This window comes from Mangrovimonas sp. CR14 (assembly GCF_011764015.1).
Classification (GTDB): Bacteria; Bacteroidota; Bacteroidia; order Flavobacteriales; family Flavobacteriaceae; genus Mangrovimonas; species Mangrovimonas futianensis.
Map to the genome: position 1 here is coordinate 57672 of NZ_JAAFZY010000002.1, position 115343 is coordinate 173014.

Annotated in this window: 109 protein-coding genes and 1 tRNA gene (2 of these 110 cut by a window edge); 64 read left to right on the forward strand and 46 right to left on the reverse strand. The window is 36.9% G+C overall.

What is annotated here, in order from left to right; genetic code table 11:
* Positions 1-372 carry the 3' portion of a 23S rRNA (guanosine(2251)-2'-O)-methyltransferase RlmB gene (rlmB, locus tag GZ212_RS03560; RefSeq protein WP_166957354.1) on the forward strand. Its footprint begins 363 nt before the window's first position, so only the last 372 of its 735 coding nucleotides appear in the window; its start codon lies beyond the left edge, outside the window; it ends in the stop codon at positions 370-372.
* Here rlmB and GZ212_RS03565 read toward each other — a convergent pair.
* The gene (locus GZ212_RS03565; protein ID WP_166957356.1) at positions 369-1112 is read right to left on the reverse strand and encodes a rhomboid family intramembrane serine protease; all 744 of its coding nucleotides are present in this window, start codon (positions 1110-1112) and stop codon (positions 369-371) included. The genes rlmB and GZ212_RS03565 overlap by 4 nt on opposite strands.
* A 106-nt stretch (positions 1113-1218) precedes the next feature.
* Here GZ212_RS03565 and GZ212_RS03570 point away from each other — a divergent pair, with 106 nt between their 5' ends.
* Positions 1219-2496 carry a replication-associated recombination protein A gene (locus GZ212_RS03570; RefSeq protein WP_166957358.1) on the forward strand — a complete coding sequence of 426 codons (1278 nt, stop codon included), beginning with the start codon at positions 1219-1221 and terminating at the stop codon, positions 2494-2496.
* Here GZ212_RS03570 and GZ212_RS03575 read toward each other — a convergent pair.
* The 4 genes from GZ212_RS03575 to radC are packed head-to-tail and all read right to left on the reverse strand — an operon-like array spanning position 2493 to position 6007.
* Complete coding sequence (locus GZ212_RS03575; protein ID WP_166957360.1) at positions 2493-3290, reverse strand: hypothetical protein; 798 nt, start codon at positions 3288-3290, stop codon at positions 2493-2495. The genes GZ212_RS03570 and GZ212_RS03575 overlap by 4 nt on opposite strands.
* A 34-nt stretch (positions 3291-3324) precedes the next feature.
* Positions 3325-4014 (reverse strand): YjjG family noncanonical pyrimidine nucleotidase, encoded by a 690-nt coding sequence (locus GZ212_RS03580; RefSeq protein WP_166957362.1) that lies wholly within the window; start codon positions 4012-4014, stop codon positions 3325-3327.
* A complete protein-coding gene (locus GZ212_RS03585; protein ID WP_166957364.1) occupies positions 4004-5305 on the reverse strand; it encodes a hypothetical protein in 1302 nt (433 codons plus the stop codon). The genes GZ212_RS03580 and GZ212_RS03585 overlap by 11 nt, the downstream gene beginning before the upstream one ends.
* A 3-nt stretch (positions 5306-5308) precedes the next feature.
* Positions 5309-6007 (reverse strand): DNA repair protein RadC, encoded by a 699-nt coding sequence (gene radC / locus GZ212_RS03590; protein ID WP_053971488.1) that lies wholly within the window; start codon positions 6005-6007, stop codon positions 5309-5311.
* Between the two features lie 51 nt (positions 6008-6058).
* On the opposite strand from radC, the gene GZ212_RS03595 reads away from it, so the two are divergent.
* Positions 6059-6508, forward strand: coding sequence for a DUF1569 domain-containing protein (locus GZ212_RS03595; protein ID WP_166957366.1), 450 nt, complete (start codon positions 6059-6061; stop codon positions 6506-6508).
* A 131-nt stretch (positions 6509-6639) separates the two neighbouring features.
* Here the strand turns inward: GZ212_RS03595 and GZ212_RS03600 are convergent, their stop codons facing one another.
* Positions 6640-7998: an MATE family efflux transporter gene (locus GZ212_RS03600; protein ID WP_370520434.1), complete on the reverse strand. Its 1359-nt coding sequence runs from the start codon at positions 7996-7998 to the stop codon at positions 6640-6642.
* Between the two features lie 339 nt (positions 7999-8337).
* Here GZ212_RS03600 and GZ212_RS03605 point away from each other — a divergent pair, with 339 nt between their 5' ends.
* A complete protein-coding gene (locus GZ212_RS03605) occupies positions 8338-8904 on the forward strand; it encodes a hypothetical protein (RefSeq protein ID WP_166957370.1) in 567 nt (188 codons plus the stop codon).
* Between the two features lie 46 nt (positions 8905-8950).
* Here GZ212_RS03605 and murC read toward each other — a convergent pair whose 3' ends face one another.
* Both murC and GZ212_RS03615 read right to left on the reverse strand, forming a co-directional pair.
* Positions 8951-10306 carry a UDP-N-acetylmuramate--L-alanine ligase gene (murC, locus tag GZ212_RS03610; RefSeq protein WP_166957372.1) on the reverse strand — a complete coding sequence of 452 codons (1356 nt, stop codon included), beginning with the start codon at positions 10304-10306 and terminating at the stop codon, positions 8951-8953.
* A gap of 77 nt (positions 10307-10383) precedes the next feature.
* A complete protein-coding gene (locus tag GZ212_RS03615; protein WP_166957374.1) occupies positions 10384-11112 on the reverse strand; it encodes a lipopolysaccharide assembly protein LapB in 729 nt (242 codons plus the stop codon).
* A gap of 125 nt (positions 11113-11237) precedes the next feature.
* Between GZ212_RS03615 and GZ212_RS03620 the strand changes: the two genes are divergently transcribed.
* Positions 11238-17813, forward strand: a complete 6576-nt coding sequence (locus GZ212_RS03620) for a carboxypeptidase-like regulatory domain-containing protein (RefSeq protein ID WP_240923738.1) — start codon at positions 11238-11240, stop codon at positions 17811-17813.
* Between the two features lie 33 nt (positions 17814-17846).
* Here GZ212_RS03620 and GZ212_RS03625 read toward each other — a convergent pair whose 3' ends face one another.
* The 6 genes from GZ212_RS03625 to GZ212_RS03650 form a co-directional block, all read right to left on the reverse strand.
* Positions 17847-18563, reverse strand: coding sequence for an SDR family oxidoreductase (locus GZ212_RS03625; RefSeq protein ID WP_166957376.1), 717 nt, complete (start codon positions 18561-18563; stop codon positions 17847-17849).
* Positions 18564-18579: 16 nt separating this feature from the next.
* Positions 18580-19131, reverse strand: coding sequence for a DUF664 domain-containing protein (locus GZ212_RS03630; RefSeq protein ID WP_166957378.1), 552 nt, complete (start codon positions 19129-19131; stop codon positions 18580-18582).
* Between the two features lie 69 nt (positions 19132-19200).
* On the reverse strand, positions 19201-19722 hold the full coding sequence (locus GZ212_RS03635) for a DUF4136 domain-containing protein (protein WP_166957380.1): 522 nt from the start codon (positions 19720-19722) through the stop codon (positions 19201-19203).
* Positions 19723-19768: 46 nt separating this feature from the next.
* Complete coding sequence (obgE, locus tag GZ212_RS03640; protein WP_166957382.1) at positions 19769-20767, reverse strand: GTPase ObgE; 999 nt, start codon at positions 20765-20767, stop codon at positions 19769-19771.
* A 43-nt stretch (positions 20768-20810) separates the two neighbouring features.
* A complete protein-coding gene (locus GZ212_RS03645; RefSeq protein WP_166957384.1) occupies positions 20811-21038 on the reverse strand; it encodes a PLD nuclease N-terminal domain-containing protein in 228 nt (75 codons plus the stop codon).
* Between the two features lie 16 nt (positions 21039-21054).
* Complete coding sequence (locus tag GZ212_RS03650; RefSeq protein ID WP_166957386.1) at positions 21055-22164, reverse strand: adenylate kinase; 1110 nt, start codon at positions 22162-22164, stop codon at positions 21055-21057.
* A 129-nt stretch (positions 22165-22293) separates the two neighbouring features.
* Here GZ212_RS03650 and GZ212_RS03655 point away from each other — a divergent pair, with 129 nt between their 5' ends.
* The 10 genes from GZ212_RS03655 to GZ212_RS03700 all read left to right on the forward strand — a co-directional run bounded on the left by GZ212_RS03655 (position 22294) and on the right by GZ212_RS03700 (position 30134).
* Positions 22294-23448 carry a 5-(carboxyamino)imidazole ribonucleotide synthase gene (locus GZ212_RS03655; protein ID WP_166957388.1) on the forward strand — a complete coding sequence of 385 codons (1155 nt, stop codon included), beginning with the start codon at positions 22294-22296 and terminating at the stop codon, positions 23446-23448.
* Between the two features lie 3 nt (positions 23449-23451).
* A complete protein-coding gene (gene purE, locus GZ212_RS03660) occupies positions 23452-23934 on the forward strand; it encodes a 5-(carboxyamino)imidazole ribonucleotide mutase (protein ID WP_053971476.1) in 483 nt (160 codons plus the stop codon).
* A 201-nt stretch (positions 23935-24135) separates the two neighbouring features.
* Positions 24136-26169: a M3 family metallopeptidase gene (locus GZ212_RS03665; RefSeq protein ID WP_166957390.1), complete on the forward strand. Its 2034-nt coding sequence runs from the start codon at positions 24136-24138 to the stop codon at positions 26167-26169.
* Positions 26170-26344: 175 nt separating this feature from the next.
* Positions 26345-26566, forward strand: coding sequence for a CDGSH iron-sulfur domain-containing protein (locus GZ212_RS03670; RefSeq protein ID WP_053971474.1), 222 nt, complete (start codon positions 26345-26347; stop codon positions 26564-26566).
* 143 nt (positions 26567-26709) lie between these two features.
* Entirely contained in the window at positions 26710-27213 is a 504-nt protein-coding gene (locus tag GZ212_RS03675) for a GbsR/MarR family transcriptional regulator (RefSeq protein WP_053971473.1), read from the forward strand.
* Positions 27214-27263: 50 nt separating this feature from the next.
* Positions 27264-27668, forward strand: coding sequence for a DoxX-like family protein (locus tag GZ212_RS03680; protein ID WP_166957392.1), 405 nt, complete (start codon positions 27264-27266; stop codon positions 27666-27668).
* Positions 27637-28404 carry a DUF2071 domain-containing protein gene (locus tag GZ212_RS03685; protein ID WP_166957394.1) on the forward strand — a complete coding sequence of 256 codons (768 nt, stop codon included), beginning with the start codon at positions 27637-27639 and terminating at the stop codon, positions 28402-28404. The genes GZ212_RS03680 and GZ212_RS03685 overlap by 32 nt, the downstream gene beginning before the upstream one ends.
* Entirely contained in the window at positions 28371-29123 is a 753-nt protein-coding gene (locus tag GZ212_RS03690) for a class I SAM-dependent methyltransferase (RefSeq protein ID WP_166957396.1), read from the forward strand. The genes GZ212_RS03685 and GZ212_RS03690 overlap by 34 nt, the downstream gene beginning before the upstream one ends.
* A 10-nt stretch (positions 29124-29133) precedes the next feature.
* Positions 29134-29529, forward strand: a complete 396-nt coding sequence (locus GZ212_RS03695; protein ID WP_166957398.1) for a hypothetical protein — start codon at positions 29134-29136, stop codon at positions 29527-29529.
* Between the two features lie 53 nt (positions 29530-29582).
* Positions 29583-30134, forward strand: a complete 552-nt coding sequence (locus GZ212_RS03700) for a sigma-70 family RNA polymerase sigma factor (protein WP_053971470.1) — start codon at positions 29583-29585, stop codon at positions 30132-30134.
* 240 nt (positions 30135-30374) lie between these two features.
* Here the strand turns inward: GZ212_RS03700 and GZ212_RS03705 are convergent, their stop codons facing one another.
* Positions 30375-31214, reverse strand: a complete 840-nt coding sequence (locus GZ212_RS03705) for a hypothetical protein (protein WP_166957400.1) — start codon at positions 31212-31214, stop codon at positions 30375-30377.
* Between the two features lie 119 nt (positions 31215-31333).
* Between GZ212_RS03705 and gcvP the strand changes: the two genes are divergently transcribed.
* Entirely contained in the window at positions 31334-34183 is a 2850-nt protein-coding gene (gene gcvP / locus GZ212_RS03710) for an aminomethyl-transferring glycine dehydrogenase (RefSeq protein ID WP_166957402.1), read from the forward strand.
* Positions 34184-34277: 94 nt separating this feature from the next.
* A complete protein-coding gene (locus GZ212_RS03715; protein WP_166957404.1) occupies positions 34278-35336 on the forward strand; it encodes a 3-oxoacyl-ACP synthase III family protein in 1059 nt (352 codons plus the stop codon).
* A 14-nt stretch (positions 35337-35350) separates the two neighbouring features.
* On the opposite strand, the gene GZ212_RS03720 is transcribed toward GZ212_RS03715, so the two are convergent.
* Entirely contained in the window at positions 35351-37471 is a 2121-nt protein-coding gene (locus tag GZ212_RS03720; RefSeq protein ID WP_166957406.1) for a T9SS type B sorting domain-containing protein, read from the reverse strand.
* 308 nt (positions 37472-37779) lie between these two features.
* Between GZ212_RS03720 and GZ212_RS03725 the strand changes: the two genes are divergently transcribed.
* Together GZ212_RS03725 and GZ212_RS03730 are read left to right on the forward strand one after the other, a co-directional pair.
* A complete protein-coding gene (locus GZ212_RS03725; RefSeq protein ID WP_166957408.1) occupies positions 37780-38304 on the forward strand; it encodes a class I SAM-dependent methyltransferase in 525 nt (174 codons plus the stop codon).
* Entirely contained in the window at positions 38305-39153 is an 849-nt protein-coding gene (locus GZ212_RS03730) for a glycosyltransferase (RefSeq protein WP_166957410.1), read from the forward strand.
* Here GZ212_RS03730 and GZ212_RS03735 read toward each other — a convergent pair.
* A complete protein-coding gene (locus GZ212_RS03735) occupies positions 39150-39956 on the reverse strand; it encodes a DNA/RNA non-specific endonuclease (protein ID WP_166957412.1) in 807 nt (268 codons plus the stop codon). The two genes, GZ212_RS03730 and GZ212_RS03735, sit on opposite strands and share 4 nt — an antisense overlap.
* On the reverse strand, positions 39956-42589 hold the full coding sequence (locus GZ212_RS03740; protein ID WP_166957414.1) for a valine--tRNA ligase: 2634 nt from the start codon (positions 42587-42589) through the stop codon (positions 39956-39958). Before GZ212_RS03740 ends, GZ212_RS03735 begins: the two co-directional genes overlap by 1 nt.
* A 177-nt stretch (positions 42590-42766) precedes the next feature.
* Between GZ212_RS03740 and GZ212_RS03745 the strand changes: the two genes are divergently transcribed.
* Positions 42767-43192: a DUF1573 domain-containing protein gene (locus GZ212_RS03745; RefSeq protein ID WP_053971461.1), complete on the forward strand. Its 426-nt coding sequence runs from the start codon at positions 42767-42769 to the stop codon at positions 43190-43192.
* Between the two features lie 46 nt (positions 43193-43238).
* On the opposite strand, the gene GZ212_RS03750 is transcribed toward GZ212_RS03745, so the two are convergent.
* Positions 43239-44570: a PDZ domain-containing protein gene (locus tag GZ212_RS03750; protein ID WP_240923741.1), complete on the reverse strand. Its 1332-nt coding sequence runs from the start codon at positions 44568-44570 to the stop codon at positions 43239-43241.
* A gap of 129 nt (positions 44571-44699) precedes the next feature.
* Between GZ212_RS03750 and GZ212_RS03755 the strand changes: the two genes are divergently transcribed.
* From GZ212_RS03755 to GZ212_RS03805, 11 genes are all read left to right on the forward strand, one after another.
* Entirely contained in the window at positions 44700-45890 is a 1191-nt protein-coding gene (locus GZ212_RS03755) for a pyridoxal phosphate-dependent aminotransferase (RefSeq protein WP_166957416.1), read from the forward strand.
* Positions 45890-46903, forward strand: coding sequence for a UDP-N-acetylmuramate dehydrogenase (gene murB, locus GZ212_RS03760; RefSeq protein WP_166957418.1), 1014 nt, complete (start codon positions 45890-45892; stop codon positions 46901-46903). The genes GZ212_RS03755 and murB overlap by 1 nt, the downstream gene beginning before the upstream one ends.
* A gap of 71 nt (positions 46904-46974) precedes the next feature.
* Entirely contained in the window at positions 46975-47508 is a 534-nt protein-coding gene (locus GZ212_RS03765; RefSeq protein ID WP_053971457.1) for an RNA polymerase sigma factor, read from the forward strand.
* 7 nt (positions 47509-47515) lie between these two features.
* Positions 47516-48343: an anti-sigma factor gene (locus GZ212_RS03770; RefSeq protein WP_166957420.1), complete on the forward strand. Its 828-nt coding sequence runs from the start codon at positions 47516-47518 to the stop codon at positions 48341-48343.
* Positions 48344-48445: 102 nt separating this feature from the next.
* Positions 48446-48649 carry a hypothetical protein gene (locus GZ212_RS03775; protein ID WP_053971455.1) on the forward strand — a complete coding sequence of 68 codons (204 nt, stop codon included), beginning with the start codon at positions 48446-48448 and terminating at the stop codon, positions 48647-48649.
* A 6-nt stretch (positions 48650-48655) separates the two neighbouring features.
* A complete protein-coding gene (locus GZ212_RS03780; protein ID WP_166958134.1) occupies positions 48656-49777 on the forward strand; it encodes a glycosyltransferase in 1122 nt (373 codons plus the stop codon).
* Positions 49768-50316, forward strand: a complete 549-nt coding sequence (locus GZ212_RS03785) for an RNA polymerase sigma factor (protein WP_053971453.1) — start codon at positions 49768-49770, stop codon at positions 50314-50316. The genes GZ212_RS03780 and GZ212_RS03785 overlap by 10 nt, the downstream gene beginning before the upstream one ends.
* On the forward strand, positions 50313-51527 hold the full coding sequence (locus GZ212_RS03790; RefSeq protein ID WP_166957422.1) for an Nramp family divalent metal transporter: 1215 nt from the start codon (positions 50313-50315) through the stop codon (positions 51525-51527). The genes GZ212_RS03785 and GZ212_RS03790 overlap by 4 nt, the downstream gene beginning before the upstream one ends.
* A 51-nt stretch (positions 51528-51578) precedes the next feature.
* Positions 51579-52460, forward strand: coding sequence for a lipoyl synthase (gene lipA / locus GZ212_RS03795; protein WP_166957424.1), 882 nt, complete (start codon positions 51579-51581; stop codon positions 52458-52460).
* A complete protein-coding gene (gene gap, locus GZ212_RS03800) occupies positions 52460-53458 on the forward strand; it encodes a type I glyceraldehyde-3-phosphate dehydrogenase (protein ID WP_166957426.1) in 999 nt (332 codons plus the stop codon). The genes lipA and gap overlap by 1 nt, the downstream gene beginning before the upstream one ends.
* 24 nt (positions 53459-53482) lie before the next feature.
* Positions 53483-55729 carry an ATP-binding protein gene (locus GZ212_RS03805; RefSeq protein WP_232393909.1) on the forward strand — a complete coding sequence of 749 codons (2247 nt, stop codon included), beginning with the start codon at positions 53483-53485 and terminating at the stop codon, positions 55727-55729.
* On the opposite strand, the gene lpxK is transcribed toward GZ212_RS03805, so the two are convergent.
* Positions 55726-56733, reverse strand: coding sequence for a tetraacyldisaccharide 4'-kinase (gene lpxK, locus GZ212_RS03810; protein WP_166957428.1), 1008 nt, complete (start codon positions 56731-56733; stop codon positions 55726-55728). The genes GZ212_RS03805 and lpxK overlap by 4 nt on opposite strands.
* A 111-nt stretch (positions 56734-56844) precedes the next feature.
* Here lpxK and GZ212_RS03815 point away from each other — a divergent pair, with 111 nt between their 5' ends.
* The 3 genes from GZ212_RS03815 (at position 56845) to msrA (ending at position 59510) form a co-directional block, all read left to right on the forward strand.
* Complete coding sequence (locus tag GZ212_RS03815) at positions 56845-57939, forward strand: Nif3-like dinuclear metal center hexameric protein (protein ID WP_166958138.1); 1095 nt, start codon at positions 56845-56847, stop codon at positions 57937-57939.
* A 3-nt stretch (positions 57940-57942) separates the two neighbouring features.
* Positions 57943-58725 (forward strand): zinc ribbon domain-containing protein, encoded by a 783-nt coding sequence (locus tag GZ212_RS03820; protein ID WP_053971446.1) that lies wholly within the window; start codon positions 57943-57945, stop codon positions 58723-58725.
* A gap of 128 nt (positions 58726-58853) precedes the next feature.
* The gene (gene msrA, locus GZ212_RS03825; protein WP_166957430.1) at positions 58854-59510 is read left to right on the forward strand and encodes a peptide-methionine (S)-S-oxide reductase MsrA; all 657 of its coding nucleotides are present in this window, start codon (positions 58854-58856) and stop codon (positions 59508-59510) included.
* A 66-nt stretch (positions 59511-59576) separates the two neighbouring features.
* Here the strand turns inward: msrA and GZ212_RS03830 are convergent, their stop codons facing one another.
* Entirely contained in the window at positions 59577-62936 is a 3360-nt protein-coding gene (locus GZ212_RS03830; protein ID WP_166957432.1) for a T9SS type A sorting domain-containing protein, read from the reverse strand.
* A gap of 469 nt (positions 62937-63405) precedes the next feature.
* Positions 63406-64212, reverse strand: coding sequence for a bifunctional 2-polyprenyl-6-hydroxyphenol methylase/3-demethylubiquinol 3-O-methyltransferase UbiG (locus tag GZ212_RS03835; protein WP_166957434.1), 807 nt, complete (start codon positions 64210-64212; stop codon positions 63406-63408).
* Between the two features lie 297 nt (positions 64213-64509).
* Between GZ212_RS03835 and kynU the strand changes: the two genes are divergently transcribed.
* From kynU to GZ212_RS03855, 4 genes are read left to right on the forward strand one after another with little or no spacing between them, the layout of a single operon-like run.
* Positions 64510-65781, forward strand: coding sequence for a kynureninase (kynU, locus tag GZ212_RS03840; RefSeq protein WP_166957436.1), 1272 nt, complete (start codon positions 64510-64512; stop codon positions 65779-65781).
* The gene (locus tag GZ212_RS03845; RefSeq protein WP_166957438.1) at positions 65774-67168 is read left to right on the forward strand and encodes an NAD(P)/FAD-dependent oxidoreductase; all 1395 of its coding nucleotides are present in this window, start codon (positions 65774-65776) and stop codon (positions 67166-67168) included. The genes kynU and GZ212_RS03845 overlap by 8 nt, the downstream gene beginning before the upstream one ends.
* Before the next feature lie 4 nt (positions 67169-67172).
* Complete coding sequence (locus GZ212_RS03850; protein WP_166957440.1) at positions 67173-67580, forward strand: RidA family protein; 408 nt, start codon at positions 67173-67175, stop codon at positions 67578-67580.
* Positions 67581-67583: 3 nt separating this feature from the next.
* Positions 67584-68249 carry a hypothetical protein gene (locus GZ212_RS03855; RefSeq protein ID WP_166957442.1) on the forward strand — a complete coding sequence of 222 codons (666 nt, stop codon included), beginning with the start codon at positions 67584-67586 and terminating at the stop codon, positions 68247-68249.
* A 19-nt stretch (positions 68250-68268) separates the two neighbouring features.
* On the opposite strand, the gene GZ212_RS03860 is transcribed toward GZ212_RS03855, so the two are convergent.
* Positions 68269-68619 carry a hypothetical protein gene (locus GZ212_RS03860; RefSeq protein WP_166957444.1) on the reverse strand — a complete coding sequence of 117 codons (351 nt, stop codon included), beginning with the start codon at positions 68617-68619 and terminating at the stop codon, positions 68269-68271.
* Between the two features lie 104 nt (positions 68620-68723).
* Between GZ212_RS03860 and GZ212_RS03865 the strand changes: the two genes are divergently transcribed.
* From GZ212_RS03865 to GZ212_RS03895, 7 genes are all read left to right on the forward strand, one after another.
* Positions 68724-70166, forward strand: coding sequence for an aldehyde dehydrogenase (locus tag GZ212_RS03865; RefSeq protein ID WP_166957446.1), 1443 nt, complete (start codon positions 68724-68726; stop codon positions 70164-70166).
* A gap of 38 nt (positions 70167-70204) precedes the next feature.
* A complete protein-coding gene (locus tag GZ212_RS03870; RefSeq protein WP_166957448.1) occupies positions 70205-70516 on the forward strand; it encodes a GIY-YIG nuclease family protein in 312 nt (103 codons plus the stop codon).
* A gap of 48 nt (positions 70517-70564) precedes the next feature.
* Entirely contained in the window at positions 70565-71347 is a 783-nt protein-coding gene (locus GZ212_RS03875) for an SDR family oxidoreductase (RefSeq protein ID WP_166957450.1), read from the forward strand.
* A gap of 91 nt (positions 71348-71438) precedes the next feature.
* Positions 71439-71975 carry a 3-hydroxyanthranilate 3,4-dioxygenase gene (locus GZ212_RS03880; protein WP_166957452.1) on the forward strand — a complete coding sequence of 179 codons (537 nt, stop codon included), beginning with the start codon at positions 71439-71441 and terminating at the stop codon, positions 71973-71975.
* A 21-nt stretch (positions 71976-71996) separates the two neighbouring features.
* Positions 71997-73079, forward strand: a complete 1083-nt coding sequence (locus GZ212_RS03885; RefSeq protein WP_053971434.1) for an amidohydrolase family protein — start codon at positions 71997-71999, stop codon at positions 73077-73079.
* 1 nt (position 73080) lies between these two features.
* Positions 73081-73722, forward strand: a complete 642-nt coding sequence (locus GZ212_RS03890) for an O-methyltransferase (RefSeq protein ID WP_166957454.1) — start codon at positions 73081-73083, stop codon at positions 73720-73722.
* Positions 73723-73725: 3 nt separating this feature from the next.
* On the forward strand, positions 73726-74157 hold the full coding sequence (locus tag GZ212_RS03895; protein WP_166957456.1) for a redoxin domain-containing protein: 432 nt from the start codon (positions 73726-73728) through the stop codon (positions 74155-74157).
* 12 nt (positions 74158-74169) lie between these two features.
* Here GZ212_RS03895 and GZ212_RS03900 read toward each other — a convergent pair whose 3' ends face one another.
* The 5 genes from GZ212_RS03900 to GZ212_RS03920 all read right to left on the reverse strand — a co-directional run bounded on the left by GZ212_RS03900 (position 74170) and on the right by GZ212_RS03920 (position 79005).
* Complete coding sequence (locus GZ212_RS03900; RefSeq protein ID WP_157492138.1) at positions 74170-74454, reverse strand: twin-arginine translocase TatA/TatE family subunit; 285 nt, start codon at positions 74452-74454, stop codon at positions 74170-74172.
* A gap of 76 nt (positions 74455-74530) precedes the next feature.
* The gene (locus GZ212_RS03905; protein ID WP_166957458.1) at positions 74531-76843 is read right to left on the reverse strand and encodes a M1 family metallopeptidase; all 2313 of its coding nucleotides are present in this window, start codon (positions 76841-76843) and stop codon (positions 74531-74533) included.
* A gap of 73 nt (positions 76844-76916) precedes the next feature.
* Positions 76917-77417 (reverse strand): DUF6702 family protein, encoded by a 501-nt coding sequence (locus tag GZ212_RS03910; protein ID WP_166957460.1) that lies wholly within the window; start codon positions 77415-77417, stop codon positions 76917-76919.
* Between the two features lie 36 nt (positions 77418-77453).
* The gene (locus GZ212_RS03915; protein WP_232633131.1) at positions 77454-78248 is read right to left on the reverse strand and encodes a carboxypeptidase-like regulatory domain-containing protein; all 795 of its coding nucleotides are present in this window, start codon (positions 78246-78248) and stop codon (positions 77454-77456) included.
* Positions 78211-79005, reverse strand: coding sequence for a carboxypeptidase-like regulatory domain-containing protein (locus GZ212_RS03920; protein ID WP_166957462.1), 795 nt, complete (start codon positions 79003-79005; stop codon positions 78211-78213). Before GZ212_RS03920 ends, GZ212_RS03915 begins: the two co-directional genes overlap by 38 nt.
* A 116-nt stretch (positions 79006-79121) precedes the next feature.
* Between GZ212_RS03920 and pepE the strand changes: the two genes are divergently transcribed.
* On the forward strand, positions 79122-79829 hold the full coding sequence (gene pepE, locus GZ212_RS03925) for a dipeptidase PepE (RefSeq protein WP_166957464.1): 708 nt from the start codon (positions 79122-79124) through the stop codon (positions 79827-79829).
* Between the two features lie 35 nt (positions 79830-79864).
* Here the strand turns inward: pepE and GZ212_RS03930 are convergent.
* Positions 79865-79937, reverse strand: a tRNA-Gly gene (locus GZ212_RS03930).
* Positions 79938-80071: 134 nt separating this feature from the next.
* On the opposite strand from GZ212_RS03930, the gene GZ212_RS16115 reads away from it, so the two are divergent.
* Positions 80072-81034: a GNAT family N-acetyltransferase gene (locus tag GZ212_RS16115; protein WP_240923742.1), complete on the forward strand. Its 963-nt coding sequence runs from the start codon at positions 80072-80074 to the stop codon at positions 81032-81034.
* Positions 81035-81078: 44 nt separating this feature from the next.
* Here the strand turns inward: GZ212_RS16115 and GZ212_RS03945 are convergent, their stop codons facing one another.
* The gene (locus GZ212_RS03945; RefSeq protein WP_166957466.1) at positions 81079-81465 is read right to left on the reverse strand and encodes an ankyrin repeat domain-containing protein; all 387 of its coding nucleotides are present in this window, start codon (positions 81463-81465) and stop codon (positions 81079-81081) included.
* A 258-nt stretch (positions 81466-81723) separates the two neighbouring features.
* On the opposite strand from GZ212_RS03945, the gene gpmI reads away from it, so the two are divergent.
* A complete protein-coding gene (gene gpmI / locus GZ212_RS03950) occupies positions 81724-83241 on the forward strand; it encodes a 2,3-bisphosphoglycerate-independent phosphoglycerate mutase (protein WP_166957468.1) in 1518 nt (505 codons plus the stop codon).
* A 77-nt stretch (positions 83242-83318) separates the two neighbouring features.
* Positions 83319-83732, forward strand: a complete 414-nt coding sequence (locus tag GZ212_RS03955; RefSeq protein WP_053971424.1) for a BT0820 family HAD-type phosphatase — start codon at positions 83319-83321, stop codon at positions 83730-83732.
* Between the two features lie 3 nt (positions 83733-83735).
* Here GZ212_RS03955 and GZ212_RS03960 read toward each other — a convergent pair whose 3' ends face one another.
* A complete protein-coding gene (locus tag GZ212_RS03960) occupies positions 83736-85007 on the reverse strand; it encodes an acetyl-CoA hydrolase/transferase family protein (protein WP_166957470.1) in 1272 nt (423 codons plus the stop codon).
* Positions 85008-85128: 121 nt separating this feature from the next.
* On the opposite strand from GZ212_RS03960, the gene map reads away from it, so the two are divergent.
* The 6 genes from map to GZ212_RS03990 all read left to right on the forward strand — a co-directional run bounded on the left by map (position 85129) and on the right by GZ212_RS03990 (position 91666).
* The gene (map, locus tag GZ212_RS03965; protein WP_166957472.1) at positions 85129-85947 is read left to right on the forward strand and encodes a type I methionyl aminopeptidase; all 819 of its coding nucleotides are present in this window, start codon (positions 85129-85131) and stop codon (positions 85945-85947) included.
* A gap of 7 nt (positions 85948-85954) precedes the next feature.
* Entirely contained in the window at positions 85955-86737 is a 783-nt protein-coding gene (locus GZ212_RS03970; protein ID WP_166957474.1) for a DUF3050 domain-containing protein, read from the forward strand.
* 3 nt (positions 86738-86740) lie between these two features.
* The gene (locus GZ212_RS03975) at positions 86741-87505 is read left to right on the forward strand and encodes a class I SAM-dependent methyltransferase (RefSeq protein ID WP_166957476.1); all 765 of its coding nucleotides are present in this window, start codon (positions 86741-86743) and stop codon (positions 87503-87505) included.
* 85 nt (positions 87506-87590) lie between these two features.
* Positions 87591-88223, forward strand: coding sequence for a peptide chain release factor-like protein (locus tag GZ212_RS03980; protein ID WP_166957478.1), 633 nt, complete (start codon positions 87591-87593; stop codon positions 88221-88223).
* Between the two features lie 289 nt (positions 88224-88512).
* Positions 88513-89565: a DUF6340 family protein gene (locus GZ212_RS03985; protein ID WP_166957480.1), complete on the forward strand. Its 1053-nt coding sequence runs from the start codon at positions 88513-88515 to the stop codon at positions 89563-89565.
* A 394-nt stretch (positions 89566-89959) separates the two neighbouring features.
* Positions 89960-91666, forward strand: a complete 1707-nt coding sequence (locus GZ212_RS03990) for a T9SS type A sorting domain-containing protein (protein WP_166957482.1) — start codon at positions 89960-89962, stop codon at positions 91664-91666.
* A 41-nt stretch (positions 91667-91707) separates the two neighbouring features.
* On the opposite strand, the gene GZ212_RS03995 is transcribed toward GZ212_RS03990, so the two are convergent.
* Both GZ212_RS03995 and GZ212_RS04000 read right to left on the reverse strand, forming a co-directional pair.
* Positions 91708-92682 (reverse strand): FAD:protein FMN transferase, encoded by a 975-nt coding sequence (locus tag GZ212_RS03995; RefSeq protein ID WP_166957484.1) that lies wholly within the window; start codon positions 92680-92682, stop codon positions 91708-91710.
* Positions 92683-93060, reverse strand: coding sequence for a Na(+)-translocating NADH-quinone reductase subunit F (locus GZ212_RS04000; protein ID WP_166957486.1), 378 nt, complete (start codon positions 93058-93060; stop codon positions 92683-92685).
* 183 nt (positions 93061-93243) lie between these two features.
* On the opposite strand from GZ212_RS04000, the gene GZ212_RS04005 reads away from it, so the two are divergent.
* Complete coding sequence (locus GZ212_RS04005) at positions 93244-93699, forward strand: Na(+)-translocating NADH-quinone reductase subunit F (protein ID WP_166957488.1); 456 nt, start codon at positions 93244-93246, stop codon at positions 93697-93699.
* Between the two features lie 61 nt (positions 93700-93760).
* On the opposite strand, the gene nqrF is transcribed toward GZ212_RS04005, so the two are convergent.
* The 7 genes from nqrF to GZ212_RS04040 all read right to left on the reverse strand — a co-directional run bounded on the left by nqrF (position 93761) and on the right by GZ212_RS04040 (position 101822).
* Complete coding sequence (nqrF, locus tag GZ212_RS04010) at positions 93761-95068, reverse strand: NADH:ubiquinone reductase (Na(+)-transporting) subunit F (protein ID WP_166957490.1); 1308 nt, start codon at positions 95066-95068, stop codon at positions 93761-93763.
* A 1-nt stretch (position 95069) separates the two neighbouring features.
* Positions 95070-95819, reverse strand: a complete 750-nt coding sequence (gene nqrE, locus GZ212_RS04015) for an NADH:ubiquinone reductase (Na(+)-transporting) subunit E (RefSeq protein WP_166957492.1) — start codon at positions 95817-95819, stop codon at positions 95070-95072.
* A 76-nt stretch (positions 95820-95895) separates the two neighbouring features.
* Positions 95896-96540, reverse strand: coding sequence for an NADH:ubiquinone reductase (Na(+)-transporting) subunit D (locus tag GZ212_RS04020; RefSeq protein WP_053971407.1), 645 nt, complete (start codon positions 96538-96540; stop codon positions 95896-95898).
* Between the two features lie 3 nt (positions 96541-96543).
* A complete protein-coding gene (locus tag GZ212_RS04025; RefSeq protein ID WP_166957494.1) occupies positions 96544-97341 on the reverse strand; it encodes a Na(+)-translocating NADH-quinone reductase subunit C in 798 nt (265 codons plus the stop codon).
* 4 nt (positions 97342-97345) lie between these two features.
* Complete coding sequence (locus GZ212_RS04030; RefSeq protein ID WP_053971405.1) at positions 97346-98545, reverse strand: NADH:ubiquinone reductase (Na(+)-transporting) subunit B; 1200 nt, start codon at positions 98543-98545, stop codon at positions 97346-97348.
* A 38-nt stretch (positions 98546-98583) separates the two neighbouring features.
* The gene (locus GZ212_RS04035) at positions 98584-99939 is read right to left on the reverse strand and encodes a Na(+)-translocating NADH-quinone reductase subunit A (RefSeq protein WP_166957496.1); all 1356 of its coding nucleotides are present in this window, start codon (positions 99937-99939) and stop codon (positions 98584-98586) included.
* 485 nt (positions 99940-100424) lie between these two features.
* On the reverse strand, positions 100425-101822 hold the full coding sequence (locus GZ212_RS04040) for a glycosyltransferase family 2 protein (RefSeq protein ID WP_166957498.1): 1398 nt from the start codon (positions 101820-101822) through the stop codon (positions 100425-100427).
* A gap of 223 nt (positions 101823-102045) precedes the next feature.
* On the opposite strand from GZ212_RS04040, the gene GZ212_RS04045 reads away from it, so the two are divergent.
* Positions 102046-102384 (forward strand): PadR family transcriptional regulator, encoded by a 339-nt coding sequence (locus GZ212_RS04045; RefSeq protein ID WP_053971402.1) that lies wholly within the window; start codon positions 102046-102048, stop codon positions 102382-102384.
* Complete coding sequence (locus GZ212_RS16120) at positions 102381-102800, forward strand: hypothetical protein (RefSeq protein ID WP_240923744.1); 420 nt, start codon at positions 102381-102383, stop codon at positions 102798-102800. The genes GZ212_RS04045 and GZ212_RS16120 overlap by 4 nt, the downstream gene beginning before the upstream one ends.
* Here the strand turns inward: GZ212_RS16120 and GZ212_RS04055 are convergent.
* Positions 102797-104281: a pyruvate kinase gene (locus GZ212_RS04055; protein WP_166957500.1), complete on the reverse strand. Its 1485-nt coding sequence runs from the start codon at positions 104279-104281 to the stop codon at positions 102797-102799. The two genes, GZ212_RS16120 and GZ212_RS04055, sit on opposite strands and share 4 nt — an antisense overlap.
* A 214-nt stretch (positions 104282-104495) precedes the next feature.
* On the opposite strand from GZ212_RS04055, the gene GZ212_RS04060 reads away from it, so the two are divergent.
* Positions 104496-105749 (forward strand): DUF5103 domain-containing protein, encoded by a 1254-nt coding sequence (locus tag GZ212_RS04060; protein ID WP_166957502.1) that lies wholly within the window; start codon positions 104496-104498, stop codon positions 105747-105749.
* A 99-nt stretch (positions 105750-105848) separates the two neighbouring features.
* The gene (gene apaG / locus GZ212_RS04065; RefSeq protein ID WP_053971399.1) at positions 105849-106235 is read left to right on the forward strand and encodes a Co2+/Mg2+ efflux protein ApaG; all 387 of its coding nucleotides are present in this window, start codon (positions 105849-105851) and stop codon (positions 106233-106235) included.
* Here apaG and GZ212_RS04070 read toward each other — a convergent pair.
* Both GZ212_RS04070 and GZ212_RS04075 read right to left on the reverse strand, forming a co-directional pair.
* Entirely contained in the window at positions 106228-107220 is a 993-nt protein-coding gene (locus GZ212_RS04070; RefSeq protein ID WP_166957504.1) for a DUF6695 family protein, read from the reverse strand. The genes apaG and GZ212_RS04070 overlap by 8 nt on opposite strands.
* The gene (locus tag GZ212_RS04075; protein ID WP_166957506.1) at positions 107213-107938 is read right to left on the reverse strand and encodes an NRDE family protein; all 726 of its coding nucleotides are present in this window, start codon (positions 107936-107938) and stop codon (positions 107213-107215) included. Before GZ212_RS04075 ends, GZ212_RS04070 begins: the two co-directional genes overlap by 8 nt.
* A gap of 146 nt (positions 107939-108084) precedes the next feature.
* Here GZ212_RS04075 and pruA point away from each other — a divergent pair, with 146 nt between their 5' ends.
* A complete protein-coding gene (gene pruA / locus GZ212_RS04080) occupies positions 108085-109710 on the forward strand; it encodes an L-glutamate gamma-semialdehyde dehydrogenase (RefSeq protein ID WP_166957508.1) in 1626 nt (541 codons plus the stop codon).
* A 132-nt stretch (positions 109711-109842) separates the two neighbouring features.
* Positions 109843-111483 carry a T9SS type A sorting domain-containing protein gene (locus GZ212_RS04085; RefSeq protein ID WP_166957509.1) on the forward strand — a complete coding sequence of 547 codons (1641 nt, stop codon included), beginning with the start codon at positions 109843-109845 and terminating at the stop codon, positions 111481-111483.
* 3 nt (positions 111484-111486) lie between these two features.
* Here the strand turns inward: GZ212_RS04085 and rsmG are convergent, their stop codons facing one another.
* On the reverse strand, positions 111487-112116 hold the full coding sequence (gene rsmG / locus GZ212_RS04090) for a 16S rRNA (guanine(527)-N(7))-methyltransferase RsmG (RefSeq protein ID WP_166957511.1): 630 nt from the start codon (positions 112114-112116) through the stop codon (positions 111487-111489).
* Between the two features lie 141 nt (positions 112117-112257).
* On the opposite strand from rsmG, the gene GZ212_RS04095 reads away from it, so the two are divergent.
* The gene (locus GZ212_RS04095; RefSeq protein ID WP_053971390.1) at positions 112258-113361 is read left to right on the forward strand and encodes an acyl-CoA desaturase; all 1104 of its coding nucleotides are present in this window, start codon (positions 112258-112260) and stop codon (positions 113359-113361) included.
* Between the two features lie 12 nt (positions 113362-113373).
* Entirely contained in the window at positions 113374-114558 is a 1185-nt protein-coding gene (locus GZ212_RS04100) for a pyridoxal phosphate-dependent aminotransferase (protein ID WP_206080379.1), read from the forward strand.
* Between the two features lie 55 nt (positions 114559-114613).
* Here GZ212_RS04100 and GZ212_RS04105 read toward each other — a convergent pair whose 3' ends face one another.
* Complete coding sequence (locus tag GZ212_RS04105; RefSeq protein WP_053971389.1) at positions 114614-114880, reverse strand: hypothetical protein; 267 nt, start codon at positions 114878-114880, stop codon at positions 114614-114616.
* Positions 114881-115062: 182 nt separating this feature from the next.
* A protein-coding gene (locus GZ212_RS04110; RefSeq protein WP_166957513.1) for a potassium transporter TrkG crosses the window boundary here: on the reverse strand, positions 115063-115343 show its 3' portion. 1213 nt of this gene lie beyond the right edge of the window; the window shows 281 of its 1494 coding nt (coding positions 1214-1494); its start codon lies off the right edge, out of view; its stop codon occupies positions 115063-115065.

Consider the following 115343-nt stretch of genomic DNA (forward strand, 5'->3'; position numbering starts at 1 on the left):
GTTCATGGTATCATCATCCAGAAAAAAGGTGGTGCTCCTATTAATGCCGATACTGTAAAAACCAGCGCCGGAGCTATTTTCAAAATTCCTATTTGTAAAGTTGATCATATTAAGGATGCTATCTTTCATCTACAAGCTTCAGGTATCAAAGTTATTGCAGCTACCGAAAAAACAGACAACGATTTATATGATGTTTCGTTCGCTGAACCATGCGCCATTGTTATGGGATCTGAAGGAAAAGGGATTAATCCATCCGTTTTAAAAATTGTAGATGACCGCGCTAAATTACCTTTATTAGGTACCATAGAATCGCTAAACGTATCGGTCGCCTGTGGTGCTTTCCTATATGAAGTGATTAGACAACGTCGTTAATCGTCATCATCCTTTTTTTTATAGATATAATTATAAACTATAGAATCCTGTGTGTCTTCTTCCAGATCGACCTCCTCAGGCAGTTGTTCAATAAAATTCCCGTCGGCGTCAAAATGCTTTAGAAAGGGATCGTCATCTTCATTGAAATCGTCCTTTTCCCATTCATATTTCTTGGGTTTTGCTATTTGCTTTCTAAAAACCAGCGCAAAAAATAAGCCCACTAAAAACCCAGATAAGTGACCTTCCCATGAAATTTCATCTTTGATAGGAAAGGTATACCATATCATTCCTCCGTATAGGAATACAACCATCAAAGACAACGCTATTAACCGATAGTGTTTGGCAAAAATTCCTTTGAAAAAGGTAAAACTAACTAAGACATAAATTAACCCACTAGCGCCAATATGATAGGAAGGCCTTCCTATCAACCAAGTCATCAAACCACTTAGTAAGATTCCAAAAATGATTACCTTCCATGCTATGGGCCTATAAAAGTAGAACAGTGCTGCAGACAGGATCAAAAGCGGCAAACTATTGTGAAGCAAATGGGTCAAACCTGAATGAATTAAGGGACTTAAGGCTATACCTGGAATGCCTTTAACAGCCAATGGATAGATTCCTAACCTAGTGAAATTAAAACCGAACCGAACCTCAGCCCAAAACACCACCCAAATGGACAAAACAAATAGTAATGGGTAAACAACTACCCCATTAGAAAATTGAAATGAGTCTTCTTTCATACGTTTCATCTATCAAATTTCTACCCAAGAAGAAATGTAATGATAAATTGTCAGTATTTCCCTTTACATCCATACTGAATCCATCATAATTCCATAATTTTACCACATGAACGAACCATTGGCAGAACGTTTAAGACCAAAAACCCTCGAGGACTATATAGGACAAGACCATTTGATTGGAAAGGAAGGTTCTCTATTCCATCAAATCAAACAAGGACTTATACCTTCCATGATTTTTTGGGGTCCTCCTGGTATAGGCAAAACGACATTGGCCAATATCATTTCCACCGAGACCAACAGACCTTTCTATACCCTAAGCGCTATAAATTCTGGAGTTAAGGATGTGCGAGATGTTATTGAAAAAGCTAAAAACAGTGGTGGTCTCTTTACTGCTAAAAACCCGATTCTTTTTATTGATGAGATTCACCGATTCAGTAAATCACAACAGGATTCTTTGCTTCAAGCGGTTGAAAAAGGTTGGGTAACCCTTGTAGGTGCCACTACCGAGAACCCAAGCTTTGAAGTTATTCCCGCTCTATTATCCCGTTGCCAGGTATACATCTTAAATTCCTTCAGTAAAAGTGATCTGGAAGCCCTTTTAAAGCGGGCTATGGAAAAAGATGAACATATATCTCAAAAAAACATAAAACTTCTGGAAACCGATGCATTATTGCGCCTTTCTGGAGGGGATGCTCGCAAATTGCTCAATATTTTTGAACTTGTTGTGAATTCTGAAGATTCCAAAACGGTTGAAATAACCAATGATTCTGTTCTCAAGAAAGTTCAAAACAATACGGTTCGTTATGATAAAACCGGGGAGCAACATTACGATATCATTTCAGCCTTCATTAAGTCTATCAGAGGAAGTGACCCTAATGGAGCAGTATATTGGTTGGCCAGAATGATAGAAGGTGGTGAAGATGTTAAATTCATTGCCCGCAGGTTATTAATATTAGCTAGTGAGGATATTGGAAATGCAAATCCCACGGCTCTTGTTATTGCCAACAATGCCTTTCAAGCTGTTTCTGTTATAGGTTATCCCGAATCGCGCATTATACTGAGTCAATGTGCTACATATCTAGCCTGCTCTCCAAAAAGTAATGCCGCATATGAAGCTATCAATTCGGCTCAACAATTGGTGAAGCAAACGGGAGATCTCTCTGTGCCTTTACACATCAGAAATGCACCTACCAAATTGATGAAAGAGTTGGGTTATGGTGACAATTATAAGTATGCGCATAGCTATGAAAATAACTTTGCTGAACAGGAATTTTTACCAGACGACATCAAAGGCACCAAGCTCTATGAGCCAGGTTCTAATTCCAGAGAAAATGCCCTAAGGGACTTTCTAAAATCACGTTGGAAAAATAAATACGGTTATTAGAATTTAATGACCAGTGTTGTAGTCTTAGATTCCCCACTGCTCTTGTCACTTAAGATCCATTCATCATTTGATTTGTAAACAATAGCGTCCCTGCCTTTAACCAAAAACATATCTGCTTGTGGAGTCTCTAAGAGAACCATAACAACCTTAGGGGTACTATCAACCAATTGATAGCCTCCTGCAATTTTTTGGGCATATAGCATTTCATATGCAACCTCATTTTGCTCAACTACAGTCTTAGGTTGCGGAGCTGTTACTGTTTCTACCGTAGCAACTTCAGCTACTTGTTTTACCGGTACCTTAACCTCATTACTCCCAGCAACAGGAGCCACTGCCTTGGCTTGAGCCACAGAACTAGATGGTTCGTATGAATAGTTTAGAGCTTCCACAGAAACAAAAGCTTCTCTTAAAGCTTGGTTATATGCCACTTTATATTGTTTTTCTTTGCTCGTTCCTTCGGCTCCTTCAAAAACCACTCTATTTTGGCAATTTTTTAAAACGACCTTTAACTTAGTTGTAAACAAACCCGATTCATTAACAACATCTGATTTTAATCCCAAACACATGTTATTATACAATTCATCAGGATACGTATCATCTTGCATGACCACTTTGAAACCGTACTTCTCAAACAGAAATTTACTAAGGGAATTGAGTTGGTATTGGTCTGCTTCTTTTACAAAATCATATTTGTTTGGTACTATGACATATTTATAATTATTGATGCTCTCCTGTGAAAATCCTGATTGAACAAACAGTAGACCAACAAAAAGGGCGTATAAAACTTTCTTCATTTCTATTCTTTTGTAATATGGATTAAAGATACAATTATAAATAGTTCTTTAATTGTAATAAATTCCTAATTTGTTTTACCTCTGCCCCAACATTTTCGTTTTTGATATTAAAACAAATGGCATCCAATCCAAAATTTAAAGCTCCCAATACATCGGCCTCCAAATTGTCCCCAATCATAATACTGGAATCTTTTGAAGCCTCAGCTAAATCCAAAGCAAATTCAAAGATATTAGGATGTGGCTTTTTAACTCCAACCTTTTCAGAATCGGTAATGGTTTTGAAATAATGATCTATTTTGGAATTCTTTATTTTGTTATACTGCACTTCGCTAAAACCGTTTGTAATGATGTGCAACCTATAATTGGGATATAAATAATCCAAAATATCCAAAGTCTCTTCAAACAAATGGTTAAAAGTACCTAAGTATGCAATATAATCGATAGAGAGTTTCTTGATCAAATCGTCCGAAACTTTATAATCCAGTCTATCAAAGGAATCACTTAACCTTCGATACCTCAAAGTTGCCTTATCTACTTTATCTTCTCTGTAAAGTTTCCAATAATCTAAATTTATGGGTTCGTAATGGAAGAGAAATTCTTCCAAATCCAAGGACACCTTATTCAGGCTAAATATCTTCTCAAAAGTTAATGCCGAATTCCTGTCAAAATCCCATAGGGTATGGTCTAAATCAAAAAATATATCGGTGATGCCGTTAATCCTCATCTGTTGAGTCTAATATCAAATTAAACAATTCCTTGAATCCTTTCCAACGGTCCAAATCACTAAAAGTATAATTATGGAACACCGGGATAAATTCGCCATTGACCTTTTTTATCTTTGAAATCATAGACTGTAAGGCTTGTTTTTTATCCAGTTGCGAATGTATTTTCAGCATGGAAAAGTCCATCATATGGTAGGAATAAATCTTAAGTGGTGTCTGAATCTCAAAATCCAAATCATAAAAGAAAAAAGGCGTACAAGTACCAGCGCGAAATCCAAAATGACGTGTATAACCCATGGTGTAGTCCTCTCCTATCTCCAGGTCTACCAAATTTCTATAAGATTCTGGCAGGTTCACCTTTGAAAAGGAATTTCTAGAGGCCGTAAGGGTAGCATAAATAATGCCTTCCATTCTTTTTTTCTCCTTTTTTAATCGTTCCATATCTGTGAGCGCTAGAAAGGATACTTTGAGGCCCACCTGACAGTAATCTGACACCTGCTTGATGAGAGACACAAAGGATTTATTGTTTATGTTTACTCCTTTATCATAAGTGGATAAATCACCTACCATAAAGAAAAATATGAACTTGTGATGTGTGGTTTTCTGTCTATTGATGATATACCTGAAGGTATCATCTGGGTCATGTTTTAATCCCATCAGCACCGAATACCTCTGGTAAAGTCTTTTCAATTTAAGTGAAAATAAATCGCCAAGGGTACCCATCAAATTTCTTAAAACGCCCTTACTTTTAAATTGATACGGACAGGGAACATCAATAATGGGTTTGATTCTGTAAGCGCGTTCTTCAAACACATAGTCTGGAAATTGGATTGCAAGTACCTCCTTAAATTTGTAAGCCCAAATATCTACAACCGGCTGCTGAAGAAAATCATGCTTGAAACCTAAGCTCTCTTCTGGTGAAAACCTGCCGTATTCATCTTTTACATGAGGCAAATACTCTTCATATCGCGATAGCATGTAAAAAGTAGCCGCAAAGATATCAAAGGGGATACTGCTCTTCTCTCCTGCTGGGAAAAAGCACTTGGTATCATCCCATTTCATGACGTGCACCTCTATGTCTGATAAACCTTGTTCGAACAAAAGGTCATGACTTTTTACAAACAACTCACTGCTTAATGGCTGTTTGGTGTAAGACATTTTTAAGCTATCATGGGCGATAAATTCCTCGATGGTGGTGGTGAAATCTACCGGAATATTTAAAATACGCGTAAAGATTTGCTTGAAAGCATACTTAAGTCTGGGCGTAATTTTATGAGTGTAAACAAGTAGCATGGATTACATGAGATTTTCATCGGCAAAACTAAAGTAAGCCTTTTCGGTGATGATTAAGTGATCCAGCACTTTTATATCCAAACTTTCTCCTGCTCGTTGTAGTTTTTGTGTAATTTGTTTGTCGGCTTCACTGGGGACTAAGGTTCCTGACGGGTGGTTATGAGCCAAAATCATACTGGTAGCTCCTAATTCTAAAGCGGTTTTCATAACCAAGCGCACATCTACCAAGGTTCCTGTCATGCCTCCTTTGCTGAGCTGTATTTTTTGTAGCACCTTATTGGAGTTATTGAGATAGATAATCCAGAACTCTTCATGTGCCAGCTCCCCTATTATGGGTTGCATCAGTTCGAAAACCGAACTACTGGAGGTGATTTTCTTGAGTTCTAGGGCTTCTTCTCCCCTGCGCCTTCTTCCTAACTCCATGGCCGCCGCGATAGATATGGCTTTGGCTTCCCCAATACCTTTAAACGCCATAAGCTGTTTGAGACTTAGCTTACCCAAAGCACTTAGGTTATTGTCTACACTTGCCAATATACGCTTGCACAATTCTACGGCACTTTCTTCCTTACTACCAGAGCCAATTAAAATGGCCACCAATTCAGCATCACTGAGAACACCTCTACCCTTGTCCCGAAGTTTCTCTCGAGGTTGGTCGTCTTGGGACCAATGCTTAATTGAAAAAGAAGCGTTTTTTTGCGTCATGTAGTAAATATAAATATTGTAACTTTCAACTGCAATTTTTAGCACCTTGTTATGCAATCATTATTTGACCCGACCACCTATCAAGAGATTTTAAGCCGCCTGGAGCAACTGCAATCTGATAGTGCACGCCAATGGGGCACGATGGATGCCTCCCAGATGTTGTGGCACTGTCAAGGGCCTTTAAAAATATCATTAGGGGAACTGAAGCCCGACAAGCCCAATGTTTTTATGAGGGCTATGTTCTCGCTGTTTAAATCTTCTTTGTACAATGACAAGCCCTGGAAACCCGGATTACCCACTTCTAAAGAGTTTGTAGTAACGGAAGCCAAGGATTTTGAAAGCGAAAAGGAAACTTTAGTAAAACTTATTGAGAGGTTTCATGCTAAAAAGGATGCCGGTAGTCTTCCTCCACACCCTATGTTTGGAGATTTCACCATGCCCCAATGGGGACAAATGCAATACAAACATTTGGATCATCATTTTAGGCAGTTTGGGGTGTAGCCATTGGATTTCTTATCTGCCATCGGAAAATTTATAATAAATACGATGACATTTTAAAGTTAACCCAAGAGCTTCTGGAGCAACTTGAATAGGCGAAAAACCACTTAAAATCGACATTTAAACTCATTCTTTTAAACCTTCACCAATTTCCAGCTGCCTCTTTTAAACCAAATAATGCCAACAATGGCAATGAGGACTTCTGCCAAAGTGATGGCCAAAAAGACAGCCTTAGGCCCCCAGTCTAAAGTGATAGCGGTCAAGTAAGCAAATGGCAATTGAAACAACCAAAAACAGAAAAAGTTGATATAGGTAGGTGTTTTGGTATCACCGGCACCGTTAAAGGACTGAATCACCACCATGCCATAGGCATAAAAGACATAACCCGCTGCCAAAACCCGTAAACAAAGCGAACCATAGGTTATGACCTCTGGTTCATTTGAAAACCACATGATGATTTTTTTGGCGAATATGAGATAAACAAGTGACACCAACCCCATAAAAATAGCATTGTACTTCCCGGTTATCCAAACCGATTTTTCGGCTCGATCGGGTTGTTGGGCTCCTAGATTTTGGCCTACCAAAGTAGCTGCTGCGTTGCTCATGCCCCAAGACGGCATGAGGGTAAACATCATCACCCTGATGGCGATGGTATATCCTGCCAACACTTCACTGCCAAATTCGCTCATGATACGCATTAAGAACACCCAGCTGGAGGTTCCAATTAAAAATTGGCCAATCCCCCCGAGGGATACCTTGATCAAGTTGAACATGACCGATATCTTGATGGCTATGTCCTGAAGGGTAACTTTGATTTTTCCGATACCATAAAACAATACCACCAATTGATATAATACAGCTGTACCACGACCAATAGTAGTGGCAATAGCTGCCCCTTTTACGCCAAAGGCAGGAACAGGACCCCAACCAAAAATAAAAATGGGATCTAAAAGGATGTTCAAACCATTAGAAAGTATTAAGGTCCACATGGCAATGGAGGCATTCCCCGCACCACGGAAAATGGCATTGATCATGAACAACAACATGATGGTTAAATTACCACCTATCAGAATTTGGGTATAGCCATAGCCTTCAGAAATGAGATCGGGTTCGGCGCCCATAAGAGCCAAAATTTCCTTGGCATACCATATACCCACGATACTGACTATAACTGATACCAGAACACCTAAAATAATGACCTGCACCGCGGCCTGTGATGCTCCTTTGAGATCCTTCTCGCCTACTCGGCGTGCCACAATGGCTGTAGCGGCCATACTAAGCCCAATGGCCACCGCATAGACCAAGGTCACAACTGACTCTGTTAAACCGATGGTTGCGACTGCATTGACACTTACCCTAGAGACATAAAAAATATCGACTAGAGCAAAGATGGACTCCATGAGCATTTCGAGGATCATGGGTATGGAAAGCATGAAGATGGCCTTACGAATACTACCGGATGTAAACTCTTGTTCGGCACCTGTGAGTGCCATTTGGAAATATTTAAAAAGCTGTTTTATCGAGGGTGTGGATTGCATGGGATTAAAATAGTTAAATGAAACACTTCAAACTAGTAAAAACTACTACTTTATCATCTCATTTTGAAATTAATAACTTTTTCAGGTTAATACATAAAATCGTTTCTCTTTTCATTTTTTTTTTACTTTTGATTCATATGAAAAATCCCACATCTTTATTTTCTGCATAACCAACCTCTTTAGATTTACCCAAACAAGAATTAATGATTCATTTAAGACACTTAAAATCTGATATATCTAACTTTATATTTAAGAACAGGTAATCACTTTTATTGAAAAATAAAACCAAAAGACATGAAACAACTTTTTCCTCTAATTGTATTTTTTTTGATTTTCAACTGTAAACCCAAGCACCAAATCACTAAAAGTCAATCCATATCAAAAGAAACTAAATTCACTTATGTGAACCCAATCTATACCTACAGCAGCAATCAAGTATTTCAAAATCTATTCAATCAATTTGAAAAATCAACAAACAAAACCATTGATTCTTTATTTCAGTTAGATTCCAATCAATATAGAATTGTCAACAAATCAAAACTTACACCACAGCCACTAAAAGAAAGTGATATTACTTCTTTTTTTGAATCAATAAGGGAAGGGTCAGTTTTTGTTCCAGAAGCTATTAAGCTGGAGATAACTCAAGATAGACATCCTGTTATGTTTATTTCCATTTCTCCAAAAGCTGAAATGTTCCAAGGTAAAATACCACTTATATCAGACTCAAAAGTAGAAATAGCGATTGTTAAAAAGGATTCTTTAATCTTCTATGATTACTCCTCTTCCGGAACTACTTTGAACAAAGGGTTTAGGAGAAACTTATTAACTGATTTAAATAAAATTTATTCTAATTTAAATTAAGCATATTTGATTTTGATTTATAAAACAGGAATTGAAAATTATTTTTTTAATTAATCAACTCGGTTACCTCATCAAAATCCAAACCACCATAGTTACCAGAACTCATTAACAACAAGGCGCTGTTTTCTAGATTTCTTGAAAATAGGTCGGTTTTAAAATCTTCAGGATTGGTGAAAATGGTCAAGTCTTCCCTGTTGAAAGCCTGTTTGATTTGCTCATGGGTGACCTCATCTAGTTTTTTAATCTCCACGGCATGTGGGGAATAAAATACCACCGCAACATCGGCAGCATCTAGGGCTCCTTCATATTGTTTTAAAAACTCGGCATTCAGACTGCTATAGGTATGTAGTTCTAAACAAGCCACCAATTTTCTATCTGGATATTGATCTTTTACTGCCTTTGTGGTAGCCTCTACTTTGGAAGGCGAATGGGCAAAATCCTTGTATGCCACACTGGTTTTTCCCACTGCAATTTTCTCTAGTCGTTTACTGGCTCCCTTGAATGTAGAAATGGCTTCAAAGAAATCATCTTCATCGATGCCCATGTGCTGGCAAATCCATTTTGCACCTGCCAAGTTATTTAGATTGTGGGCTCCAAACACTTCAAGGGGGAGTTCGCCTTCTGGTGTTTCCAAAAGAGTTTCACCATCTTCTACCGTATACTCGGGGGTGTGATACGGCAACTTTCTGATGGTATTTTCACTAGCTTCTACCACCCTAACTACTTCGGGATCTTCGGCATTGTAGGTAATGCTTCCCCCCTTGACAATGCTATCTACAAAGATCTGGAACTGCTCCACATAGTTTTCATAGGTAGGAAACACATTGATGTGATCCCAAGCGATACCACTCAACAAAGCAATATTGGGTTGGTACAAATGGAATTTGGGGCGCCTGTCAATGGGCGAACTTAAATATTCATCGCCTTCTAAAACAATAAAATCATTGTCGTCGGTTAGTTTTACCATGACATCAAAGCCTTCCAGTTGGGCACCCACCATGTAATCTACTTCCATATCGTGGTAATGCATCACATGGAGAATCATGGACGTGATGGTGGTTTTCCCGTGGCTACCTCCAATAACTACACGCGTTTTATCTTTGGACTGTTCGTACAAAAACTCAGGGTAACTGTATATTTTTAAGCCTAGTTCTTGAGCCTTCAACAATTCTGGATTATCCTCTTTGGCATGCATTCCCAATACGATGGCATCCAACTGGGAGGTGATTTTTTCTGGAAACCAACCAAAGGCTTCAGGCAACAAGCCCTTAGCCTGTAAACGCGATTTTGATGGTTCAAAAATAGTATCGTCGCTTCCGGTAACTTGATATCCTTTATTGTGTAAGGCTATGGCCAAATTGTGCATTGCTGCTCCTCCTATGGCTATAAAATGTACGTTCATATGGGTGTAGAATTGTGAATCAAAGATAGGGGATTTGTGTTATTTGATAAAGCTTACCGCCTCATTTTATTAGGCTCTTACTCTCCAGATAATTCTTGTAGCTTGTTTCTTAAATCGTCATCCTGTATAGCCTCTACCCCCTGTTTAAGAACTTGTTTGGCCTTTTCCTTTTGGTTGGTTTCCATATATAATTGAGCCAACTCCAAATAGCAGGTTTTAGAGCCTCCTATTTCTAAAGCCTTTTTTAAATAGGTTTCGGCCTGGATGTAATCTTCATTTTCCTTAAAAATAAAACCCTTGGCTAGATGTCCATCTACAGGGGAAAGGGTCTCAAGTTGGTTGGCAAATTCTAAGGATTTGTCTGTAGAACCTCCTAAAATGGCAGGCAATTCCATATAAAACTTCACAAGAGCCCACCTTACATCAATATGCCTAGGATCTAATTCGGCAGCCTTTAATAAGGAAGCTTTGACATCTGATATTAAACCGATACCTGCCAGTTTGTTGGATGCCGCTTTCATTCCTAAGGCACCGCCATACTTGTATTGGTAGTTGGCATTATCGGGATGTTTGGATTTCAATATGTCATATTGCTCAACGGCTTCATCCCACATTTCTTGATGGGAATAAATATCTCCCAAAAGTTCTACGGTCTCCAAATCGTTTGGGTTGGCCTCCAATTTCATTTCCATATAACTTTCTACATCTGCAAACTGGTTGTTCATCAAGATGCTCTTAACCTCATCATCCAAGGTTTGGGATAAGAGGCCTATGGGAAATATAAATATGATACCTAGTCGCCACATACTCCAAAGGTAATTTTTCTTTTTGACTTGGTAAATACCTACTTTAACTCAACAGAACACGTATTTGCCTCAATATCTATTTTTTGGTACAACTTTTGAACTGTATTTTGTAGAAAATATATTACATGAAACCACTTGCCATCACCTTCTTAATAAGTCTTATGACCCTAACCGGTTTTTCCCAAACCGATCCCTATCTTAAACTGTGGAAACAGGTAGAAAGCTATGAGCTTGACAACTTGCCCAAATCTGCCCTAAAAGCTGTTAATGATATTGCCACTTTAGCGAAAAAGGAAGGTAACAAGCCGCAGGAAATCAAGACCCTTATTTACAAAAGCAAGTTTGCTTTGATTCTAGAAGAAGACGCCCAATTAAAAGTGATTCAAGATTTCAAAAGCGAAATACACCAAGCAGAAGCCCCTACCAAAAATCTGTTGGAAAATATGCTAGCCACGATGTATTGGCAATACTTTCAGCAAAACCGCTGGAAGATATACAACCGCACTGAAACCACACAGAAAGTAGATTCGGTGGATTTCAGAACGTGGGATTTAAACACGCTTTTTAAAGAAATACAAAAGCACTTTCAAGCATCTCTGGAACCCTCAGATGTTCTTAAGGAAACACCTATTGAAACCTTTAAGCTACTACTTACCGAACAAAAGGATTCTAAGATTTATAGACCTACACTTTACGATTTGTTGGCACACAATGCTTTGGAATTTTATAAGACCGATGAGAGTAGCATCACCAAACCAGATGAAGCTTTTGAGATTGACAATGACCGATTTTTATGTCCTGCTGATGAATTTTCAAGCTTAAACATCACTTCGACGGACTCTACTTCTCTACCATTGAAAGCCTTAAAATTGTATCAGGATTTGATTCAATTTCATCAAACCGACACCCAAGCAGATGCACTAGTAGATGTTGATATTGAGCGTCTCAACTTTGTAGAAAGCTATGCCAGTTTCCCCGACAAACAGGACATCCTGATTCGTACTTTAAAGGAAAGTCAAGACAATTATTCTGGGCAAGCGGTGAGTACCCTTTATGGTTTTGAGGAGGCTCAGCAATATTATTATCAAGGACAAGGTTACCAACCTCGTACCCAAGAAGAGAACCGTTGGAAAGTCAAAAAAGCTTATGACTTGTGTGAGCAACTTATTAAAAATTTCCCTGAAAGTATAGGCGCTGAAAAATGTGAGGTGCTTCAAAGTTATATCTCCAGAGAAAGTTTAAACTTAATGACAGAAAGCCATCTTCCCATTCAACAGCACAGTAAAGTTCTGGTGACTTATAAAAACATCCAAGCTTTAGAATTTAAGGTGTTTAAACTTACCGAAAAACAATACAAGACCTACCAAGAAAACCATAGGGAAGACTTGCAATGGGAATTCATTAAAAAGTTGACCGCTAGCGATGTTTGGGAAACCACCCTAAAAGATGAAGGTGATTACCAGTCTCACAGTACAGAAGTATTGGTGCCTCAATTGGACAACGGTAGATACCTTATGGTAGCTCTGGTTAATAATGAAGCAAACACCTTTGCTGCCCAGACCTTTCAAGTGACCAACTTGGCCATTACTGAAACTTCTGATGAGTTGAATCAATACTATCAAGTCATCAATCGAATCAATGGCGCACCTATTGCTAAGGCCAAAGTGGTATTAAGCTATCAAAAGAACTACAATGGCTCTTATATTACCAAATCGTTTACTTCGGACTCAAAAGGAATGATCCAAATTCAAAAACCCAATGAGTATTGGAGGAACATAACTATTGAAGTGACCTATGGAAACGACCAAGCACATTTTGGGAATCATTATATCAGTCAACACTACAATCGTTCTGAAACCGATGTGGATTATAAAGGTTTTGTGTTTACAGATAGGAGTATTTACCGTCCAGGTCAAACGGTTTATTTCAAGGCCATTGCCATGAAAACAACACATGGTAAATCTGAAGTGATTCCCAATCAATTGTTTTATGTGGATGTGTATGATGTGAACGATGATGAAGTTGCTGAATTGGAATTAAAAAGTAACGAATATGGTTCTGTTGCTGGGGAGTTTATATTACCTAGCTATGGTCTAAACGGACAATACAACATCAATTTTTATGGAGATGGTAATGATTTGGATGTCGAATATTACTTTTCGGTTGAAGAATACAAACGTCCCAAGTTTGAAACCAAATTTACGACTATCACCGATACCTTTCGCGTGAATGATTCGGTTACTGTCCATGGAACTGCTCTTGCCTTTGCCGGTAGCAACATTACCGATGCCAAGGTGACCTATCGGGTGGTGCGACAAGTGCAATACCCTATTTGGTACCGATGGAATCCTCGTGCCTATTACAGTGAGCCTCAAGAAATCGCCCATGGGGAAACTACCACCAATGCTCAAGGTGAGTTTGAAGTGGTATTTAAGGCGCTTCCGGACACCGCGGTGAGCAAGGAGAGTCAACCCATCTTTCAATATGAGGTTACAGCAGATGTAACAGACATCAATGGAGAAACCCGTTCGGCTACCACAACGGCAAATGTGGGTTATCATGCTTTGACAGCAAGTATCCAAGCTCCGAGCAAATGGGATAAAACCAACAAAAAAGAGTCATTGACTCTAATCACCAATAACTTAAATGGCACATTTGTGCCTACTGAAGGTTTTTTAAAAATTTATAAACTACAAGCTCCTGAGCACGTTTTGAGAGATCGTCCTTGGTCGGCTCCCGATTATCCTTTGATGACACAAGCCGAATTTAAAACATATTTCCCTCATGAAGCCTACCAAGATGAAAACGATGTTAATACTTGGGAACTTGGGACTTTGGTCAAAGACATGGCTGTCAACACAAAGGATTCTAAAGAGGTGATTTTGGGGAACATGAAATCCTGGGAATCTGGTTTGTATAAAATCATTTTTGAAACCAAGGACCGCTTTGATCAAGTGGTTAAAGCTGAGCAGCAAATCACGGTGTTTAGCCCCAAAGACAAAACGCTGGCAGACCACCAACTATTCCAATTCCATACAGATAAGGATCGCTATCAAGTGGGTGAACATGCCGTCATTTCAGTAGGATCTGCTGCTGAGAACATGACTGTGTCCATAGATATTGAAAAGGAACACCAAATTGTCGAGACCAAACTCTTGACATTGAATACCGACATGGTTTCATTCGAAATCCCCATCACCGAAAAAGATTTGGGTGGTTTTGCCATCCATTACAGTTTTGCCTTTGCCAACGGTTTTGAAAGTGGGAGCCAAACCATTCAAGTCCCTTATCCCAGTAGCGATTTACAGATTGAGACTAAGACCTTTAGAGATAAGCTGCAACCGGGAAGTGAAGAAACTTGGAGTTTTACTATTAAAGGACCAAAAGGGGAACAAGTTAGCGCCGAATTATTAGCCAGCATGTATGATGCGTCTTTAGATCAATTTAAAACCCATAATTGGCGATTTGATCCATTGTATGAACCTATTTACTCCAATCGAGGCCATAGAGGTTCTGGACAAAGTTTTGGCAGTAGTAGCTTTAGAATCTTCAATCAAAATAGACAGGCATTAAGTTATCCTCATCAAAGTTATGATGCTTTGAATTGGTTTGGATTTCACCTAACAAACAAATGGTTTATTAAACAATATCTCAATGAGATCAGAATAAGGGACATAAAAAGCAAATATGATTCTAGTATAAGTAAAGGATTTATTTCTGGAACAGTCACTGATGAATACGGATCACCAATACCAGGAGTAAATGTGGTCATTAAGGGTACTAATAATGGAACCCAAACGGATTTTGATGGCAACTTCTTAATTCAAGCAGATAATAATGACCAACTTATTTTCAGTTTTGTTGGATACACTAATTTAAATTACCAGGTAAAAACAGATAATGCTCTATTTATATCCTTGACTCCTGACAGTAACAATTTGGATGAAGTAGTTGTTACTGCTTTAGGATTTAAAAGAAAAAAAGATGAAATTACTACGGCTAATCAGATAGTTAAAGCTGAAGAATTAACGGAAGCCCAAAACTCTGATGTCGTTCAAGGTCTATCCGGTAAGGTATCTGGACTCCAAATAAATACAATTGGTGGTGGCTCCAGAATAGTTTTGCGCGGAAACCGATCTGAAACAGGAGATAAACAAGCCCTCTTGGTTCTCGATGGAAAGATTGTTTCTGTAGAAGAATTAGAAAGTATGGACCCTAGTCTTATTGCAAATGTAAATATCCTAAAAGGAGCAAATGGCGCAGCTCTTTATGGATCGCAAGGAGCCAATGGGGTTTTTATTATTACTACGAAAAAAGCCATCTTACAAAATATAAAAGCCAGAAAAAACCTGCAAGAAACGGCCTTTTTCTTTCCGCAATTGCAAACCGATAAAGATGGCAACGTGAGCTTTAGTTTTACCACACCAGAAGCTTTAACCCAATGGAAACTGCAACTGTTGGCGCATACCAAAACACTGGAAAGTCAAGTCTCCCAATTAAACACCATGACCCAAAAAGAATTAATGGTGTTGCCAAACGTGCCTCGGTTTTTAAGACAAGGGGATGTCATTACCATCAGCACCAAAATTTCGAATCTTTCAGACAAGGCTTTAAGCGGTCATGCCATGTTGCAACTGCAAGATGCTAGCACGGGAAAGGATATTACAAATGAGTTACTATTCCTTCGACAAGCTCAGGATGACAATCAAGGGATACTACCTTTCTCTGTTGAAAAACAAGGGAACACCCAAGTCTCTTGGAACCTTCATGTTCCGGATCATGTAGACGCAGTTCAATACAAAATTGTGGCACAAGCTGGGGAGTTTAGCGATGGCGAGCAAAATGCTTTACCGGTACTGTCCAATAGAATGTTGGTTACAGAAACTTTGCCCATGTGGATTAAAAGTAATGAGACCAGAACGTTTACGTTGGACAAATTAAAAACTAACACCTCAACAACTTTAAAACACCACAAACTCACTTTGGAAATCACTTCCAATCCGGCGTGGTATGCGGTACAAGCGTTACCGTATTTGATGGAATATCCGTATGAATGTAATGAACAAACCTTTAGTAGGTATTATGCCAATGCCTTGGCAAGTCACATTGCTAACAGTAATCCTAGAATTAAAGAAGTGTTTGACCAATGGCGCAACTCCGATGCTCTAATAAGCAATTTGGAGAAAAACGAGGAATTGAAAAGTCTGTTGATACAGGAAACTCCATGGCTGCGTGATGCTCAAAGCGAAACCGAACAAAAGAAACGTATCGCTTTGTTGTTTGACATGAACAAAATGACCAATGAGCTGCAAAACAGTTTGAAAAAACTGGAGCAAAACCAAATGGGTTCAGGAGCTTGGGCTTGGTTTAACGGTGGAAAACCTAACCGTTTCATCACGCAACATATTATTACTGGGTTTGGGCATTTAGGACAATTGGGAGTAACTACAAACAAACTTGGACAAGCTCAGGGTGGCACCGAAATGATTAAAAAAGCTCTGAATTATCTAGATCAAGAATTTGTTCAGGAATACAAGGATTTGACCAAATACCGTAAAGATGTGGATCTATCGAAAGACCATTTGAGTTACAGTCAGATTCAATATCTATACATGCTTAGTTTCTATCCTAAGGTTGAACTTTCAAAGGAAGTGGCTACCATCAAGAGCTACTACATGAATCAGATCAAGGACTATTGGACTTCCAAATCCTTATATATCAAAGGCATGATGGCTTTGGTTGCCTTTAGAAATCAAGATTCAGTAACTGCTAACAAGATCCTGAAATCCTTGAAAGAAACCAGCATCACCAATGACGAATTAGGTATGTACTGGAAGGACAATGTGGCTTCTTGGTATTGGCATCAAGCACCTATTGAGACCCAAGCCTTAATGATTGAAGCATTTTCTGAAATTGAAAATGATATGGAAACGGTTGACAACCTTAAAATCTGGTTATTGAAAAACAAGCAAACCAATCAATGGAAAACTACCAAAGCCACTACCGAAGCGGTGTATGCTTTGTTGCTTCAAGGTAGCGATTGGTTAAGCGTCACCGATGCTGTAGAGGTTGTGGTTGGTAATCAAAAGATTGAACCTTCAAAATTAGAAAACGTCAAGGTGGAAGCTGGTACTGGGTACTACAAAACATCTTGGAGTGCTTCAGAGATTCAACCTGAGTTAGCTGATGTCACCTTATCCAAAAAAGGAAACGGAATTGCATGGGGTAGTTTATACTGGCAATATTTTGAAGACTTGGATGCGATAACCTCTGCAGAATCGCCACTTTCTTTAAAAAAGAAATTGTTCTTAAAAACCAATACCCATACAGGTGAAAAGATTTCAGAAATAACAAAAGACACCACCTTAAAAGTTGGTGATTTAGTGAGAGTACGTATTGAATTAAAGAGTGACAGAGATATGGAGTTTATACACATGAAAGACATGCGCGCTGCAGGCTTGGAACCTATCAACGTACTTTCTGCCTACAAGTATCAAGACGGCTTGGGGTATTATGAAAGCACCAAAGATGCCTCTACCAATTTCTTTTTTGATTATTTACCCAAAGGTGTTTATGTTTTTGAATATGATTTAAGAGTCAATAATGCTGGAGAAATGAGCAATGGTATTACTACCATACAAAGTATGTATGCCCCAGAGTTTAGTAGTCATAGTGAAGGACAACGCATTCACATAAAATAGAAACAAAAAATCCCGCAATTGCGGGATTTTAATTTATTTGGATGGTGGCATACTTGGCCTGACCTCAATTTTACTTGGTAACGTTCGGGGATTCATTTTAATTAAATCGACCACCAACTCACCGATGTCTTCTATCTGGATTTTCCAGGAATCACTGTCATTTGGTTCATGACCATTGAAATAAGTCGATACTGACCCCGGCATAATGGTACTCACCTTGATTCCATATTTTCTCAAATCTAACATAGCTGCTTGAGTAAACCCAGTAACACCAAATTTACTAGCATTATAAGCCGATCCGCTAGCGAAGAAATTAGTCCCAGCCAAACTGGAAATAGTGATGTAATAACCTTCAGTATTTTTTAGAGCATCCACACTCGCCTTTAATGTATAAAAAGCGCCTGTCAAGTTTGTATCGATTGTTTCCTGCCATTGTTCTAGTGTCAAATCTTCAATGGGTGCAAAATGTCCCAATCCGGCATTGGCGATGACGATGTCTAGGTGTCCAAATTCATTCACCACATCCTTGACCGCCTCTTGAATGGAACTAAAATTAGTCACATCTCCTTTTAATCCTACTGCTTTGGCCTTAGTTGTTTTATGGGCATTTAATCTTCCAGCAGCATCATGAGCCGCAGCGCTGCTTCTACTGGTCACTGCTACATGTACTCCTTGTTCTAAGAGTGCCTGTGCAATTCCAAATCCGATGCCTTTTGAGCCACCTGTGATTAAAGCTACTTTATTTTCCATTTTTTTGATATTTAAATTATTCTTTCGGTAATCTTTTGGTTAAATAGGCCAATTGTCCCATATGGTTGGCTTGATGCTCCATCACATGAAACCAAGCCCAATGATTGGACATGCCTTTATTGGTTTTTGAAAACCATTTATCGTCTTTGGTTTTCATGAGTTCCTTTGTTTTATTGCGCACCTCATTATATAAATCCATATAATACTGAATGGGTTTTCCTTGAAATTCTGCTCTAGCTTCATCCCCAAGGCTTAGTGCCATCATCCATTTTTCCTTTTCAGCTTCATTAAAGTCTCGCTTTTCAAAGGTAAACACCTGATAATAGGCCTCGGTTGCGGCTAGGTGATAAATGAGTGCGCCAATTCGGTTGGAATTATCGTCTAACAGAAAATCTGTCTGTTCCTGATTTAAATCTTTCACTAAATATTCAACCCTACCCTTTAAATTGTCAAGCATGACAATCATATTCCCTATATCATGGGAATATCCTTTGGGAGGTTCGATAGTATACTGGGCCTGTAAATTGATACAAACTAATAGAAAAGTAATAAGGATTGCTTTTTTCATTATTTTTTGGATTGGTTTCCAACGAAGTTAAAACAACCCAAGAGGAATCAAAATAGCCTTAACAGCATCTTAACGAACTTCCTGAGGAGGCGGGAACTTTTCAAAGGCTTTCTCTACAATATTTTGCATGTGCTTGGTGCGCTCATCTGGTGTAGCCTTATCAAAATAGGGGGAATCCATTATCGCTTGATAAATCAACCCATTTTGATCTAAAACATCTATTTGTATCACCCGATTTGTTTTATCCTGACCTAAAGGAATACCAACCGAAACACCACCGCCTACCTGGCCTCCACCACCGCCTAGACCCAATCCAACAGTACTCTGCTGCATGGAATGATAATCGGAAGTTTTAACATTTATAAGCAACTCGGCATTCTCTGATAAGGTAAATCCTTTGTTTGTCAAATGAGCATCAATGGCATCCAACAACCTATTTTCATCCAACTCACTCAACCCAGAGTTCATCTGTGGGTAATAGTTAAATGTTTTGTATTTGGAAAAATCAATATTTCTATCGTAGTCATGCGTCACCTGAATACTGTGGCACCCCATAAAAAGCAATAGAAAAAGGAAACTTAATTTTCTCATATCTTTTATTTTAAAGATATAAAATTAGAAATTAAGAAGGGGCATTTTAGTCATTCAACATGCCCCACAATTTATCTTTCAAAGTTTGAAGTCCTTGATGTGCCACCGAAGAAATAAACATATAATCTATAGGTAAGATAGCGTCCAATTCGGTTTTCATCTCTGCCTTTAATTCTTCATCCAACATATCACTTTTGGAAATAGCAATCATACGCTGTTTATCCAACATCTCTGGATTATATCTTCTAAGCTCATTTAAAAGGATATCATATTGTTCCTTGATATCTCCCGCATCGGCAGGAATAAGAAACAACAATACCGAGTTTCTCTCAATGTGTCTTAAGAAATAATGCCCCAAACCTTTACCCTCTGCAGCTCCCTCAATAATACCAGGAATATCGGCAATTACAAAAGTTTGATAATCTCTATGTTGAACAATACCTAAATTAGGTTTTAGGGTTGTAAACTCATAATCTGCTATTTTAGGTTTGGCAGCTGTGACCACAGATAACAACGTAGATTTTCCTGCATTAGGGAATCCCACCAAACCAACATCGGCAAGAACTTTAAGTTCCAGAATAATCTCCTTTTCTTCACCAGGAATACCTGGTTGTGCATATCGAGGCGTTTGGTTGGTGGGACTCTTAAAATGCCAGTTTCCACGACCTCCCATACCACCTTGAGCGATGATTTTTTCTTCGCCATCGTCGGTAATTTCAAAAAGGATTTGATTGGTTTCTTTATCACGAATGACCGTTCCCAAAGGCACTTCCATGTAGATATCTTCTCCATCTGCCCCCGTACTTCTTTGCTTACCCCCATGTTCCCCATGACCGGCCTTGAAGTGACGCTTAAATTTATAATTGTAAAGCGTCCAAAGGTTTTTATTCCCTTTCATTATAACGTGACCTCCACGACCACCATCACCTCCATCAGGTCCACCCTTGGCTATATATTTTTCACGGTGTAAATGTGCAGATCCTTTACCTCCATTTCCAGAAGCTATATGAAGCTTCACATAATCAACAAAATTCCCTTCAGTCATATTACAATCTCTTCAGAAAGAAGCTATTTATTAGTCAAATAATTTAATATTTAAAATAATTCCTGTTGGAATTTCTTATTTCCAGCGCCTTAAATTTTGGTCTTCCAATAACAAAATATAAAATGGATCCAATGATAGGAAGAAATAACACAATCAGAATCCAAATCAATTTGTCATTATTTGTAACTGTCTTATTAAGCAAACTCACTATGGCCGCTATTGGAAATAACAAAAAAGAAAGGCACAAAAATACTAACAGGAAAAAAGCCATAATTTTTAATTGTCTATTACAGCTTGTCGATCACCTCACTTAATCGCTGGGTAATTTCCTCGATACTACCAACGCCATCTACTCCAAAATATTTATCCTCCTTGGTGTAGTAATCTTTTAGTATCGCTGTTTTACTGTAATACTCTTTGATTCGATTTCTGATGATGGCTTCATCAGCATCATCGGCTCTACCACTGGTCTCCCCTCTTTTTAACAAACGTTCCACCAATATTTCATCATCTACTTCTAAAGCAATCATGGCGTTAATTTGAGAATCCTTCTCATCCATTAACTCTGCCAAGGCATCTGCTTGAGCAGAAGTTCGCGGAAAACCATCAAAGATAAAACCTTTGGCATCTGCATTCTTTTCTACCTCAGCATTCAACATATCAATGGTTACCTTATCGGGTACCAACTCACCCTTATCCATATAGGATTTGGCCAACATACCTAAAGCGGTCTCGTTTTTAATGTTATAACGAAACACATCTCCAGTAGAAATGTGAACCAGATTATACTTTTCCTTTAAAAATTCTGCTTGTGTTCCTTTACCGGCACCTGGAGGGCCAAATAGGACAATATTAGTCATATGTTGTGTAGTTTTTAATTGATAAATTTCAGGCAAATCACGTCCCAGACCATTATAGTCCAAGCCATAACCAACAATAAATTTTTTCGGTATTTCGATACCTTTATAGTGAATTTTGAAATCCTTTTTGTAAGCTTCCGGTTTATAAAACAAAGAGGCTATGATAAGTTGTTTTACTCCTTCGTTATTAAATATTCGATGCACCTCATGAAGGGTGTTTCCAGAATCGATAATATCCTCAAGTATCACCACTGTTCTTCCTGATAAATCTTGAGTCAAGCCAATGAGACGTTGAATATCCTCTGTAGATTTCAATCCCTCATATGAAGCCAATTTGATAAATGTTACCTCACATGCACTGGGGTATTTTTTAACAAAATCACTGACAAACATGAAGGAACCGTTGAGAATACCCACAAACACTGGAATTTCATCCTTTAGGTCACGAGAAATTTCATCAACCATTCGTTGCACAACGGCATCTATTTCTTGGGCTTTAATAAAAGGTCTGAATTCTAAATCGTGAAGTTTTACCACCGGTTTATTTATTTTGGAAAACAAAGATAATCAAATGTTAAAAGTTTTGCGAATTTGACGCCACATTGTTGCGCTTTTTGTTTTATCACAGGCATTTGATTTGTATTTTTGCCCAAAAACAAAGCCTTCATGAATTTATTTTCTTCAGATTTTAAACTAGGTATTTTAGGTGGTGGTCAATTAGGAAAAATGCTCCTTTACAATACCAGAAAATTTGACATATATACCAGTGTTTTGGACCCCAGTAACGAAGCTCCTTGTAAAATTGCCTGTAACGAATTCCATCAAGGGGATCTAATGGATTATGATACCGTTGTTGCTTTTGGGAAGCAGGTAGATGTTTTGACTATAGAAATTGAAAACGTTAATGTAGACGCTTTGGAAACCTTGGAAAAAGAAGGCATTAAGGTGTACCCTTCTTCAAGAACACTAAGAACCATTCAAAACAAAGCCAAACAGAAGCTATTTTATGTAGACAATCAAATTCCAACAGCTGATTTTAGTCGGTTTGCTTATACTTCAGAAATTAAGGAAGCCATTAGCAATGGAGGCATTCAATTACCATTTGTATGGAAAAGCGCCCAATTTGGATATGATGGAAATGGTGTTAAAGTGGTTCGCAAAGTTGAAGATTTAGAAGGACTTCCTAATGTGGAATGTATTACTGAAACGATGATTCCTTTCAAAAATGAGCTTTCGGTCATTGTAGCTAGAAACCCAAAAGGCGAAATTAAAACCTATCCTGTGGTAGAAATGGAATTCCATCCTGAAGCTAACCAGGTGGAATATGTAATCTGTCCTGCCAGAATCGATGAGGAAGTGGCAAAAAAAGCTCGTGAAGTCGCCTTAAAAACTTCTGAAGCATTTAACCATGTAGGGCTGTTGGCGGTAGAAATGTTCCAAACCCAAGAAGACCAAATATTGGTGAATGAAGTAGCCCCTAGACCACACAATTCGGGACACCAAACCATTGAGGCAAGCTATACATCTCAGTTTGAACAGCACCTAAGAGCCGTTCTCAACTTACCTTTAGGAAAAACGGAAAGTACTGTTGGCGGAATTATGGTAAATTTGGTTGGTGCTGAAGGTTATACCGGCAATGTTATTTATGAAAATATTGAAGCCATTATGGGTATGGAGGGTGTAACTCCACATATCTATGGAAAAAAACAAACCAGACCATTCAGAAAAATGGGACATGTGACCATAGTGAATGAAGATATAAATGAGGCCAGACAAATAGCCGAACAAGTAAAAAAGACCATTAACGTAATCAGTAAATAAGTTATGAGCAAAGTAGGAGTTATCATGGGAAGTAAAAGCGACTTGCCAGTTATGCAAGAAGCTATTGATATATTGGAAGGATTTGATATTGAGGTGGAAGTTGATATTGTATCGGCACACAGAACACCAGAAAAATTATTTGATTATAGTAAAAATGCTCACAGCAGAGGCATTCAGGTCATCGTTGCAGGCGCCGGCGGTGCAGCTCATTTACCCGGGATGGTAGCATCATTATCCCCTCTACCTGTCATTGGGGTACCCGTTAAAAGTAGTAATTCCATTGACGGTTGGGATTCTGTTTTATCTATTCTTCAAATGCCAGGAGGTGTACCAGTTGCTACCGTAGCATTGAATGGTGCTAAGAACGCTGGTATTTTAGCCGCCCAAATTATCGGGAGCTCAGACAAGTGTGTTTTAGATAAAATTATAGCTTATAAAGAAGGCTTGAAGATGAAAGTCTACGAATCTGCGAAGGATTTAAAATAAAAGCCTCGGTATCCCTACCGAGGCATTCAAGCTATTAATCAATCATCTTAAAGAGTAAACTTTTAAACTCTTATGAAAAATCTTCGGCAAAAGTAAAAAAACATTTCAGATTACAAAGAAAAAAATTTGTTAATGTTATGCTAATCAAGTTTTTAGTAAGAAAAAAAGGACGTTATTCTGATTAAAGAAATTTACAAAAAAATGAACGTTTTAAATAAACCATTTGACAATCAATATCATACAGCTCCCTTCTCAAAAATAAAAAATGAGGATTTCCTTCCGGCTTTTATTCAGGGAATTGCAGATGCTAAAAAAGAAATTGATGAAATTTGTGAGAATAAAGAGGCACCAAGCTTTAAAAATACGATTGAAACCTTAGATTTCTCTGGAGAACAACTGGATAGAATCTCAAGTATTTTCTTTAATCTAAATTCGGCCGAGACCAACGACGAGATCCAAAAAATAGCGCAAGAAGTTTCTCCACTACTTTCTGAGTTCAGCAACGACATCACCTTAAATAAGACACTGTTTGAACGTGTTAAAGCTGTTTACGATCAAAAGGAGCAATTGAATTTAACCAAGGAGCAAGAAACACTTCTAGACAAAAAATATAAAAGCTTTTCCAGAAACGGAGCAAATCTCCCTGAGGACAAAAAGCAAGAACTTCGTCAAATTGATAAAGAATTGAGTCAGCTCAAATTAAAATTTGGAGAAAATGTGCTTGCTGAAACCAATAAATATGAACTTCATATAACGAATGAAGAAGATCTGGCTGGTTTACCCGAAGACGCTAAGGAAGAAGCTAAACAAACAGCAGAAGCCAAGAAAAAGGAGGGCTGGGTGATTACACTGCAATACCCAAGCTACATTCCTTTTATGACCTATGCTAACAATAGGGAATTACGGAAAGAACTGGCTATTGCCTTTGGAGCCAAAGGATTTCATGGAGATGTATTAGACAACCAAGAAATAGTTCTCAAAATAGCTAAATTACGCCATCGAAGAGCCAACCTTTTAGGCTATCCTACTCATGCCCATTTCGTTTTAGAAGAGCGTATGGCGAAAAATCCTGAAACGGTCACTACCTTTTTACAGGATCTCTTGGAAAAAGCCAAACCAGCAGCTGAAAAGGAATTTGAAAAGTTATCAGCTTTTGCCAAGGAATTAGATGGTATCGACCATTTAGAGAAATGGGATGGCGCTTATTATTCAGAAAAATTAAAACAAAAATTGTTTGATTTAGATGACGAGAAATTGAAACCCTATTTCAAACTTGAAAATGTTATCAATGGTGTGTTTACAATCGCTCAAAAACTATATGGCTTACATTTTGAAGAAATTGATACGATTGACAAATATCATGAAGATGTTTTGACGTATAAAGTTACTGATGATAACGGAAATTATGTTTCTATTTTCTACGCTGATTTCTTTCCTAGGGAAGGTAAAAGAAATGGTGCCTGGATGACTGTTTACAAGCCGCAATATGTGAAAAATGGCATTAATGACCGTCCACATATTTCCATTGTATGTAATTTCACTAAACCCACCAAAACAAAACCATCTTTGCTTACATTCAATGAGGTGACCACCCTATTCCATGAATTTGGTCACGCCTTACATGGCATGTTAGCAAACACAACTTATCCAAGTTTATCTGGGACTAGTGTTTTTTGGGACTTTGTGGAATTACCAAGTCAAGTTTTGGAAAATTGGTGTTATGAAAAGGAGGCTTTGGAGCTTTTTGCCACCCATTATGAAACCGGTGAGGTAATCCCAATGGATTTGGTTGAAAAAATTAAGGAATCAGCCACCTTCCATGAAGGAATGCAAACCTTAAGGCAGTTAAGCTTTGGTTTGTTGGATATGAGCTGGCATGGAATTGACCCAACCGATATTTCTAATGTGAAAGCTCATGAACTGAAAGCTTTTGAAAGCACCAAATTATACCCAGACGTAGCAGAAAATTGCATGAGCACGTCATTTTCACACATCTTTCAAGGTGGTTACTCTTCTGGGTACTACAGCTACAAATGGGCGGAAGTTTTGGATGCCGATGCTTTCGAATTTTTTAAAGAACAAGGCATATTCAGCAAAGAAGTAGCAAGTAAGTTTAAGAACAATGTATTATCTCAAGGGGGTACAGATGACCCCATGGTGCTTTACAAACAATTTAGAGGTAAAGAACCACAACCTGAAGCGCTTTTAAGAAGAGCTGGATTGATAGAAAAATAAGGAATGAAGAAAGGGGCGATAATCATCGCCCTTTTATTTTGAATTCTATGCACCTCGCGAAACCGTCTTAACTATTTAGTAGCATTAATAAAATTTTTAGTTTGCGTATGATTTAAAACTTTAGAGGAAGTTTTAAAAATGTGTATCTTACCACCAATAACCAATACATTTAAACATGTCTAAAACCAAACTCACTATACTTAGCAACGGAAGCGTAAAAGTAGATGGCGATTTTGAAATTGTCGATAAAGAAGGTAACGTTTATGGTTTGGGAGGCCGAACTTTAGTTTCACTTTGCCGCTGTGGCAGATCAGAAAACAAACCATTTTGTGATGGTAGTCATCGCAACCATTTTGAACATGAAGCAAATGCTTTTGATCTACCGCCAAAACCTTAAACATTTAGATTCAAAGTCAAAAGTCTTTTAAATAGAGCCTAAGTTTTAAAGGCACTTTAGTAGTTCCCTTTTAGAACTAGTTCTTTCAGAAAATAAACTTTCAATTATTATTGAAAGTTTAAAATATTTTATATATTTGACTCATGAATTATCAAGAAGCCAAAGAAAAGTTTATTAGCACTTGGGGGAGTTTAGGCTCCCTATGGGGCATCAATAAAGCCATGGCACAAATTCAAGCGCTTTTATTTATCTCTACCAAACCCTTGTCCATGGAAGACATCATGGAGGAGTTAAAAATTTCAAGAGGTAATACCAGTATGAATTTAAGACAATTGATGGACTGGGGTATCGTTACCAAAGAAATTATTCCAGGAGAACGTAAAGAATATTTCACAACAGAAAAGGATGTGGAAGAACTGGCCAGACATATAGCCAAAGAACGAAGTAGACGTGAATTAAAACCTGTATTGAAGGTTTTAAAGGAGGTTTCAAATATTGATAGCGATCAAAGTGAAGAAACAGAGGAATTGAAGAAACAAACCAAAGCGCTTCATGATTTAACCCAACAAGCCGATGACATGCTTAACAAAATAGCTGACCAAGATCTTAATTGGGTTACTAAAACATTTATCAAGATTATGCGCTAATTTTTTTAATACAATGTTTCAATTTTTTCTGAAAGTTTAATAATTAAAAAATGTTTAAGAATTTATCTATTTTATTTATCGCCTTAACCTGGATTACCAGTGGACTATTTTTTAAAATAATTCCATTGAATCAAAGGCATGAAGATATAGTTGCTAGAATTTTGGGTCATGCATTTGCTTCTGAAATGACACTTTCAATCGGATTTTTAGAGGTCATTCTAGGCATATGGATTCTTTCCAAAAAATTAAATCATTTAAATGCCTTCATTCAATTGATTACGATTTTAGCCATGAATATTTTGGAATTCACTCTTGCCAAAGATTTGCTCCTGTGGGGTCCATTTAATATTGTATTTGCATTTCTTTTCATGGCCTTTATTTGGTATACCTATTTCCAAACAAGAACAATTAAAAACCACGATTATGCTCCAATTACTAAAAAATCATCCCTTTGATGTCAAAGCGCATTTTGACATGTCTTTAGTATTGACCTTTGCATTACCTAAAGAAACACTTAATCCCTTGCTCCCTCCCTGCTTGCAGTTGGACACCTTCAAGCATACTTATGGATTTTTAGCAGCTGCATTTGTAAAGACAAGAAACCTAAGACCTTCTATTTTTCCTGAATTTGCAGGTCAAGATTTTGTATTGGCAGGTTACAGAATATATGTAAGGTACCAAACAGCTGAAGGAAAGAGATTGAGAGGTTTATACATTTTAAAATCAGAAACCAACAAAAATAGAATGGCCTATTTAGGCAACATTTTTACTCATTATAATTATTCCTCAACGGATATTGAAATGGAAACCAGCATAGCCGATGAGCTCATTATTCGTTCAAAAAAGTCTAAATTAAAAATCGTTTGCTATCCTGGAAGGGATGATTGCGTCTTACCTCAAAATTCTCCATTTATCTCATGGAAAGAAGCTAGAAGATTTGCAGGACCATTACCTCACACTTTCACTTTTAACGAACATACAAATGAGGTTTTAATTGTGAAAGGCCTTAGAAACGATTGGCACCCTAGACCTGCGTCCATCAAAGAATATCATATACCATTTTTGAATACATTAAACTTGGAACCGACCCCAACTTTAGCCAATGCTTTTATTGTTGAAAACATTCCCTACCAGTGGAAAAAAGGAAAAATTGAATCATGGAAACAAACAGAACAAAATTTCAAGGCGTAAAAAATATATTAAACTTTAATCGCCATTATTATTACCTAGGATTTGGCGCATTAATTCTTTTCAGTCTTGTTGCCTATATATTTGAAATACCCACTTTTTGGAACCAATTAGTTATTATATTTATTCTTCTAGGTTTGGCAATGCCTTTATTAGTATCGGCATATGTGTATGATTATTCCGGATACTACAAACTTGAATGGCTTGAAAACAAACGAATAAAAACATCAAACTCTTTAAGCATTGTCAACATACATGCAGGCTTTGATGAAACTAGTCATTTGTTGAATAAAAAATTTCCTAAATCCAATCTTCGAGTCTTTGATTTTTACAACCCGAAGGATCATACGGAAATTGCCATTCAACGTGCCCGAAAAGAAGGCATCAATCATTCCAAGACAGAACAGATTTCGACAGACCTTATTCCATTAGAAACCAATTCCTCAGATCTAATATGTCTGTTATCGGCGGCCCATGAAATAAGATCAAATCAAGAAAAAGTGATCTTTCTTAAAGAATGTAAAAGAATTTTAAAATCTACAGGTAAAGTTATTATGGTTGAGCACTTAAGGGATCTACCAAATTTTATGGCATTTCATGTAGGTTTCACTCACTTCTTTTCGAGAAAAACTTGGAAAAAAAGTTTAAAACAAGCTGGATTCTCAAAAATAAGCGAAAAGAAATTCACTCCTTTTTTATCAATTTTTATAGTTGAACCTTAAAACCAATTCCATGGAAACTCATATTCAAATCATCGGTATCTTCTTAGTTTTACTGGCCTTAGTACACTTTATATTCCCGAAGTATTTTGGATGGAAAACGGAACTTCAAAAACTAGAACTCATTAATAAGCAACTCATGGTTGTCCATACTTTTTTTATTGCTTTAGTAGTATTTTTAATTGGTATTCTTTGCATTTTTTATTCCTATGAATTAACCCATACTTATTTTGGTAAAACAATAGCATTGGGTCTAGGCATTTTTTGGTTTATCCGATTAATCTTCCAATTACTAGTTTATTCCCCCAAACTATGGCGAGGAAAATCATTTGAAACAGTTGTTCACATTTTCTTTATTATCATGTGGACTTACATGAGTTCCAGCTTCGCTTTAACATATTATTATTAAATCAGTTACGAACTCATTTTTTTAGTTTAAATTTGAGTAAAAGAATTGCTGTTATGCCTAGCCACAAACTAGATCCCAACCGGTGGATTGATAGGTATTCTGATTACCTATTCAATTATACCATATCTCGAGTGAACGATCGGGAAATGGCCAAGGATTTAGTACAAGAAACTTTCTTTGCTGCTTTAAATTCCATGAAGAATTTTAAAGGTGAAGCATCTGAGCGTACCTGGCTTATCTCTATTTTAAAAAGGAAAATAATTGACTATTATCGTAAGATAAACTCCAAAAAGGGTCAGGCTGAAGTCAAGATCAATTACAATGAGGAAGACAATAATGGTGATTGGCTGGAAGAGCAAGTTTCTGATCCCTTTGATAAAACAGCAGAAGACCAAATGGAAAATGATGAACTTGGAAATGCTATTTTTCAATGTTTGGATAAACTTCCAGAAAAACAGGCCGCTGTATTTAAAATGAAAACTATAGAAGGTTTGGATACCGAAACGATTTGTAATGAATTAAACATCACTGCGTCTAACCTGTGGGTGATCATTCACAGGGCAAGAACAGCCCTAGCTGATTGCATGGAAAAAAACTGGTTTTAACCTATGTCTGAAAAAAAATCTATCTTGTTTATCTCCTGTGATGAAGCATATCACATTTGTGACAAGTCCCAGTATAATGATGCCTCCCTTTGGGAAAAACTAAAACTGAATTTACGATTAATTTGGTGCAAGCACACAAGGGGCTACATATCAAAAAACAAAAAATTGACTCATTCCCTCAAGCAATCCAAAGTGCAATGCATGAAGCATTCCGAAAAACAATCCCTCAAAGACCATTTCTCAAAAGAACTCCAAAAGCAAAACCAAAGCCAACCATAAAATAGGAATGCCTTCCACCCAAAAGGAACAGTAATATTCAAATTGTTCTTTTTTGGACACCCAAATAAATGCCAAAGTAACCATAGCAATAAAACAAACTGCGGTTAAAAAGTGACAGGTAACCGAGGCCTTGAACAATTCCAAAATCACAAACAAAAGCATCAAAATGACACCAACCATTTTTGTGTTTTTGATTCCTATTTGCTGTGGAATCGTAGCCAGCTTTAAGCTATCATAATTCAAATCCCTGATTTCAAAAGGAAGCATCAATGCCAACACGAATAAAAATCGTTGCACTAAAGTAATTAGCGCATCAGAATTCAATTGAAAATCATTATTGACCAAGGGTAAAATGACTGTTACCCCAGCCCACGTCAACCCAATGATATAAACCTTGACTCCTCCAACATTTCTTAAATTTTGTTGGTGGTCAAAAAGAAATTTTCTAGGCAAAAAGGGTATGGCATATAAAAATGTTACGATTCCAAAACCTACAATATAAAGCCAGGTCATTTCCTTTAGTTTCAGTCCGAAATAAATCATGGCCAAGAAACTCAACAATGAAAAAACCTGAATCACCTTAAGCCAATGTGCCAAACTCCTGTGATGAAACCTAGCCAAACCAAAATATTTCACAAAATTATATCCTGTTATCGAGGCAAAAAAAATGAATCCAATAAGAAGGGTATCCCAAGGAATACCAAACTCCAATAAGGTAATCCATGTAAGAGCACACACCGACAAAGCCACATGAATACTGCTATTAATATAAAAATTGAATAAAGCCTTAAATCGAGACATATAGCAAAAATAATCAAAGTGTTAATAACCGTTTTTTTTGGTTAAAAACTTTAGTCTGCAATAACAAAAATACATATAGAAATGCGTACTTTTGCGCCTTAAAACACAACTTAAATTTGATGGATACAACCTCTTTTGCACTTCGTCATATAGGACCTGATCAACAGGAACAACAAGATATGTTAAAAACCATAGGTGTAGATAGCTTAGACCAACTGATCTATGAAACCTTACCTGATGGAATCAAACTAAAAAAAGAACTGAATTTGGATGAACCCATGAGTGAACAAGAATACCTAGTTCACATCCACAACTTATCCAAAAAAAATAAGGTTTACAAAACTTATATCGGTTTGGGGTACCACCCTACCATTCTTCCGGCGGTCATTCAAAGAAACATTTTGGAAAACCCAGGATGGTATACGGCCTATACTCCCTATCAAGCTGAAATTGCTCAAGGAAGATTGGAAGCTTTATTGAATTTCCAAACCATGATTACTGATTTGACTGGAATGGAATTGGCAAACGCCTCCTTGTTAGACGAAAGTACTGCAGCTGCCGAAGCGATGAGTCTGTTGTTTGCTGTACGTGAAAGAGCTCAGAAAAAAGAAGGCATTAATAAATTCTTTGTTTCAGAAGACATTCTTCCACAAACCCTCTCCCTATTACAAACAAGAGCTTTACCAATTGGTATTGAATTGGTTATTGGGAAAGAAAGTGAATTTGATTTCTCACAGGAATTCTTTGGGGCTATTTTACAATATCCAGGAAAACATGGTCAGGTTACAGATCTTAAATCCTTTATCGAACAAGCCAAAGAAAACAATATAAAAGTAGCTGTTGCAGCTGATATATTAAGCCTAGTAAAGCTGGAAGCACCTGGATCTTTTGGTGCTGATGTTGTGGTTGGCACAACCCAACGTTTCGGTATACCAATGGGTTATGGTGGACCTCACGCTGCCTTTTTTGCAACTAAAGAAGCCTATAAGCGTGATATCCCAGGAAGAATTATTGGTGTAACCAAAGATTTGGACGGTAATCGTGCGCTACGTATGGCACTTCAAACCCGTGAGCAACACATTAAACGCGACAAAGCAACTTCCAATATTTGTACTGCTCAAGTACTATTGGCAGTTATGGCCGGAATGTATGCTGTGTACCACGGACCAAAAGGACTTCAGTTCATTGCAGATCGTGTACATAGTGCTACGGTTCTATTGGCTGATGCCCTTCAAAAATTAGGTTTCAAACAAGTCAACACAGACTATTTTGATACTCTTCAAATAAAAGTAAAAGCTAAAAAGGTTAAGAAAATAGCCAAGGCTAAAAAAGTCAACTTTTATTATCCAGATGATGAAACCGTTACTATTTCATTGAATGAAACCACAACGGTTCGTGATTTGAATTATTTAATATTGGTATTTTCTGAAATTGCTGGAGAAGAAGCCTTCACTATTGACGACATTACCTATGCAAATGCCATTTCTGACAAGTATCAACGTCAATCAGAATTCCTCACATTAGATGTATTCAATTCTTACCATTCTGAAACAGAATTGATGCGTTATATCAAGAAATTGGAGCGCAAGGATCTTTCTTTGAACCATTCTATGATTTCTTTGGGATCTTGCACCATGAAGCTTAATGCAGCTGCAGAGATGTTACCTCTAAGTATCTTTAAATGGGCTAATGTTCATCCTTTTGTTCCAGAAAAACAAGCAAAAGGATACCTAACTGTTTTAAAAGAGCTTGAAGATCAATTGACAGAAATCACAGGATTTGCTGCAACATCCTTGCAACCTAACTCAGGTGCACAAGGTGAGTATGCTGGTTTAATGGTTATAAAAGCTTATCACGAATCTAGAGGTGAAGGACACAGAAATATTTGTTTGATTCCTTCTTCTGCTCACGGTACCAACCCTGCTAGTGCTGTTATGGCTGGTATGCAGGTAGTAGTGACCAAATCTACTGATAAAGGAAATATTGATGTAGAGGACTTACGTGAAAAAGCTGAAAAATATAAAGACAATTTATCTTGTTTAATGGTGACCTACCCATCTACTCATGGGGTATATGAATCTGCCATTAAAGAAGTAACTAAAATCATCCATGACAACGGCGGACAAGTCTATATGGACGGAGCCAACATGAATGCGCAAGTGGGATTAACCAATCCTGGTAGAATTGGCGCTGATGTTTGTCATTTGAATTTACATAAAACATTCGCCATTCCTCATGGCGGTGGTGGCCCTGGAGTAGGACCTATTTGTGTTGCAAAGCAATTGGTTCCATTCTTACCTGGAAATCCAGTAATAAAAACAGGTGGAAAAAAAGCTATTACAGCTATTTCTGCTGCACCATATGGATCTGCTTTGGTATGCTTAATCTCATACGGTTACATCAAAATGTTAGGAGCACATGGTTTAACCCATGCTACCAAAACAGCTATTTTGAATGCCAACTATATGAAGCAAAGACTACAAGGGCATTTTGACACCCTGTATTCTGGAGAAATGGGTAGAGCAGCTCACGAGATGATCGTAGACTGTAGACCATTTAAAGCTAATGGTATTGAAGTAACAGACATTGCTAAACGTTTAATGGATTACGGTTTCCACGCGCCAACGGTATCATTCCCTGTAGCAGGAACCCTAATGATTGAGCCAACCGAAAGTGAAAGCAAAGAGGAGTTGGATCGTTTTTGTGATGCCATGATTTCTATTAAAAAGGAAATTGACGCTACGTCTAAAGATGATGTCAATAATGTATTGAAAAATGCACCGCATACCCTGGAAATGTTAACATCGGACACATGGAATTTCCCATACTCAAGAGAAAAGGCTGCATTTCCATTACCTTATGTTGGAGAAAATAAGTTTTGGCCTACCGTTAGACGTGTTGATGATGCGTATGGTGACCGTAATTTGATATGTACTTGTGCCCCAATAGAGGACTATATGGAGGCATAAGCCATTTTTGGACATCGTATAAAATTATAAATTAAAATTTGCTTTTAGTTTATTATGCCTACCTTCATGGCTTAATAAATTAAAAGCATTTTTTATGGGCATCAAAATAACTGGTGTAGGAAGTTATATACCAGAAAACATTGAGAAAAACTCTGATTTTAATCAACACTTATTCCTAAATGCCGACGGCTCTCAAATCAGTTCCCCTAACAGTGTTATAGTTGAAAAATTTGAAGCCATTACAGGTATTCAAGAAAGGCGCTATGCCGACAGGCATTTGGTCACCTCTGACATGGGAGCTTTTGCAGCCGAAAAAGCCCTAACCGATGCCAATATAGACCCAGAAACACTCGATTACATAATTGTTGCCCATAATTTTGGAGATGTTAAATATGGCACCAATCAAGGTGACATGGTTCCTGGGCTTGCAGCAAGAATCAAACACACATTAAGAATTAAAAACCCAAAATGCGTTGCCTATGACCTCTTGTTTGGTTGCCCTGGATGGCTAGAAGGTGTTATTCAAGCCCAAGCATTCATCAAAGCAGGAATGGCTAAAAAATGTTTGGTTATAGGAACCGAAATGCTATCAAGGGTTATTGATAAACATGATAGAGACTGTATGATCTTCTCTGATGGTGCAGGAGCTACGGTTATTGAAGAAACTGAAGAGGAAGGTGGCATATTGGCTTTTGATACGGCGAGTTACACCTTTGATGAGGCCTATTATTTATATTTCGGCAATTCTTATAATCATGACCAATCTAAAGCGAATAGTTACATAAAAATGCAAGGGAGAAAAGTTTACGAATTTGCATTGACCCACGTTCCTCAAGCTATGAAAGCTTGTTTGGACCAAAGTGGCTTGGATATAAAGGATGTAAAAAAAATATTTATTCACCAAGCTAATGAGAAAATGGATGAAGCTATTGTGAAGCGTTTTTATAGAGCATACCGTATGCCAGAGCCTGAGAACATCACCCCCATGAGCATTCATAAACTAGGTAACAGTTCCGTAGCCACCATTCCTACTCTATATGATTTGGTAAAGAAAAATAAATTGGAAAATCATGTTGTAAATAAAGGTGATGTCGTCATTTTTGCCAGTGTAGGTGCCGGAATGCATATCAACGCCATGATTTACAAAGCCTAAATTTAAAAATCAAACTAGCGTTTTAGAGTAAAATGAGACCTGTAGAATCCAGGATTCCCTTGATCATCTACATATTCTACAGTAAACCAATAATCATCTGAAGGCATTTGCTGACCCTCATAGGTTCCATCCCACCTGTAATCACGTGGACTTAAAACGGCCAGTTGTTTTCCAAAGCGATTGAAGATTCTTAAAGTATAATCGCAACTTTGAGATTCTGCCTCTGGCCCCCAAAAGTCGTTTTCTCCATCTTGATTAGGAGTGAAAAATGATCTTAATTTGTAACATCCAAAACCATCCAAGCATCCCAATCTAACGGTCTCTATAACACCTACACAGCCGCTACTTACCTCAACCAAGGATAATCCATCATAAATCCCCGCAGAGAGCCCTAGCAGCGTAAGGATCCCGTCAGAGTCTGAGCTAAACACTTGGTATTCTCCGTCATCCTGAATGCCCCCAGAAAAATAAATCTGGTACTGTTCGTTTGGCAATAAGTCATTAATGATAATTTCACCATCTGTGGCAGCACAGTTTGAAGGAATAATAGGTTCAAAATCTAAAACCAGATCTTGTGATTCTATTTCAAAAGAACCCAATGTTTTGGAACATCCAGAACTCAACTCCAACACCTCCAGAGATCCATAGGTCCCCGAATCGAGTCCCATAATTGTAAGAATGCCATTGGAATTACTTTCCAAAGCCAGCGCATATGGAGAACCGCCATGAGAATAACCCACTTCATAGGAAGCATTTGGCAGCAAGCCATACAAGTAAAGGGCAGCATCTGACTCTCCACATCGTGATGCGGGTGCCACGTCCAACTCGATCTCCAATTCAGGTGCGGAAATCAAAACATCTTCAAATTGGGCAAAACAGCTAGTTTCAACTTCCACCAGTGTAAAACTGGCATACAAACCTGCTGACAAACTTGTAAACTCCAATTGACCTTGGGAATTGGACATTTGAATAAACTCCACCGTTTCACCATTACCATTCACATAGCTTAAAGAATACTCCATTTCTGAATTCAATTCTGAGAACATCAAAGCGCCATCAGTAGTATTGCAAGCCGTTGTTCCGCTTATATTCAAAACCGTTTCCATTTCGGGAGCAATGAGTTCAACTGGCTCGATAGTTCCGTGACAGTCATCATTTCCTATTTCTGAAATGGAAAAATTATCGTACAGACCAGTTCCCAGGCCGGTCATAATAAGCTGGCCAGTGTCCGTTGATTCAATAATGAGGTTTTGGGGAATTCCATTAAGAGTATAGGCAATTTCAAAAGAAGTTAACGGATTTAAATCTAGACCCGTAATGGTGATCACTCCATTTGTAGCTAGACAACCCGAAGGCTCAGCAAAATACCTCGCCAAACTTAAAATAGGGCTAGGAATCTGGTAATACCCTAAATCATCAAAACAGCCTGTTTCAATATTTGTTATAGCAATGTCATAATAGTATCCTGGCTCTAGATTATTAACCACCATGGCCTCTAATCCCGAAGTTGAAACTACTTCAGAAAAACTTTGATTATTTATGGAATAAGTAATCTCATAAACAGCCGGATTAGAATCAGAAACGGCAAAAGACATAACTGCGTCCTGACTGTCACAGCCCGAAGGAGGAATGATAGAAAAACCCGCATCAAAAAGATCTCCTTCAATTTCAATTGCATCAAACTCTACATGGCACCCGGTATTGATATCTTCAACCGTAAGATTAATATAAAATCCCGGTGCCAGCCCAGAAAGTGTTATTAACCCAGTAAAATCTGAAGTAAGTGTAACATCTTGTACCCCCCCAAAAATATAAGCCACATCATAATCTGTAAAGGGCTCCAGACCAGAAATCTTAATATTACCATTTGCAAAACACTCACTGGCATTTACTACAGATGAAATAACTGCTGGTAGAGGTACGTGAGGGACCTCTACAGTACCAAAGGATATTTGGTCACCTAAAACCAAGTTTGTTAACATCAAGTTTTGATAATCTCCTGACGGCAAATTATTAATGGTCAAAGTACCATTGGTATTGGTCGTCAAGGTCAATGTTTGTGAACTACCGTTGTAATATTGAACCTCATATGCTGTATTGGAATCCAATTCAGTAATTATAATAGCCCCGTCCATAGAGGAGCATAAGCTAGGAGTTATTACCTCCAGTTGAGGGTCTAAATTATTTTGAATAACGTTACCCCTAGCAACACTAAAAACATGAAACCAGGCTAAGCTTAAAATAACTAGAAAGATCCTAATATTTTGGAAAGATATTTTCAAGCAGCAATTTTCTATAAATATAAATCAATCAAGCCTTTAAAAAAAATCCTACGTGAAAATTATCAATTACAAAAAATGTCTACATCTTCATTAACAATTATAAATTATAACAACTTTATTTTGAAATTATATATTTGCACCATGCCATTTATTCCAACCAGATGTACGAGAAAACATATCCAAACAAAAGATTTAAAAACACATTAGAATTCTTAAATAAACATATTTCAAAGGATTCAAAGGTTTTAGATTTGGGGGTTTCAAACCCCTTTTCCGAAATCATGAAAAAGGAAGGATTCCATGTATCTAATACCAAAGGTGAAGATTTGGATTTAAATACCGAAGCCATTGAAAACTCTAATGCAGACGTAGTCACCGCTTTCGAAATCTTCGAACATTTACTCTCTCCTTTTACGGTTTTAAAGTCAATAAAAGCAGACAAATTAGTTGCAAGTATTCCTCTGAGACTTTGGTTTTCTCCTGCATACAGAAGCAAAACAGACTTGTGGGATAGGCACTATCATGAATTTGAAGATTGGCAATTTGATTGGTTATTAGAAAAAGCAGGTTGGAAAATTTTGGATCGTCAAAAATGGACCAATCCAACCAAAAAACTGGGAATTAGGCCAATACTAAGATGGTTCACTCCTCGTTATTATATTGTTTATGCTGAAAAAATTCAATAATTGAACTTTTACATTGTTATACCTGCCCATAATGAAGCGGATTCCATAGGAGACACCTTAAATTCTCTAGTCCATCAAACTTTATTGCCAAAAAAAATTGTGGTAGTCAATGATCATTCTTCAGATGATACTCCAAACATTGTAGAAGAATTTTCAAAATCCCATAACTTCATAGAACTGGTAAACATTACCTCTTCGAATGAACATTTACCTGGAACCAAAATCATCAACGCCTTTTATAAAGGATATGATACCTTAGATGAAGCATATGATGTTATTTGTAAATATGATGCTGATTTGATCTTTCCATTGAACTACTTGGAATCATTAGCAAATCACTTCAAAGAATCACCTAAATTGGGAATGGCCGCCGGTGTTTGTTATATTGAAAATGATGGTCAATGGGTCTTAGAAGATTTAACAGGAAAAGACCATATAAGAGGTGCGTTAAAAGCTTACAGAAAAGACTGTTTTTTGGAAATGGGCAAGCTAAAAAGAACCATGGGCTGGGATACCATTGATGAACTACTAGCCAAATTCTACGGCTGGAATTTCTTTGCAGATGACACACTTCATGTCAAACATTTGAAACCCACTGGAGCTTCTTATAATAAAGCCGCCAAACATTTACAGGGTGAAGCTATGTACAAAATGAGGTACGGGCTTTTACTCACCACCATTTCAGCTCTAAAATTAAGTGTTAAAAAGAAAAGTTTCAATTATTTTAGAGATTACATAGCTGGCTACCTGAAAGCTTTCAAGGATAAACCTGAATTCACCGTCACCAGCGAAGAAGGTAAGTATATTAGAAATTACAGATGGATGGGGATTCTTAAAAAATTATACTAAAATTTCCATCCCGCCCCATCCCATTTGGCTTCCATTTCTTCCTCTAATCTATCTTCCATTTTTGGAAAAAAATCAATCCCAGTTAACTTTTCTATGGAATCGACAGATACAATATATGGCTTGATTTTTCTTCCCAACGCTCGATTAGGTATCAAAAAAGCAATGGCTTTGGGATCACCTTCATTATAGTCCAGGATTATTTTATAGAAATATTCTGGAACTGCTACCTTCTCTGACCCAATGGTTTCAAGGCCCGGTTTTAAAACACCACCTGTGACCACATAAACCCCATGGTATGATTTAGCCCAATAACGCACCTTTTGCTCCAGACTATTCCAGATTCCTGCATTAAATTCATGATTCTGTGGAGAAATATTACTAGTCAAAAAAGTTTCGTTGAATAAGTCCTCATCAAATTGCCTATCTGCCGCAGGACATAAATGTCCTCTATCGTAACCCGAGTTTTTATAATTTCGCCAACTAGCAGCGCCTGTTGGTATAGCTTCATCGACTTCAAAGTAAGGCCGTTTTCGGTCCACATCAGAAAGTTGATCTTCCAAAAGCTCATAAGCAACCCATTCTGCTTGCTCATAGGCTTCACTATATGACAAGGAATAGCCTTGATGATGCACGATCACACCGGTTGTACTACTGGGCAAAAAAAAGAGATTGGTTCGATCACCAATCTCTCTTCCTTCTTTAACTATGCTTTCTTTTTCCTTTTGATTTAAAAAAGTTTCAAAGGAAAATATCCCAACCACAATAGCAATCGCAATTATGGTGTAGATTTGATTCTTTTTCATCACTTCAAAGAAGACAAGCTTGCTTTTAATGTATCTATTTTTGCCAAAGCATCCGCTTCCTTTTTTCGCTCACCTGCAACAACCTGCTCCGGTGCATTATTTACAAAGCGCTCATTGGATAGTTTCTTTTGGACAGATTTCAAAAAGCCTTCGGTGTAATTCAACTCTTCCATTAACTTTTTAATCTCTTCTTCCACATCAATAGCTCCCGACATAGGGATGAAATATTCATTGGATTTCACCCGAAAAGTGATAGCCCCATCAATAGCTTCGTTGGTATACTCAACACCTTCTAAGTTTCCTAATTTTTGAATGACACTATCAAAAGTAGGCTTAACCTCTTCATTATTTATTACCGAAAATGCTATGGCGTCCTTAAAAGCAATGTTCTTATCCTTTCTAATGGTTCTGATACCTGAAATCACTTCTTGAGCCGTTTCAAATTCTAAAATTAAAGCTTGATCAAATGACTTTTGAGCGGGCCACTTAGCTACAATCAAAGCGTCTTCTGGTGTACGATCTGCGATAAATTGCCATATTTCCTCAGTAAGGAAAGGCATAAACGGATGTAAAACCCTTAAATTGTCTTCAAAAATGGTTATAACACCTTGAAGGGTTTTAGGATCAATAGCTTCTCCGTATGCTGGTTTAATCATCTCTAACAACCAAGAGCAGAAATCATCCCAAATCAACTTATAGGTTGCCATCAAAGCATCACTTAATCTATATTTTGAAAAGTGGTCTTCAATCTCTAAAAGAGTTTGCTGAAATTTAGCTTCAAACCATTCCAAGGCTATTTTACTAGAGTCAGGCTGTTCGATTGTTTCATCAACATCCCATCCTTTGATTAACCTAAAAGCATTCCAAATTTTATTTCCGAAACCTTTTCCTTGTTGACAAAGCGCTTCGTCAAACAACAAGTCATTTCCTGCTGCAGAACTTAATAACAGTCCTACTCTGACCCCATCTGCACCAAACTCTTCAATCAACTTCAAAGCATCTGGTGAATTACCCAAAGATTTGCTCATCTTTCGGCGCTGCTTGTCTCTAACCAGACCTGTCAAATACACATTTTCAAAAGGTCTTTTTCCCATATACTCATAACCAGCAATAATCATTCTGGCTACCCAGAAAAACAAAATATCTGGTCCTGTAACCAAATCGTTTGTTGGATAGTAATATTTGATTTCCTCATTTTCTGGATTTCTGATACCATCAAAAACACTCATGGGCCATAACCAAGAAGAAAACCAAGTATCCAAAGCATCAGAGTCTTGAGTTAAATCTGAAGTCTTAAGTTCGGCATTTCCTGTCTTTTCTTGAGCCAAGACTAGAGCATCCTCAATAGTTTCCGCAACAACAAAATCTTCCTTTCCATCACCATAGTAAAAAGCAGGAATTTGCTGCCCCCATAATAATTGTCGGGAGATGTTCCAGTCTCTGATGTTCTCCATCCAATGACGATAGGTATTTTCGAACTTTTTAGGAAATAATTTAACTTCCTCATCCTCTAATACCGCCTTAATGGCTGGTTTCACCAAATCTTCCATTTTCAAAAACCACTGATCTGATAATCTTGGTTCAATGACAGCTTTGGTTCTTTCTGAAGTTCCTACTTTATTGATGTGATTTTCGGTTTTTACCAAAAATCCTTTTTCTTCCAATTCTTTGGCAATTTCCTTACGAGTAACAAAACGATCTTTCCCCTCATATTGCAATCCGTAGCTATTTAATGTGGCATCCGCATTAAATATATCAATCACTTCCAGATTATGCTTCTCTCCTAGGTTCTTGTCATTTTCATCGTGTGCAGGTGTCACCTTCAAGCAACCCGTACCAAATTCTACATCCACATATTCATCCTCGATGATAGGAATAACGCGATTACAAAGTGGCACAATGGCCCTTTTGCCTCTTAGATGGGCATATCTTTCATCATTAGGATTGATACAAATTGCCGTATCTCCTAAAATAGTTTCTGGTCTTGTGGTAGCAATAGTTACCGTCTCATTACTGCCTTCAATAGGATATGATAAGTAATATAATAAACCTTGGCGCTCCTCATAAATCACCTCTTCATCTGACAAGGTCGTTTTTGCCTCTGGATCCCAATTCACCATGCGGTACCCTCTGTAAATTAACCCTTTGTTATAAAGATCTACAAACACTTTAATTACAGATTCACTCATTTCAGGATCCATAGTGAATTTGGTCCTTTCCCAATCGCAAGAGCAACCCAATTTTTTAAGCTGTTCCAAAATAACCCCACCGTACTCATGAGTCCAATCCCAAGCATGCTTTAAAAACTCTTCTCGGCTTAGATCGTTTTTATCAATTCCTTCCGATTTCAATTTAGCTACCACTTTAGCTTCAGTAGCTATGGATGCGTGGTCAGTTCCAGGAACCCAACAAGCATTTTTACCTTGTAAACGAGCTCTTCTAATCAACACATCCTGTATGGTATTGTTCAACATATGCCCCATATGAAGAACTCCCGTCACATTTGGAGGTGGAATAACAATGGTATATGGTTCCCTATTATCAGGTTTAGAATGAAAGTAATTGTGTTTCATCCAGTAGTCATACCACTTACTTTCAACTTGGTTAGCATCATATTTTGATGGAATATTCATACTTTGGAATAGTTTTTGGAATATATCCCGCAAAAGTACTTATATTTTGTTGTTTTTCGAAATAAGATTTAAGCCTTAAAATCAAGGATTTCCATTTTTTTTAGGCGCATTACATCTAATTTTTTTGCGTTAGGCACAAAAAGTGAGTATGTTTACAATGAATTAAATAGAAATATTATGAAAAATTTAATTACAATCTTGTTTGTTGGATTATTGACCTTGAGCGTTTCAGCACAGGATAAGGTAGCTAAAATTGAATTTAAAACAGACGTTATTGACTACGGAACCATAGAAAAAGGCGCTGATGGTGTCAGAACATTTGAATTCACCAATACTGGAAATGCCCCACTGATTATAACTAATGTGAAGTCAAGCTGTGGTTGTACGGTACCTGAGAAACCAGACGGACCAATCATGCCAGGGGATACAGGAGAAATCAAAGTTAAGTATGACACAAAACGCGTAATGCCTATTAGAAAATCGATTACTGTAACTTCTAATGCTGAAACTCCTACTGTAGTTTTAAAAATCAAAGGAGAGGTCATTGACCCTAGTAAAAGTAGCGTTCTAGAAAAAAAACAGAAAAGCTTAATGGAAAAATAATTCCATAGGAAGTATCATTTAATAAAGCCTTGAGAAATCAAGGCTTTTATTTTTTAAATGGGGATTCTAATTCAAATTTAAATTCCAAAACATCGCCATTCCTATCTACTTCAAGCTCTATTTCCTTACCTACCTCTTCATAAAATTTTAACATCACCTCTTGTAGTGTATATTTTTCGCACGGTCTACCATTAACAGATAAAACTACATCACCCAATTCAAGACCTGCCCTCTCTGCTGCAGAGCCTGGTCTAATCTCAACAATGGAAAAAGCTGGTTTTAATGCCAATTTATAGCTGGGATTCAAAACTATTTTAGTTGAGGGCATATTATTATCTTCTCGATTAACTTGTTGCATTTCATAGTAAGCTTTTTCTTCTGTTATTAATCGAACTCCATCATGCTCCAATTCAATCCCTGAATTATTATAGTTGAAAGGATCCTTAAAATGTCGGTTCTTTTTAAAGCTAATTTTTGAATTGGGGTAATCGACCACCAAATTAAATCGTTTCAAAATGTTTCCTGCCAAACTGCCATCTCTGCCTTTAATTTTTTTGATATAGGCTATATCAGATGTGTCAGGAAAAGACACATTTGTATTCTTTAATTCAAATTCTTTTAAGATAAACTTCTTTAACTTGGAACGTTTACCATGAACACTTCCGCTTAACCCATGCCCCAAGAAATCATTGAAATAAGATTGATTGTTTACAATCCTCTTATTTTCAAATAGCCAAAGAGCGTCACTCCCGCCTGTATCAACCAATAACTTCACAGGAATTTCCTCTTCCATTAAAACTACCGCTACATCAACATAGGGTTTGTTCTTATGTAATTCCATTTCCAAGGACACACAACTTTTGCAGTGCCTATAACGAAATATTTTGGGATCTGTAATCCGAATAAATCTTGAAGAATAATTGATTTCTACTATCAGGTCTTTAAAAAGGTCAAAGCCAATGATTCCATGCAAAGGAAAACCCAACCTTGGCGTAAAATTCAATGCCGAATCATAAATGATGTACAGATCTTGATTGACATTAATGGCATCTCCCAACTGCACTACATTTCCCTCTGACTTGATGGATTCCACAGCTTGACCCTCACCCAAACCTCTAAGAAAAATGGTTGATGTTTTTTCTATTTGAAGGGAATCTGTCAGATTTAAGAAATTAAAAATAATAGGTTTGCTTACCCCAGTATCCAAAAGAAAAGACAATTCTACCCCATTCACTTTTATCGGTATGACTATTAAATTATTAACTAATTTAAAATGGATTTTATCCGATCCTTTTTTGTTTTGAATCACATATCGTCCTTGAGCCAAACTGAATTGAAAGGAGCATGCCAAAATCAATGTCAAAACATACCGCATCATAAGCTATCAAGCGATTCTATTTCATTGAATTTACAAATCTTTAGGAAACCTATAATTTTTTGCATTTATTTTTAAATAAAGTTTAAGATTATTTCGAAATTTGCACTCCAATAAAATTAAAAAAATACTATGCCTGCAATATCCAAAAAGGGGTTAGACATGCCTCAATCCCCCATAAGAAAATTGGCACCTTACGCTGAAAAAGCCTATGCTGAAGGAAAAACGGTTTACCATTTAAACATTGGCCAGCCAGATATTAAAACGCCTGAAATTGCATTAGATGCTGTAAAGATTCACAGTTTGGATATTTTGGCTTACACCAGATCTGAAGGTTCTGATGATTACCGTCAAAAAATTGCGGGTTATTACGAAAAAAATGACATTCACGTTTCCAAAGATGATATCATCGTAACTACTGGTGGTAGCGAAGCCTTACTCTTTGCTTTTGGAAGTATTATGGATATAGATGACGAAATTATTATTCCAGAACCTTTTTATGCCAATTACAATGGCTTTTCTACGGCTTCAGGAGTTAATATTGTTCCTGTCATTTCTAAAATAGAGGACAACTTCGCACTTCCTGCTATTGAAGAATTTGAAAAGTTAATCACACCCAAAACAAAAGCTATCCTTATTTGTAATCCTGGAAATCCTACGGGATACCTTTATTCAAAAGAGGAGATAAAAAAACTTGCGGCTATTGTTAAAAAACATGATTTGTTTTTAATTGCTGATGAAGTTTACCGTGAATTTGTTTATGACGGGATTGAGCATTACTCTATTATGCAGGAAGAAAGCATTCAAGAAAATGCTATAATGATTGATTCGGTTTCTAAAAGATACAGCATGTGTGGTGCCCGAATAGGTTGTTTGGTTTCTAAAAACAAGGAAGTTATTGCAACAGCTCTTAAGTTTGCTCAAGCAAGATTAAGTCCACCCACCTTAGCTCAAATTGCCAGTGAAGCGGCCTTGAATACCCCTCAAAGTTATTTTGACGAAGTAAAAGCTGAATATGTATCTAGAAGAAATACCTTAATCGAAGAACTAGAAAAAATTGAAGGTGTAAAAGTAGCCAAACCCAAAGGTGCATTTTATTGTGTTGCGGAGTTACCAGTTAAAAACGCAGATGATTTTGCGCAATGGCTTTTGGAACATTTTGTTGTCAACGGAGAAACTGTTATGGTTGCGCCAGCTGCCGGTTTTTATTCAACTCCAGGAGTTGGTTTGAACCAAATCAGAATTGCGTATGTTTTAAATGAAAACAGTTTAAGAAAAGCCGTTAACATCCTTAAAGAAGCTCTTAAAGTTTATCCCAATTAGTGATTATTCATAAAAACATATCACTAAAACCTTATAACACCTTTGGAATAGACGTTAAAGCTAGTTCATTTATCTCTATATCAGATGTTGAAGAATTAAAGGAGGTTCTTGATTCAAAAGAATACCCTGATAAATTTATTTTGGGAGGTGGTAGCAACATGCTCTTGACTAAAGATGTGGATGCACTGGTCATTCATGTAAATCTGAAGGGAATAGAAATTTTAAAGGACAACTCAGAACATGTTTGGGTTAAGGCAAATGCTGGAGAAGTTTGGCACGAATTTGTCCTGTTTTGTCTCAAAAATAACTTGGGTGGAATAGAAAATTTATCGCTTATTCCCGGAAATGTAGGGACCGCACCCATCCAAAATATTGGCGCCTATGGTGTGGAACTTAAGGATGTTATGGAAAGTTGCGAAGCCTTAAACATCAAAACCAAGGAAATTAGGAGTTTCTCAAATGCTGAATGTCAGTTTGGATATAGAAATTCTATTTTCAAAACTCAAGAAAAAGGAAATTTCATCATCACTAGTGTCACTTTTAAGTTAACCAAAAGAAATCACGTTTTACACACAGAATATGGTGCCATCACTCAAGAACTTGACAGTCTTGAGATACAAAACCCTACCATACAAGATGTTTCTCGAGCAGTCATAAATATTAGAGAAAGTAAACTTCCTAATCCAAAAGAGATTGGAAATAGTGGTAGTTTTTTTAAAAATCCTGTCGTTTCTTCCAAGGCATTTGAAAAGCTCAAGGAAAATTTTCCAGATATTCCTGGCTATGTTCTTTCAGATTCTGAAGTAAAAGTCCCTGCCGGTTGGCTTATCGAGACGGCTGGATTTAAGGGAAAAACGTTCAAAAACTACGGTGTGCATACCAAACAAGCGTTAGTACTCGTTAATTATGGTGGCGCTTCAGGGCAAGAAATTTATCAACTGTCAAAATTAATCCAAACGACCGTACGTCGAATTTTTGATATTTCAATTGAAGCAGAGGTAAATATTATTTAATTTGCCCAGATTTCTATATTTTTGGAAATCTGCTTTGATTGAACTTATAAAACACTTTAACAAATAATAGCTTGATTTCACCCATTGAACAAAGAATAGTTGACTTGTTGGAACGAGGCAACAAACAAGCCATATCCTTGCTTTATGAAAACTATGCAGATGCGCTTTTTGGTGTTATAAAAAAAGTTCTATCAGATGATGACCTTGCCCAAGATGCATTACAGGAAACATTCATTAAAGTTTGGAAAAAAGCCAAGACTTATGACCCTTCCAAAGCCAAACTCTTTACATGGCTGTATCGCATAGCGTATAATACTGCTATTGACAAAGTTAGGTCACAAACAAATAAGGATAGTAAGGAAATCCAAATCGACATTTCAAACGTATATAAATTGACTTCCGAAAGTATCAATCAGGATGTTCTAGACATCAAAGAGCATTTAAAAACTTTGGATGAGAAATATCAGATTGTGTTGAATGCCCTATTTTTTGAGGGCATGACGCAACAGGAAGCAAGTGAGGAATTGGATATTCCTCTTGGAACAATTAAGTCAAGATTAAAAATTGGACTTCGTGAGCTAAAAAAGATTTACGATCCAAAATAAAAAAGTCATGAATGATAAAATAAATACTTTCTTACATTCTGGTCTGTTGGAAAAATATCTGATGGACGAAACAACATTGCAGGAAAGCTTGATGGTGGAAAATTACATCGCCAAGTACCCTGAAGTTGAGAATGCATACAACACTTTGCAACACAATTTGGAAATCGTAGCCAAAAGCAATGCTGTTGAAGCGCCTCAAGCGATCTTGGACAACATCCTTGATGAACTTAATGAAGAAGACACTTTTGAAAAGGAAACTCCGGTTATTAATTTAAATTCTAGAATAAAGACAAAAAAGTGGTACCACCTAAGTATAGCAGCTAGTATTGCTACACTTATTTTTGCAGGAACCTCTTATTTTCTATACACCCAAAATCTAGACTTAAAAAATAACTTAAGCCTTCAAAAGCATGAAAGCCAAGTAATTGTTGATGAAATTTTTGATCTTAGGGGAGACATTGACAAGATTATGAAGCAGTTCAAGCAATTGAACAATCCGGAAACTGAAAAATACATCATTAATGGGAACCAACGCGCCAAGAACTTAAAGACTGTCGCTTATATTAATCCCAAAGAAAGAACTTCTATGATTGATGTGGTTTCATTACCTAAATTACCTGAAGACCAAGAGTATAAAATTTGGGCTCAATTGCAAGATAAAATGGTAGACCTGGGAATCTTAACTGAAACCGATAGGCAGCTGAAAGAAATCCCTTATACCGAAAATGCTCTTGGATACAGTATTACTATTGAATCTAAAGGGAATGAGCATGAAACGGCTACAAAAGAAAATAGTGTTGCTGAAATTTTATTAAAAAATAAGAGCAACCAATAACTAAAAATAACACTACTGAGAAAAGAAAGCGGGTTTCAAAATATTGGAACCCGCTTTTTATGTTTTGAACTTAAAATTCCTAACTTTGCAAAAAGAAAAATTATGAAGCTTCTTTTAGTTACTTTAATATTATTAGGTTTGGGATTTGCTGGTATTGCAATTAAAATCTGGGCCAAAAAAGATGGAAAATTTGCAGGAACTTGTGCAAGTCAAAATCCGATGTTGAATAAAGATGGTGAGGCATGCGGATTTTGTGGAAAAACTCCAGACCAATTTCAAAACTGTAACGAACCTCAACATTCTTAATATTTGATGACCTGGCTTGATTGGGTTTTCTACTTTTTTTCTGGAGTAGTAGGTATTCAAGTAATCTATTATCTATTTTTTTTTAAGTTACTCCCATCTGGTAAAGATAAAAGGAGGCAAATAGATGCATCTCCTAACTTACCTGTTTCAGTTATTGTTTGCGCTAAAAATGAAGCTGAGAACTTAAAATCATTTCTCCCCTCTATTTTAAATCAAGAGTACCCTAAGTTTCAAGTTATTTTGATCAATGATGCCTCACGTGACGATACACTAGAAATCATGGAAGCATTTCAAGAACAATTTTCTAATGTCAAAATTGTTAATGTGAGGAACAATGAAACCTTTTGGGCCAATAAAAAATATGCTCTAACCCTAGGTATCAAGGCAGCAGAATACGAACACCTTTTATTTACCGACGCCGATTGCAAACCGGTTTCCAAGCATTGGATTTCTGAAATGAGCAAACAATTTTCAGAGTCAAAATCCATTGTTTTGGGTTATGGTAGCTATGCCAAGATTAAAAAATCTTTTTTAAATAAATTAATTCGGTTCGAAACGCTTTTAACGGCTGTTCAATACTTTTCTTATGCTTCTTGGGGTAATCCTTATATGGGGGTAGGTCGCAATCTAGCCTATACCAAAACTGAATTTTTTAAGGCCAATGGCTTTATCAACCATATCAAAGTAAGATCCGGAGATGATGATCTTTTTATAAATGAGGTGGCCAACGGAAAAAATACCACTATTTGTACTTCTGAAGAAAGCTTCACGGTCTCACAACCTAAAAACTCTTTCAAGGCATGGATTCATCAAAAGAGAAGACATATTTCAACTGCGAAACTTTATAAATCGAAGCATAAGTTTCTTTTGGGCCTATTTTACAGTACCCAATTACTGTTTTGGATGCTTTCCATTATCCTTTTGATATTTTTATTTCAATGGCCGTGGGTTGTCGGATTAATTTCGTTTCGATTTCTTATTCAATGGATTGCGTTGGGAAAAGCTTCAAAAAAATTAATGGAAAAAGACCTTGTTCCAATAATTCCTATTCTGGAATGTTTTCTCATCTTTTTCCAATTAATTATCTTTATAACTAACCTCATATCCCCGCCCAAGCATTGGAAATAAAAGAAGCCATAAAAAAAGCCAAGGAAAATGATCAAAAAGCATTTAAATTTTTATTGGATTCCTTTTGGGATTATGTTTATGGTTACCAAATAAAACGCACCGGTAATGAAAATGAAGCCGAAGACATTACCATACAAGCATTTTCAAAAGCCTTTGATAAAATAGCCACTTTTGACGAATCCTATTCGTTTCAAACCTGGATCATTACCATCTCAAAGAACATTCATATTGATATGGTACGGAAAGAAAAAAATAAAATTTCCCAAACTATTTCCAATCAGGATGAAGATTCCCTGAATCAAATTCTAGATGAATCGCCTTCTGCCGAAGACCAGTTGATCATAGAACAAAACTTGGCTAAATTGCTTAAAGACATCAAAAAGCTCAAGCCCCATTATCAAGAAATCATCAACCTTAGATATTTCCAAGAGCTAAGCTATCAAGAAATATCAGATGAGTTAAAAGAGCCCATGAACAATGTTAAGGTAAAACTTTTAAGAGCCAAAAAACTGCTTGCCGAAATCATTAAAACAAAATGAAATCGCGGTTAAAAAAACTAGGCCCTGGTTTAATGTTTGCTGGAGCCGCCATTGGGGTATCGCACTTAGTACAATCTACAAGAGCAGGAGCTGATTTTGGATTTGGATTACTTTGGGCACTTTTCTTCATCAACATCATAAAATATCCATTTTTTCATTTTGGACCCAGATACACCTCAGCTACTGGTGAGAGCCTTTTGGAAGGTTATTTTAAAATAGGAAAAACCATTCTATGGATCTATTTCCTACTGAATCTGGCCACCATGTTTACAATCCAAACAGCAGTTACAATCGTTACGGCTGGATTGGCATCCACCCTCTTCGGGATTAATTTACCTATTGAATGGTGGGCCTTTATTGTTTTAAGTATTTGCTTTTTTATTCTATTAAAAGGCAGGTACTCCTTTTTGGACCATTTAATGAAAGTGATTGTCATTTCCCTCACTTTAAGCACGATTATTGCCGTGATTATAGCCATCCCAAATACGGATCAACCTTTATCATTTGAACAAATAATTCCATCAGACACTTTAGCCATTTCTTTTTTAATCGCTTTTATGGGTTGGATGCCGGCACCATTGGATGTATCCATTTGGCAATCGCTATGGACTCTAGAGAAGAAAAAATTGAATCCCGATTTATCCCAAAAGTCCACTTTATTCGATTTCAATATTGGCTTTGTGAGTACCATATTAGTTGGCTGTTGCTTTTTAGCTTTGGGAGCCCTGGTCATGAACCATAGCGGTGAAACATTCAGTCCGCAAGCTTCCTCATTTGCCAACCAACTTATTACCCTTTATACCCAAACTCTTGGCCATTGGACCTATTTCATAATTGCTTTAGCTGCTTTTACCACCATGTTTAGTACAACCTTAACTACTTTGGACGCTTCTCCTAGAGCCATGTCCAAATCGGTAGAACTTCTTTTTAACAAAAATTATAATAAAGGTTATTTCTATTGGATGGTAGGATTGGCAATAGGTACCTTAATTATTTTTATTTTTTTCCTATCCGAAATGGCTATGCTAGTAAAAATAGCCACAATTCTCTCCTTTTTAACAGCTCCATTTTATGCTGTTGTAAATTACATTCTAATCACAAGCAAACATACACCCAAAGAATTAAGGCCTAAAAAAGGAATGCGCTTGTATAGCATCATTAGCATCTTACTTTTAATAAGTTTTAGCATTTGGTACTTAACAACTGTTTAGTATACTTTGTAATGAATACTTTGTATCTTTGCAGCCTTAGATTTTAATGTTATGGATACCACAACAACTTCAAATTTAAAACCAACAGAACGACAACCAAAACCAAAATGGTTACGAGTAAAACTTCCTACCGGAAAAAAATACACGGAATTAAGAGGTTTGGTCGATAAATATAACCTGAATACTATTTGTACGTCTGGTAGCTGTCCGAATATGGGAGAATGTTGGGGAGAAGGAACTGCCACCTTCATGATTCTAGGTAATATTTGCACAAGGTCATGTGGTTTTTGTGGTGTAAAAACAGGTAGACCGGAAACAGTGGATTGGGATGAACCTGAGAAAGTTGCAAGATCTATTAAAATCATGAACATCAAACACGCCGTTTTAACCAGTGTAGATCGTGATGACTTGAAGGATATGGGTAGTATATTATGGGCTGAGACTGTTAAGGCAGTAAGAAGAATGAACCCCGAAACAACTCTTGAAACGCTCATCCCAGATTTTCAAGGTATGGAAAGACATATTGATCGTATCGTGGAAGTGGCCCCTGAAGTCGTTTCACACAATATGGAAACCGTAAGAAGACTGACCAGAGAAGTTAGAATTCAAGCGAAATATGACAGAAGCCTGGGAGTATTAAAATATTTAAAAGAACAAGGACAGCGTAGGACTAAATCTGGTATCATGCTTGGACTTGGAGAAACAAAGGAAGAAGTCATTGAAACGCTTCATGATTTAAGAGACAGTCAAGTAGATGTTGTGACCATTGGTCAATATTTACAACCTAGTAAAAAGCATTTACCTGTTCAACGCTTTGTGACACCCGATGAGTTCAAGGCATATGAGGAGATAGGCTTAGATCTTGGCTTTAGACATGTTGAAAGTAGTGCTCTTGTACGCTCTTCTTATAAAGCACAAAAGCATATCGAATAATGATCCGTATTGGTATTAACGGATTTGGTCGTATTGGAAGACGTGTATTTCGACTGGCTTTAGAAAGACCAGATATTGAAGTTGTAGCCATCAATGATTTGGCAGATGTTCAAACTCTAAGCCATCTTTTAAAATACGACAGTATTCATGGTGTCTTGAAACAGCATGTTTCCTATTCCGAAGGATTCATAAACGTTGATGATCTAAAAGTCGCCATTTTAAACCATACCCACCCTAAAGATATTGATTGGTCAGCTTTCAAATTGGATTTCGTAATTGAATCTACCGGTAAATTTAAGGATAGAGAAAGCCTACAATACCATATTCAAAATGGAGCCAAACAAGTTATTCTAAGTGTCCCTCCTTTAGAGGATGACATTAAGACGATTGTTTTGGGCGTTAATGACCACATTTTAAATGGTCAAGAATTGATCATTTCTAATGCCTCCTGCACTACCAACAATGCTGCCCCAATGATTTCTATCATCAAAGATTTGTGCGGAATAGATCAGGCTTATATTACAACGGTTCATTCCTATACAACAGACCAAAGTTTACATGACCAACCCCATAAAGACTTGAGGCGAGCCAGAGCCGCTGGACAGTCAATTGTGCCAACTACTACTGGTGCCGCCAAGGCTTTGACGAAAATTTTCCCAGATTTAAACGATGTCATAGGAGGATGTGGTATTCGAGTTCCAGTAGCAAATGGCTCCTTAACTGACATTACATTTAATGTGAAGAGAGAAACTTCCATTTCCGAAATTAACAATGCTTTTAAGACTGCTGCCGAAAACCGTTTAAAAGGTATTTTGGAGTATACTGAAGACCCTATTGTATCTATAGATATTGTCGGCAACCAACACTCTTGTATCTTTGATGCACAGATGACCTCAGTCATCGGAAATATGGTTAAGATTATAGGTTGGTATGATAATGAAACCGGCTATTCTTCACGAGTTTTAGATTTAATTTGCAATTTATCGATAAAAAAGTAACTTTTATCGAATAAATATTTATATTTGTCACATTGGCAACTAAATGTGATGTCCCGAATCAGTATTTACATATATGCTTTCCTTCTGCTATTAAGCTTTAAAGCGCTTTCTCAGGATTCAGTTAAAGATGATCCTGAGACCATTCAGAATGCGATAAATTATCATGTCAATCAAGCACAATCTGATATTGAAAACGGCAGGTATTTTGAGGCACAAAAAACACTGGACGAGGCTTTGGTGCTTGCTAATAAAATTGATAACACAAAGAGCCAAGGTATCATCTATTCCAAACTTGGAAAACTGCAATATCTAATAGACGAACCTGAAGAGGCTATTAAATACCTTATTAAAGCCAATGAAAAGCAACGTTTCGCAAAAGATGATGCCAATCTTGCCGAAACTTATAAGACCATGGGAAATGTCTATTTCAGCATGGAACAATATCAAGATGCACTAGATTATTATACATCCTCAAAAACTTTATTTCAACAGGAAGGACTAAATGAATATGTAGCTGAAGTAAATCTAAATGAAGGAAGAACCTACATTAAACTGAAGGATTATAGAAGAGCTAAGATGTTATTAAGCCAAAGTACTGCAATGGCTAAACGCTATGAAAATTATAAAATTTTAAGTAGCGGTAAAATACATTTAGGGTATGCGATTTTTCATTTAAAAGATGAAACAGCAGGTTTGCAAGAAGCGAATGAGGGATTAAGAATTGCCTTGGAACATCAATTTGATGATGTATTGAACCATGGATACCTGCTTTTAAGCGAATTAAATCATAATGTTGGAAATTTCAAAGAGGCCAATGATTTGCTATTAAAACACATTGCTTTATCAGATTCCATTTTAAAGGCGAAACGAAACAGCCTTTCTGAGGAAAAGAAGATGCAGTTATTAATAGAAAACCAAACCCAATACCAAAAAGAAAAACTTGCAGATCTTGAAGAAGAGCGAGATGCCAATAATCTAAACAAGCTTACCACCATTTTAAGTATCGCTTTAATTACAATCCTGTCACTTTTAACCTTGTCGTTGTACAAAAACAACAACATTAGGTTAAAAACCAACAACATGTTGCACAAGAAAAATAGTGAATTGATTATAGCCAAGGAAAAGGCCGAATTAGCATCTAAAACGAAAGCCAACTTCCTTTCCACAGTAACACATGAATTACGCACACCGCTATATGCTGTAACCGGTTTAACCAATATGCTGTTGGAAGAAGAGCCTAAACCAGAACAGATTCAGCATTTAAAATCATTGAAATTTTCTGGTGATTACTTACTCACGTTTATCAATGACATCCTTCAAATAAACAAAATAGAAGCTAATAAAGTTGAGTTAGAACCAGAACCATTCAATCTAAAGAAAAAAATAACCAATGTTATCGCGGCTTTGAACAACTCTGCTTTAGATAACAATACCAAACTTCATTTTAAGTTTGAAAATGGCTTACCTGAAAATTATGTTGCTGACCAAATTAAAATTTCCCAGATTCTCATTAATCTAATCGGGAACTCTATTAAGTTTACAAAAGATGGTGACATCTGGATTAAAGTGAGTAAAACAGAACAAAAGGGAGACATCTATAATCTGAAATTTGAAATTCAGGATAACGGAATTGGTATCAGTAAGGAAAAGCAAGACCAGTTGTTTGAAAGTTTTGCACAAGGTTCCATCCAAATTAACAGAAAATATGGAGGTACGGGATTAGGCCTTTCCATTGTCAAAGGGTTAATTAAGATATTGAACGGTAAAATATACCTTGACAGTGAACTAGGAAAAGGATCTACTTTCACTTTTGAAATTCCCATGAAATATTCTGAAAAAGAAATCATTGAGGAAACTAAGAGCTATTTCAAAGATGTTCAAGATGTTGATTTAAAAGACATCAAGATTCTAGTAGTTGAAGACAACAAAATCAATCAGATGATCACCAAAAAAATCTTGACAAAGATGAAGTTACAATGTGAAGTTGTAGACAATGGTGAGGCAGCTGTTGAAAAAGTTAAAACGAACCGTTATCATGTTATCTTGATGGACATTCACATGCCAGGAATTAGCGGTTTAGAAGCTACAAAGCTCATTAGAGAGTTTAACAAGGACATTACTATATTTGCCTTAACAGCCGTAACCCTTGAAGATAAAATGCATGAATTTGACGAAGCAGGATTTAATGATATTATCTCCAAACCATTCAAGCAGGAAGACTTTGAGAAAAAACTATTCCACGCTTTGATTAGTGAAGGCTCACCTTCCTAAAAGGAATTAACAAAATCCAGTACTTTTTGATTAAACTCTTTGGGTTTGTCCAATATTATTTCAATGGGCAGGTGGAACAATTTATCCTTTAATTGAGAATAGTCTTTCAATCTCATATAATCCTTTTCGGTAGTAACAACAGTTTTACTTTTTGCAATCATTTCTATTTCCTGATCTGAAAAATGGTGGTGATCTGGAAAATTTGAATGTTCAAACTTCAGGTTTTCTCGATTTAAAAACTCCAATAATGGTTTTGGATTGGCTATTCCAGTCACCAAGGTAAAATCTTCTAATTCTTTAAGCTGAAGAGAACGATTTTCTGAAACAACAACATCACTATATTTGATGTGACTAAAAAATACCTGCTGATTAGGCAAAGGCTTCAGCCTTTTAGCAATTTGTGTCTTTTCAAGCTCATTCAAACTGCTTGGACACTTTGTGACCACAATAACATCAGCTCTTTTAGCTCCTGTTTTAGGCTCCCTTAAATTCCCCGCTGGGAGCATGCAATCATCTGTATATATATTATCATAAGCCGTAAGCAGTATATAAAACCCAGCCTGCACCTTTCTATGCTGAAAAGAATCATCCAATAAAACGATCTCCAAACTGGGGTTCCGGGATTTTAAATGCTCTATCCCCCTCTGCCTGTTTTCATCTACAGCAACCTGTATTTGATCCTTGAATTTTGAAAAAAACTGAAACGGCTCATCACCAATAGATACCGCCGAGTCTGATGCATCAGCTAATTTGAACCCGGTGGTTTTTCTTTTATATCCACGACTTAAAGTAGCCGTTTGAAATTCTTCAGATAGTAACCTGATTAAATACTCTATCATTGGACTCTTTCCAGTACCTCCCACGCTCAAATTCCCAACTCCAATAACTGGAAAACCATATGATTTACTTTTCAACCACCCATAATCAAAGGCTTTGTTACGCCAATAAGTAACCACATAATAAATGGGGTTCAATGGATAAAGCAACTTCCTGAAAAATTTCATGAAACTAAAGTATTATTTTTTATTCACCTGAAATGAACCAATTCGTAAAAAATCCACCCACAAGCACTTGAAAAAATTTTGTAGGTTTGATGAAAATAGGCTCAAAACATGATGACCATACAAGATGTAATAAATCACCTAGAGATATTTGCCCCTCTCCATTATGCAGAGGATTTTGATAACACAGGCTTACTAGTGGGTGATGCAAGCACCCCTTTGAAAGGGATCTTAGTTACCTTAGACACTTTAGAACAAGTGGTTGACGAAGCTATTGAAAAGCAATGTAATTTAATCGTTAGCTTCCACCCTATTATTTTTAAAGGTTTAAAAAAAATTACAGGAAAATCCTATGTGGAACGAACTGTTTTTAAAGCCATTAAACACGATATTGCCATATATTCGATTCATACGGCTTTAGACAACTCTTTCCAAGGAGTGAACGCTATGATTTGCGACCAACTTGGTTTAAAAAACAACCAAATTTTAATTCCTCAATCTGGCACAATTAAAAAGTTAACAACCTTTGTTCCCAAAAATGAAGCAGAAACACTTCGTCAGGCTTTATTCGATGTGGGAGCAGGAGGCATTGGTAATTATGATTGCTGTAGTTTTAATGTTGAAGGAACTGGCACTTTCCAGGGGAACGATCAATCCAACCCGACCAAAGGAAGTCGGGGCTCCATTCATTATGAGGAAGAAACACAAATTTCAGTTACCTATGCAAAACATCTTGAAAGAATCATTTTAAAGACATTGTTTGAAACCCATTCCTATGAAGAAGTAGCCTATGAGGTTGTCACACTAGAAAACAAGAACCAACATATAGGTATGGGAATGGTAGGAGAACTGGAGACTGCAATGGAAGAGGAATCCTTCTTAACCTTTCTAAAAAAGCAAATGAAAACTTCATGCATCCGACATACAACCCTTCTCAACAAACCAATTAAGAAAGTAGCTGTTTTAGGAGGATCTGGAGCATTTGCTATTGGAGCTGCTAAGACTGCAAAAGCAGACGCTTTTGTAACTGCAGATTTGAAATATCACGACTTCTTTTCCGCTGAAAATCAAATTATTTTATGCGATATCGGCCACTTTGAAAGTGAACAATACACAAAAAATCTTTTAGCCTCTTATCTTACAAAAAAAATTACTAATTTTGCAGTCGTTTTATCAACGACCCAAACCAATCCAGTAAAGTATTTTTAATATATGGCAAAAAAGAAAGAAACAACTGTAGAAGAGCGCTTAAGAGCCTTATACGATTTACAACTCATCGACTCACGTATTGATGAAATTAGAAATGTTCGTGGAGAGCTTCCTTTAGAAGTTCGTGACTTAGAAGATGAAGTTGCTGGTTTGAATACTAGATTAGAAAGACTTGAGTCTAGTTTAGAATCGATTGATCACCAAATTACTGACAAGAAAAATTTAATTGAAGAATCAAAAGCTTTGATTAAAAAATACAGTGAGCAACAAAAAAATGTTAGAAATAACAGAGAATATAATTCCTTAACCAAAGAAGTTGAGTTCCAAGAACTGGAAATTCAATTAGCTGAAAAGCACATCAAGGAATTCAAAGCTCAAATTGAGCAAAAGAAAGAAGTTATTTCTGAGACTAAAGACCGTCTTAAAGAGCGTCAAAAACACCTTAAGCACAAAAAAGGTGAATTGGATGCTATTTTAGCTGAAACTGAGAAAGAAGAAAAAGCCTTGATTGAAAAGTCTGACGACTACAAATCAAACATTGAAGAAAGATTGGTTAAAGCTTACACTAGAATCAGAGAAAATGTTAAAAATGGTTTAGCTGTTGTACCTGTTGAAAGAGGTGCTTCAGGAGGATCTTTCTTTACCATTCCACCACAAATCCAAATGGAAATTGCTTCACGTAAAAAAATCATTACAGATGAGCACAGTGGTAGAATTTTGGTTGACCCAGCATTAGCTGATGAACAAAAAGAGAAAATGGAAAAATTATTTGCGAGCTTAGCTTAATATAATTTACAACATACTTTCGAAGGCCTTTACATTTGTAAAGGCTTTTTTATTTAATAAAACTTTCACTATTTAGAATTAAGGATATGCATTTTCTTACGACTACTACAATTAATAAAATCAATCTCATGAAACATATTGCAGCCCTTTTTATGACAATTTTCCTATTTAATTGTGAAAACAAAGCTCAATCCAACTCAAAAAAACAAGCATTACTAGAAGTCACACCTATGGAGGTTCCAATTCAAAATGGCAAAGCTAAAGCCTATTTCGCTAGTGGATGTTTTTGGTGCGCCGAGGCTATTTATGAAAGCATTAAAGGTGTTGATGAAGCCATTTCAGGTTATTCTGGCGGATTCACAGACAATCCCAGCTACAAATCCACAAGCACCGGGGCAACAGGACATGCTGAGGCCATCGAAGTCATTTATGATCCAGAAGTTATCAGCTTTGAAGAGTTAGTCGAGGTGTATTTTAGTTCGCAAGATCCGACCCAAGTCAACGGTCAAGGTCCTGATAAAGGGTCGCAATACAGATCCATTATATTTTATCAAAATGACGAGCAAAAACAAATCGCAGAAAAGAAAAAAGGAGAATGGGGCAAAAAATTAAATTCCAATATAGCTGCTGAAATTGTACCCTTTCAAAAGTTTTATGTAGCCGAAGATTATCATCAAGACTTTGAAAGACTAAACCCCACAAATCCCTACATCAGAAATGTCTCAAACAAAAGACTGCAGCAATTAAGACAATCGTGCCCCCTTTTATTGAAAAAAGAACATTAAAAAAGGTGCCAGATATTTTCTGGCACCCTAAAGACTAATTCAAAAAACTACTAATCAAAAATATCACTACATTTTGTTCTGGACGAGCTTCCCTGTAAAGCGTTCTCCATTAATGGATAAAATGTAAATCAATGTATTTGAATTTAATGAAGGTAAATTGACCTGATAATGATTACTACCCTCTTTTATTTCACCCGAAAATACGGTCATTACGCGTTGGCCTAACAAATTCATCAACACCAATTCTCCTTCACTTTTATCTGGAACATCTACTTTAAAATTAACCTCATTGTTAAAAGGGTTTGGATAGGCTTTTATAGCTGGCTTTCCAACAACCTCTTTAATTTCTTCAATTTTGGGTATTTCAGCCAGTTTAACTGCTTCCTCTTCCGGTTCCTCACAAGTAGCAGCATCTGAAATACATGTTGTATCGTCTGTTCGTCTTGCTTTAATACTAAAACCATCACCGGCATTAATATTAAAATAAACTGACGACTGCCAGACACCACCAACTTCCAATTCATTTATGTATTGATATTCACTACCAACTGGACTTACAACCTGCAAGGTCATTTGAGCAGAGGAACACGTCGCTGGATCCGAGACTTGGACCACAGGCGTTGACGGAACATTAGGTGCTGCATAGATAATTTTACTCATTCCATTGGAAATACAACCATTAATTGTCATCGCTCTGATGACATACGAACCTGGTGCTAATCCAGAAAAAACACCAGTATTATTGGTAAAATCCTCGGGGTTTTCACTGTCAATACTAAAGGTTAATCCAGTAATAGTTGAAGTAACCGCTATGGTACCTGTGGTTAAACCACAAGTTGGTTGAGTAACGTTTCCTGTTAAATCACCGGGATTTGGATTGACAGTCAAAATGACATCATTCGTTGCAGAGGAACAAACTGGGTCAAATCCACTTGTACAAGTTAATCTTAAAGTCACTGTACCAACCCCCGATACACTAACTGTTCCTGTTGCAGAATTAGGACTATTGAAAGATGCCGAAGCTGTTCCCGTTGAAGAAACTTGGGACCATTGAGGAGTTCCGTTTACAACAGCACCGTTCAAATTAAATACAGTTGGACCACCGGGTTTAGACTGACACAAGGCTTGAGGAGAACCTGCATTGGATGTTGGATTAGGATTAACAATTAAAACAACCGTACTGTTAATCACTCCACAGGATGGACTTTGGTCACTTGTTGCCGTTAATTTTAAAGTTACTGTGCCTATTCCTGAAATTGACACGTTAGACGTTAAAGAAGTATCGTCCGTAAAACTGACCACATCTGCAGTTCCCGTTGAACCCTCCTTAGTCCATTTAAAAGTAGCGTTTGTTCCTATACCTGCTAAAGTGAAATCTGTTGGACCTGTTGGCAGGGTTTGACATAAAGCTTGATTACTTCCTGCATTTACCGTTGGATTGGGATTAACGGTCAATACAACCGTACTGTTAATACTTCCACATGATGGATTTTGGTCACTTGTTGCCGTTAATTTCAAAGTAACAGTTCCTGTTCCAGAAATAGAAACATTAGATGTTAAAGAAGTATCGTCGGTAAAACTTACCACATCTGCTGTTCCCGTAGATCCTTCTTTGGTCCACTTAAAGGTGGCATTTGCTCCTGTACCAGCTAAGGTAAAATCGGTTGGGCCAGACGGCTGGGTTTGGCATAACGTTTGAGCACTTCCCGCATTTACCATTGGATTAGAATTAACTGTCAATACGACTGTACTATTGATTGTACCACAAGAAGGGGTTTGATCACTAGTACCCGTTAATTTTAATGTTACCGTACCTATCCCGGAAATGGAAACATTAGAGGTTAATGAGGTATCGTCAGTAAAGCTGACCACATCTGCTGTTCCCGTAGATCCTTCTTTGGTCCACTTAAAGGTGGCGTTTGTTCCTGTACCAGCTAAGGTAAAATCGGTTGGTCCTGTTGGCAAAGTTTGACATAACGCCTGATTATTTCCAGCATTAACGGTAGGGTTTGGATTTACATTAAGAACTACTTGATCTGAAGGCGTACCGCAAGATGGGGTATATCCACTTGTTGTTGTCAATTGCAGTGTAACTGAACCTATACCAGAAACTGAAACATTGGTCGTAAGAGACGTATCATCATCAAAACCAGAAACATCAGCAGTTCCTGTTGCTCCTACTTTGGTCCATTTAAAGCTTCCGTTAGACCCAGATCCAGCCAAGGTAAAGCTTGTTGGTCCCGATTCACCAGACTGACACAATGTTTGATCTATACCAGCATTAGCTGTAGGCAACGGATTTATGACAACAGTATCCATTGCGGGATTTAAACAAACATTACCTGTGGGCGTATAAGTAATCGTATAACTCCCAGCAGAACTAGCTGCCAAATCTATAATACCATCATTGGACAATTGACTATTCCCAGCAGTTGGGTTACTCCATACCAAACCAGCCGGTGACGCACTAAATGTTCCATTGGGAATAACAGGCGCATTTGGTGAAGCAGTTCCTGACTTACAATAGGCCGCATCATAATCCAGTTGAGCATTTCCAAATTGAAAATCGACAGGTATCGGATCAACAAAATCCTTTAATGCAGCATTATAGGAGTCAGAAGCTTTAGTCTTAACAAACACCGTTTTTATATTTGCCGATAGACAATTTGCATTAAAAATAGCATCAATATTAATTGCCGCTTCCACAAAAGCATAGGCAATATAATTATTGGACCCAAAGGCTTCATAAGGAACCGAAACTCCTCCTGATTCATTAGTTGCGCCATAGGCACTGGGTTGCATTGCAACCACTGGAATTTCCTTTTCCACAAACTGGTAGGAAGAACCCGAAGCCTCCCAAACATAAAAATGCACATTGGCATTGCCCCCACCATTACTGTACTCCATAGATAAAACAAAGTCTCCAATTGTTCTACCGTTGGTTGATGCCAAGGAAGATGTTCCATCCGCACCCACGGAGGTAAATGTTCCTCCTTCATTTTTGGTAAACACCCCTTGAGAAAATTCAAAATCTATATAACTAGTTCCGTTTGTCACCAATCGATCACCGGCTAGCATAAGCCATTTTTCTGTTCCGCTTGTAGATTGGTGAAGAATAACGGTATTAATATCACATTTACTGGTCGCTTTACTATTGGTCCAACTCCAAGTATTGGGATTGTCTCCAAATGAACTACCACCCGTAAAACTATTATCAGAAGTTGTATTATAAAGATCACGTGAAAACTTCGTGTTATTGGCATTAATTGGAACATATTCTGACCCATTATATTGAAGAACAAATCCACCAACAGTTGCAGCATCACCGTCATCAATCCAATCTCCTTCAGAATCAGAAAGCAAGTTTCCGTCTATATCAAAACCACCGATAGGCGGATTCACAGGAGCGACTTGTCCAAAAGACATTATCGAAACTAAAAAAAGAAGTAAAAAAATTACATAGAAAGATATTGGCATCCTTTTGGATTCCATTAAGAGATTTAATTTTTGGGGAGCATTTTTGCTTGAGTAGTCGTGTTTTTTCATTGGAAAAGAGATTTAATTGATTAATAGCATGAGGCCAAGTCAATTAGACCGGGGAATAAAACACCAATTTTAAGTAAGACAATCCTTGGAAGTCTAGTTAGTACCCACAACAATGAAAAGACATGATAATTTTGAGAGGTTTAATAGAAGTTTATTAAACCATGGAGGTTTGCGGCTTGAACCACTATCAATTAATTGGAGAGAAAAAAATTATAATTTGATTAACAGCTAATTAAAGATAATCAAACCTTATTACACCATCGAAAAAAGACGTCAGAATGCTATTTTAAAGCTTAAACTACTCGTGAATAAGGAAATAGGACTACAAATGCATTTAAAAAAGCAATTCCTATTTCAATGGTTTTGATGCTTTTATTTCAAAAATTAATGGATATAATTGATGATTAGCCACATACATCCCAGAAGAAGTTTCTGTTAAATCTGGCAACACATCATAAGGACTTTCATAATGCTCTTTTAAATATTCAATCTTCAAACCAGCCTCTGCAAGCGAGCTAATGATTTCACCAAAGCCATGATTCCATCCATATTCTTTGCTAATCATTTCAGAATCTGTATCAGCGTAGGTACCTTCATACTCCTCATAGATGGTTTCTTTTTGCATGTATCCATACTTCATCACAGCAGGTTTTTCCAAGTAGTCAAACATCCAAACTATGGGATGAAATTCTGCAATATAAAAAACTCCTCCAGGTTTTAACCGCTCCGCAATCATTATCGCCCACGGTTTTAAATCCGGCAACCAACCTATCACCCCGTAACTCGTAAAGATAATATCAAACAAAGAGGCCACATACTTTGAGGTATCCAATACATTGCAACAGACAAACTCTGCATCCAGTTTTAAATCATCATTGAGTTGCTTTGCGATTTCTAACGCCTTATCACTAATATCAACTCCCATACACTTAGCGCCCAACCTACTCCAACTTAAGGTATCCTGCCCAAAATGACATTGCAAATGCAATAATGATTTGCCAGACACATCACCCAAAGCCTCCAGTTCATAAGAATTTAATGAAGATTTCCCTTTCTTAAAATCACTTAATTGATACATATCACTTTGAGAATGTACCTCAGCCTTTTTGTTCCAGGTATTCTTATTAGTTTCAAAATATTTTGTTAAATCTTCCATAATCAAAGAATTACATCATCCAAATGCATCATACACGCGTAAATATAATAAACTTAAAAATTCCGCAATACGCGTCTCTATAAATCGAAAAAGCGCTTCCACTATCAGTTGAAGCGCTTTTTCCTTTCTTGGCTTTCAAAACCTTAGTCCAAGAACCAGAATAAAAGCAAATTTCTGGTTTCCAAACTATAGTAATTTCTTTATGAATACAAATTTCAAACCTAATTTAAGATACCCCTAAAACTTCATAGCTTGAATTAGAATTCTTATTTTTACCGAAATCAAAACACAAACAAATTGACTAATCACAAACTAGGTCTTGATTATGCTAAAGAACAAGACCAAAATGATCCTCTAAAAGACTATCGAAAGAAGTTCCATATTCCCACGGATCAAGATGGAAAGGAACTGGTTTATTTATGTGGTAACTCTTTAGGGCTTCAACCAAAAACCACCAAAGAATATATTGATCAGGAATTGAATGATTGGGCCCAATTGGGCGTAGAAGGACATACAGAAGCCAAAAATCCATGGTTACCTTATCATGAATTTCTGACTGAAAATATGGCCAAGGTTGTTGGAGCCAAACCCATTGAGGTGGTTGTCATGAACACCTTAACAGCCAACCTCCATTTTATGATGGTATCGTTTTACAAGCCTACCGCTAAGCGTTATAAAATACTTATTGAAAGTGATGCCTTCCCTAGCGATAAATATGCCGTAGAATCCCAATTGCGTCATCATGGATATGATGATAAAGATGGGCTTATCTTATGGAAACCTAGAGAAGGTGAAGAACTTTTGAGATATGAAGACCTTGAAGGCCTTTTGGATAAACATGGTGAGGAAATTGCACTTGTATTAATTGGAAATACAAACTATTACACGGGGCAATTTTTTGATATGAAACGCATTTCAGATTTGGGACATAAACATGGTTGTATTGTTGGTTTTGATTGTGCCCATGGTGCTGGAAATGTCAATTTAAAGCTTCATGACTCGGATGCTGATTTTGCAGTTTGGTGTACCTATAAATACCTAAATTCTGGCCCAGGAAGTTTGGCCGGCGCGTTTGTGCATGAAAAACATGCCTATGATAAATCACTGAATCGCTTTACAGGATGGTGGAGTCATAACAAACAAACCCGCTTTAACATGCGACATGAATTTGATGTGTTGCCTGGTGCCGAAGGTTGGCAATTAAGCAACCCTCCTATTTTATCTATGGCAGCTATCAAAGCTTCTTTAGATATTTTTGGTGAAGTAGGCATCGAAGCTTTGAACGAAAAATCAAAAAAACTTACAGGGTATTTTGAATTTCTTTTGAAACAACTGGGTGAAGACACCATTAGAATCATTACTCCTGAGAATCCAAAAGAAAGAGGTTGCCAACTATCCATTCAAGTAAAAAATGCTGATAAAAACCTATTTGATAAACTTACCAAATCGGGCGTCATTGCAGATTGGCGGGAACCTGATGTGATAAGATGCGCCCCAGTGCCATTATACAATTCGTTTGAAGATGTTTACAGAATGGTTGAAAATCTTAAATCGATTTTAAATGGATAAACAACAAAACATACTAATTATTGGTGCCGGACTTTGCGGCTCTCTTTTAGCATTACGACTTGGTCAACGAGGTTATAATGTAACTGTGATGGAAATGCGTCCAGACATGCGCAAAGTTGACATAAGTGCCGGCAGATCCATAAATTTAGCCTTTTCAGATCGAGGAATCAAAGCCATGAACATGGTCGGCATTCTAGATAAAGTGATGCCACTTTGTATTCCTATGAATGGAAGAATGCTTCACGATTTGGAAGGGAATACCATCTTATCCCCTTACAGCGGGCGCGAAGAGGAATATATCAATTCCATCTCCAGAGGTGGCTTGAACTCATTATTACTCGACGAAGCAGAAAAGCATGATAATGTTACCATCCATTTCAACAAAAAATGCCTTTCTGTCGATTTCGAGAAAACCACTTCTACTTTTAAGGATTATAATAGCCAATCTGAGTTTGTTGAAGATGCCGATGTCATTTTCGCGACTGACGGTGCTGGATCAGCAATGAGAAAAAGTTACTATTTGAGTAAAAAATTCCTTTTTAGCTTTTCTCAAAATTGGCTCTCTCACGGCTATAAGGAACTTTCTATTTTACCCAATGAGAATGGTGATTTTAAAACCTTTAAAAATGCTTTGCATATTTGGGGACGTGAATCGTTTATGCTTATTGCTTTACCCAATTTGGATGGCAGTTTTACAGTCACATTGTTCTTAAGTTATGATGAAGGGGAATACAATTTCAACAACCTAACAACCAAAGAAAGCGTTTTGGAGTTCTTTGGTAAATATTTTAAAGATGCTTTGGAATTGATGCCTAATCTGGCTGAAGACTTTTTTGAAAACCCTACATCGCCTTTGGGAACAGTGAAATGTTCTCCTTGGCATTACAAAGGAAACACCTTGTTGATGGGTGATGCAGCTCATGCCATTGTTCCTTTTTATGGGCAGGGAATGAATGCTTCCTTTGAGGATGTAACGGTCTTAGATCAAGTATTGGAAGAAGGACATAAGAATTGGGAAACCATCTTTAAAATTTATGAATCCCGACGCAAAAAGGACACCGACGCCATAGCTGATTTAGCCATTGACAATTTCCATGAAATGAAAGGTCATGTCAATCACCCTAACTTTAGGGAAAAACGAAAATTGGAAATGGCTTTGGAAAAAGAATTTCCAGAGTACGCTTCAAAATATTCCCTAGTGACTTTTAATGAAGATATGGGATATCAAGAAGCCATGTTGAGGGGACGTGCCCAAGACAAAGCCATTTTAAACATGTTGGCCGATGGCACTTTAAATATGGAAGATGATTTAAAAACCAATTTTGAAAAAGTTAAAGTAGAAACCGATCATATTTTAGAAGAAGATCGCATTGCTAAAAACGCATAAAACGATGAGTGAAGAAAAAAAAGTAACACCCAGAGGAGCCTATCCGCATGTAAAAGTAGTTGGCGATTTCATTTTTGTCTCAGGTACTAGTTCTAGGAAACCAGACAACACAATTGCAGGAGTCGAATTGATAGACGAGATGAACACCAAAAAACTGGATATAGAAGTTCAAACCCGTGAGGTCTTAAAAAACATCGACCGAAATCTTCAAACCGTTGGAGCTAGCATCAAAGATGTCGTAGATGTAACCACCTTTTTGGTGAATATGAATGATTTTGCTGGTTACAACAAAGCTTATGGGGAATTCTTTGAGAAAGAAACAGGCCCAACAAGAACTACGGTAGCAGTACATCAATTACCACATCCCGATTTGGTGGTAGAGATCAAGGTAACGGCTTATAAGAAAGCTTAGTTGATGATTATTTTAAGTAAAATAAATACATCTATATTTTTAAATATCATTCTTTTATTTTGTTTTCTCTCAGCATGCAAAAATGAAAGAACTGAAAACCAAAAAAAATCTCATCCTAAACTAACCCAAGATTACCAATTGGATTTTTTAAAAGATGTTTTAATTGACACCTCAATTTTTAATTTGAAACATTACCAAAATCCTTTTATTAGCCAAAGAGATTTTAAATCTGATGAAACTAGACTACAATTAAATGAAGAGAGAAACTTTCCAGAAAATATTCCGTTAGGAAAGTTTATAGCAATACATCTGGAGGAAAATGACACATTACATATAAACTCACAATTAGATAGCATGAATAGACTAGACATGCGAAAATTAAAAAGTTTTGGGATAAAATATATTGAATGGGAGGATTTAAAAAAATATCATTTTATTGAAGATAGTCTAATTGTGGAAAATCTTGTTTCTAAAGATTCAATAAAAAACCTAACAGCTTCAATCAAGAAAGACAAAGAGATTTGGATCACCAAACCTGTATTTAACAAACAATTGAATAAAGCCTATATTGAACTTGGAAACAAATGGTATTTTCGGCATGGAATTCTTTACGAAAAAGTAAATAATAAATGGATCTTCAAAAAAATAATTTTTAGTAGACGGACTTAATTCAATCTAAAAGATAGTATCACTTCCCAAACTTATTAACTAAAGCCTTTTCCGTTTTCAACCCTATAACGGCAACTCCAATAACAACAATGGAGATGGCGAGGATAAAACCAACCAACATTTGGAAATTTAACAAAAAACCCAATATACCTAAGCCAAAAAGAATACCTGCAAATTTTAAGTAAAGGTTTCCTCCATAGCTTAAGGAAAAATACCAATGCTCCGGACTTCTTCCGGCTCGCTTGGATTTAGAAAGCATTTTAAAGTCCTCCTGGTATTTAGGTGGCTTTTTGGTTTGCCACCAACCTGTAAAAAACATTAATACAGAAGTGGTCAAAAGAATAATCGAGAAACTGTTTTCAACATTCATAAGACGAATTACTTAGACCAAAATACAAAATATGCACGGGATTTTCATGGGGTAGCTTCCTTAATTTATTTGTACTTTTGGAATCAAACCAACTATAATATTTTGTGGAAAAAATCCAAAATTATATAAACGGAAGTTTTCATAATCCTTCATCCAACGATTGGATTGACAACTATTGTCCAGCCAATGGAGAAGTATATGGCCAAATCCCTAATTCAACTAAAGAAGATGTTGAAAACGCTTATTTAGCAGCCCAATCTGCTTTTCCTAATTGGTCGCAAACGACCTTGGAAGAACGGAGCCGTATCTTGATTAAAATATCAGAATTACTGGAGGCCAATCTAGATCGATTTGCAGAAACTGAAAGTAAGGACAATGGCAAGCCAATAAGTTTGGCCAAGTCGGTAGACATTCCCAGAGCCGCAAGTAATTTTCGTTTTTTCGGAAATGCCATTACGCAATTTGCCAGTGAAAGTCATGAAAGTGTAGGTCAACAAGCTATTAATTATACCCTAAGACAACCTATAGGCGTTGTCGGCTGTATTTCCCCATGGAATTTGCCTCTTTATTTATTTACATGGAAAATTGCCCCTGCATTAGCAGCTGGTAATTGTGTTGTTGCCAAACCCAGCGAAGTTACGCCTATGACAGCCTTTTTACTGGGAGAAATTTGTAATGAAGCAGGTTTACCTAAGGGAGTTCTAAACATTGTTCATGGTTTGGGAACCTCTACAGGTCAAGCCATTATTGAACATCCAGACATTAAAGCCATTTCCTTTACGGGAGGTACGGCAACTGGCGCCCATATTGCAAGAGTAGCAGCCCCGATGTTTAAAAAACTATCGTTGGAATTGGGCGGAAAAAACCCCAACATCATTTTTGCAGATTGTGATTATGAGGATATGCTTAACACAACGGTACGTTCTTCATTTGCTAATCAAGGGCAAATTTGCCTTTGCGGAAGCCGAATTTTTGTAGAAAAACCTATTTATGACCAATTTAAAGCCGATTTTGTCGCAAAAGTTAAATGCCTGAAAGTAGGTCATCCTGCAAAGACAGACACCAATATTGGCGCCTTAGTTTCCAAACCCCATATGGAAAAGGTTTTAAACTACATTGATATTGCCAAAGAAGAAGGCGGAAGCATACTATGCGGGGGCACCCAGGTAACTGTTGAAGGTTTTGAAAATGGCTATTATTTGGAGCCTACCGTCATTGAGGTTAAAACGGATGAATGCCGCGTGAATCAAGAAGAAATTTTTGGCCCAGTTGTAACTATCATGCCTTTTGAAACCGAAGATGAAGTTTTACAAATGGCTAATAAGGTAAAATATGGTCTCTCCTCGACCCTTTGGACTAATGACCTAAAACGCACCATGCGAATGAGTCAACAATTGCAGGCTGGAATTGTTTGGGTTAACACATGGATGTTACGTGATTTGCGTACACCCTTTGGTGGAGTGAAAGCCAGCGGTGTAGGTCGTGAAGGCGGCTTTGATGCCTTACGCTTTTTTACCGAACCTAAGAATGTTTGTATTAAATATTAAAATCGTATGTCCCCTCGAGCGCAGTCGAGAGGTAAATAATGGAAACTTATTATGTTTACATATTACTTTGTTCTGATCATTTAACTTATACAGGAGTTACAAATAATCTTGGAAGGAGGTTTGAAGAACATCAAAATGGTTTAAACACAAAATGCTTCACTTATAAAAGAAGACCATTAAAATTAGTTTTTCAACAAGAATTCAATGATATTGAACAAGCAATCTATTTTGAAAAGAAAATTAAAACATGGAGTAGGAAAAAGAAATTAGCATTGGCAAATGGTGACTTTGATTTACTTCAAATATTATCTGAATGCCGAAATGCAACGCATTCCAAATACAAACCCTAAGAAAGGTCTCGACTGCGCTCGACCTGACAAGAAAAATTAACTTAGAAAATGAATCTAGAACTAAATAATAAATACGCCCTAGTTTGTGGAAGTACCGCTGGTATAGGAAAAGCAACTGCTATTTCTCTAGCCAACGAAGGCGCAACAGTCACTTTAGTGGCTCGAAATGAAGCCAAGTTAAAAGAAGTGCTGAGGGATTTACCAAATTCAGACAAGCACAATTATTTGGTTGCTGATTTTTCAAACCCTGAAGAACTACAAGAAAAGGTAAACACGTTTATAACTCAAAACCATGGCTTCCATATTTTGGTAAATAATACAGGAGGTCCTGCTGGAGGCCCAGTATTTAGTGCCAAACTCGAGGAATTTGAAAATGCCTTTACCCAACATTTAAAATGCAATCACGTGTTGGCACAAGCGGTTGTTCCTTTTATGAAAGAAGCTGGTTTTGGAAGGATCATAAACATTATTTCCACCTCCGTAAAACAACCTTTGGATGGTTTAGGGGTGAGCAATACCATTCGTGGTGCTGTTGCAAACTGGAGCAAGACTCTAGCCAATGAGTTAGGACAATTTGGAATCACGGTGAATAATGTCCTACCCGGTGCAACAGGAACAGAGCGATTGACGGAAATCATTAAAAATAAATCGGCAAAAACAGGTAAAAGTGAAGATGAAGCTGCCGAGGCCATGAAACAAGCTGTGCCAGCCAAACGTTTTGCCCAACCCGAGGAATTGGCTGATGCCATAACGTTTTTAGCAAGTTCTCGCGCCAGTTATATCAACGGAATTAACCTTCCAGTTGATGGTGGTCGAACAAAAAGTTTGTAAATTTAACCAAAACCCGCGTGAGGGGTTGAAGCTAGCTACCGTGTAGCGCGAAAAACCCGACCCGCAAGGGGCACGCCCAAAAAAATAACATATGAGCCAATTAGTTTCTCCTATAAATTTCAAAGAATGGATTGAAGAAAACCGTCACTTGTTAAAACCTCCTGTAGGGAATAAAGTGGTTTGGAAAGATGGCGACTTTATTGTCATGGTAGTTGGTGGGCCTAACAGCCGTAAAGACTATCACTACAATGAAACTCCTGAGTTTTTCTACCAAGTGGAAGGGGATATTGTTTTAAAAGTTATTGACCAAGGTCAACCTAAAGACATTCACATAAAGGAAGGTGAAATTTTTCTTTTGCCTCCAAAAGTTCCACATTCCCCACAACGTGGTGCTAACACTGTGGGCTTGGTTATAGAATACCCAAGAGAGAAAGGGGTTCAAGATGCCTTGTTGTGGTTTTGTGAAAACTGCACCACCAAATTGTATGAGGAAGATTTTACATTGGACAACATTGAAACTGACATGCCCAAAATTTTTGATAAATACTATGGCGATGCCGGTAAGCGAACCTGTCCCAATTGTGGGCAAATAATGCAACCACCTAAAAAAGTACAACTAGAAGACTAATATTTACTACCAACTACCAACATGAAACGCAAACTAAGAATTAATGGCCATTCTCACCTATTGCCCTATCCCGAGGAGATTCCTCAATTTATGAAGGATAAAGGTATTTTTTGGGTTGACAAAGACAGAAAATACATGCTTCAGAAAGACTGGAGCAGACCTGTAACCGATTCGAGTTTTTTCTTAAACGAGAAGCTGGAATGGATGGAGCGCTACAAAATAGATCATGCGGTAGTGCTCAACTTGTCGCAGTTGTATGGTAACGGTCTGCGTTTGGAAGAGATGAAGCAGGCTCTTAGGTTTCAAAATGATTTTAATGGTAGAATACAAGCTGAAAACCCAAGTAAATTCACGTGTGGATTTGTAGTTCACCCTGGATTTGTTCGCGGTGCTTGCTGGGAAATTGAGCGTTGTGTGGAAGAGTTAGGCATGAACTTATTATGCCTTCCCACCCATTATATGGACACCATTGGAACTTGGCGTTGTATTTTTGATGAGGAAAACGAACCTATTTTTGAGTTAGCCAACAAATATAATTTGGCTGTTGAGATTCACCCATATGATGGTGAGAAATTCATCAAACTTCAAAACACCGCTTGGAGATTTCATTTGATATGGATGTTAGCACAATGCGCAGATGCTTACCACTTCCTAACCTTGAATGGTTACTATGAGAAATATCCAAATATGCGAATTTGTTTTGCTCATGGCGGACAATTGGCCCAGATTAATTTAGGACGACGTATTCAAGGGTTTGATGGTCGTCATGATTTATTTGAAGGTAAAGTACACCCTAGAAAAGCTGTGGGGCATAAAAACATATTCTTTGACACCCTAGTACATGACACAGGCTCTCTTCAGTTATTGATAAAAAATCAAACGGCGAAACAGGTGCTAATTGGCTTGGACGATCCGTATCCATTAGGGGAAATGGAAAGCACTACCCAATCTTCATATCCAGGGAAAATTTTGGATTTAGCCATTGAGAGGAATATCATCGACGAAACTGAAAAGGATGCCATGTGGGAGGATAATGTATTACAGTGGTTATTTGGTGATGATGAAGTCAAAAAGCAAAATTTAGTAAACAAGATTCTGGCTTAATATGCATTTTCTGCCTGAACATATTGACAACTATGTTGTAAAGCACTCTGAAAATGAGCCGGAGCTTCTGCAAAAGCTCAACAGAGAGACCCATCAAAAAATTTTACAACCAAGAATGTTAAGTGGGGACTACCAAGGAAGGGTTTTAAGCATGCTTTCCAAATTAATTCAGCCTAAATACATATTGGAAATAGGGACCTATACAGGATATTCTGCGCTTTGTTTGGCTGAAGGCTTAACCAAGGGTGGTGAATTACATACCATTGACGTAAATGAGGAACTGGTAGATTTTCAAAGGAAGTATTTTGACGCCTCACCATTTGGAGAACAAATTTATCAGCATTTAGGAAATGCCTTAGATATCATTCCAGAACTTGATCACACTTTCGATTTGGTTTTTATTGATGCCGACAAACCAAATTACATCAATTATTTTCATGCTATTGTAGAAAAATTGAGGCCTGGAGGTATCATCCTTTCAGATAATGTTCTTTGGAGTGGCAAAGTAGCCGAACCTATTAATGATAAGGATACGTCAACAAAACTATTGGTTGAATACAATCAACTATTAAAGGAAGATTCTCGTGTTGAAACCGTTATTTTGCCCATACGTGATGGCTTAACAATAAGTAGAAAGCGTTAGATAATGGATAACCAATTAAATTCGATAGTGGTTCAAGACTTTGATCAAAATCCAGTGGATTTATTGTCAATTTATAAAAACCAAAACCTGCTACTCTTACTTTATAACAACCAATGTTTAGGATGCACTGGAAGAGCTGTGCCATTAGCCTACAAGCTGCAGAACATGCATAAAAATATAACTGTTATTGGCATTCACAGTAATTTTGGTACTCAAACAACCTCTGGAGAAGACATCAAAAGTATATTCACCTCAAAAGAATTACCCTTCCCCATCTATTTAGATGAAACACATGAGATTTATGATTTTTTCCAAAGTGAAGGAACACCTCAGTGGGTACTAATTACAAAAGATAAAACGATATACCGCTCGGTTTTTGGCTCTCAGGCCAATGCTGAAAATCGTTTGCTTTATGCTTTGGAGAGTTTAGATTAGAAGAAATCAAATCTACATGTTCCTTTTTATTGAGCCTGTAAAGTCCTCTAGATCGTCTTTGACTTTATTGAGTTCGTCTTGAACATCTTTAGTGATATTGGTATCAATGCCCATCTTATCACTACTGTTATTAATCTCAGATTTAATATCATTGGAAGCGTCTCGAAGCATACGCATACCTTTCCCTAAGCCTTTGGCTACTTCTGGAATTTTATCCGCTCCAAAAACCAACACCACGATGAAGAGAATGAAAATCACCTCTGGTGTACCTATAAACAATATAATCGCACTTGCTATCACGATGCAAATATACTAAGATGAATTATATGAAAATTAAAAAGGCCAGTTAATTCAACTGGCCTTTTGTTAATTTTTAATCTCTTACCTGATTTTTAAATTTATCAAAATCACTTTGTTGAACTTCTTTTGGCCAACTGTTATTTGATGTATCTATATCTGCAGTTTCCAGGTTAGGATCAACTGTAATCTTTACGATTTCCTTATCAGAAGCCACAGATTTGCTAACTTCTTTATCGTTGTATCTCCATATTTGCGCTGGATATGTTTCTGTTTTAGAAGTTCCATCGCTATAGGTATACTCAACAATAATAGGCATTACCAAACCTCCTGGTTTTTCAAATGTAATAGAATAGAAATATTTTGGTTCATTAATATTCTTTCTTTCATCCGCAGTGAAATTGTCCATAAGGTATTCTTTTAATGTAGATGAATTTTCAACTGCAGAACCATTCTTTAAACTTTCCTTATAATCTTCACTTCCCTCTTCTACCATGTAAACTAATGGAGGTAAATCTGACATCTTCATTCCTCTTTGTGCCACGATATCTTTAACATATTTGTTTGGCTCAGAAGACACATAGTACTTTTTAACATCCTTAACTCCTATATCAACCCAATCTGTAGTGTAGAACCAACCTCTCCAAAACCAGTCTAAGTCAACTGCAGAGGCATCTTCCATGGTTCTAAAGAAATCTTCTGGTGTTGGGTGTTTAAACATCCATCTTTGCGCATAAGTTCTGTAGGCATAGTCAAACAATTCCTCGCCCATAATGGTCGTTCTTAATATATTAAGAGCCGTTGCTGGCTTGCTGTAAGCATTGCTTCCAAACTGATAGGTATTTAAACCTTTAGTCATTATAGGGGCAATGAAATCTTGATTTCCTCCCATGTAAGGGATTATTTTAGCCGCAGGCCCTCTTCTCGATGGATAGGTTTCATCTCCTTCTGATAAGGCATCAGGATACCATTTACCAAAATCCTGCTCCGCCACATATTGGGTAAATGTGTTTAAGCCTTCATCCATCCAAGTCCATTGACGCTCATCACTATTCACAATCATCGGAAAGAAGTTATGTCCAACTTCGTGGATAATAACACTCATCATTCCATACTTGGTACGGTCACTATAATTTCCGTTTTCATCAGGACGACCATAGTTCCAACAAATCATCGGATATTCCATTCCTTGGTTCTTAGCATGAACTGAAATAGCCTTGTGGTATGGATAATCAAATGTCATTCTTGAGTAAGACTTCAAAGTACTAGCCACAGCTTTGGTAGACCAATCTTCCCATAACGGATTCCCTTCTTTAGGATATAAAGATACTGCCATGATGTCTTTTCCACCGATGTTAACAGCCATCATATCCCAGATATATTTTCTGGATGTTGTGAAAGCAAAATCACGAACATTCTTAGCGTGAAGCTTCCATGTCTTAGTCTTGGTTGATTTATTCTTTTCAGCAGCTTCTGCTTCTGCTTGAGTTACTATAATCACTGGTTCGTCATAAGACTTTTTAGCCTTTTCATAACGATTCATCATTTCTTTAGTAAAAACATCCTTACGGTTTACCAACTCTCCTGTTCCGTCCAAAATATGGTCGGCTGGAACGGTGATGTTCACTTCAAAATCACCAAAAGGTAACGCAAATTCATCACGCCCCCAGAATTGGGAATTTTGCCAACCTTCTACATCATTATAAACGGCCATTCTAGGATAAAACTGAGCTATAACATATGCTCGGTTATCATCCTTTTCAAAATATTCATATCCAGATCTTCCTCTTCCATCTACGTGATTGTTGATATTATACCACCACTTGATTGAAAATGAAAATTTCTCTCCAGATTTTAAAGGCTTTGGTAATTCAACGCGCATCATGGTTCTGTTAATGGTATGTTGTAACGCCTTTCCGCCCGCTTCTTTTACTTCCATGATATTGAAACCTCCATCAAAAGGTTCTTTCATATAAGTTGAAACAAAACCAGAAGGTTGTTGAGCAGGTGCTACACCACTTCCTTCAATTAAAGGCGTTTTAGAATCTTTGGCTCTCATGTTTTGATCCAATTGAACCCATAGATAGGTTAACTCGTCTGGAGAATTATTGTGATAAGTAATCGTCTCAAATCCAGAAATTGTAGCCTTATCATCATCCAAGGTTATGTCCATTTTGTAATCTGCCTGCTGCTGATAGTAGGATGGACCCGGAGCACCAGAAGCCGTCCTGAACATATTTGGGGTTGAAAATTCGTCATACAATTGCTTAAATTTATTGTTATTGGTATGACCGGTTTTTGTTTCGGGCTTTTCTTGTTCCTGTTCTTGTGCAAAAGCTTGAACAGATAAAAAAGCCATCGAAAGAAAGAAATACTTGTAGATTTTCATTATTCTTTTGAAAAGTTTGTTAGTGGTAAAAAATTCGGCGGAAAATAGCAAAAAATCAATGCAAATGAGACATTTAATCGTAATTTAACATTGCTTTATCATTTTCTCTAGTGAGGATAAAGGATTTATTCTTGGAGTTAATTTTCGTGCGAATGATATTTTGTTGCTCCTCATACAAATCATAGAGCACGGAATTGGTAATTTCAATAGAGGAAATTTTCTTCACATTTTCAACCTCCAAATAAACGATGGCAATATCATCTTCATACTCTTTCCCTATGTAATTTAAGGGTACCTCTTGGCCGTTAATTTTAATTCCAAATTTACTCCTTATATATTTTTCAACATAAAGATCTACTTGCTTATCCTCATTTTTATAGGCCATCACCAAATTTTCATCATACCTAGCTTGTAGGACATCTTCTAGGTCATCAATAAAAATTCGTGAAATAAGTTGCAGCGATTTTTTCTCTGGAACATATTCCACTTGGGTAATACTTACATAGTATTTATGCAAACTGGAAAATGCCATAAGCGGCACCACGAATAAAATAATTAGGTACTTCAATTTCATTTGATTTTTTTGACTTCTTTACAAATAGTGTTCCAACTAATCGGTTTTAGTTTGCCACTGCTTTTTAAACTCTTGAAGCTTGACCAATAGCATTTCTAAAATTTCAATATCACCACTCACTTTACATCGTTGGATAAAGATATCATCTTCGGAACAAAAGTAGAAAAATTCATTACGCCTTTCTTCTGGTAAGTCTTCCATTTCAAATAATTTGTCTTCAAGACTTCTTCTTATCTCATACATTAGGTCATCTCGGCGTTCCAACTTAATTCTATTCTTGAGCATTTTTGTTCGTCCCGATATGGCATTAAGAATAGGGTTCAATGGAACAAATCCTCCCCCAGTAGTAGCTTCCTTTAGCCTTCTTTCACTTTGGGTAAGAGGTGGACCCTCATAACTTGGTATACCTAATTTTCTTGCTGTGATGGGTTCGCCTTCTACAGCCGAGACATCATCGCCTAAATCACCTGTTAGTATCTTGCCAAGAACCACTTCATTCAATTCATAGGTTGTTTTAGTCAATGAAACCTCCACAATTCCTTCTTCCATCATCTTTTGGTAGACCACAAACTCCTTTGGGTGATGTAGTAGGGAAGAAAGCAATATGGTATCATGGAGTTTCACAGATATTTGAAACTCGCCTTTTTCATTGGTAATAGTAAACCTACTTGAAGTTTTATTAATTACATGGATATTTTCTACATCCTCATTTGAAGTAACCCTACCTGATAACAGCACTTCCTGAGAGAACAGAACATTGGCAGAAAGAAAAATGACAATAAAAAAGATTACATCAATCTTCCCCATTACCCAAACCTCTGAACTTTTCACTCATTTTCACCATATACTCAATCAGCTCTACCTCATTTTCATCCTTCAACAAATCGGCATCAAATCCCTTTTCATAGCAGAAGGAATAAAAAGCTTCTATTTGATCCTCGGGAATATGAAACTGTTGGGTTATAAACGCATGGGTATATTTTTCAGAAATATCAACAATTTGATCTTCTCTCTTCAGTTCCTGGTGTTTAGGAAGTGGCTTGGATTTTTTCTTAAAAAACACACTTAATAGGGCCGCAAAATCAACGCCATTGTAAAATTGACCTTGTCTGGTTATGAAATTATCTACTTTGGTTAAATGATCTGTTGGGAAATTCATGTTCCTCACATCTCCTAAAGTCAAATTCCCCAAGGGGTCAATTTTCATCACTTTAACACTATCTACATCAACTCCCAAATTACCCGTCAGTTCCGAAGAAAAGACATAGACCTCATTCAAACTATTGACCTGCTCGGTTAGCCAAATCTTCAAAACACCTGTAATCATGGTCTCTTTGGCTACAGGAAAGGATACTGGAGTATATTGAAGTGCCGATATCTCTATTATATCACCCTCTCCCATTAACAAGGTAAACTCCCCAAACTGATCTGTTATAGTTCCTTTGGAAGTAGATTTATTATAAATGGTTACACCTTCTACATCATTATCATTGGAAACCACTTGGCCGGTAATTTCCTTTCTAATGACACCTTGTGAAAAAGTTGAAATAGTGATTAAAAAAAAAGTGAAAAGTAAAAGTTGTTTCATGAGATCGCTTTAAAGTTTTTATTAAAGGAACTATTTTTCAAATGAATATTATCCTATTAAGATAATAAACTTTTGTTAAACCTGATATTGTCTACCTTTACAAAAAACAACACAAAATGAAACAAATTATAATGGCTAGCACTTCAACCATTCATGGGAGTGGCTATTTGGAATACCTGCATCCAGAACTTGAAGTGTTTTTTAAAAATATAACGAACATCTTGTTTATACCTTATGCCAGACCGGGAGGCATCAGTCATGATGCATATACTGAAATTGCACAAAAGGGCTTTTCAAAAATTGGGAAAAACATAACGGGGATCCACACGTATAATAACCCTATTGAAGCAGTAAAAAATGCCGAGGCTATTTTTACAGGGGGCGGAAACACCTTTGTTTTGGTAAACCAATTATACAAAAACCAGTTAATCGAACCTATAAGGGATGCCCTTTTCAAAGGAACAAAATATTTAGGAACTAGCGCAGGAAGCAACATTTGTGGGTTAACCATGAACACCACCAATGATATGCCAATTGTTTACCCGCCAAGTTTTAAAACGTTAGGTATGGTTCCTTTTAACTTAAACCCTCATTACTTAGATCCCGTACCTGGAGATAAACACATGGGCGAAACTCGAGAAACCAGAATCAAAGAATTCCATCAATTTAATACGCAGCCGGTGGTTGGTTTAAGGGAAGGCAGTTGGCTACACATCGAAAACGAGAATATTACCTTAAAAGGTGAATTAACAGGCAGGGTATTTGAGTGCGGAAAAACCCCTTATGAAATAGAAACGGGATCATCATTAAACAACCTGAAATAAATAAAAAAAGTCTCACAAATGTGAGACTTTTTTTGAGCGGGAGACCGGGTTCGAACCGGCGACATTCAGCTTGGAAGGCTGACGCTCTACCAACTGAGCTACTCCCGCGATTGCAGTTGCAAATATATTACTTACTTTTATTTCCAAACAAATTTTTCTTCTTTTTTTTGGAAAATTAATCGTGTTCTTAAATTCATAAATAACAAAAAAAACCTGCTTTAAAGCATACCAATTGAAACTCAATGACTTTAATTGCTGAAACAAATCGTTTGTATTTAAGAGAGTTTAATGCTTCGGATGCTATTCATTTTTTTGAGATGAACAAGGATCCTGAAGTGATTCAGTTTACAGGCGACTCCTCATTCTCTTCACTTCTAGAAGCTCAAAAATTTATTGAAGCCTACGACCAATATAAAACATACAATATGGGCAGATGGGCCGTTATCAGAAAGGAAGATAATGCTTTCTTAGGCTGGTGCGGTTTGAAATTTCATCCAAAAGAACATTTGGTTGAAGTTGGATATCGTTTCTACAAAAAGTATTGGGGGCATGGTTATGCCACAGAAAGTTGCAAAGCATCCATTACCTATGGTTTCAAAACACTGAAATTGGCAACTATTTTCGCCCATGCCCATAAAGACAATTTGGCTTCTCATAACGTCATTATAAAATCTGGTTTAAGTTGGGTCGGCGATGGCTTTTATGATGGCATGCCCGCCAAACTTTATAAATTGAATAACCCTGATTTAAAGGTGAAATTAATCTCACCCTTGGAAACTCATGAAGTTAGACATCCTGTCTTACGGGAAGGCAGACCCAAAGAAGATTGCGTTTTTAATGGCGATGATGATCCAGACACATTTCATTTGGGACTCTATCTCTTAAACGAACTTGTGGGAGTGGTTACATTTATAAAAAATCATCATCCAGACTTGGCTAATCCCAAACAGTATCAACTAAGAGGGATGGCAGTTCTATCATCGGCACAAGGCAAAAACTATGGCAGTCTATTGATTGATGCTGGAAATCAAATTCTCATTGAGAAGAAAATAGGATTGGTTTGGTGTAATGCCAGAGAAAAAGCACTTAATTTTTATTTAAGAAACGGTTTTGAAATCTTTGGTGAACCTTTTGAAATACCTCAAATAGGAACCCATTTCTCAATGTTGAAATCGCTTAAACATTTAAAGAAAAAGCCTCAGTGACCTGAGGCTTTTTCAACTAACCAACCGATGAAAAATGCTATTGATTATTTATCCAAAGCGCTTTTAATGGCAGCTTTGGCCTCAGTAGCATTAGACATTTCTGCATGTTCTAAGGCTGTATAGCCTTTGTCGCATTTTACTTTTAAGTTTGCACCGCTTTCAATAAGGTAGTTTAAAATCTCTACTCTATTGTATCGGGCTGCATAGATTGCTGGAGTCATTCCAGCAGATTTTTCATTGACATCAACACCTAGTCCTAATAATTTTTTTACTGTTTCTGTATCTCCCTTAACTATTGACATACATAAAGGACTAATTTTTGGTCCGACTACGGTTTCCATTGCAGTTGATGATACTGGATTGTGATTGGCATTTACTAGACTAAAAGAAAAGCCTAATGCGATTGCAAGAATGACTGCTGTTTTTTTCATGATGAAAGATTTTTGATTAATGATTTTTTTGATTGTATTAAAGAGACGATTAATTTTTTGGATTGTTACACAAAATATTTTTTATAACATTTTATTAACTATCAGAGAACAAATCTGTTAAATTTTGTACATCTCTCGTTTTTGAGTTCCAGTTCCTTTCAGAAATCATAAAAATTCCATAAAGTCATTTATTTTAAAGTCCCATATTTATTCAAGACATTTATATGAATTATCTTTACAGTACCAAAGTTTGTAAACATGAATAAGAAAGTAATTTTAATGATTTTAGACGGGTGGGGAAAATCTCCAGACCCAAAAGTTTCAGCTATTGACAATGCCAATACTCCTTTTATAGATTCGCTATATACCAAGTACCCAAATGCTAGTTTGAGAACCGACGGACTTAATGTTGGTTTGCCAGAAGGCCAGATGGGAAACAGTGAAGTTGGACACATGAATTTGGGTGCTGGCCGTATTGTTTATCAAGATTTGGTAAAGATTAATATGGCTGTTGAAAAAGACACTTTAAAAGATGAAAAAGTCATTAAAGATGCCTTTGAATATGCCAAAAGAAACAACAAACCGGTTCACTTTTTAGGATTGGTAAGCGATGGAGGGGTTCACTCCCACATAAAACATTTATTTGGCTTGATTGACGCTGCCAAAGACTATGGTGTACCATCGTCTTATGTGCATGCTTTCACAGATGGACGTGACGTAGACCCAAAATCAGGCTATGGGTTTATAGAAAGTCTGGAGAATCACGTAAAAGACACGAATACCAAATTAGCAACCGTCTCCGGTCGTTATTATGCCATGGACAGAGATAAACGCTGGGAACGTGTCAAATTAGCTTATGACGCCCTGGTTAATGGAGAAGGGAGCAAATCTCAAGATGCTTTGGCTTCTATACAAGAAAGTTATGATCAAGACGTTACTGATGAGTTTATCAAACCTATCGTCATGGTCGATGAAAACCAAGAACCTGTTACCAAAATTCAAGAAGGAGATGTGGTGTTGTTCTTCAACTTCAGAACTGACAGAGGCCGTCAATTGACAGAAGCTCTTTCACAATCAGATTTCCATGAGCAAAACATGCACAAGTTGTCACTATACTATGTCACTATGACCACTTATGACGACACCTTCCAAAACATACATGTGGTATTTACCAAAGACAACCTTAAGGATACTCTAGGGGAAGTTTTAGAAAAACATCACAAAAAACAATTGCGTATTGCAGAAACTGAAAAGTATCCACACGTTACATTCTTCTTCTCTGGAGGAAAAGAAGAACCTTTTGAAGGAGAAGAAAGAATTTTAAGAAACTCACCAAAAGTGGCCACTTATGATTTAAAACCCGAAATGAGTGCCTATGAACTAAGAGATGCTTTAGTACCTGTTTTGCAAAAAGGGGATATTGATTTTGTATGTCTCAATTTTGCCAACGGTGACATGGTAGGACACACTGGCGTCATGGAAGCTGCTATCAAAGCATGTGAAGCTGTTGATGAATGCGTAAAAGATGTGGTTACAACCGCTCTTGAAAATGATTATTCAACTTTATTGATTGCAGACCACGGAAACTGTGAAACCATGATCAATCCTGATGGCACACCAAATACAGCCCACACGACCAATCCGGTCCCAATTATTTTGATTGACAAAGACTTGAAAGAAATTAAGGATGGTATTCTAGGGGACATGGCTCCGACTATTTTACACATGATGGGCGTAGAGCAGCCAGAAGCTATGACACAAAAATCATTAGTTTAAATACCTGATTCTTAGGGAAAATCAACCATAAAATAAAATATTATTTAAAGTTGTAATTTTACGACCAAGACCGAAACATGAATTTTACAAACAAGTTAATCATTGCCGTAGATTTTGATGGAACCATTGTAGAGGATGCTTATCCCAAAATTGGAAAACCTAAACTATTTGCCTTTGAAACCTTAAGACAGCTTCAAGAAGATGGACACCGACTAATCCTTTGGACTTACCGATGTGATGTTCGCCTAGAAGAAGCTGTAACGTTTTGTAAAGAAAATGGAATTCATTTCTATTCGGTGAACAAAAGTTTTCCTGAAGAACAATTTGACTATACAAAGAGTAGGAAAATCCACGCTGATTTATTCATAGACGATAGAAATATTGGAGGCTTTATAGGCTGGGGAGAAATTTATCAAATGCTATCTGACCCAAACAATGAACCTATAAAGCCTCCAAAAAAAAGAGGATTATTTTCGTTTTTTAAGAAATAACTTTTATCCGTTTATTAAATCAAAGTAGGTTCTAGCAATGTCCTCTCTATGATCGGGATGCGCTATTTCTGTCAATGCTTTTACACGTTGCTTAATAGTTTTTCCATATAAATCAGCTACTCCGTATTCAGTCACCACATAGTGAACATGCGCTCTTGTTGTTACCACACCGGCTCCTGGATTTAAAGAAGGAACTATTCTACTGATACCTTTTCTGGTAGTTGACGGTAATGCAATGATGGCTTTTCCTCCTTCACTTAATGAAGCGGCTCTAATAAAGTCCATTTGCCCACCTACCCCAGAGTACATGTTTGATCCAATAGAATCGGCACAGACCTGACCGGTTAAATCAATTTCAATAGCTGAATTAATGGCTACCATTTTAGGGTTCTGCTTCACAACCGAAACGTTATTCACATAATCAGAGCCTCTCATTTCCACAAATGGATTGTCATCTACATAATCATACAAACGTTGAGACCCAACCAAGAATGTTGCCATGGCTCGTCCTCTATTAATCGATTTATAGTTACAGGTGATAACATTATTCAAGATCAAATCAATAACTCCATCAGAAAACATCTCGGTATGAAGCCCTAGATCTTTGTGATTGGTCAACTTTGATAATACGGCATTTGGAATACTTCCTATACCCATTTGAAGCGTGCTTCTATCTTCAATAAGACCTGCCACATACTCACCTATTTTATTCTCTATCTCAGTTGGCAACACTGCTTCATGACCAAAAATGGGTGTGTCATCCTCTACAAATGCGTCAATTTCTGAAATATGGATAATTCCCGCCCCATGGGTTCGGGGCATTTTAGGGTTCACCTGGGCAATCACATGCTTAGCATTGTCAATCGCTGCTAAAGTAGCTTCAACCGACACCCCTAAAGAACAGTACCCATGTCTGTCTGGAGGTGACACATGTATTAATGCCACATCTAACTTTAATATGTTTCTCTTAAATAAAATGGGCAATTCACTTAAAAATACAGGGGTATAGGACCCATTGCCTGCTCTTAAAGTATGTCTCACATTTTTTCCAATAAAAAAGGAATTAACATGAAAACTATCTTTATATTCTGGATTAGCATACGGTGCCGGACCTTCGGTGTGTAAATGGCATACTTCCACGTTTCTAAGTTCTTCATGTCTTCGAGCAAGTGCTTGAACTAAAGATTGTGGAGCGGCAGCTGCAGCTTGAACATATACCCTATCGTTTGATTTAACTACTTTTAGTGCTTCATCAGCTGTAATAGACTCATACATGGCTTCTAATTTTCAACAAATTTAAAGACAAATAATAGGGAAAAACATGTCAAAAATCATAAAACGAGTTGATAAATAGACATCCATAAATTTTAAGTAACTTTGCCGATATTTTTGTGATATGATTATAGTAAAAACTAGAGAAGAAATAGAATTGATGCGTCAAAGCGCACTCGTTGTTTCCAAAACTTTGGGAATGCTAGCCAAAGAAGTAAAGCCTGGTGTAACCACCCTTCAATTGGATAAAATGGCTGAAGAATTTATTAGAGATCATGGCGCGGTTCCTGGCTTTTTAGGACTTTACGGATGTCCTTCTACCCTACTTTGCAGCGTTAATGAAGCCGTAGTTCATGGACTTCCTACAGACAAACCACTTGAAGATGGCGATATCGTTTCTATTGATTGTGGAGCTTTGATGAATGAGTTTTATGGTGATCATGCCTATACCTTTGAAATTGGTGAAATTGCTCCTGAAACCAAAAAACTACTTGATATTACTAAAGAGTCTCTTTATGTAGGAATTCGTGAGTTTAAAAACGGTAACCGAGTTGGAGACGTAGGTTTCGCCATTCAAAAGTTTTGTGAAAATGAAGGCTACGGAGTTGTAAGAGAGCTTGTAGGGCATGGATTGGGTAAAAAAATGCATGAAGATCCAGAAATGCCAAATTATGGAAAACGTGGTCGTGGCAAGAAGTTTATTGAAGGTCAGGTTGTTGCGATAGAGCCCATGATCAATATGGGAACACACAAAGTTAAGCAACTTAAAGATGGCTGGACCATTGTGACTCTTGATGGCAAACCAAGTGCCCATTTTGAACATGATGTCGCCTTAGTTGATGGTAAGCCTGAAATTCTTTCAACATTTGCTTACATCTACGAAGCACTAGGGATTGAAAGTGATGAGGAAACCGAATTTAGACAAAAAGCTTTAGTCCTTTAAACATTATATGAAACGAATTGAATTTGTAGAAAAGGAGCTCTCAAACCTGAGAACTATTTTAAACAACCATCCAGTTTATAAAGCACTTTCCCATATGGATGATGTAAAAATCTTTATGGAACAACATGTGTTTGCCGTATGGGATTTTATGTCCCTTTTAAAGGCCCTTCAAAACCAACTAACTTGTACTAAAACGCCATGGGTTCCAGCTCAAAATGCCACAACGGCTCGATTTATAAACGAAATCGTATTGGGTGAGGAAAGTGATTTAGATGAAAATGGCATTCCGAAAAGTCATTTTGAAATGTATTTGGACGCCATGAATCAAATAGGAGCCTACACACATACCATCCAAAATTTTATTGATCTCATTTCGAAAGGAGCATCTATTGATTCTAGTTTGGATAGTGTAAAGATTCAAAAAGAAACTGCCGACTTTATCAAATTCACGTTTGATATCATTGCCACAGGAGAGCCTCATAAAATTGCTTCGGCTTTTACTTTTGGTCGAGAAGATGTCATTCCTGATATGTTCTTTCAGATTATCAATCAATCACAAACCCAAGATCAAACCTATTCCAAACTCACTTATTATTTAAAGCGACATATTGAGTTGGATGGCGATGAGCACGGGCCCCTATCTCTTAAAATGATTGAGGAGCTATGTGGGGATAATGACCAAAAGTGGCAGGAGGTTTTGGAAGTAGCCAAAGAAGCCTTGAATAAAAGGATTGAACTCTGGAATGGTATTTCTGAATTAATCAATTCAAACCAACTACAAGAAGTTTAGGGATTGAAAAAACTTTTTAAAATATTGCTCAATACCATACCGAGACCTATTCTCATTAGGCTCAGCTATGTGGTTAGGCCTTTCATGGAATCATTTTTAAAAGGCTCTACCTATACCGATCCTATCGACGGCAAAAGTTTTAAAAGTTTTTTACCCTATGGTTATGGAGAGCAACGGCACAATGTCTTATCTCCGTCCACGCTTTCGTTGGAAAGACATCGATTACTATGGCTGTTTCTCACAAAGGAAACTAACTTTTTTACAGACCATTTGAAAGTACTTCATTTTGCTCCTGAACAGGCATTTTATAAGCGATTTAGAAATATACCTCATCTGGACTATACCACAACCGATCTCAATTCACCTCTTGCAGATATCAAAGCCGATATTTGCAACCTTCCTTTTGATGATAACACTTACGATGTGATTCTTTGCAATCATGTATTGGAGCATATACCAGATGATACCCAAGCCATGAAAGAACTGTATCGCGTTATGAAGCCTGGTGGTTGGGGTGTTTTTCAAATTCCGCAGGATTTAAATCGGGCAACCACTTTTGAGGACAATAGCATAACCGATAAAAAAGAACGAGCGAAAATCTTTGGTCAGTATGACCACGTGCGCGTATACGGCAGGGATTATTTTGACAAATTACGAAGTATCGGTTTTCAAGTAGAGGAAGTTGATTATACCAAAACTTTTGAAAAAGAAGACATAGAAAGGTACTGTTTGGCTCAGGGTGAAATTATTCCATTTGTGCGCAAATAAATAGCCGCTAATAAATCCAGAAAAATCTAACATGTTCTGAGAGAAATACTCATAAAAGGGTATATTTATCTTCCTATAATTAGTTGTGCAACATAAAAAAAGCCACCTGAAAACATTAAAAAACGTATTACTGATATTGGTTTTTACAGTTATCGGATGTAAATCCGAAAGGAAGCTAGACGGAAATTATTGTACTTGCCACAATGGACTTTATGCTGAATTATATATTGAAAATGACTCTATGCAATCCGCAACTAGTTTGGGTTGGATCTCGAATTGGAGAGAGTTTGAAATAAAAAATGATACTATTTATCATTTATATTTTGGAGAAGGTTCAAAAAAAGCAAAAGCCAAGATAGGTTTCAAAGAAAGAGGTGGATTTGAACTTTACTATCCAATGGACGGTGTTACTCATTCCTATAATAAGTTAAACTTGATAATTGAAAATGATATCACATCTGAGCAATTTTGGAATGAATTCAATCAACGAAAAATAGAATTTGACTGTTTTACTGTTTCTGAGAGATATTTAGAGCTCGAAAGATATTTCGGAAAGGAAAATATAAGAATTGATTATAGTGGAGAAACCCATAATGAAGTTAAAATTACTCATATTCCAACCGGAATAGTTAAAATCGAAACGGAACAGAAAACACAAGTGGAAAACGCAATTATTGCTATGAAAAGAATAAAATTGGAAATTGAAAAATCCAAATAGCATAACCTTGCAAAAAAATTTAAAAATAATTGGTAGGTCACTGCTCGCAGGAAAGTCCTTCGGACCTTCCGAACATCTTTTCCCTTTCGCTTTCTTAAGCCCTTGAAACAATGTATACCCGCAGTCATATTTTAGGACAGCCATTTATAGATTCCTGTATCAAACCACTAATTTTCACTCCATTAAAATAAAAATGTTATCTTTATCCCGATGCAATTACTTTCCCCAAAAAGTCTTGCACATTAACTAAATATCTAAAATAACAGATTAACCCAAATCTAATTTAGACATGAGACCTACTATTACTATCCCTATTTACGCCCTAGTTTTAGGGGCTCTCCTTTTGACTGGTTGCCAGTCTATGAACCATCTTACCATGAGTGTGACAGAACCTGCCCCTGTTCATGTATCTTCTCAAGTACAGCGCATTGGTATCCTTAACCGAAGTGAATCGACTTCCAATAAAACCTTAGATCAAATGGATCAAGTCTTTTCTCTGGAAGGAAAATTATTGGATAAAGAAGGTGCCCAACGTGTCGTTCAAGGCATTTCAGATGAATTTAAAAAACTAAACCAGTTTGAGACGGTCACTTTTGTAGAAGCCGATCAAGTTGAAAATCCAGGCCTGGGAATTTTTCCTAGTAATATGTCTTGGGAAACCGTCAATCAATTATGTCAAAAATATCAGGTGGATGCATTATTCGTCCTATCATTTTATGATACGGATGCCCACATTGCTTACAGCAATCAAACCGTACAAAAGTTAAACGCATTTGGACTTAAAATTCCTGTGATTGAGCATACGGCCAAAATAACAACCAATATTAAAGCTGGTTTTAGAGTTTATAACAATCTTACCAAAGAAATACTGGATGAGTTTGTAATTGACCAATGGTCTACTTCAGTAGGCAAAGGTGTAAATCCTGCCAAAGCGCTAGAGGCCATCAGTGGACGCAAAGAAAATGTACTTCAAATAAGTGACCACTTAGGACATGATTATGCCTTACGAACCTTTCCATATAAAATTCGCGTGACTCGTGAATACTATGTAAGAGGTACGGAAAATTTCGAAATTGCAAAAAGGCGCGCTCAAACAGGAAATTGGGATGGCGCTGCAGAGCTTTGGGAAATGGAGACCAACAATCGTAAAGCAAAAGTAGCGGGACGCGCTTGTTATAACATGGCCATTATCAACGAGATTAATGGTGATTTAGAGGCAGCAACTTCCTGGGCTTCTAAAGCCTATACCGATTATGAAGACGGTAATGCCTTACGATATTTAAAGGTTCTTAATAATCGAATTGCTAAAAGTCAAGTCCTGGTATATCAAGAAAATGATTGAAAAGTATTCTCGAGGATACCTTATAACCCATTGTTTTGATTGACCTGAAATCAAGAAATTCAGCTTTAAAATTTACGCTATTCTAGTACCTCTTTTAATAGAAAGGATTGGTTTGAAGTAGTTTGCTTCTAATGTAGGTTTAAAGCATTTAGCATAAATAACCTAGGAAAAGGGCAGACTCTTTGACCATTTACAATAATTTCCAAAGATACATGATTAAAGGAGTACAGAGATATTAGCTCACCGGGAGACTAAATATTTTCCTGTTATATACCTCTCTAAAAGTAAATTTAACAGTTAAGACTTCTCAAAATGAGAATTTATTAAAAATCGAATGGCCCTTATAACTGTAAGAAATATTTTACTACTTTAAAGACTCTCTTTAAACATTACCATGAAAAAATATTACCTTCTCCCATTTATTTTAATCACTTTTAGTTTACAAGCACAGATTCCTAATGTTAATTGGTTTGGACATGTAGGTGGTTCCGTATTAGATCAAGTAAACTCCATTACCCTCAATTCTGAAAATGATTTTTTAATAACTGGATATTATGGTTCTAATAGCGAATTTGATTGGATAAATTCCGACTACACCCTAACAGGCATGAGTGGTAATGATGCTTTTTTAGCTAAATATACCAACGAGGGTATTATTGAATGGGCTGTTAAATTTGGTGGAAATTTAAATGATGGTGGAGGTGATGTTGCTGTAGATAACTCGAATAATGTGTATTCGGTTGGGACTTTTACAAATACAGGCGATTTTGACCCAGGGCCCAATACTTACAATTTAACCTCTACTCAAGGTGCATATTCATGGATTGACATCTACATATCAAAACTGGATACGGATGGTAATTTTGTATTTGCCAAACAAATTATGGGAGAGGCAGTTAAAAGACCCAGCGCCATAAAAGTAGATGCAGCCGGTAATTTTTATGTTGTAGGGTATTACAATAACCCGCTTACCTTGCCATCTGGAGATATTATTGACATTCCCACTCCAGACGATTTGAGTCTCTATTCTATGTTTATTATAAAATTTGATACAAATGGTGATGTTGTATGGTATCATAACCTAGGTGAAGCCAGTAACATGCAACGCATTGAAACCTTAGACCTAGATGCTAATGGAAACCTATATATAGGAGGGCAATTTCATACCGAAACAGATTTTGACCCAGGTGTTGGAGAGGTTATACTAACCCCACACACAATGTATTATTCTGATATGTTTATTTTAAAATTAGATGCAGATGGAAACTTTGTATGGGTGAAACAATTTGGAGGAGATAATACCAACTCTCTTCGAGGTTTAAAAGTTTCTGAAACTGGAGATATTTATGCAACCGGTTATTTTTATGGCATGGTTGATTTTGACCCCAATGCTGGTGAACATCAAGTAACCTCAGCTCCTGATACGGGATACAACCCCTTTCTATTCAAGCTTGACAATACGGGGAGTTTTCAATGGGTAAAAGATTTTAGAGGTAATGGAAGAGGTTATGCCGTATCCACCTCGGCAGAAGGACAGGTATTTCTAGGAGGCGATTTTAATAACACCTGTGATTTTAGTGGCGGATTAGAAACCGCTGTCATTACGCCCGAAGGCGATATCGATGGTTTTATAGCAGCTTATGATGCCGCTTCTGGAGATATGATTTGGGTGAAGACCATGGGTTCTGATCTAGAGGCTAGAGTGACTGCTCTTGACGTTGACCAAGACGGAGCTCTTTTTGCCGTTGGTAGTTTTGATGAATTTGGACATATTAGCAACGACGTAGATGACGTAACTGTTACAGGAAATGGCATGAAAGACGGCTTTGTTTTGAAAATAAGCGAAGAAGAGCTGAGTTTGCCCGAAGTAACTACAGATGTATTTTATCTATATCCGAACCCCGTTTCAGATTTGGTATCGTTTCATCTTCCAAACGACTATCAAGCCAATAGTATAAAAATATATAATCTGACAGGTCAACTTGTGCATCAAGAACGTTACCAATCGCAAATTTCCTTAAAACATTTGGCTTCTGGTCTATACATCATGCAACTAGAAAATAACTCTCAAAAACTAACAGTCAAATTAGTGAAACAATAAAAAAAGGTCCAAGATAATATCTCAATTAACTTTGAAAAATCTTATTCTGGAAAACCATTTAAAGACTTAGTTTCCAATTCACCATTCTCATTTTCAAAAATTAAAAAAACTTGAAGTTCGGGATGAGAGACCAAGAATTCCTCTATACGATCCATTCCCATACTTTTAAAGGCCGTGGCATAGGCATCAGCAGTCATACAATTCTCTGCAATGACCGAAATGCTCAATAAGTTTGTTTTACTAGGGTAACCTGTTTTTGTATCGATAATATGGGAATACCGGTTGCCTAGAGAATCAACCTTGAACTTCCTGTAGGTTCCTGAAGTGGCCATAGCCGCATTTTCTAAATCGATGGTACGCATGACGGATTGACTTCCATCAAAATGAGGCATTTCAACACCTACTTTCCATAGGCTTTCCTTTTGAGCGTTATAACCTCTACATCTTATTTCACCTCCTATCTCGACCAAATAATTATTTACTTGCTTGCTTTCTAAAAATTCTCCAATGACATCCACACCATAACCCTTAGCAATGGCATTAAAATCAATAAAAGCATTTGGAGCTGTTTTCTTCACATGATTATCAACGATTCCCATTCTATTAAAACCTACCGATTTCATCAAACTATCTACTTGGGTACTGTCAATATTTTGAATAGCGCCTTCCGGACCAAAATCCCATGCATTAACCACTCCTCCTATCGTAGGGTCAAATGCACCTTCGGTATATCTATAAATAAGCTTAGAGGCCTCAAAAACCATTTTAAAATGATTGTCAAGTTCGACATCTTCTCCTCGATTTATCCTTGAAATATTAGAATCTTCAATATATGTAGACATCGATTCATTGACTTCATTAAAAAGCCTATTGAAATCTTTCTGATAATTTTCAGTTCCTTCATAAATCACAGAATAGGACGTGCCGAAAACAGGTCCAGACAACTTAGTGTTTTGAGGTGGTTTGGAACAAGAAAAAGCTATTAATAAAAATAGGGCAAGTAACGAATATTTCATTTAGTTCAAATTGGTTTCTACTACTTGAATACCATTATATTCCATAAGGTATTCTTCATTGAGGTAAATGGGTAAATCTTCGCCATTGGGATTTCCCAAACCTACGCCGGCATAAAGTACTTTCGCATTCTTTTCACGAGCATGCTTCTTGAAAGACTCCATCCATAGCACATCATAATTGTTTGGATTTTCTGGTAGCATTACAACCTTTACAATTACAAAATAGTATTGAGCATTTCTATCAATGCAAACAAACTGAGGGTGTCGTTTCATTTTACTATTGACCGCTATAAACTCAAAACCTCTTTGTTCTAAGTCCTTACCTACATGGTTCATAGCTAAATTATGCATTTCCTGTTTAGACAGTGGCTTTCCCATGCCACAAAGGTATTACAAAACCCCTAGAAAATGCAAAGAATTCCTACCTATGGCCAACGTCTTTAATACATAATTCTGGATATGCCATTAGCATGTTATCAAAAGCATAGTATCGAATTTTAATAAACCTATAACCACCCGATTCAAATAAATTCTGTAATTTAAGGATCATATTCAAAAACTATGAGAACAAGTAACCGGTTTAATTGTGCCATAGAAAAGTTATACCAGGCATTCCACAGCAATAGACTACACCCCGAATGTTGTAAACAATGTGCCGTAGGTAATATATTGGATGGTCAAGATTTTTGGAAACACTTGTCTGACGATCATGGCTCTACCCAATTAAATCTACTTGGAAAGCTTCACCAGGCAAAAGGAAAACGCTTCAATGGATATACTCCACAAGAGTTACTTTACATCGAAGTTTCATTTTTAAATGCCTGTGGTTATGAATTACCCGTGCATTACAGAAATAATAAACCTGATAACCCTCAGGATAAAGATTTACTTTTTCAAGGCCTATCAGCAGTGGTCAGTACTTTGTGTGAATTGGATCAAATTCCAGATGTTATGGATTGTACACAACTGTTTAAATTCAGGGCAAAAAGCAAAAAAGCTTCAGAGCTAATCGCATAAAAAAGCCGATTCCAAATGGAATCGGCTTTTCTTTTCTAAAATATATTTTTGATTTGGTATTCTATCCCCCGAAGTCATCAAATCGGATATTCTCATCTGGGATACCAAAATCTTGTCCCATTTTCTCCACTGCTTTATTCATTAATGGAGGTCCACAGAAGTATAATTCGATATCTTCTGGTGCATCATGATGATTCAAATAATTTTCAATCACACAATTGTGTATGAATCCAACAAAACCATCACCAGGTGCATCTATATTCTCTTTTACTTTCCAGTTATCTTCTGGTAAAGGCTCAGATAGTGCCAAATAGAACTTAAAGTTAGGGAATTCTCTTTCTAATTCTCTAAAGTGCTCTAAGTAGAATAACTCACGCTTAGAACGACCACCATACCAATAAGTCACTTTTCTACCAGTTCTTAAAGTTTTGAATAAGTGGTATAAGTGTGAACGCATGGGCGCCATACCAGCTCCACCACCAACGTATAACATTTCAGCCTCTGACTCATTAATAAAGAACTCTCCATAAGGTCCTGAAATAATAACTTTATCTCCTGGCTTTTGATTAAAAATGTATGAAGAGGCAATTCCTGGATTTACATCCATCCAACCATTTTTAGCTCGATCCCATGGCGGAGTTGCAATACGAACGTTCAACATAATATCACGTCCTTCCGCTGGATAAGAAGCCATAGAGTAAGCTCTCTCAACAGTTTCATCATTTTTCATCACTAATGGCCATAAACCAAATTTATCCCATTCAGCTTGAAACTTATCTGGCGTTTCATGCTCTTCAGGGTGAGCGGTGATATCAATATCTTTATAATTAATTGTACATGGAGGAATTTCTATCTGAATGTATCCTCCTGCCTTATAATTCATATCTTCAGGAATACGTACAACAAACTCCTTGATAAAAGAAGCCACATTGTAATTACGAATCACTTCAGCTTCCCATTTTTTGATACCAAAAATTTCTTCTGGAATTTCAATTTCCATGTCTTGCTTTACCTTCACTTGGCATCCAAGACGGGCTCCTTCTTTCAATTCCTTTCTTGTAAAGTGAGGCGTTTCAGTTGGCAAAGCTTCACCTCCACCAGACAATACATGACATTCACATTGAATACATGTACCTCCACCACCACATGCTGATGGTAAAAATATTTTCGCATTTCCTAAAGTAGACAATAAAGTTCCTCCAGAAGCTACCTCTATTTCCTTTTCACCATTAATTTTAATGGTTACAGGACCTGATGGAGATAGTTTTTGCTTGACAAATAATAACAGGGAAACCAATAGAATGGTTACTATTAAAAAGGCGGCTACCGTTGCTACTACAGTTCCTAATGTACCTGCGGCTAAAATCATGTTACTCGTTTACTTTAGTATTATTAGCTAATGTTTTTACTTCTTCTTTAACCTCTTCCTTTACCACTTCTTCATTTGGTGTTGCGGGTTGCTCTATGACAGCAGATTTCTCCTCCTTCTTTCCAGCATCATCTCCACCTGTCAACATACCTCCAAAGCTCATAAAACCTATGGCCATAAGCCCAGTAATGATAAAGGTGATACCTAATCCCCGTAATGGAGCAGGCACGTTTGAATATCTAATTTTCTCACGGATAGCAGCAATAGCCAAAATAGCCAAGAACCAACCTATACCGGAAGAAATGCCATAATTAAAGGCCAAACCTATAGAAGGAATTTCTCTAGACTGCATGAATAATGAACCACCCAAGATGGCACAGTTAACAGCAATCAATGGCAAGAAAATACCTAAAGAATTATACAACGCTGGAGAAAATTTCTCTACTACGATTTCTACCAATTGAACCATGGTTGCAATGGTAGCAATAAACATAATAAAAGAAAGGAAACTCAAATCATAAGAAGCATATTCTTCTCCTAACCATTTTAAAGCACCTGGTTGAAGTACATATTGATCAAGTAACCAGTTTACCGGCACAGTTACAGCTAATACGAAAATAACTGCAGCCCCTAGACCAACTGCTGTACTTACTTTTTTAGATACCGCAAGGTAAGAACACATCCCAAGGAAAGTGGCAAATACCATGTTATCTATAAATATTGATTTGAAAAATAATTCTACGTGTTCCATTTGATATTAGTTTTTAGTTTCTTGTTGTTAGTTGCTTGCCTATAATAGACCATCAACCTCTAACCATAAACTAAATTTAGTCTTCAATTAAATCTTTATTTCTACTACGTTGTACCCAAATAATGATACCAACAACAATCAAGGCCATTGGCGATAACAACATAAATCCGTTATTCTCGTAACCTATTGAATACAAACCTGTCTTTTCAATTGGGTCTCCTAAAACTTTAAATCCTAATAAAGTTCCAGAACCTAAAAGCTCTCTAAAGAAACCAACGATTACAAGGATTAATCCATATCCAGCGGCGTTACCAATCCCGTCAAGGAAAGATCTCCATGGTCCGTTACCTAAAGCAAAAGCTTCAAAACGACCCATAATGATACAGTTGGTAATAATTAATCCCACGAATACTGATAGGGTTTTACTCAATTCATAAGAGAAGGCTTTTAAAACCTGATCTACTATAATTACCAAGGCAGCTACTACAACCAACTGCACAATAATTCTAATTTTTGAAGGTATGATGTTACGTATTAAAGAAATAACTACGTTACCAATTCCTAACACGGCCATTACCGAAATAGCCATTACAATTGAAGCTTTTAATTGCGCTGTAATTGCTAAAGCTGAACATATTCCTAATACCTGAATAGTAATAGGGTTGTTATCTGCTAATGGATCTGTAATTAACTTGGCGTCTTTTTTAGATAAAAGTCCCATAAATTAATTGTTTTTTAAATTATCAAAATAAGGCTTGTAAAGCTTCAAATCGCTTTTCAACATGGCTGCTACACCGTTTCCAGTAATAGTAGCACCTGCTATGGCATCAACCGCATTATCTTCTTTGTCTTCATTCTTAGGATCGGCATTACCTTTAGCAACATCAATTCCTTTAAAAGACCCTTGAGACAACAAATACTCACCAGTAAAATCATCCATAAAGAAACGCTCTTTAATATTGGCCCCTAAACCAGGTGTCTCACCAGCATGATCGAAAAATACGCCTTGTACGACCATATTTTCATCCAATGAAACAAATCCCCAAATAGCATCCCATAATCCTTTACCATAAACTGGAGCGATGTAAAAGGTTTTTCCATCCTTCTCTCCTATGAATAAAGGCAAACGTCTTTGTTCTTTATTTGCTTTCTCTTTTTTGATGTCCATTAAATAAACATCAGTTCCATAGTCATCTTTAGGTTGGGTTTCATAATCCTTAACGATTTCTCTACCTTCTACTTCTTTAATAACTGAACCATTAAGGTCTAGCACCAATTGCTTTTTGATGTACTCATTGAAAAGCTCTGGTGCTTGGTTAGCATCCACAAACACAGCGCTACTCTCGTCATTATTATTGACACCCATAGCATAAAGTATGTTTTGCTGCTTTTCAATCTGCTTATTCTTATCAATTCTTGGTCTTAAAGATGAAGCCGTAAAAGCCAACAATGCTCCAACTATAATCACCATTGCAACGGCAAATAATACGGTATATACGTTACTGTCTGTTTTATTACTCATTGTCTTAAGCTGTTTTTGCTTTTAAACGTTTCATTCTTTTCTTCACATTACCTTGAACCACATAGTGGTCAATAGTAGGTGCAAATACGTTCATCAATAATATGGCCAACATTACTCCCTCTGGGTAAGCTGGATTGAACACCCGGATAAGGATAGAAATAAATCCTACCAAGAACCCGTAAATCCATTTTCCTTTATTAGTTTGTGAAGCAGTAACTGGATCTGTAGCCATGAAAACGGTACCGAAGGCAAAACCACCAATCAATAAATGGTGCCAGAATGGTGCACTCATTAATCCGTAGAACTTACTACCCTCTACAATCCAACCAGAACTTACAACACCGTTAAAGATCAAGCCCATTGCTATGGCTCCTAAAACAGAAGACAGCATAATTCTCCAACTTCCTATTTTGGTAAAAATCAAGAAAAGACCTCCTAGTAAAATCAAGAAGGTTGAAGTCTCTCCCACCGAACCAGGAATAAAACCATAGAACATATCCATCCATGTATAATCAATGGTCTGCCCCTGAGCTAAACTACCTAGTATAGTTTCACCAGACATGGCATCGACATTGGCTCCTGAGGCTATTTCATTAGCTCTTTCCACGGCACCATGTACCCATACTTTATCCCCTGACATCCAGGTTGGATAAGCAAAGAACAAGAAAGCACGAATAGTTAAAGCTGGATTTAGGATGTTCATCCCAGTTCCTCCAAATACTTCTTTTCCGATAACAACACCAAAGGCTACGGCTACAGCCAACATCCAAAGTGGTAGATCTACAGGTACGATTAAAGGAACCAACATTCCTGTTACCAAATACCCCTCTTCCACTTCATGTCCCTTGATAGTAGCGAAAAGGAACTCAATTCCCAATCCCACACCATAGGAAACAATAACTAGTGGTAATACTTTTATCAATCCAATGTAAAACGCATCCCAAGATAAAAAGTCAACAGGTGCACCAGCTGAAATATAATGCTGATATCCCGCATTGAACATTCCAAAAATCAAACATGGTACCAAGGCCATGATAACGATATTCATGGTACGTTTTAAATCATCGGCAGCCTTAATGTGAGTTCCACCATGGGTGGTATCATTAGGCATATATAGAAAAGTATGCAACGCATTGAACGCTGGTGCCATCTTGGTACCTTTATACTTTTCTTTTAAATTATGTAATGTACTTTTTAAACTCATTATTTCTTATTTTTCATTCTGAAGAACAAAACGAATCATTAACCTATTTCTTTAATCATCAAATCCAATCCTTCTCTAATAATCTTTTGATGTGGTTGTTTAGAAACACAAACAAATTCAGTTAAAGCAAAGTCCTCTGGCGCTACCTCATACATTCCTAAAGCTTCCATTTCATCTAGATCTTTATACATACAAGCTTTTAGAATTTGCATTGGATAGATATCTAAAGGAAAAACTTCTTCATAATTACCAGTTACCACAAAAGCTCTATGTTCTCCGTTGGTATTTGTATCCAGTTCAAATTTCTTCTTAGGAGATAACCAAGAAAAGGTCAACGCTCTAGAAGTCGATATTTTATTAAATATAGGTCTATTCCACCCGAAGAAATCATAATCATCTCCTTCTGGAATAACCGTTATGGTATTGCTATAATAGTCTAATGCACCATCTGGCTTCACTTGTTTCCCGGTTAAAACGTTCCCAGAAATAATTCGGTCGTTACCGTTTTGCTCCACTCCATTGTCATAAACCATTGTTGCTACTTCACTACCTATTTTGGTTTTAAAGTATCTTGGTTTTTTCACAGAAGATCCTGCTAACGCCACAACACGTTCTGCATTAAACTTACCTGTAAGTAACAATTCACCTATGATCACCAAATCTTGAGGATTAACCGTATAAACAGTTTCACCTTTATTAACAGGATCAATCCTATTGATTTGAGTTCCAACATTTCCAGAAGGGTGAGGACCACTTACTTTGTGAAGTGTAATTCCAGACAATCCTGCTAGAGGCGAATTGGAATTAGCTCCAACACTCACATGGATTTTACCTGATGTCAATTTCCCTAAAGCGTCAATAGCAGCCTGAAGCTCAGCTTCTTTACCTTGCAGAGTGAAATCATAATCTGCAGCCAAAGGCGCTGTACCATAAGCTGAAATAAAAATAGCTTTTGGCGATTTTGAAGGGTTAGCAATTACATCATAAGGACGTTGCTTGATAAAAACCCAAGCTCCTGATGCAAGCAAATAGGACTTTACTTTTTCTGCATCAGCTCCAGCGATATCAAATTTACCATGATCTACATAGCTTTGCTCTTTATCGGCTTTAATCTTGATAGCCATGATACGTCTTCTCGCTCCACGCTCTACTTCAACTACCTCACCAGATACTGGAGATACAAACTTCATTTCTTCAACATCTTTGTTGTAGAAAATAGTTTCACCTGCTTTAACTTTAGTACCCTCTTTTGCGATAAGTTTCGGAAGAACTCCGTGGAAATCTTCTGGTCTGATGGTGCAGAAGTTGCTAACAATGGCATTTTCCAGCCTTTTCTCAGCTTCACCAACAAGATTAATGGTCAGACCTTTTTTAATCTTAATGTCGTTTGACATAGGTTCAATATTGAATTTAATTGTGCAAAAAATCGACGCAAATTTACAAACTTAATAGAAATAATGAACTTTTTAATGAATGCTAATTATTTATTTATACTTATTCTAAATAGCTTTAAACAGTACATTTTAAATGTCTGTTAATCTGACAATTAATACAATATTTCTCCTGGTAAAAGGCCTTTATACCCCGTATACTGAAATTTCCATATCAATTTCACACAAATATTTCCTTTAAACAATTAAAAAACCACACCATATTAAGATAAACCTACATTCTTAATTTCAAAAACCATGTACTTCATAAATAAGTATTATTTCTTCATCATTTAATTCAATACAAAAGATATCTCAATAGAAATATAATTGAAATTAAAAGGCTGCCCCTTAAGCGCAATTAAAGGAACTAAATGAATTTCGAAATAGAAAAAAGGCCTGCTTCTTTTGAAACAGGCCTCTCTCACCATATGCCCCTTATTATTATTTTAAGCTGTTGGTAAATCCCTAGTTAACCAACCTCTTCTACTGGCCGTAGCAATAGCATATGGCGTAATCCAAAACAATCCAAATGTATAAAGGATACTATATGAATAGGCCCAAAAGGACTCTGAAAATTTGTACCGTTTGGCATAGAAAAGCATTGGGAAACTTGAAAAGATTAAAATACCCAACAACGTAGAACTAATAAAAAGCACCGGATGTGTTAATATGAATAGTAACATAAATATCAAAAATGGATAACACATCACAATTTTAAAGGATTGGTTTAAAAAGAGAAGTCTAGCTCCCGACTTTGAACCTTCCCTAAAATTGGTGAATACATATTTAGCCATGGCAATATTTTCCCTGACATTACTCCTACCCCATCTAATGAACATTTTGTAAAGGCCTTTATACTTTTCTGGCACGTTTGTATAAGCATAAGCATTTCTTTGGAATAGAACATAATGCCCTTGCTTCAATATCATGTTAGTCATCGCTCGGTCCTCTCCAATGTCTGATGGCTGCCCCATAAACGTCTGATTAATCCACTCATCCAAACATGCAAATACAGCCGATCTTCTATAAGCCGCTAAAGCCCCAGGGGTACACAATACTGAATTTAATTGACTTTCGGCTGACCTTACGAATTCAAAACTTAGCACAAAACTGACATTAAGCATTTTCGGCAACAATGCCTTCTCATTATTTAGAACTCTAATGTTTCCAGCTACAGCCCCACATTTCTCATTAACAACAAAAGGACTTACCAAGTTCTTAAGCGTATCAGAATCTACAACTGAATCACTATCTACTGTGACAAAAATATCTCCTTTACCCATTTTAAAACCACGATAAAGCGCATGCCGCTTCCCTTGATTTTTAGGTTGCTGCAGGATTGAAACGCGATCTCCCAATACTTTTTTAGCCTCATTCATCCAGAACCAAGTATTATCTTGACTTCCATCATCTATGGCCAACAATTCCAATTTTTCTTCAGGATACTCACTTTGAGCTAGACTCATTAAAGTGGCATACACTTGTTTCCCTTCATTGTATGCAGGAACAATCACGGTACAAGTAGGCAATTCCTCATCTGAAACAGCCTTGACTGAGCGATATCTAAAATATAAATAAAGGGTGTAAAGGAAGTAACCTCCTTTGAAAAAGAATAAACCAGTGGCTATCCAAAAGAAAATGGCTCCAATAGTAGAGTTCAATCGCTCTTCCCTAAAGGCTAAAAATTGTTCTTGATAATATACAGCAAGAAAAGCTGCAAAAATCATTAGCAGAAAAGTTCCCGCCAAAACTATAGTATTTCGTGGATTGAAAGTTTTATTTGTTTGATGATTTTGATTTGGATAATCCAAATTCAATTCTGAGGGAATATTATTTTTTCTCATTAATTATGTTTCGATTTGTTCAATTTGATTTCACAGACTCCTATTCAATCCCTGTGCCATTCCGAAAAACAACCGAATTAAAGGCTCTACTAGCCTTCATCCATTTCAAAACCGTATAATTTTTACACAAACTAGGGACAGATTACACACTTTCTGATACACCTTCTATTAAAATAAATCCTTAAAAATTTTAATACCTAAGATATTTATGTATATTTGACTTATGTATTCAAAAGATCTAATAAAAGGAACACTTCAACCCATCATTTTAAAACTTCTTGAGGAGAACAATAAAATGTATGGTTATGAAATCACTCAAAGAGTAAAAGAACTTACCAATGGTAAAATTGAAATTACTGAGGGAGCTCTTTATCCCATGCTTCACAAATTGGAAGCTGACAAAATTTTAAGTACTGAAAAAGTGTACATAGGCAAAAGAGTAAGAAAATATTACCACTTGACCCAAAACGGCAAGCAGGTAGTAAGTGAAAAAATTAACGAGCTATCAGACTTTCTATCCACCATGCAACTTATTATCAAACCTAAAACCAATATGATATGAATCTAACAGAAAATCATATAGCTCAGATCAAGCATGATATCATGTTGAGAGGTGTTACACTTGAAGATTTATCTGATAGTTTGCTAGACCATATTTGTTGCGTTTTGGAACAATCTTCAGAAACTGATTTTGAAACGGCTTATGAACAGGCAATTGATGCATTTGGAAAAGCCGGCCTGGAACATATTGAAATAGAAACACAATTATTAATCACCCATAAAAAGCAAATTACCATGAAAAAAACCATGTATTTCTTAGGTTACATCGCCGTAGCAATTAGCACGACCGGTGTCTTGTTTAAAATCCAACATTGGCCGGGTGCTAGTGTTTTAATCACTTTGGGAATTGTCATCCTAAACTTCGGATTTCTACCCATGTATTTTTATGACAAATACAAAAACGCTATCAGTAGTTAGTGATTAAGTTTTTTTAACTTCGGTAACAAGGGCGCATTTTTATCTTGATATTGCTCCATATGCTCAATTATTTGATCCAACAACTCGATCGCTCTCAAAATATGAGGACCTTTGTTTAGCATAATACATTCCGCCTTTGTTGCCGTTACTGCATCAGTAATTTCGGACCTACTGGGAAGTCCTTTCTTAGCCAGCTTTTCAAGAACTTGAGTAGCCCAAACAATGGGAATATGGCAGGCATTGCACAATGCCAGCATTTCCTTTTGAATGTAACCCAAATCCTTCCAACTTGTTTCAATTGCCAAATCACCTCTCGCTATCATCACTCCTACCTTTGGCGCTTTTAAGGCTTCCAATAAAATATCTTCCAAATGGTTAAATGCAGCTTGGGTCTCAATTTTATATATTACTCCTAAAGAATCCAAAGCATCCAATTCCTTTAAACATTCATGCATTTCCTGAACATCACTAACAGAGTTAACGAAGGAAAAATTGACGATATCGGCATATTTTGCAATAAATTTTAAGTTTTGCCTATCAGTATGAGTCAACCCTCTAATGTTCAGTTTGGAATCTGGGAAGTTAATTCCTTTATCGGCCTTTAATTTGCCCCCCTTTTCATCGGACCTAAGGATTTTAACTGTGGCGATATCACCATTTAAATCTACAATTTCACTTTTAATAGTACCATCATCAAAATACACTCTATTCCCCTTATGGAGGTAATCAAAAACTTCAGGCAATGTACAGGCAATAATTGCCGGCGACTGAAGCGCCCCGTTCTTATCATATTGCGCCTTTCTTCCCACCAAAGGAACTCGAGACAATTGTAATTCATCACCTTCATAAAGAACAATGGGTTTTTTCACTTCTCCAGTTCTTATTTTAGGTCCACTTATGTCCATGGCAATTATGGTTCTTCTCCCAAGTTTTGCATCTACGGCCTTAATATGTTGTATTATATCGAACCAATCTTCTTGAGTGTCATGAGCACAATTTATACGCGCTATTTTCATACCCTTGACAATCATTTTTTCAACGGTTTCTCTATCATTTGCAACATAACCAGGCATGGTCACCATGATCCTTTGTTTTCTATTTTCAGGGGACCTCCCAAACAAAACATTGGTTTTTTCAGTCAACAATCGCTCACTATCTAAAATTGAAACCTTAAAATCCTGCGGCCAGTCAATAGACTTATTAAGCAACTTCAACAAATAGTAGCGCGTAATTTTCAAACTAGCCTCAGTATGGGCTTCTGCCCTTGCCAATCTAGACATTCCCAAAATACCCAACTGATGTTGCAATTCGCGTAGATCAAACGATCGTAAGGTGAGATAATGTATCAAGTTAATCGCACTCTTTTCATGGTCGGGGTGAATATCCTTGAGCACACGTTTGTAATTGTGTTGATCTTGAATTATTTTCTCAAGAATCACATCAATTTCTTCTACCATTTTTGTAAGATCTGTTGTCTCCATAACTTTCTAAAACAAATTTCCCTAAAACTTTCTGGAAAAATGATGATTTAGATCAGTTTAGCAACCTCCCTAAATCTCAACCTATTGAAATTATTGTAAAGTTAATAATATCAACCGCTCCAACCTTTTTTAAAAGGTTAATTTTAGGGCCATCATAAACCCTTTATAACAAGGCATAAAATTTGATTATATTTACAAAACAAATGACAAACGAATGGTAATCCGACTAACTCTAACGCTCCTATTTCTTCTTTTTTCAATTAACATCGATGCTCAGGTCACCAGAGAAGTCAACCCGCCCGAACACATTAAAACAATCACTTTTAAAGGAGACACCAACGAAAGTCAGCTCCCAGTTATCAAGTTAGGAGATTTTATTCAATTGGAATTTGATGCCTTGAATGGGGAAGAAGCTGACTTCTACTATAAAATAGAATATTATAATTTTGATTGGACACCTTCTGTACTAGCTAAAACGGAGTTTATGGATGGCTATGATAATCAAAGAATAAGGACCTATCAAAATTCGTTCAACACTTATCAAATTTATTCTCATTACGAGCTTACTATTCCTAATGAAAGAACACGTCGCTTAAAGATTTCTGGAAACTACATGATTCATATTTACAATGAGTATGATGAATTGGTATTTTCTAGAAAATTCATGATTTATGAACAAGGTGCTCAAGTTGGAGTTGCTATTAAACGATCAAGAGATGTTAGGTTTATTGAAGAAAAACAAAGTGTCGATATATCCATCAACTCTAGCTCTATTGAGTTCACCAATCCTGATCAGACGGTAAAAACCTTAATTATTCAAAATAATAATTTAAACTCTGCTATCTCCAACCTGAAGCCTCAATACACCATGGGTAATGAATTAATCTACAAATACACCAAGGAATCTAGTTTCTGGGCCGGCAATGAGTACTTTTATTTTGACAATAAAGACATTAGGGCGGCCAATAATGCCATTCAATTTATTGAATTACACGACCTTTATAACAATTATTTATTTACCAATATAGCCAGAAAAGATCGTCCATATACTTACAATCCAGATATCAATGGAAATTTCATAATAACCGCCCTTGATGTAGAAAACCCTAGTATTGAAGCCGATTATGCCTGGATTCATTTCTCATTATTGGCCAACGAACCATTCCTAGGTAAAACACCTTATATATATGGAAATTATAACAACTATGCTATAACTAAGGAAAATGAAATGACCTATAATGCAGATAGAAATGTCTATGAGGGATTCCTTTTATTGAAACAAGGATTTTACAATTACAAGTATGTTCTTGTAGATAGAAAAGGAAATATAGATGAAGGAGCCATTGGCGGCAATTTTTATCAAACCGAAAACAACTATAAAGTCTTAGTTTATTTTAGAGATTTAGGAAGTAGATTTGATCGTCTGGTTGGAATGGGAGAGGCTAGCTCTATTAATATTTCAAACTAAAACCCTGACAATCATCATTAACATCTATTTTTTTACATTTTACAATTAAAATTTCTTATTTTAGCAAGAACCAAAACTTTTTTAAGCGTTTAGCCAAAAATGGTACAGCAAGTCACGAGGGGGATTAAAATTTCTGTAGAAACCACTTTTGAAGGAACTTTCTATAAGAATTATAGGATTCAATTTGCCTATGGATACAAGGTAACAATTGAGAACCAGAGCAAAGATGTGGTTCAGTTACTTGCCCGACATTGGACCATTAAAGATGCATTAAATCACATTGAAACCGTAAATGGAGAAGGAGTTATTGGAAAAAAACCAGTCTTAAACCCAGGAGAATCACACACCTATACTTCAGGCTGTTTGTTATCTTCTCCTTTCGGCTGCATGAGCGGTCATTTTAATATGGTTAATTTTTCTTCAGCCAATAAGTTTCAGGTGATTATCCCAAGCTTTAAGCTAAGTGCTCCATTTGCACTTAATTAATACCTCTATTAAACCGCACAATTTTATCCTCCTGCTGTATATGAAAATATTTACAATTGGAGTGATGTGTAAATTCAAATGGACTATTCCAATCAATAACCGCAGTTTCTGTTGAAAATACATCATGCACATCAATATGTCCATTTGGGGAAATTCTTCTGAATACAACTCGGCATCCATCGGTCTCTAAAATTTCAAACCAAGCACCAGAACCAATACCAGATAGCCATTGAGCCTTTTGACCCGCGTGATCCACTTTTTGGGGGATCAAAGTTCCTAAAGAACTGGGCTTGAAATCCTTTAAAGGATCAAGCAGACATTCTTTGTTTATCTTACCAACACCAGAGGAAAAAGGTTCGATAATTCCACTTTCTGAAACTTTAAAGACTCCCAAATCATTGGCCGCAGCCACAACATTTCCTATCGTACTAGGAGTAAATCTCTTTAAACGGATTAATTTTTTCTGGGTCACTTTATTAGTCGTTGAAGCTATCAAAACATCTGTTACAAATCTGGCACAATTAGAGGCCTTCTTCACAAAGGCCCCATACCTGATAAGTAACTTATCCTGCATTGCCTTAATATATGCTTGGGCCCTATCAAAACCAACCTCATCACAAACAGATGCATACATATTACCTGCTCCATGAGTAAATTGTGGTTGCGTAGCCAAAAAAGACAAGATTTCTTCCAAATTTGTCATTTGACCATTGGTAAATTGGGCTTCCAGTGAAAAATCCAATTCACCATCTGTTTCTTTACTTCTCACTCGCCCCATGGGCTGTGGCGTAATATATCTGCCAAAGTCATAATAACAGATTTCACCTTTCCCTTTTTCAATAAGCACTAATGCTGCATGACCTGCCCTTACATAATCCTTTTTTCCTATTCCTGCATATTTCAATAATGGCGAATACCACTCATTAGACACCTTAACAATAGTCTCTGGATAAGCCAAAACAATAATGATTCCTGAGTTACTCATGAATAAAATTGGTTTTCGAAAATATCTCATGAACCATTGAATCTTCCTCTTGAAGATTTAAAAACTTAGTCTTAATTTCTTCCTTTTTCATCACTATTTGAGTGATACTAGTCGTTTTGACAAAACCACGATCCATAATAATACCATACTCCTTGTTCAAGTTATAGGTTTTGTGAAATTTCAGAAGAGATTTTTCATTTAGACTATGACCCTCTTTAAATTCTTTAAACCATTGATGTCGTTCCGATTTCATTTGCTCATCATATAATGTCGTTGAGGACCAAATATGGGTTTTCAATTCTAATTCCTTTTGATGCACCTCTAATCCATCCCAAACGATTTCAAAAAAACAAAGCGAATCATTCCAATCGGCAGCTACAATGGTGAACGGTTCAATATGAGAAAAGTCAAATTTGGAAATACAATTCAAAAAATTATCAGCTATTAATAATTCCTTCACAACAACCCCACGGCTCATTTTGTATTTATCCAGTCGTTTGTGTCTCGTGAAGCCGCCATTAAGGAGACAAATAACCCGTTGCTTATCACTTAAACCAATCCATGTTCCTCCAGCCACTTTATCCTTAGGACACCAAATAGTTACTCCTTCCTTAAAATAAATCTTTGGAGCAATGGTCTCCCTCTGCGGATCTTCATCCCTATTAGAAGTTAATACAAATCCACTATCTCCTATCGCAACTAGCGTTACTGTACACATAAATTAAGCAGTCTAAAATACTGGCATGTAACTTACAAAATTTATGGCATTTAACTTTGTTTTGATACTCTTGTTACACTAAAAACCACATAAAAAACATACCTTTGTACTCCAAAATTTAGTAACACCATAAAATCATAAAATCTATGGCGAACGCATTTTTCAATGTCCCAATTGCTGTAAATGAACCGGTCAAATCATATGCTCCAGGTTCTCCAGAAAGGGAAGAGGTTTTGAAAGCATACAAAGAGATGTTCAATGGTCAAATTGATGTCCCTCTTTATATCAATGGTCAGGATGTTTCCACAGGAAATACCAGAACCATGTCTCCTCCACATGACCATAAACATAGTGTAGGAACCTATCACTTAGCAGAAAAAAAACATGTAGAAGAAGCAATCTCAACAGCTTTAGAAGCTAGAAAATCTTGGTCTCAAATGCCATGGGAACAGCGAGCAGGTATCTTTTTAAAAGCTGCAGAATTAATTGCTGGCCCTTACAGGGCTAGAATTAATGCCGCCACCATGATTGCTCAATCCAAAACCATTCATCAAGCCGAAATAGATGCTGCTTGCGAATTAATTGATTTCCTCCGTTTCAATGTGCAATACATGACTGACATTTATGCAGAGCAACCTGAAAGCACATCAGATGCATGGAACCGTGTGGAATATAGACCTCTTGAAGGTTTTACTTATGCTGTAACACCATTTAATTTTACTGCAATTGCCGGAAACCTACCTTCATGTATGGCTTTAATGGGCAACGTGGTTGTATGGAAACCAAGTGACAGCCAAGTCTTTTCAGCAAAAGTTGTCATGGATGTTTTCAAAGAAGCAGGAGTTCCAGATGGCGTCATTAATGTTGTTTTTGGAGATCCAGTTATGATTTCGGACACCATTTTATCGCACCCAGATTTTTCTGGATTGCATTTTACAGGTTCTACTTTTATTTTTAAGGAACTGTGGAAACAAATTGGTAATAACATCCACAATTACAAAACCTACCCTAGAATTGTAGGCGAAACTGGTGGTAAAGATTTTATTATCGCTCATAAATCCGCCAATGCAAAACAAGTAGCGACCGCTATTTCAAGAGGTGCCTTTGAATTGCAGGGACAAAAATGTAGCGCTGCTTCAAGAGCATACATTCCAGACAACCTTTGGGAAGATGTGAAAAACTATGTTATTGAAGACGTCAATTCCTTTAAAATGGGATCTCCAGAAGATATGGGTAATTTCATAACAGCTGTCATCCATGAAGGCTCTTTTGATAAATTGGCCAAATATATCGACCAAGCTAAAGCTGATGATGATGCTGAAATTATTGTTGGAGGTGGATATGACAAATCTAAAGGTTACTTTATTGAGCCTACGGTTATTTTGACCACTAATCCGAAATACACAACTATGTGTACCGAATTGTTTGGCCCTGTCATCACCATATATGTTTACGAAGCTGACAAATACTCTGAAACTCTTCAATTACTTGATGAAACTAGTGAATACGCCTTAACTGGAGCCGTTTTAGCAACAGACAGGTATGCTATTAATGAAGCTACAAGAGCACTTGAAAATAGTGCTGGTAACTTCTATATCAATGACAAACCTACAGGAGCTGTTGTTGGACAACAACCTTTTGGTGGAGCAAGAGCTTCAGGAACTAATGATAAAGCTGGAAGTGCACAAAACTTATTAAGATGGGTATCACCTAGACTTATTAAAGAAACATTTGTAACTCCAACAGATTATAGATATCCATTTTTAGGATAATCTAAAATCAAATAAAAAGAAAAAACCTTGAAGTAATCTTCAAGGTTTTTTTATTTCTTAAACACCTCTATTCAAGTAAATTATTAGTAAAAAGTTTATCTTTAAGAAGTCAATTATTGAAAAAACTTACTTATGAAACAATATTACCTCTTTCTACTATTACTTTTTCCTATATACAATTTCGCCCAACCTGGTGGCGAGAGTGCCATTTCAACTATCAATTCAACCATTCCATACCAAGGTTATGATGAACCCATGCCCCAATTGGGAACTGGAGAATATAAAATCTATTACGACAATGTGGACGGCGTCCTGGACAAACCCATTTTTGTGGTAGATGGATTTGATCCTGGTGATGATCGAGACATTTCGCTTATCTACCCTCTACTTGACTATGGTAATGGCGAAAACTTGGGAGATGACGTTAGAGATCAAGGGTTTGATATTGTAGTTTTAAATTTCCCCATATACACGAGTTCTACAGATGGAACTACCATTATAGATGGAGGTGCCGATTTTATCCAAAGGAATGCCTTTATATTGGTGGAGCTCATTAATACTATTAATGGGATGAAAACGGGTACTGAAGAGAATGTGGTTGTTGGCCCAAGCATGGGTGGATTAATTTCCCGATATGCTCTGAGATACATGGAGCAAAATAGTATGGATCATGACACACGTTTGTTTATTTCTTTTGACACTCCCCATTTAGGAGCAAATGTTCCTATTGGCATCCAATATCTTTTCAACTATATGGTGAATGGAGATCCTGCACTTACTGAAGCCGAACCTTTTGTTAATAATCTATTGAACAGTGCAGCCGCTAAACAAATGTTGATTGACCATTACTTAGGGCATTTGCAATCCGGTTCCAGTTATGAACAAGATCCAAATCAAACTTTACCCATAGGCGCACCAAACTTTAGAGATGCTTTCCAATCAGAACTCGATGCCATGGGATTTCCAGAGGATGTCAGAAACGTGGCAATCTCTAACGGAAGTGGCACTGCCATGATGATCGGAACCCCAGGAATGGAATTATTAAACCATACCTTCGATACGGGACAGGTTAGCGGCCTCGATACGCAAGCTATCATCACATTACATTTTACTCCTTTGTCGAATCAATCCATAGAGGTAACCCATTTTATTGGTCAGGTTAACTTTTGGGGATGGCAGGACGTTTATACCTTTTCAGCAGCTTCAGAAGCTACTTCATTCTCGGATGGTTTAGATAGTGCTCCTGGAGGACAATTCAACATGTATTCTTTTGATAATGGCAGCAATCCTTTAATCGCCGAATTTGTTGCCAACCTAAACACGCAATATTTCAATTTTATCCCAACCTTAAGTTCTTTGGCCATTTCCGATTTGAACTGGTATAATACACCCAATTTAGATAACACCCCATTTGACAACACTTATATTCCTTCAAATAATGAACCTCATGTAACTTTGACTAATGGAAATGCGGCATTTGCTCTCAATGAAATATTTAATGAAACCTTGACGAGTGAAGATGAATTGCAGAATAACCTCAGCATAAGACTTGAAAAAAATCCGGTTTCCGAATCCCTTTCGATAATTTCAAGCCATCAGTTGAATGATGCCGAAATATCCATAGTAGATTTAACTGGTAAAACGGTATATCAACAACACATGGATTTATCATTTAAAACCCAAATCCCTTTGCGATTGACTTCTGGCATTTATGTTCTAAATATCAAAACGCAACAGAATGGCATTTTCCAATCCAAACTGATTGTTAAGTAAGACTTATCCTTTGAATTTAATGGGAAGGTGGACTATTTTTTTGGTTTCAAAAAAGTCTTCATCAAAATATTGGTTCAACTCAAATATTTGGGCTGTAGAAAAATTCTCCAGTTCATCTGCCAAATCACCTCCTTTAAGATAAATCACCCCATTTTTTATTTCATGGAGACTCTTTTTAGCCACTTTACCTTTTATCCATCTTACAAAGGTTGGCATTGCCGCCACCGCTCTGCTGACAATAAAATCATAAGTCTCATTGATTTCCTCAACCCGAGTATGTGTGGTTTTCACGTTTGCAAGTCCCAATCCTTCAACAACCTCATTGACCACTTTCAACTTTTTAGCAATACTGTCAACCAGATGAAACTGGCAATTTGGAAACATAATAGCCAATGGAATCCCTGGAAATCCTCCTCCTGTACCTACATCCATAATTCTTGTACCATCCTTAAATTGGATAAACTTAGCAATCGCCAAAGAATGTAAAACATGTCTTAAATAAAGTTCATCTATGTCTTTTCTAGAGACTACATTGATTTTCAAATTCCAATCTTGGTACAATTCCTCAAGCTTTCGAAATTTATTAATTTGGTCTTCCGTTAGATCAGGAAAATATTTAAGGATTAGGTCCATACTCTAAATTTTCGACAAAAGTAGGTAAATTATTGTGCATATTTTTATGAAAACTTTTTAAGGATAGGTTCACATTATATGTATCTTTGGCACGTTATAGTGTCAGGTAAGCATGTAACAATTTATGAAAATATTTGAACGATGACGAACAAAACTTTATCATTTTCGAGAACAGATTCAGCTAACTTTTTTAGAACATTAAATAAGAGAGTTAACACCTATTTCAAAGAAAATGACATTAAAAGAACAGGAAATTGGAAACTTTGGGTAAAAACCATTGTCATGTTTTCTTTGTTTTTAGCCCCTTATTTTATATTACTCACTTTAGACATGCCGGGTTGGGCTCAATTACTTTTGACCATTGTCATGGGAATTGGAATGGCCGGAGTTGGCATGAATGTGATGCATGATGGAAACCATGGCTCCTACTCGAAGAAAGAATGGGTTAACCGTTTAATGGGCAGCAGCATTTACATCTTAGCAGGTAACGTTTATAATTGGAAAGTGCAACATAATGTGCTGCATCATACGTATACCAATATTCATGGTCATGATGAAGATTTGGAAGCCGGAAGGATTCTTAGATTTTCAAAACATGCTGAATGGCGTTGGTACCATAGATTCCAACATTTTTATTCCATTTTACTTTACGGTCTACTTACTATTAATTGGGCAATCACGACTGACTGGCAACAAATGAAACGTTACATGAAACGTAAATTATCATATGGGAAATTTCCAAATCCGGTTTGGAATTGGAGTAAATTGGTAATCTCAAAGCTTATCTATGTAAGTGTTTGGATTGTATTGCCTCTCATTATCATGGATCATGTGACATGGTGGAAAATACTTCTTGGTTTCTTTGTAATGCACTACACGGCAGGATTGATTTTGAGTGTGATTTTCCAATTGGCTCATGTCATGGAAGAAGCAGAAATGCCATTACCTGAAAAAGATGGTACAATGAAGAATACTTGGGCCATCCACCAATTAAATACAACCGTGAACTTTTCCACCAAAAACAGAATTGTCAACTGGTTTACCGGTGGTTTAAACCACCAAGTGGAGCATCATATATTTCCAAATATAAGCCATGTTCACTATTCTAAAATCTCTAAAATAGTTAGAGAAACTGCAAAAGAATTTAATTTACCGTATAACGAATATAAAACAACCCGAAAAGCAGTAATCGCTCATTTCAGATACTTAAGAGAAATGGGGATGAAACCTGCCTTACAAGCATAATTTTTTATGGCGATGGACCAACTTTCTGACAGAATCAAAAGTTTGCCAAGTTCTGCAACCTTGGCTATGGCGGCAAAAGCAAGAGAGCTTAGAGCCGAAGGAAAAGATATTATAGGATTAAGTTTGGGAGAACCAGATTTTAACACTCCTGACTTCATTAAGGAAGCTGCTATACAAGCAGTGAATGACAATTACAATTCATATTCTCCAGTTGATGGATATGTGGATTTAAAGGAAGCGGTATGTCTTAAGTTTAAACGAGACAATGGCTTGGATTATAAACCAAATCAAATAGTGGTTTCTACTGGGGCTAAACAATCTATTGCCAATGTAGCTCAAGTGTTATTGAACCCAGGTGATGAAGTATTATTACCTGCTCCATATTGGGTAAGCTATTCAGCCATTGCAACCCTATGTGAAGCCACTTATAAAGAGATTCCTTCTTCCATTGAAAATGATTTTAAAATCACTCCTGAGCAATTGGAAGCCGCCATTTCTCCAAAGACCAAAATGATTTTCTTCAATTCGCCAAACAACCCAAGTGGGACTATTTATTCTGAAGAAGAATATAGAGCGTTGGCTAAAGTTTTAGAAAAATATCCAGATATCTATATTTTGTCTGATGAGATTTATGAGCATATTAGTTATGGTGCCAAAAACTTTAGTTTTGCTGCTATTCCAAATATGTACGATCGCACCATTACCGTTAATGGTTTGGCAAAAGCTTTTGCTATGACGGGTTGGCGTATTGGATATATCGGTGCCCCAGAATGGATTGCCAAGGCATGTACCAAAATGCAAGGACAAATAACTTCTGGAACCAACTGTATAGCGCAAAGAGCTGCTATTACAGCATTGACTGAATCTCCAGAAAGAATTCAATTCATGGTTGAGGAATTTAAAGAGCGTCGTAATTTAATTTTACAACTTTTAGGTGACATTGAAGGATTCCAATGCAATGTTCCTGAAGGAGCCTTTTATGTATTCCCAAATGTTTCAGCCTTTTTTGGAAAAACTTTTAGAGGAAAAACCATCAACACCGCCTCCGATTTTGCCATGTATCTTTTAGAAGAAGCAAACGTCGCTACAGTTACTGGTGAAGCTTTTGGAAACTCCAATTGTATCAGAATTTCTTATGCAGCTTCCACCGAACAAATTATTGAAGCTGTTAGGCGAATAAAAGAAGCGCTATCATAATTATTGAAATTGTAACGAATTATATATAAGCCACCCAATGGGTGGCTTTCTTTTTTTAGAACATAAAATAGATCATAATAGATAAGACTACAAGAATGCAACATACTAATAAGAACTGATTAAAAAGTGTTCTTTTTCTATCTTGAATTTTTTGTTCCCGAATATCCCGAAGCATTTTAGGTGTTGCTTTTGGGTAATCTAAATTTAATTTAATGTTTTCATAACTACCTGATAGGCCTTTAGACCTTGATCTCTGAGCCTTCATCTTCTCATTGTTTTTGAGAATAGTTATCATAGCTTGAGCTCCACCACCAAATCCCATAATTACAGATTTTAAAAGTTAGACAAGTTAATCATACACCACTCGGCGTTATCAAACGCCAAGTATGGAAAAATAAAAGATATTGGTGAGTGATCAGCTGACCAGGATATCAGTTAAGGATCTTTAAAACGAAAAGTGACTTTAATATATAAGTAGCAACTATAAGAAAAATGTTACAAACTTTATTTCTTGGTCCAAAAGAATGGTGTTAAGAGAATCAAAACCGTAAACAACTCCAAACGACCAATAAGCATTAAAAATGAAGCCCACCATTTACCTAAGGGTGGCAATCCGCCATAATTGTTAACTGGACCAAAATCTCCCAAGGCCGGACCCACATTACCCAAACTGGATGCAGCCAAACCAATAGCCGATTTAAAGTCAATATTAAACATGGAGAACACCAATGCCCCCACTATAAATGAAAGCATATAGAGAATAAAAAAACCTTGGATATTAAAAA

Excerpts from the sequence above, each read along its gene's own strand:
- GZ212_RS03630 (WP_166957378.1), bottom strand. The coding sequence starts at position 19,131 with ATGAAAAAAGCAATCCTTATTACTTTTCTATTAGTTTGTATCAATTTA.
- GZ212_RS03615 (WP_166957374.1), bottom strand. The coding sequence starts at position 11,112 with ATGTGGCGACTAGGTATCATATTTATATTTCCCATAGGCCTCTTATCC.
- GZ212_RS03895 (WP_166957456.1), top strand. The coding sequence starts at position 73,726 with ATGGATAACCAATTAAATTCGATAGTGGTTCAAGACTTTGATCAAAAT.
- GZ212_RS04075 (WP_166957506.1), bottom strand. The coding sequence starts at position 107,938 with ATGTGTACAGTAACGCTAGTTGCGATAGGAGATAGTGGATTTGTATTA.
- map (WP_166957472.1), top strand. The coding sequence starts at position 85,129 with ATGATTATAGTAAAAACTAGAGAAGAAATAGAATTGATGCGTCAAAGC.
- GZ212_RS03870 (WP_166957448.1), top strand. The coding sequence starts at position 70,205 with ATGGAAACTTATTATGTTTACATATTACTTTGTTCTGATCATTTAACT.
- GZ212_RS03780 (WP_166958134.1), top strand. The coding sequence starts at position 48,656 with ATGACCTGGCTTGATTGGGTTTTCTACTTTTTTTCTGGAGTAGTAGGT.
- murC (WP_166957372.1), bottom strand. The coding sequence starts at position 10,306 with ATGAACGTACATTTTATAGCCATAGGAGGAGCAGCAATGCACAATTTG.
- GZ212_RS03575 (WP_166957360.1), bottom strand. The coding sequence starts at position 3,290 with ATGAAGAAAGTTTTATACGCCCTTTTTGTTGGTCTACTGTTTGTTCAA.
- GZ212_RS03665 (WP_166957390.1), top strand. The coding sequence starts at position 24,136 with ATGAACGTTTTAAATAAACCATTTGACAATCAATATCATACAGCTCCC.
- GZ212_RS03675 (WP_053971473.1), top strand. The coding sequence starts at position 26,710 with ATGAATTATCAAGAAGCCAAAGAAAAGTTTATTAGCACTTGGGGGAGT.
- GZ212_RS03735 (WP_166957412.1), bottom strand. The coding sequence starts at position 39,956 with ATGAAAAAGAATCAAATCTACACCATAATTGCGATTGCTATTGTGGTT.
- gpmI (WP_166957468.1), top strand. The coding sequence starts at position 81,724 with ATGAATAAGAAAGTAATTTTAATGATTTTAGACGGGTGGGGAAAATCT.
- GZ212_RS03905 (WP_166957458.1), bottom strand. The coding sequence starts at position 76,843 with ATGAAAATCTACAAGTATTTCTTTCTTTCGATGGCTTTTTTATCTGTT.
- GZ212_RS03955 (WP_053971424.1), top strand. The coding sequence starts at position 83,319 with ATGAATTTTACAAACAAGTTAATCATTGCCGTAGATTTTGATGGAACC.
- GZ212_RS03685 (WP_166957394.1), top strand. The coding sequence starts at position 27,637 with ATGCTCCAATTACTAAAAAATCATCCCTTTGATGTCAAAGCGCATTTT.
- rsmG (WP_166957511.1), bottom strand. The coding sequence starts at position 112,116 with ATGGACCTAATCCTTAAATATTTTCCTGATCTAACGGAAGACCAAATT.
- GZ212_RS03680 (WP_166957392.1), top strand. The coding sequence starts at position 27,264 with ATGTTTAAGAATTTATCTATTTTATTTATCGCCTTAACCTGGATTACC.
- lpxK (WP_166957428.1), bottom strand. The coding sequence starts at position 56,733 with ATGAAATTTTTCAGGAAGTTGCTTTATCCATTGAACCCCATTTATTAT.
- GZ212_RS03815 (WP_166958138.1), top strand. The coding sequence starts at position 56,845 with ATGACCATACAAGATGTAATAAATCACCTAGAGATATTTGCCCCTCTC.
- pepE (WP_166957464.1), top strand. The coding sequence starts at position 79,122 with ATGAAACAAATTATAATGGCTAGCACTTCAACCATTCATGGGAGTGGC.
- GZ212_RS03995 (WP_166957484.1), bottom strand. The coding sequence starts at position 92,682 with ATGAAATATTCGTTACTTGCCCTATTTTTATTAATAGCTTTTTCTTGT.
- GZ212_RS03585 (WP_166957364.1), bottom strand. The coding sequence starts at position 5,305 with ATGCTACTTGTTTACACTCATAAAATTACGCCCAGACTTAAGTATGCT.
- GZ212_RS04045 (WP_053971402.1), top strand. The coding sequence starts at position 102,046 with ATGTATTCAAAAGATCTAATAAAAGGAACACTTCAACCCATCATTTTA.
- GZ212_RS03790 (WP_166957422.1), top strand. The coding sequence starts at position 50,313 with ATGAAATCGCGGTTAAAAAAACTAGGCCCTGGTTTAATGTTTGCTGGA.
- GZ212_RS03985 (WP_166957480.1), top strand. The coding sequence starts at position 88,513 with ATGAGACCTACTATTACTATCCCTATTTACGCCCTAGTTTTAGGGGCT.
- GZ212_RS03945 (WP_166957466.1), bottom strand. The coding sequence starts at position 81,465 with ATGAAAAAAACAGCAGTCATTCTTGCAATCGCATTAGGCTTTTCTTTT.
- GZ212_RS03745 (WP_053971461.1), top strand. The coding sequence starts at position 42,767 with ATGAAAAATTTAATTACAATCTTGTTTGTTGGATTATTGACCTTGAGC.
- GZ212_RS03725 (WP_166957408.1), top strand. The coding sequence starts at position 37,780 with ATGTACGAGAAAACATATCCAAACAAAAGATTTAAAAACACATTAGAA.
- GZ212_RS03855 (WP_166957442.1), top strand. The coding sequence starts at position 67,584 with ATGATTATTTTAAGTAAAATAAATACATCTATATTTTTAAATATCATT.
- GZ212_RS16115 (WP_240923742.1), top strand. The coding sequence starts at position 80,072 with ATGACTTTAATTGCTGAAACAAATCGTTTGTATTTAAGAGAGTTTAAT.
- GZ212_RS03700 (WP_053971470.1), top strand. The coding sequence starts at position 29,583 with ATGCCTAGCCACAAACTAGATCCCAACCGGTGGATTGATAGGTATTCT.
- GZ212_RS03770 (WP_166957420.1), top strand. The coding sequence starts at position 47,516 with ATGAATGATAAAATAAATACTTTCTTACATTCTGGTCTGTTGGAAAAA.
- GZ212_RS03595 (WP_166957366.1), top strand. The coding sequence starts at position 6,059 with ATGCAATCATTATTTGACCCGACCACCTATCAAGAGATTTTAAGCCGC.
- purE (WP_053971476.1), top strand. The coding sequence starts at position 23,452 with ATGAGCAAAGTAGGAGTTATCATGGGAAGTAAAAGCGACTTGCCAGTT.
- obgE (WP_166957382.1), bottom strand. The coding sequence starts at position 20,767 with ATGACTGAAGGGAATTTTGTTGATTATGTGAAGCTTCATATAGCTTCT.
- GZ212_RS03775 (WP_053971455.1), top strand. The coding sequence starts at position 48,446 with ATGAAGCTTCTTTTAGTTACTTTAATATTATTAGGTTTGGGATTTGCT.
- GZ212_RS03565 (WP_166957356.1), bottom strand. The coding sequence starts at position 1,112 with ATGAAAGAAGACTCATTTCAATTTTCTAATGGGGTAGTTGTTTACCCA.
- radC (WP_053971488.1), bottom strand. The coding sequence starts at position 6,007 with ATGACGCAAAAAAACGCTTCTTTTTCAATTAAGCATTGGTCCCAAGAC.
- GZ212_RS03620 (WP_240923738.1), top strand. The coding sequence starts at position 11,238 with ATGAAACCACTTGCCATCACCTTCTTAATAAGTCTTATGACCCTAACC.
- GZ212_RS03885 (WP_053971434.1), top strand. The coding sequence starts at position 71,997 with ATGAAACGCAAACTAAGAATTAATGGCCATTCTCACCTATTGCCCTAT.
- GZ212_RS03740 (WP_166957414.1), bottom strand. The coding sequence starts at position 42,589 with ATGAATATTCCATCAAAATATGATGCTAACCAAGTTGAAAGTAAGTGG.
- GZ212_RS03990 (WP_166957482.1), top strand. The coding sequence starts at position 89,960 with ATGAAAAAATATTACCTTCTCCCATTTATTTTAATCACTTTTAGTTTA.
- GZ212_RS04040 (WP_166957498.1), bottom strand. The coding sequence starts at position 101,822 with ATGAGAAAAAATAATATTCCCTCAGAATTGAATTTGGATTATCCAAAT.
- GZ212_RS03880 (WP_166957452.1), top strand. The coding sequence starts at position 71,439 with ATGAGCCAATTAGTTTCTCCTATAAATTTCAAAGAATGGATTGAAGAA.
- GZ212_RS03960 (WP_166957470.1), bottom strand. The coding sequence starts at position 85,007 with ATGTATGAGTCTATTACAGCTGATGAAGCACTAAAAGTAGTTAAATCA.
- GZ212_RS04030 (WP_053971405.1), bottom strand. The coding sequence starts at position 98,545 with ATGAGTTTAAAAAGTACATTACATAATTTAAAAGAAAAGTATAAAGGT.
- GZ212_RS03755 (WP_166957416.1), top strand. The coding sequence starts at position 44,700 with ATGCCTGCAATATCCAAAAAGGGGTTAGACATGCCTCAATCCCCCATA.
- GZ212_RS03860 (WP_166957444.1), bottom strand. The coding sequence starts at position 68,619 with ATGAATGTTGAAAACAGTTTCTCGATTATTCTTTTGACCACTTCTGTA.
- GZ212_RS04055 (WP_166957500.1), bottom strand. The coding sequence starts at position 104,281 with ATGGAGACAACAGATCTTACAAAAATGGTAGAAGAAATTGATGTGATT.
- GZ212_RS03835 (WP_166957434.1), bottom strand. The coding sequence starts at position 64,212 with ATGGAAGATTTAACAAAATATTTTGAAACTAATAAGAATACCTGGAAC.
- GZ212_RS04035 (WP_166957496.1), bottom strand. The coding sequence starts at position 99,939 with ATGTCAAACGACATTAAGATTAAAAAAGGTCTGACCATTAATCTTGTT.
- GZ212_RS04020 (WP_053971407.1), bottom strand. The coding sequence starts at position 96,540 with ATGGGACTTTTATCTAAAAAAGACGCCAAGTTAATTACAGATCCATTA.
- GZ212_RS03920 (WP_166957462.1), bottom strand. The coding sequence starts at position 79,005 with ATGAAACAACTTTTACTTTTCACTTTTTTTTTAATCACTATTTCAACT.
- apaG (WP_053971399.1), top strand. The coding sequence starts at position 105,849 with ATGGTACAGCAAGTCACGAGGGGGATTAAAATTTCTGTAGAAACCACT.
- GZ212_RS16120 (WP_240923744.1), top strand. The coding sequence starts at position 102,381 with ATGAATCTAACAGAAAATCATATAGCTCAGATCAAGCATGATATCATG.
- nqrE (WP_166957492.1), bottom strand. The coding sequence starts at position 95,819 with ATGGAACACGTAGAATTATTTTTCAAATCAATATTTATAGATAACATG.
- GZ212_RS04025 (WP_166957494.1), bottom strand. The coding sequence starts at position 97,341 with ATGAGTAATAAAACAGACAGTAACGTATATACCGTATTATTTGCCGTT.
- GZ212_RS03655 (WP_166957388.1), top strand. The coding sequence starts at position 22,294 with ATGAATTTATTTTCTTCAGATTTTAAACTAGGTATTTTAGGTGGTGGT.
- GZ212_RS03600 (WP_370520434.1), bottom strand. The coding sequence starts at position 7,998 with ATGGCACTCACAGGTGCCGAACAAGAGTTTACATCCGGTAGTATTCGT.
- GZ212_RS03695 (WP_166957398.1), top strand. The coding sequence starts at position 29,134 with ATGGAAACTCATATTCAAATCATCGGTATCTTCTTAGTTTTACTGGCC.
- GZ212_RS03890 (WP_166957454.1), top strand. The coding sequence starts at position 73,081 with ATGCATTTTCTGCCTGAACATATTGACAACTATGTTGTAAAGCACTCT.
- GZ212_RS04085 (WP_166957509.1), top strand. The coding sequence starts at position 109,843 with ATGAAACAATATTACCTCTTTCTACTATTACTTTTTCCTATATACAAT.
- GZ212_RS03970 (WP_166957474.1), top strand. The coding sequence starts at position 85,955 with ATGAAACGAATTGAATTTGTAGAAAAGGAGCTCTCAAACCTGAGAACT.
- msrA (WP_166957430.1), top strand. The coding sequence starts at position 58,854 with ATGAAACATATTGCAGCCCTTTTTATGACAATTTTCCTATTTAATTGT.
- GZ212_RS04100 (WP_206080379.1), top strand. The coding sequence starts at position 113,374 with ATGGACCAACTTTCTGACAGAATCAAAAGTTTGCCAAGTTCTGCAACC.
- GZ212_RS03830 (WP_166957432.1), bottom strand. The coding sequence starts at position 62,936 with ATGTCTTTTGGACAAGTCGCTCCTGTGAATCCGCCTATCGGTGGTTTT.
- GZ212_RS03875 (WP_166957450.1), top strand. The coding sequence starts at position 70,565 with ATGAATCTAGAACTAAATAATAAATACGCCCTAGTTTGTGGAAGTACC.
- gcvP (WP_166957402.1), top strand. The coding sequence starts at position 31,334 with ATGGATACAACCTCTTTTGCACTTCGTCATATAGGACCTGATCAACAG.
- GZ212_RS04000 (WP_166957486.1), bottom strand. The coding sequence starts at position 93,060 with ATGGGAAAGCCACTGTCTAAACAGGAAATGCATAATTTAGCTATGAAC.
- GZ212_RS03645 (WP_166957384.1), bottom strand. The coding sequence starts at position 21,038 with ATGGCTTTTTTCCTGTTAGTATTTTTGTGCCTTTCTTTTTTGTTATTT.
- GZ212_RS03625 (WP_166957376.1), bottom strand. The coding sequence starts at position 18,563 with ATGGAAAATAAAGTAGCTTTAATCACAGGTGGCTCAAAAGGCATCGGA.
- GZ212_RS03820 (WP_053971446.1), top strand. The coding sequence starts at position 57,943 with ATGGCAAAAAAGAAAGAAACAACTGTAGAAGAGCGCTTAAGAGCCTTA.
- GZ212_RS03605 (WP_166957370.1), top strand. The coding sequence starts at position 8,338 with ATGAAACAACTTTTTCCTCTAATTGTATTTTTTTTGATTTTCAACTGT.
- GZ212_RS03850 (WP_166957440.1), top strand. The coding sequence starts at position 67,173 with ATGAGTGAAGAAAAAAAAGTAACACCCAGAGGAGCCTATCCGCATGTA.
- GZ212_RS03715 (WP_166957404.1), top strand. The coding sequence starts at position 34,278 with ATGGGCATCAAAATAACTGGTGTAGGAAGTTATATACCAGAAAACATT.
- GZ212_RS04060 (WP_166957502.1), top strand. The coding sequence starts at position 104,496 with ATGGTAATCCGACTAACTCTAACGCTCCTATTTCTTCTTTTTTCAATT.
- pruA (WP_166957508.1), top strand. The coding sequence starts at position 108,085 with ATGGCGAACGCATTTTTCAATGTCCCAATTGCTGTAAATGAACCGGTC.
- GZ212_RS04070 (WP_166957504.1), bottom strand. The coding sequence starts at position 107,220 with ATGAGTAACTCAGGAATCATTATTGTTTTGGCTTATCCAGAGACTATT.
- GZ212_RS03670 (WP_053971474.1), top strand. The coding sequence starts at position 26,345 with ATGTCTAAAACCAAACTCACTATACTTAGCAACGGAAGCGTAAAAGTA.
- GZ212_RS04005 (WP_166957488.1), top strand. The coding sequence starts at position 93,244 with ATGAGAACAAGTAACCGGTTTAATTGTGCCATAGAAAAGTTATACCAG.
- GZ212_RS03845 (WP_166957438.1), top strand. The coding sequence starts at position 65,774 with ATGGATAAACAACAAAACATACTAATTATTGGTGCCGGACTTTGCGGC.
- GZ212_RS03705 (WP_166957400.1), bottom strand. The coding sequence starts at position 31,214 with ATGTCTCGATTTAAGGCTTTATTCAATTTTTATATTAATAGCAGTATT.
- GZ212_RS04095 (WP_053971390.1), top strand. The coding sequence starts at position 112,258 with ATGACGAACAAAACTTTATCATTTTCGAGAACAGATTCAGCTAACTTT.
- gap (WP_166957426.1), top strand. The coding sequence starts at position 52,460 with ATGATCCGTATTGGTATTAACGGATTTGGTCGTATTGGAAGACGTGTA.
- GZ212_RS03635 (WP_166957380.1), bottom strand. The coding sequence starts at position 19,722 with ATGAGAAAATTAAGTTTCCTTTTTCTATTGCTTTTTATGGGGTGCCAC.
- GZ212_RS03720 (WP_166957406.1), bottom strand. The coding sequence starts at position 37,471 with ATGGACGGGGCTATTATAATTACTGAATTGGATTCCAATACAGCATAT.
- GZ212_RS04105 (WP_053971389.1), bottom strand. The coding sequence starts at position 114,880 with ATGGGATTTGGTGGTGGAGCTCAAGCTATGATAACTATTCTCAAAAAC.
- nqrF (WP_166957490.1), bottom strand. The coding sequence starts at position 95,068 with ATGATTTTAGCCGCAGGTACATTAGGAACTGTAGTAGCAACGGTAGCC.
- GZ212_RS03690 (WP_166957396.1), top strand. The coding sequence starts at position 28,371 with ATGGAAACAAACAGAACAAAATTTCAAGGCGTAAAAAATATATTAAAC.
- GZ212_RS03580 (WP_166957362.1), bottom strand. The coding sequence starts at position 4,014 with ATGAGGATTAACGGCATCACCGATATATTTTTTGATTTAGACCATACC.
- lipA (WP_166957424.1), top strand. The coding sequence starts at position 51,579 with ATGGATACCACAACAACTTCAAATTTAAAACCAACAGAACGACAACCA.
- GZ212_RS03570 (WP_166957358.1), top strand. The coding sequence starts at position 1,219 with ATGAACGAACCATTGGCAGAACGTTTAAGACCAAAAACCCTCGAGGAC.
- GZ212_RS03910 (WP_166957460.1), bottom strand. The coding sequence starts at position 77,417 with ATGAAATTGAAGTACCTAATTATTTTATTCGTGGTGCCGCTTATGGCA.
- GZ212_RS03750 (WP_240923741.1), bottom strand. The coding sequence starts at position 44,570 with ATGATGCGGTATGTTTTGACATTGATTTTGGCATGCTCCTTTCAATTC.